The organism is Sphingomonas sp. CD22, assembly GCF_034556155.1.
Taxonomy (GTDB): Bacteria; Pseudomonadota; Alphaproteobacteria; order Sphingomonadales; family Sphingomonadaceae; genus Sphingomonas.
On record NZ_JAYDYX010000004.1, the window covers coordinates 55338 to 170680 of the forward strand.

The following is a 115343-nucleotide window of genomic DNA, read 5'->3' on the forward strand; positions in this document are numbered from 1 at the left end:
GGCGCGCACGTGCTGACGCTGGCGAGCGACGAGGGGCTGATCGACGGCGGGCTCAAATTGCGCACGATGCGCCTCCCCGATGTCTTCCAGGACCAGGACAAGCCCGAGAAGCAATATGCCGAAGCGGGCCTCGACGCCGACCATATCGTCCAGACCGTGCTTCGGACGCTGCGCCACAACAGCACCGAGGTGACCGAGGGCGCGCGCGCATGAAGGGGTGGACCGCGGTCGTCGTGATCACCGTCCTCGCGCTGGTGGTGCTGATCGGCCTCAACGTCCGCCTCTACCGCGCGATGAAGGCCGCCACCGCCAGGGGACGCGAGCAGGAGCGCGAAGGGGGCTGAACGCCCCCGTCTCGTACCTGTCACGACATTATGGTATGAGCGGGTCATGAAGCTGACCAAGACATCGGATGGCTATATCGTGAAGGTCCCCGACGAGGTCGTGGCCTCGTTGGGGCTGCACGACGGTGACGATGTGAGCCTGACCCCGCCGGGCGTGATAACCATCCCCGTATCCGACGAGGCACGGGATTCCGCTATCGACCGGATGAAGAAGCTCGCTCGCCCATTACCCCCCGATTACAAGTTCGACCGGGAAGAAGCCAACGCGCGCCGATGAGCGCCTTCTTCGATTCCAATATTCTGGTCTATGCGTTCACGGACGATCTGCGAAGCCTGGTCGCCTACCAGCTGCTGCAGCAAGGCGGCGTCGTGAGCGCACAATCGTTGAACGAACTGGCGAACGTCCTGCGCCGCAAGCAGGGCTGGGACTGGCTGAAGATCGGATTGGCCGTCGAAACCGTTGTCGATCGATGTCCGAGACTCGTCGTGCTGGATCTTGCTCTCCACCAACTCGGCCTGCGTCTGGCCGAACGCTATACCCTCTCGATCTACGACGGGATGATCGCGGCGGCGGCCGTCGTCGCCGGGTGCGACATTCTCTATTCGGAAGACATGCACCACGGCCTCGTCATCGACGGGCGCGTCCGGATCGTGAACCCGTTCGCGCCCGGCTAACGTGCCTCAGCGCCCCAGATAATGCGCCTGCGCCGCTTCGGTGGCGTTGATCGCGAGGATCGAGCGTGCATCGCTCGCCGGGCGGACGCGGCCGCTTCTGTCGGTACCCGCGGCGATCACCCGATTGAGCAATTCCTGGCCCTCTTCCCACCAGCCGATGCCGCTGGCGGCGTTGAGGTGCCCCTGCGGCCCGGCATCGATGAAATGGCTGCCCCATTGCGCCGAGAGGCTGTGCGCGCGGTCGATGCCGATCCACGGATCGTCGCTCGACGCGACGAGGATCGACGGAAAGGGCAGAGGCGTGCGCGGCGTCGGCGCGAAGCCGCGCAATTCGTCGGGCGCGCCCGGCCGGTCGACGTCGGCGGGCGCCACCAGCAGCGCGCCGGCGACCGGCCAGGCATAAGGCTGCGGGCTCAGCTCCGCCCACCACGCCACCGCGAGGCAGCCGAGGCTGTGCGCGGCGAGGATCACCGGCGCCTCGGCGCGGGAAATCGCCTGGTCGAGCTTGGTCACCCAGGCATTGCGGTGCGGCGTGTTCCACATGCCGAGCTCGACGCGCAGCGTGTCGGGACGCGAATCCTCCCACAGCGTCTGCCAGTGCGACGGCCCGGAGCCGCCGAGGCCCGGCACGGTCAGGATGGTCGGTTGCACGCTTTCGAAACTGGAAAATCCGGTCATGGCTGCATCTCCCTCCGTGTGAAAGGGCGTGTCGGGCCGGCGTTCGGACCCTCCGTCCTCCACACCAACACAACCGCGAAGATAATCCTACTGTTCCACTAGGCAATCGCCGATGCGCCCAATGGAAGGCGGCGAGCGCCGGAGCGAAGGACTGGAGCATGCGGGGTGACGCGGGCGCGCGTTCGGCGCTAGGGGGCGTCATGGCAAAGACCCGTGCGGACCAGATGCTCGTCGATCGCGGCCTCGCGGAATCGCGGACCCGCGCGCAGGCGCTGATCATGGCGGGGCTCGTGTTCGCCGGCACGCGCAAGGTCGACAAGCCGGGACAGACGTTCCCCGACGACGTCGCGCTCGACGTGCGCGGCCGCGATCATCCCTGGGTGTCGCGTGGCGGCATCAAGCTGGCGCATGGACTGGACCATTTCGGTTGGGCCGTCGCCGATGCGGTGGCGATCGACGTGGGCTCGTCGACCGGCGGCTTCACCGACGTGCTGCTCAGCCGCGGTGCGGCGCGCGTCTATGCGGTCGACAGCGGCACCAACCAGCTCGCCTGGAAGCTGCGCCAAGACCCGCGCGTCATCGTCCACGAACAGACCAGCGCGCGTATCCTCACCGCCACGCATATCCCCGAAGCCATCGAGCTGATCGTCTGCGACGCCAGTTTCATCGGCCTTGCCAAGGTATTGGAACGGCCGATGAGCTTCGCCCGGCCCGGCGCCCGGCTGCTGGCGCTGATCAAGCCACAGTTCGAGGCGGGACGGACCGAGGTCGGCAAGGGCGGCGTCGTCCGCGATCCCGAGGTGCGCACCCGCGTCTGCGACACGGTGGTCGCGTGGCTGTCCGCATCGGGCTGGCCGGTGGACGGTGTGGTCGAGAGTCCGATCACCGGGCCTGAGGGCAATGTGGAATATTTGGTCGCCGCGATACGCGATTGATCTACAATGGGAACGATCACCGATACGGGTGCTTTACGAAGGCTGCGCGTCGCGGCAAAGCAGACGTGAACGCTGTTGAGGAGCATCGGGTGGGCGGGATCGCTTCAAAGGGGCAGTTGCGGGTGTCGTTCCTGCGCTGGGCCGTCTTTACCGTACCGCTGATCCTGTTGCTCGGCTTCGCCTCCGGACGGGCGGTGCCGGCGGGCGCCGACAACGGCTGGTACGTCGCGTTGCAGAAGCCGGCGCTGACCCCGCCCGGCTGGGTCTTCCCGGTAGCCTGGACCTCGCTCTACATCCTGCTCGGCCTCGCGGTGGCGATGATCCTCCATGCGCGCGGCGCGCGCGGGCGGGGACTGGCGCTGGCGGCCTTTGCGGTCCAGTTCGTGCTCAATCTGGCGTGGACGCCCTTGTTCTTCGGCATGCACCAGGTCGGCGCCGCCCTGCTGGTCATCGTCGCGATCCTCGTCGTCGCGACGATTACTACCGTGTTGTTCGGTCGCATCCGCCCGCTCGCCGCCTGGCTGATGGTGCCCTATCTGGTGTGGATCAGCTTCGCCGGCGTGCTGACCTGGCGGATCGGCCAGCTCAACCCCGACGCCGAAACCCTTGTGCCGGCGGCGCATACCTCCCAGATGCTTTGACACGTTCGCATCGTTTTTTCGGGATCCTTTCGATATGCAATCCGACAACCGCCTGTTCGACGATCTGGTGAAGCTGGTGAATGGTGCCGCCGGCACGCTGGCCGGCGTCGGCCGCGAAGCCGAATCGGGTGCGCGGGCACGGGCGCGCGAATGGATCGGCGGCCTCGATTTCGTCAGCCGCGACGAATTCGAGGTCGTGAAGGCGATGGCCGTCGCCGCACGCGACGAGAATGACGCGCTGAAAGCGCGGCTCGACGCGCTCGAAGCGCGGCACGGCACCACCGCGACGCCGTCCGCCGACCCGGTCCCCACCGCCTGACCGACTTTTCCACAGCTTTATCGACAGTGTTGTCCACGACGGGGTTGCCTGGGCGTTTTTGCCTAGGCAGCCTTGTCGTGCGATAGAGGCGTAACGATGCTCGACCACGCTGAACACGAATCCGAACCCGACGCCCCGATCGACATGCTCGAGGCTTATTATGCCGCGCATGGCTGGGAGCATGAGCGTCACGACGACGAGATCGTCGCGACCGTCAAGGGCAGCTGGACCAGCTACGAATTGCGCGCGCTGTGGCGTGAGGACGACAGCGTCCTGCAATTCCTCGCCTTCCCCGACATCAAGGTCACCGATGATCGCCGCGCCGCGGTCTACGAGGCGATCGGTCTGGTCAACGAGCAATTGTGGATCGGCCATTTCGAACTCTGGTCGTCCTCGGGCGTGCTGCTCTACCGCCATGCCGCGATGATCGACGGCGAGGAGGAGGGCACGATGTCGCTAGGCGCCACCGAATTGCTCGTTGAATCGGCGATCGAGGAGTGCGAGCGCTTCTATCCCGTGTTCCAGTTCGTCCTGTGGGGCGGCAAGACCCCCAAGGAGGCGCTTGCCGCCGCGCTGATCGAGACGCAGGGCGAGGCCTGATGCGCCTGCTGATGGTCGGCGCCGGCAACATGGGCGGCGCGATGCTGCGCCGCTGGCTCGCCGCCGGCCTGTCGCCCGCCGACGTCACAGTGGTTAGCCCCAGCGGTCGCGCGATGCCCGACGGCGTCCACGTCGTGCCGGCGGTCCCGGATGCGGGGGAGGGTGGCTTCGACGTCATCCTGCTCGGCCTCAAGCCGCAACAGCTCGCGCTGCTGCGCGACGGTCCGCTCGCCGGCCACGCGCCGCGCGTGCTGGTGTCGATCCTCGCCGGTGTCGAGGAGGCGACGCTCGCCCCGCTCTGCAAGGCCGATGCGGTGGTTCGCGCGATGCCCAATCTACCGGTCGCGATCGGGCAGGGTGTTGTCGCGCTCTTCTCCACCGCCGCGGATGATGCGGCGCGTGCCGAACTGACCGAATGGATGCGGCCGCTCGGCCTCGTCGAGTGGATCGCCGACGAAGCGCAATTCGACGACGTCACTGCGCTCGCCGGTTGCGGTCCCGGCTTCGTCTTCCGCTTCGCCGACGCGCTTGCGCAGGCCGGCACGGCATTAGGTCTGCCGCAGGATCAGGCCGCCCGGCTCGCGCTGGCGACGCTCGCCGGTTCGGCGTCGCTGTCCGCCGAGGCCGACGTTACCCCCGCCACGCTCGCCGATCGCGTCGCCAGCCCCGGCGGCTCGACCCGCGAGGGGCTCAACGTCCTCGATCGCGACGATCGCCTCGTCACGCTGCTGACCGAAACGCTCGCCGCCTCCGCAGCGCGCAACCGCGCGATGGCGGCAGCGGCACGCGGCTAGACCGGAGCGGTCAGGAGGCGGCTCTGGTGGATTCCGGCTGGTGCGCAGGAGTACCAGTCGGCGGTTTCGAATCGTGAGGCTATGACGGCGAGGTCGGCTGCGCTGGCGCCGTTCCTCTCACCGGCCTCGCTGCAGCAAACAGCCAGCGGGTGCGTTGATCGGATTGCAGCGTGCGGCACCGCCACCGGGCAGGCGCACGACATAGGGCGTGCCGTAACCGTTGCCCGGCTGATAGAAATCCGTCGATACGATCTGCGCGCCGCTGCGAAACGCCAGATCGGCGCGGGTGCGATCGTTGACCCGTGCTTCGTACGTCTCGATATCGGCGCGGGCGCGGACGAGATACCCCTGCCTGACGAGCGACGGGATCTCCTTCGCCCGCATCGTCGCATTGTCCATCAGCAGGAATGCCGCATAGCTGTCCCCCGGGCTCGCGCGCAGGAAGGCGGCCCGTCTTTCGAGATTGGGATGGCCCTGATGATAGGCCGCCAGCGCAGCAGGATCGAGTGCGGTCAGCAGCAGGAAGACGAACTTGCCACGCGCGGCACGGACCGTCGGCCAGTGGTGCGCGCGAACCCCGGCCTCGAGCGTGGGATAACTTCCGCGGACCTCGTCGGGGGTGATCAGATGATCCCGGCCGATCACGTCGAAGATCGTCTGGTCCATCTCTGCAAATGCCTTGCGGTCGAACGGCAGAGGCGCGATCGATCCCGGAAAGATCGGCAACGCGTCGCTCTTCGCCTCGACGAGGATGAAGATCGGCTCGTGATCGGGATGGGCATCCGACCAGCGACGCAATTGACTAAGGCACGTGCGGAAGAGATTGCAGCTCGATCGCACGTCGAAATCGGCGACGTGGAACACTTTCAGGCCCGGTTTCTCCATGTCGGTGGTGTCCAGCGGCAATGGATCGACCACGCTCTTGGCCTTCAGCGCGGCATAGCCAGCGGGGTGCAGATAGCGGCCGCCCTCCGGATCGTTGTTGATGTCGATTTCCAGGCTGCGCATACCGGCATCGAGTTGCGCGGACAGGGACGTATATCGGTAATTGAGCCCCTGGGTCAGGCTGCCGGGATTGGGGTGATATTCGAGTGCGGCGGCTTTCGCGGCGCCGGTGAGGCTGCTCATGCGCGCAAGCATCACCGGCCCCACGATCGCCTCGGCCATCGCCATCAGCCGCGGGTCGATGCCCTGCGAATAACTGTTGTGCGTACCGACCACCTGAATCTGATTGATCCGCGGTTCGGATTCGGGGCCTTGCGCGGATGCGAGCGCCGCGGTCGCACAGCTTGCGGCGAGGCCGATCACCAGCTTCTTCATCGTCGTTCCCTTTCGGAGAATGTCCACCGTCACCGCCGGACCGATCGTCAAAAGTTGATTTTCACGAAGCCGCCGAGCGTCCGATACGCGGCCGGGGTGCTGCAATGCAGCAGGCCGAGCGATCCGTAGATCTGGTAGCCGGTCGAGAAATAGGTATCGAACAGGTTCCGCGCATAGACGCCGACCTCGACCGTATCATCGATCTTGGCGACGCTCAGGCGCGCATTAACCAGACCGTAAGCGGGGATGAAGGAATAGCTGGCATTCGGCGTCGAGGTGCCGTCAGCATTCCTGACCGGTGGCGCCAGCCAGTCGCCGAGCAGCGCGCCGGTGACGGTCTGCGTGGCACTGCGATAGGCATAATCGATATGCGCCTTCACCTTCAGATCTGCGCCGACCTCCGTATTGTAATCGCCGTTGATCGTGAACGACCAGCGCGGGGCGTTGGTCAGGCGCGTGCCCGTATAATTGGCGGTCGGGCTGGCGACATAGACGGTGAATTTCGAATCGTTGTAGGTCACCGCTCCGCCGAGCGAGAGATCGCGCGTCGGCTTCAGCGCCAGCGATGCCTCCACGCCGCGCGAGCGCAGGCCCGGTGCGTTGCCGATCGCCGAGGCGAGGATGAAACCGCCGATGCCGGTGGTCACCGGGGTCAGGATCGTCGCCTGGAAATCGGTATAGGTCGAGGAATAGAGATCAAAATTGAGCCGCACGCGGCGATTGAGAAATTCCGATTTGATGCCGGCTTCCCAGCTCTTCACCGATTCCGCATTGTACGGATTGAACTTGTTGCCGACGAACGCGATGCCGCCGGGCTTGTAGCCGGTCGAATAGGTCGCATAGAGCATCACGTCGGGGCTGATCGCGAATTGCGGTGCGATGCGGTAGGTGAACTTGCCGCCGTTGCGCGACCCGTTCCGAAAGTCGGCGGTCGGCGCCGCGCTGGGCGCGGTGAAGCTCGGCGAATAGCCGGTGATCGGTAGCGGATCGGTATCGTAATAGCCGATCGACTGGCCGTTCCAGTCGTAATTGTAGCGGCCGCCGAGCGTCAGGCTGAGCTGTGGCGTGAAGGTGAACTTGGTCTGGCCGAACACCGCTGCGGTTTCGTTATAGGATTTGAACCGCACCGTATTGCCGAGCAGCGCGCCGGTGACGGGATCGTTCGCGCCGGTGTTCGCCGATAACGTCGGGCGGCCGACGCCGTTCGCGTCGAAGACCGGCGCACCGAGCGGACCCCATTGCAATTGAGTCTGCGTGGCGTTGAGCCGGTTGTAGAAGGCGCCGACGAGATATTCGAGGAAATGCCCGGTCGACGAGGCGATATGGACCTCCTCGCTGACTTTGTTCGAGCGCAGCCGGCCCATGTTGAAGGGCAGATAGGCGTTGACGTTCGCCGGCAGCAGATCGGCGGGCGTATCGTTGTCGTAGACCGTTTCGCGATAGGCGGTGATCGAGGTCAGCGTCACGTCGCCGAGATCGTAAGTGGCGTGCAGCGACCCGCCTTTGTTGGTCATGCCGATCGAGCCGAGATAGCTGTCGAGCGAGTCGGTGTTCTTCTCGTTCGCCACCACGCCGAGCGCGGCCATCTGCGCGGTGATCGCCGCGGAGGGCGCGAAAACCGAACCGGCCGGACCGCCGACCGGGGTCCGCACCGAGGTGTCGTAATGCCGCGTATATTCGCCGGCGAGCACGAATTCGAGCGCGTCGAGCGGGCGGTAGAGCAGTTTGGCGCGCACACCATATTCGTCGACGCGGTTGAGGTTGCGGTCGAGCGTGACGTAGCGGCCGGCACCGTCCTGGCCCTGCTGGAACGCCGAGACGCGCAGGGCGGCGCTGGTACCGACCGGCAGATTGACCGTGCCGTTGACGATATGGTCGTTACGCTCACCGTAGCTGCCATAGGCATTGCCGGAGAGCTGGCCGATCACCGGGGCATTGGTGGTGAGCGAGATCACGCCCGACGTCGAATTCTTGCCGAACAGCGTCCCCTGCGGGCCCATCAGCACATCGACGCGCGCGATGTCGACGAGGCCGATCAGTCCGTTGTCGCGCTGGTTGTCCATGACGACGTCGTCGACGACGACGTTGACCGACTTGGCATTGGAGAGATCGAACGACGAGCTGCCGACGCCGCGGATCTGGAAGGCCGCGCCCTGCGTCGGGTTATATTGCACGCCGGGGACGACATATTGCAGGTCGGTCAGCCCGATATAGCCGGTCTTCTGTAATTGCTCGCCGCTGACCGAGGTGATCGAGATCGGCACAGACTGCGCCTTTTCGGGGCGGCGCTGCGCGGTGACGACGATGTCGGTGAGGCCGTTGCTATCGTCGGTTGACTGGGCGGGCGCCGACGCGCTTTCGCTGCTCTGCGGCGCAGCCTGCGCAAACGCTTGTTCAGCAACTGCGCTGGTGAGGAGCAGGGCGGTCCCGGTCATCAAGCCCGCTAATTTCGAAGTGGTCACTCTGAAATCCCCCGATTGCCGTCGAGTCGCCGGCAGGCATGGCGATCGTCTACGGGTGATCCGTGACAGGAGAATTACACTTGTTCAGTCGACGTTGATTCCGGTTCGGCCGGCGCTTGCGGTGCGGGGGCCGCCGCCTGCTCCTGCCGGTATCGCCGGACGAGCCGGAGCGATGCGGTCATCAAGATCAACGCATACAGCGCCGGCATAAGCTGCGCGGCGACATACGGGTGTTCGGCACCGTGCGCCGCGGCCGGATCGAAACCGAGCAACCGATAGCCCGCGAACAGCACACCCGTCGCCAACGCGGCGCATAGATTAAAGGGCAGGTGGAAGGCGGCATAATACGCCGCGGCGCGCGCACTCGCATCGTCGGCACGCGCCGCCAGATCGAGCCGATCGCCCAGCAAGACCCGCAACGCCATGAAGTCGATCGCCGATACCAAGCCGAACAGCGCCGACCAGAGCATCAGCGCCGCGGGGCGGCCGGGAGGAAGTGCGATCAGTGCCATCGCCAGCAGCAGATTGATCCAGCATATGACCCGCAACGTCTGGATAGGCGGCACGCGGGACCCATAGGTAATGACGGCGGCGATGCCCACCGCGGCACAAATCGACTGAAGGAGAATGCCCGTCGGTCCCCATTCGGGGATCGCCAGCGCCGCACCGACAAGATAGAGGTAGCCGACAGTCGTCGTCGCGGTGTGCGCGCCATTGAGCGCGAACAGGCCGGCGAGCCGGCGGTTACCGCGGGTGGCGAATAGCAGGCGTATCGGGGCGAACAGCGCAGCGCGGCGCAAGCCGCCGGCGGGTTCGGCCCGGTCGGGGACCAGCGCAATCAGCCCGAGATGGGCAAGCGGCGTGGCGACGAGCAGCGCGATCAGGATCGCGGCAAAAGGAGACGGCATTTGCCCGGCCTGCATCACGCCGATCAGCGAAAAGGCCACGCCGCCGCCGATACCCGCAAGCGCGCGCAAACCGAACACCTGCGCGCGGCCCCGATTGTCCTGCGTAGCCTCCAGCGCCCAGGCGCCATGCGTGACGTTACAGATGGCCCAGCCGGCGACCAGCGGCAGCATCGCGAGCGCAAGGGAGAGGAGGCCGCTCGACCTGTCGAGTGCCAGCAGGGCCACGCCGCCGCCGACACTCGAAACGGTGCCTCCGGCCATCCACAGCGTCCGTGCGCCGACCCGCCGCCATCCCCGGTCGCACAGCCCGCCGGCGATCATCTCCGCGGGGATAGATGCAAGCCCGACGAGCATGACCAGCCAGCCGACGTCGCCGATCGGCATGCCGAGATCGTAGGAGAGATAGGCCGCCAGAAAACTGCGACGCGCCAGATCGTATCCGGCGAACACGAACGTCGGTAACGAAAGCGCGAGCAGCCGCACGCGCGACGGCGCGCGCAAATCTGTGGGCCGGCGTGGCATGGCGCCGCCTAGGCGTTGGATATGCCATTCCGATGACAGCCGCGTCCGCGGCGGGATTACCGGGTTTCGGAGTTCCACGCGTCGAGGGCGGCAAAGGCACTGCGATGATATGCGTCTTCCGGCAGCGCGCGGCCCATAGCGACCATCCGCATGCCGAACAACGCGATCGACACGACCTGCGCGGCGGCGCGATCATGCCCGGCGGCGGCGCCCCGGCCGAAGCCCAGCGCTTCCAGGTCAATCGGCCGGATATTCTCGCCACGGCGTCGCCGCATGTCGAGGGCATAGGGGATCAGGCTCGGCTCGCGCATGCTGGCGAGCGCGATCATCGACGTCGCCTTGACCAAGTCGCTGGCCTCGGCGTCGTCGGTGGGCGCAGTTCCTCCGGCGCGGGCGCGATCGCGCGCGCCGTGGAAGCGGGCGATGACCGCATGCAGCCCGGCCACCACTAGCGCCGCCCGACCGCCGAAATGGTAGACAACGGTCGATGCCGGCACCCCGGCGGCGGCCGCCACCGAGCGATGTGTCGCCGCGTTCATGCCCTGCGAGACGATGATCCTAGCAGCGCTGTCGGCGATATGCTGGCGTTTCGGATCGTCCGGGGCGGGGATCGGTAGATCGTCCGGCGCCATCATCGCGATCAGCCGCGCGATCTCCGGCCCGCCGCGATGGTCGTGCGCAATCGATCCGTCGGCGAACCGCTGCAAGCACAGCACGCGCAACGCCGCATAGGCAGGGTCGCCGCCCGCGCCCAGGGCGAAACCCGCCTCGTCGAGCATATAGCCGAGTGCGAGGTCGGCGAGCGCGGGCACGCCGAACACCAGCGTCGACCAGAAGATCCCGGCGCGCGTCAGCCATTGGTCGAGTCTATCCGACGCGACGTTTCCCAAGGCGCGACGATGGACGAGCTCGATCAGGATGATCGCCTGTTGCCGGCTCGCTATCGTCCAATCCCGGAAGGCGAGGTCCGCCACAGCGGCACGCGTGCGGCGGTCTCCGGCTGCGATGCGCCCCGCAAGGGCGGCCCAGCGATCGAAGAAATGCTGGTCGCGCTCTGCGGCCAGATCGATCACGCGCTCGATCAGCTGATCCTTGGCGCCGATCTTCGCCGAGATCACGCCGACGCTCACCCCGAGGCTCGATGCGAGCGGTCGAAGCGTCAATCTGGTCAAGCCGCGACGAACGATGATATCGATCGCTGCATCGACGATCGCGTCACGTTCGATGCCGTCCCCGCCGCGGGTGTCCCCTTCGTCCATATGGCAGGCGCTAGCGTACGTCGTGCGCAGCGTCACCACCGATCGGGGCGCCTGTAGTCGTAATCGGCAACGTCGCTCGGGGAGCGCTTCACTTCCGCCTCGATCAGCGCATCGGTCGCAGCCGCCGGTGCGAAGGCCAGATCGGCTGGATTGGGCTCTTCCTGCGGACAAGCGACCACCGTAACGACGGCGGTATTGCCATAGGTCGTTATGTCGAGCGGGCGATGCCTTCCGCCACGAACGACAGGTTCTCCGCGAGGCGCAGTTCACCGCCCGCAGAGCCGGTGAACTGCGACCCCCGAGGACGCCGGTTTAATCTACAGGTTTGTCCGGCATCCGAGCCAGGGAGGCCAGGAGGAGCGGCCTGTCATTGGCACTGGCGATCCGCTCCGAAGGACTTTCGCGATACGCCTTGTTGGCGGCCACCACTTCGCGCATTTGACCCTCGGTCTGCGCGAACAGAAGATGAGCCTCGATAAAGCGGCCGGCCGTAATGCCGATCGGCATCACGCTGATCCGATCGAGCTTCGCCACGGCGCTAAGTGCCGCATTGTCCAGCAGTCTGCTACCCGACCTTCGCGTAATCTGCATACCGCTGAGGCTGCCGTCGGCGTTCATGGCAAAACGAATCCGCACGAAGCCGTGCACGGGGTCCGTGCCGAGGATGGCAGCCGGGTACCGCATCGTGTCGTCGAGCTTACGCGAGAGCTTCGCCGCCCAGACAGGCACGGTCGGCGGCGCCGTAACCGTAATCTCCTCGATCCGCTTCTTTGCGTCGGCGTTCGAAAAAAGAATTTGAGAAGCAGACATTGCGATCAACAGAATCTTTTTCATTTTCGACCTCCTTTTAGTAAGGTGATCGGCCATCAGACACGTGCGTAAACCTGCGGGCATTCCACATGGGCGCTTTGGTCGATAAGAAAAGCGTGGTCTGCGGTCGCGCTGTTCTCGGTGCAATGCCTTCTGCCTGTCGATCCGAAGAGTCAACAAACGTGGGTTACGGATTCTCGATTTATTATAAATCTATGCTTGGGAAGGTCGAATGTCGTCTTAATTATCGACGTAGAAAAGATAATGACACCTATTCTTACCATTGTTCTATTATGCCTATGCAATTGCGAAGACCGCGGGGAAGGCTCCATCGCAAACCGGTTGAGCGCTGTTGCATAAGCGAGAGGACGACAAGCTCCGGCTCTGTCGGCGGACACCAAGCAGCGCCGGCGCGGCGCTCCTGCCGAGCCAACCTTCACGGTTTTTCTTACGAAGAAGTCGCTGCCGCGCTGCGTCGTCGCTGACCTGTCCGGCGTCATGAAGACGCTCAGGGGGCGCCCGTCCGTATCGCTGATGCCGTGCAGCTTGGTGTTCATGCCGCGCTTGGTGCGGCCGATCGGCTGACGCGCCCCCTGAAACTCTGCCAGTTCGTCCGACGGACGTTGATGTGCCTTGTCGTAGCACCGCATGTTGGTGAAGATGCGCACGAGCACCGGGGAGCAACCATCATGCGTCGTCGAACTTTACTTGCCGCCGTGCCGGGTGCGGCGCTGTTGCCCGGTTCTTTCGTCGCGGAGGCACAACAGGCGGGCGAGGGTGTAGCCGGTGGGCAGGGAGCGCCGGGCCCAGGGCAGGGGGGCGCGCCTCAATTAGCGGCGCCGGCACTCCCGAAAAACGCTGGGAAGCCGGTACCGATCGCTTCCTGCGCCCGGATGTCACTGCGGGTGATCGGCCGGTCGGGGCCAGTTTCGCGTCACGCACGGCGGCCTATGGCCTCAACGGCGCCGCGCAGCGCAGATCAAACCCGATCGGATGCGCGATCCTGAACACCGGCGCCGTGACGGCAAGCGCCGCGCTCATGATCAATTGCCGCGATAGGTCGAATAGCCATAGGGGCTAACGACGACCGGTACATGGTAGTGGCCGGCCTTGTCGCCGACCCGGAACGTCAACGTGATTTCGGGAAAGAACGGTGACGATGCGGCATCGGGATAGCCCGACATATCGAACTGGAGCCTGTAGATGCCGACGTCGAAAGCCTTGGCATCGCCGAAGCTGCGAACGCGTCCGTCGGCGTCGGTCGTAGCGGCACCGACCTTTTGCCATCTGCCATCCGCATCACGCTTGGAAAGCACGACGGGCACCGCCTTGCCGCCGACGCCGCGGGCGAGATCGAGCACATGGGTCGAGATGTCGGCCGCCGCGGCAGGCGTCGCGACGGCGCCGATGAGCAGGGCGAGGGCAATGGTCTTCATGGGTGGAATCCTTGCTGACGGTCGATAGTGGAAAGGGTTGTCACCGGTAGCCTGCGGCCTGAAGTTCGAACAACTCGGCGTAGCGACCTCCGGCAGCGAGCAGATCGGCATGGGTCCCGGATGCCTCGACCTTGCCGTCGCTGAGCACCAGGATGCGGTCCGCCATGCGTACGCTGGAGAAACGGTGCGAGATCAGCACCGCCGAGCGTCCCGCGCTCAATTCGCGGAAGCGCTGGAACACCTCGTACTCGGCGCGCGCGTCCAGCGCGGCGGTGGGTTCGTCGAGGATCAGGACCTGAGCATTGCGCATATAGGCGCGGGCGATGGCCATTTTCTGCCATTCGCCACCGGATAGGTCGACGCCGTTCCGGAATCGTTTGCCGATCATCTGGTCGTAGCCGTCCGGCAGCTTCGCGACGACGCCGTCGGCGAGCGAGGCCGCGGCCGCGGCCCGGATGCGCTCGCGATCATCACGCGCCTCGATACGGCCGACCGCGATATTGTCGGCGGCGGGCAGATTGTAGCGTACGAAGTCCTGGAAGATCACGCCGATCGCGGCGCGCAGACCATCGAGATCGTATTCGCGCAGATCGCGTCCATCGAGCAGGATGCGGCCCTCCACGGGATCGTAGAGCCGAGCCAGCAGCTTGACGAGCGTGGTCTTGCCGGCACCGTTCTCGCCGACCAGCGCCACCACCTCACCCGGCGCCAGCGTGAACGACAGGTGCCGCACCGCCCAGCGTTCGGCGCCCGGATAGCGGAAGCCCACATCGTCGAAGACGAAGCCGTGCCGGACCGGGTCCGGGAACGGCAGCGCCTGCTCGGGCGAGCGGATGCCCGGTTCGGTTCGGAGGAAGGAGAAGAGGTCGTCGATGTACAATGCCTGCCCGGCGGTCGAGGAAAAGCCGGTGAGCAGGCCCTCCAATAGCCCGCGGAGCCGCAGGAACGACGCCGCCAGGAAGGTGAGGTCGCCAATGGTGATCGACCCGGTGACCGCGCGCCAGGCGATATAGGCATAAGCGGCATAATAAGCGATCGTGCCGAGCGCCGCGAAGCCGGAACCCCAGACCGCGCGGCGCAACGCCAACCGTCTGCTCGCGTCGTAGGTGTCGCGCGAGATGGTTCGGTAGCGATCGATCAGGAAAGAGCTGAGGCCGAAGATCTTGACCTCTTTCGCCGTGTCCGCGCTGGCGGCGACCTGCCGGACGTAGTCGAGCTCGCGGCGTTGCGGCGTACGCAAAAAGCTGAGCGCGTAGCTCAGCGCGTTGAAGTGAGCCTCGCCGAGGAAGGAGGGTATCAGGGCGATGGCGAGCAGGACGATAAGCCAGGGTGCATAGACGACGAGGCCGGCGGCGAAGGTCACGACCGTGACGATGTCCTGAGCCTGGCCGAAGAGCTGCCCCATCAGCGACATGCGGCCGCTCGCCTGCATACGCGCGCGATCCATGCGATCCTGGAAGGCGGCATCTTCGAAGTCGGCGAGATCGAGCGTGGCGGCGTGCTCCATCAGTCTTACGCTCGCGTCATTGCTGACCCGGTCGGATAGAAGACCGTCGACGAGCGACACCAATCGGCCGAGAAGGTCGGCGGCGACCGCCAGAGCGAATTCGGCCAGCAGCAGCGCCTCAAGCCGGCCGAGCAGGCCGGAGCGCAGCCAGCTCGCGAGCCCGACCGGTTGCGCCGTCAGGTGGGTCAGCTGCACGACCTCGTCGATGATGAGCTTGCCGACGAACAGCGTCGCTACCGGCAGCAACGCCCGCACCAGCCGCACGGCCACCGTCGTGGCGGTGAGCAGCCGGCTGCTGTTCCAAACCATCGCGAGGAACGGCGGGAGATTGCGCAGCGCGCCCAGCCGCTCGCGCCAGGTCGTCGGCCGGGGTGGAACACCGCCGCGACCCTGTCTGACACTATCGGCCATTCAGCCGCTCCGACACTTCAAGCCGAGCCCATTTCATGCCGGGGTGCGGGAGGTGCAAAGGTCATCGGCATGACGATCCGATACACAATCGGCGGTCTCAGGGGTACTCGCTGTTTCCCTTCGAACGCCGCCGGGAGGCCTTGCGGGAATTCGGGCGGCCGGAGCCGGCGAGCGCCCCCGGAGACACCGACCGGGGGCACTTCACCGTCATAGGAGAGGGCGCAGATGGCGCACCGGGCTGACGCCTTCCAGCAGCGAAGCCACGTGCAGGATCGTGGATTCCGCAAGCCAGCTACCGACGACTTGCACGTTGATGGGCAAGCCCTCCGTGCTCGTGCCAAAGCGCATCGAAATCCCCGGCAGTCCGGTGAGGTTGAGTGGGACGGTGGCACCCTGAAGATAGGTCGCGTCGACGGTCTGCCCGTCGATGACGAAGGTGTCGACGCCATGTTTGTGTGCCGGGATCGGCAGCACATGGGTGATGAGGGCGTCGAAATCGCGGAAATATTCCGCATAGCCGTCACGGATGCGTTCGACGGCCTGCTCGGCCTCGATAAAGTCGGCCATCGACGTGTCGGGCAGCGACAGCATCGTCTTCGCCATCGTGTACATCTGGTCTTCGTGACCGGTGGTCGCCGCGCGGAAGGCGGGCTTCATTTCCATGACGTGGATCCGGTTGAACGCGTCCAGGGCGAAGTCGCGCTCCAGCGCCGGAATGCCGACCTGCTCGACGTGGATGCCGAGATTCTTCAGCGCCTCCGCTGCGGCCCTGACCGTCGCCGTCACTTCGGCGTCGACCGGGCCGAAACCCGGGCCGACCATCCAGCCCACGCGCAGCGGGCGATCGGGCTGGCGCCCGATGCCGGCGTCGAATTGCACGGTGCTGGTCGCGAAGGCATCATGGCCGTCGGGACCCGCAAGCTGCGAGAAGGCGAGGGCGAGGTCGCGTACCGACCGCGCCATCGGGCCGACGTGCCAGAAGCGGCGGGGTGCACGCGGCCAGATGCCGGTCATCGGCACCCGGCCGTGCGTCGCTTTCATCGAGGTGATGCCGGTCTGTGCCGCTGGACCGCGAACCGAGATAGCGAGATCCGTGCCGAGTCCGATCGGTGACATGCCAGCGGCAATGGCGGCGGACTCGCCACCGCTGGAGCCGCCCGGCGTGCGGGTCACATCCCATGGATTGTTCGATCGGCCGGAGAGAAGGTTGTCGCTCTCGATCCAATAGGAGAACTCGGGCAGGTTGGTCTTGCCGAGCAGAATGGCACCGGCCGTCTTCATGCGGGCGACGCTGGTCGCGTCGGCATCCGGCCGCCGGCCTTTGAAGATCGGGGAGCCGCGCTGCGTCAATACGCCCGCGGTGTCGATCGAGTCTTTGACGGTGAACGGCACGCCGTGCAGCGGACCGAGGTCTTCGCCCGCCAACACGGCCGCTTCCGCGACCCTCGCCGCCGTCATCGCGCCATCGGCGAGGGTTACGAAGGCGTTGATCGCCGGGTTCACGGTCTCGATTCGATCGAGGTGCTTCTGCATCACCTCCACGGGGGACACCGCCTTTGTGCGGATCAGCTCGGCAAGACCGGTTGCGTCGGAAAAGATGATGTCGTCGCTCATAAATGCCTCCTACCTAACGTTCGTTAGGGAGTGATTGCTAGGTCTTCACAATGGAGCCGTCAACGGCTAACTAACGATCGTTAGGTAGGCGCGTGGAGCGGAAATGGTAGCGACGACGAACGTGAAGGAAATCATCCTCACCGAGGCCCGGCGGATCGCGCAGGCGCATGGCTATAACGGCATGAATTTTCGCGAACTGGCCGACCGCGTCGGCATCAAGCCGGCGAGCATCTACCATCACTTCGCAAGCAAGGCCGCCCTGGGGGCTGCTGTCGCCAAGCGCTACTGGGAGGATGCCGCGGCCGATCTCGATGCGATCCATGCCGAGGAGGAAGAGCCCAAGGCATCGTTGCGGCGATACCCGGAGGTATTTCGCCGGTCGCTCGAGAGCGAGAACCGGCTGTGCCTCGGCAGCTTCATGTCGGCGGAGCATGACGATCTGCCGGAGGCCGTCATGAAGGAGGTCCACGCCTTCACCGACGTCAACGTTGCCTGGCTCAGCCATATGCTTGTGTCCGCCGGGATCGCCGACTCGACCGGAGCGGCAGAGGCGCAGGCACGGGCGATCTTCGCATCGATCGCGGGTGCGCAGCTCATGGCGAGAAGCCGGTCCGACATTGGCTTGTTCGATAACCTTGTCGACGCCTATCGACAGACGGGTCTGCTGCCGGCGTGAAATCCCGGCCCGGTAGCCCGATCGAACGCCGGGGCGCGGAACGGCGCGATTGTGGAGGCGGGAAGTGCCGTCTCATCGGCTCCGACATCCGCCGATCCAGCATCGTAGAACATCGAGGGCGGGGGAAGGGCAGGCTGAACGTCCGCTTGTGGGTCGGTCGCGCCGGTATTTGATGTCAACCATCGCCCGATCGGCGGGCGTGCCATAGGCTTTCGAATCGTTGCTCGAACGTAGCCACGTCGTCCGGATCCGCCATTGCCGATCTGACCCGGTTCGCATGGCGCGTTGCCCAGCGTTCGATGTCTTCCCGAGCCGCTGGCATGTTGGCATGCATCGCCGCCAGCGTGTTGGTCAGGCGCAGCGACACCTCTACCTCCTCGCCTCCCTCGCGCAGGATGGGGCCGAAGGCATCGGCCAGCATGTCCGACATCGTCGGTCGCGCGATATGGACCGGATAGGTCTTCTCGTCGTGCGGGGCGGCCGCGGCGTCGTGACGGAGCGTCAGGAAGACGCGCAGCAGTGCATTCAATACCTCGATGCCGGTGCCGGGGTCGTTCGTCGCCGGTGCCAGCGCACGGCTGGCGATTTCCGACAAAGCGATCAGGCCCAGTCGCGGGTCCTGATCGAAGCTGCGATGCCGCTCGATCGTGAAGGCATCGATCAACGCGGCGTGGACGTCGCCGGCTGCGTCGCCCTCGACATGAAGAAGCGTGCGGGCGGGATGCATCATCGCTCCGGGCAGAACCGAAACGTGGATCGTCAGATCATGGCGCCGGCCAAGCGCACCGAGCGCGGCCACGTCGATATGGGTGATGTAGCCGGTCTGCGGGGCGGTCAGCGCCACGGCGTCGTCGGGTATGCGGATCGCAGGATGCCCTCCCAAATGCGGGTGCTCGACGAACGCCGTCATCGCTTTCGTCGCCGCGTCCTCGACCCGGTCGATCACATCGGCCATGCGACCGAACGCGGTGATGTGGCCGATCCAGCGCAGCAGCGTGCCGACGACCAACAGGATGATGACCACGGTCGCGGCGAACAGGATGATGCGCCCGTCATGCCCGTAGGCGCTGGTATTCAGCCCGACGATTCCCACCATCGAGAAGACGAACGCGCCGAGGAACGTCGACAGTGCATTCTGCGACGTCGGATCGCTGACCATCAATTGCGTGGCGCGGGGGGTGGCGAGCTGCGTCGCGGACGAATAGGCGCTGACCATCGCGGTGAGCGAAAAGGTCGTGACCGCCAACATGCTGGAGGCCATGATCTGGAGGATCGTGCCGACCGAGCGCTGCCCGATGTCCGCGGTGAAGGTATAGGGCAGGTACGGCGTGATGACGCCGGCGACGATCGCCAGGGCCACGCTCAACAGGCTGATGATCGCCGCGCGGAACCAGATCTGCCTGATGATCCGGCGGAGGATCCATGAATATTGTCTCATGCAATGCGCTCCTTTATCCGGTCGCCGGTATGGCGCATCGCCTCGGCGTTCAGGCGGGCGCCAAGCAACAGGCTCCATGCCGACACCATCAGCCAGAGCATCAGCACCACCACCGCGGACAGCGAGCCGTAGGTGTCGTCGAACCGCGCGAACCGCGCGACATAGGCGCGGAACGCCATCGTTGCGGCCAGCCACAGGATCACCCCGGCGATCGTGCCGGGCAGCGCGCAACGCCAGGGTATCGCCTCGGAAGCGGGTGCATAGCGATAGATGACGATCAGCCCGCCGCCCGCGCCCAGCGTCAGCGAACCGAACAGGATGACCGCGGAGGCGAGGCGGGCGCCGGGCAGGCCGTCCGGGACGTAGCTTTGCAGGAAGGCGAGTATCGACAGTGAGATGAGGGCGGTCAGCACCAGCGCGGCGCAGCCTAATACGAGGCATGTCGAGACGAGCTGCCGTCGCAGGCCGCGTCGTTCGCGTTCGATCCGATAGGCGAGGTTTATCCCGTGCAACAGCGAGCGGCCGGCCCGCCGCGCGCTGAACAGCGTGATGCCGACCGACAGGATCAAGGTCGGGATCCCGCCGCGATCGCTCAGCAATGTGGTGTCGAGATTGGCAGCGACGAGGCGCTGCGCGTCGCGCGGCAGGATCGCGACGAGCTTGCCGAGATTGTCCGCGACCACTGCGGGCGGCACGAACATGCCATAGGCTCCCGCGACGAGCCCGATCAACGGGATGAGCGCGAGGAAGGCGGCGAAGGCGATCGAGCTGGCGGCGATGCCGAAATCGTCGCGGACCGCGCTGCGCACGGTTGCGGACAGGATCGGGATCGCCGTCAGGATGCGACGGCGACCGTCGCGGCTAGGGCCCAACGTCGATCGCCCGGGCTTCCGCACGCCGCGCCGATCCCTTGGCAAAGCCCAGTTGCTCGGCGATCGGGTCATTCCAGCCATAGGGATCGGTGCGAAACGCGACCGCTCCATCGTCGCCGACATAGACGTTGTGATAGAGCAATCGCACCGGGATGCGCTTGGGCAGCGGCACGAACGTCGTTTCGCCGCTCGCCTGCGCGGTTTGCCACGCCTCGGACACGCCTTCGTCGTCTGCGAGCATCTGTGCGAAGCCCAGCGCGTCCGCGACGCGGACACACCCATGGCTGAGGTGGCGCTGGCTGCGCTCGAACAGCGCCGGTGCCGAGGTATCGTGCAGATAGATCGCCTGGTCGTTCGCCATGTCGAACTTGACGAGGCCGAGCGCATTGTCGGGTCCGGGCTGCTGCACGATCCAGCCGTCGCGCAGGATCATGTTGTGCGCTTGCAGATAGTCGCTGCCGACGTTCGCCATCTCGCCGTTCTGGATCGATTTCGGCACGGTCCAGGTCGGGTTGGCGACGAGCCGGAAGATCGGCGAGGCAAGCGCGGGCGTCTCATGGCCCGGCTCGCCGACCACGACCTTGCGCGTATCCGTGAGCGTGCCGTCGCGATAATAAGAGAGTTGCGCGGCGGCGGTGTTGACGTCGATCCGCGTCGCCGGCGGCGTGCGCGCCAGCCAGCGGCGACGTTCGAGCGCCACGGCAAGGCTTCGCGCCCGATCGCCGGGGCCGAGGTTGAGCACCTTGCGCGTCGCCGGGCCGACGACGCCATCGGCGGCGATGCCATAATCGGTCTGCAGGCCCTTCAGCGCGTCCGCCATCGCCTGCGTATAAAGCGCGGGACTGGCGGGCGCGGCGGGCAGTGCCGGCGCGGCCGTATCGAAGGATGCCGCAGGTTCCGTCGCGACGAGATAACCGCTTTCGGCGAGCTGGCCGGCGATGGCGGGAACGCGCGCGTCGCGATCGCCGACCCGGATGAGCCCGCCCGACAGGGGCTCGACCGGCCTGCCGGTCTCCGCCGCGCGGTCGAAGCGTACATACGCGTCCGACAGCGCACGATAGTCCGCGTCTTGCGGAGCCAGCGACTCCAGCCATTCACCCAGATTACCCGCCGCGAGCGCACTCCTAAGACCCGCAACGAGATCGATTTTCGGGCGGGGCAGCGTATAGACTTCGTGCAGCGATGCGGGATCGACGCGGCCGACGGCGAGCGCCTGCGCATAGTCGAGCGCTGCCCGCGACAGCGCCACGTCCGCGTCGGCGGAGACCGGATCGCCCGCGTCGGCGACCGTGAACGCCAGATGATCGAGGCCGTGCCGACCGCGATCGGCCAGCGCCTTGGTCAATGCCTGCGCGGCGTGCGACGACCACAACGCCCGCCATTTCGATTGCGTGTAGAGCGACCGTAGCTGCGGATCGGCAACTATGGTCTTGTCGATCGCAGCGGCGGTGGCTGGTTCGGCGGCAATGCCGGCTCCTCCGGTCTCCGCATACGCCGCTCCGGGGGGCAGGATGATGAGCAGGGGAACCAGGCAGAGCTTCGGGAACATGAACGGCATCATGGTCCAACGAGCGAACCGGCCATCAGGATCATAACCGAGGGGTGTGGATCATAAAATCGCATATGGTCACGCGCATAGCCCGAACCATTGTCGCCCAAGCGGGAAACCGGGGAGGCGAATGACCATTTGTCGGCCGAGATTTACGTCAATCCCATCAGCCGGACGAGCGTGAGGAGCAAAGCGTAGAGGCCCGCCGACAAAACCATCGCCGCCGGCAGGGTCATGATCCACGCCAGCGCGATGTTGCGTATCGTGCTGCGTTGCAGTCCGGCGCCATCGGCGACCATCGTGCCGGCGACGCCGCTCGACAGGATGTGCGTGGTGGATACGGGCATGCCCTTGAACTGCGCGAGGAGGATCGTGCTTGCCGCGATCAGTTCGGCCGCAGCGCCCATGCCGTAGGTCAAATGCGCTTTGCCGATCTTTTCACCGACGGTGACCACGATGCGCTTCCAGCCGATCATCGTGCCGAGCCCGAGCGACAATGCGACGGCGATCTTGACCCAGGTCGGAATGTAGCGCGTCCCCTTCTCCAGCAAATGCTGATAGGCGGTCAGCGCCTTGGCGCCGCCGTCGGGGAACCGTGCCGCCGCCGCGTCCTCTTTCTCGGTCATCAGCCGTACGGTGTCGTAGACGAGGTACATCTCGTTGCGCACGTTCTTCGTCTGTGCCGCGGGCACCTTGCGGAGCGAGCCATAGCTTTTCAGATCGTTGACGATCTCGCCCGATACGGTGTCGAGCGCGGCGTATACCTGGGGCGCGTCGGTCCGGCGGGTGCGCAGCGCCTGTTGCAGGACCGCATGCGCCCGACGCGGAGCGATCGTCTCGCCTGCCGCTTTGGCGCGGAAGACGCCTTGCGCCACCGACGCCGTCTGGACGAACGCCGGCGTCGAGCTGTCCGGCATGGTGCGGTTGAGCGCGTAGGCAGTGGGGGCGACGCCGATGAGGATCAGCATGATCAGCCCCATTCCCTTTTGCCCGTCGTTGCTGCCGTGCGCGAAGCTGACGGCGGTGCAGGTGAAGACGAGCAGGGCACGGATGTGGATCGGCGGCGGCTGGTCGCTTTTGGGTTCCTCATAGAGCCGGCGATCGGGCAGGACGCGCTTCATCGCCCAGAGCAGAAGCATCGCGCCGACGAAGCCGATCACCGGGCTGACCAATAGCGCGAGCAGCACGCTTTCCGCCTGGCCCCATTCGACGCCCGCGGTCGGGCCCGCACCGCTCGCCAGCCATTGGTTGGCGACGCCGACGCCCAGCACCGAACCGATCAGCGCGTGGCTCGACGAATTGGGCAAGCCGAGCAGCCACGTGCCGAGGTTCCAGACCACCGCGGCGATCAGCAGCGCGAAGATCATCGCATATCCGCCGGCGCTGCCGACGTTGAGGATCAGGTCCACGGGCAGCAGCGTGATGATGCTGTAGGCGACGGCGCCGGTCGACACGAGGACGCCGATGAAATTCCAGGTCCCCGACCAGACGACCGCGAACACCGGTTTGAGCGAATGCGTATAGATCACCGTGGCGACCGCATTGGCGGTATCGTGGAAGCCGTTGACGAATTCGAAGCCCAGCGCGATCACCAGCGCCAGCCCGAGGAACAGGAACGCGCCGATCGCCAGGGGTTCGCCGACGCGCTGCGTGTCGAGCACGATGCTGGTTCCGGCATAGGCCAGTCCCGCCAGCAGCACGGCGAGGAAGCCGATCGTCGCGGCCGGATGCACGTTGTGATCGAGGCGGATCCTCGGTTCGTCCGGCGCGGTGGCATCCGCTTTCGTCGTGTCGATCGCCGATGCTGCTGTCATCTTAGGATGCTCCTGCTTCCCGTGCTGCCGCTACGCATGGCAGCGCAAATGGCTCCGATGGTCAGAACGTCACCTGGACGTTCGTCTCGATCAAGCGGGTGAGATCGTGGTCGCGCGCCAGCGCCTGCGGCGCCTCCCTGAGGAAGCGACCCTTGAAGAGGAGCGCCGCATTGCTCTCCAGCCGCAGGTGATCGGGGATCAGCCACAGGCGGAGGCGGCCCGAGAGCTGCTGCCCGGCAAAGCTGCCCGATCTGCCGGTGCGATCGACGACATTGTAGAAACGGTCGTACCGCGACGCGAGCCAGAGGCCGCGATAATCGGCGAGCAGTTCGACGCGCTTGCCCGGCTTCGCCTCGAACCGCACCCCGGGCGCGCTGAGATTTTCGCGCGCCACGCCCGCATAGGTCCCTGACGGGCCGAGGTCGTCGCGCCGGCTGCCGAACAGCGTATCGAACCGCGTCAGCCTGCCGCCCGGCCGGTCGCCGCTGGCATAATCGTAGAACAGGCTGACCCGCGGTTTGAAGCGATGCGGAAAGGTATAGCCGATCGCCGCGTGCGCGAAGCCTGCGGCGACGCGCGCGTTGGTCGCGGTCGCCATCGTCGAATCGCTGGCGCGGCCGGCCTGGAAGACGCCCTCGAGATCGTAATCGACGACCCGCGCTACGGATTCGCGGGCAAGGCGCGCATCGAAGGTGTTGAGGTGGCGATCGGCGGTCGTGCGCCCCGGCGAATCGCGTTCGACGAGCCGGTAAAAGCCGAGTTCGAGCTGCGCCGCGCCGAGCACCGCCTTTCGCCGGAGGAGACCGCCGAACAGCACGTCATCGAACGTCTCGCGGTCGATCCTCACCGCATTCCGCCGGATCGCCTCCGCCGCGTCGGGAAGGCGCTCCTGCGGCAGGACGTAGAACAGCGTGACCGCATGGTTGCGATCGGGATCGAGCTCCACCTGGATGCCGGTGAAGCCGTTCACCGTGTTGCGATATTCGTCGGTAGCGACGAGCCGGCCCGAGCCAAGGTTGAGCAGGAACCGCCCCGCCTGCACCGCCAGCCGGCCGCCGAGGCCGGGCGTATCGTCGAGCCGCAGCTTGACATAGGCTTGTGGCACTTCGAGCGCATTGACCTCGTCGCGGCCGATCTGGCTCGTCTTGCCGATGTCGTACCCGCGGCTGTCGATGAGTTCGGCGCCGATCGCGAACGGCCCCGGCCCATATTCGGCGGCGATGCCCGTTCGCAGCAGGACGACGTCCTCGCTGGTGGCGTAGCCCGGCCGGGGCCTGCCATCGACGGTTTCGTAGCGCAGCCGGCTCGACGCGGTGACGAGCAGGCCGGTCTCATCCTTCTTGGGGGCGGTTTCCTCCTTCCCGGGCTTCTCGACCGAGGAAGCGGGGGACGCAGGCAGCGACTGCGCTCCGACCGCCGCGGACGTGGTGGCGGCGATCAGCACCGCGAGCGCGAAAGGCGGTCGAACGATAAACATCAGACATGTTTGGAAACATTTAGCTGCCTTTTTATGACAAGGCGGATGGTGATGTTCGTTTGCCTTAACATTCCGTCGGGCCAGCTGCCTCAGCCGTTCGACCGGATGCGCCTAGCTGAACGCCGATCATCCGGCGAGAAAGGCGATATTTCTACGGTTTCGTCGAGAGTCCAGCCGTGGCGCAGGCTGCGCCGGGTTTGCACGGTAGAGGCTTCCACCCCGCCATGTCGGCCTGCAATGCCGCTACAGCCCGTGCGGCATATGCGCCGCGCTCTTCAGCGCTGAGAGCGCCATCATGATCTATGTCGGCTTCTGTGAACGCGCGATCCGCGCCTGCAATGGCTTCTTCGAGAGAGATGCGCCGGTCGTGATCGGTATCTGCCAGGTCGAATTGGGAGCGGGCAAACCGATCGTCCGCAGGCGGTGCAGGGGGCGACCCCTTTGGTAGCACCATGGCACCCGCAGCCGCACGGATCTCGGCGAACGTGACATAAGAATCGTGATCGGCGTCCATCCTTTGGTGAAGGGCGATCGCGGCCGCTTTATTCTCAGCGCGGGTTTGTCCGACTGCCGGAGAGAGGCCGATCAAGAAGGGGAGCAAGATCATGAGCCGACACTGTGAACCGCCGTACGTGACATGATGATGTCTCGCTTATGAAAGCCGGCCCGAGCGGCGAAACGTAAGCTGGTCCGATCGAAAAGCGCTATTGCCGGACCTTCGCGGTCCAAGTTTGGAAAGCCGCGATCATTCGATGCTCCATCCCTATGCAGCGACGAAGCGCATCGTTCGTCGGTCGACATCGACCTCGCTCAATTCCACATCGATGGTCTCACCCGGCTTGCGGCCTGCACCCGCCAGCCTGGCCACAACGGGCACGGTGTTGAGCTGGATACGCGCGCCGCGATCATCCGTGTCGATGATCGTCGCTGCGAAGACCTCGCCGACACGCTCCGACAGCAGGACCGCCTCTGCGACGTCGATGACGGCGCGTTCGATCTGCCCCGCACGAGCGTCGGCCTTGCCCATCACCTTGGGCAGCGCCTCGAATGCGGCGCTTACCGGTTCCGGTACAGGCTCGCCGTTCGCGACCGCGAGTGCGGCGCCTATGACGTAGCGGTCGGCAAGCCTGCGCAGCGGCGCGGTCGCCTGGGCGTAGGTCGCGGCGACCGCTGCATGCCAAGGTATCTCGCCCGCTCTGAACGGCGCATAGGAGGCTCCGTTTCCCGCACGGCGGATGGCGAGCATGAAGGCTGCGTCGGTCGGATCGTTCGGGTCGCGCGTGCGCGAGAATGTATCGAGCGATACGTCGATCGGCCAGGCCAGCTCCAGCGCCTGTGCGATGTGACGCAGCCGGTTCACTGCGGCATCGTCGGGTCCCGCCATCACCCGGAAGAGCCCCGTATGGTGGGCCTGCAACGCCTCGGCGACGGCGAGGTTCGTCGCCAGGGACAGCGCCGCGTTCTGCTCTTCCGACCGGAGGCGGGGGCGAAAGCCGAGCTGTAGCCGACCGCCGGCTTGACGGCTTACTTCCTGTTCGGGCGGATCGATCCGGGCGGCGCCGCGTGCCAGCTCGGCGGCCTGAAGACGGCGGGCAATTTCAGCGAATTCGATCGGGAGATCCGCGGGCTGCACCGTATCATAGGCGAGTTTGGCGGATGATCGAACGATCGCGCGCTCGACGCCGTCGAGCCGCGCTGCGCCGTCCGGGGCGACGCGCACGGCGAAGACGACGGCCGGGCGGTCCGCGTTCGGCAGGAGACTGACAGCCCCCTCGCTCAGGATCGGCGGATAGAGGCTCGCCTTGCCGTCGGGGAGATACAGCGTCTCTCCCCGTTTCCACGCTTCGATATCGAGCGCATCGCCATCCTCCACGAACCAGGCAGCATCAGCGATCGCATAATGCAGCAGCAGGTCCGATCCCGCCTGCTCGATCGCAAACGCCTGATCGAGGTCCTTGGAGGTGGCCGGGTCGAGCGTCACGAAACGCATCCGTGTTCGATCGACATGCTGCGTCGGAGGACGGCGAACCGCAGCGTCCGCCGCGGCGTTCACGAGTGGCGGAAAATCGGCGACAATCTGAAATTCGGTGCGGATCCGATCGAGAGCGTCGGCAAGAGCGCGATCCGGGTCGAGAAGCGTTTTCATAACGCGGGACCATGGACCCGACCCGCGCGCTTGCAAAGCACCGCGGCCGGGAGCGCCGTTTGCTGCCTAACGCTGGTCAGAAGCCAAAGGACATACTGACCTTGGCTCCGTTATCGACCGTCTGGTTGCCGATCACGCCTTCATAACCGCCCGCGACCCGGATGCGATCGGACGGAGCCCAGACCATTTCGAGGCTGGCCGTCGCCGCATCGCGCGACAAGGGCGCGCCGGTGACGTTGAACGGCAACGCCGCGTTCGCGAAGGACAAGGTCGCGATTCCATAACGATGATCGTCAAAACCGTGCCGCCAGGCGCCGCTACCCCTCACCATCAAACCGTCGACGATCGGCGTCGCCACGCGTGCGCCGACATAGCTGGTGACGAAGCTCTGATGCGTCGCCTCGCCGTGCAGTGCTGCCGCCCCGCCGCGCTCGTCGAAGGCTTCGCTGGATATGCGATAGGCGGCGCCGCTAACGAACGGCTCGAAGGTGCCGCCACCCAGCGGGATCGCATATCCGAGCTCGGCCACCGCATGCACGATGTGCGAATGATAGTCGGCGCGCAGCGTATCGCCGAACCCGTCGAAGCTCACCGCGCGGCGGGTCTTGCTGTCGAGCCACGTATAGCCCAATGCGGCGCTGACCAGCGCACCCCGGAATGCGCCGCCGGCATAAGCGAGCACGTGCTTGCCCTCCAGCCGCGCGCTGCTCGCCCGCGCGTCGAGGTCGACGTCGTCGTGGGTATAGCCGCCGGCGATGCCGATATGACCGATCGTCTCCGCGCCGCCCACGGCCGCGTCGATGCCTCCTGCACCGCCGAGCGTGTCGCGTTGCTGCTTGGCGATGCCGAGCGCGCGGGCGCCATCGTCCTGGCCCGAATTGGCGACGAATTGTCCCCAGATGCCGATGCCGGTGGTATGCTCGCGGGCGCGGCTCAGCACCGCTTGCTGGACCAGTTCGACATCGCGGACGGCGGCGGTCCGCAGCGATGCGTGGATCTCGCCCGACAGCAGATCGAGCGCCGGCGCCACGGCGGCATCGGCGGCGGTGGCGGTAAGGGCCGCATAGGCCGCATTGGCTGCCCCGAGGCGGCTGAAGGCGCCGACGACCGCCGTCTGGTTGCCGGTGACGGCGAAGGAGGACAGGCCGGAGGCGCTGCGTACCAGATCGACGTAATACGCGCCGGCGTTCTGCCCGGCGCGCAGTTCCGTCGCGCCCGCGGTGGGCTGGACCAGCGTGTAGCTGCCGGTGATGCCACCCGCGGCGGTGATCAGCGTGTAGCGCGTGCCGATCGGGGCCGTGCCGGTGCTGCCGGTGACGACGAGCTGGGCGCCGGTTCCGATCGTCGCGGAACCGCCGACGCGCAGCAGATCGCTGGTCGCACCGTTGATCGTGGCAGCGTAGCTGGAGCCCGCCGCCTGGACGAGATTGCCTGCGATCGTCAGCGTGCCGACGCCGTTGACGCCCGGCGAGATCGTGGCACCCGAGAGGAGCGATACGCTGCCCACCGATCCGGTGCCGGCCAGCGTGCCGCCGCTCACCGTCACGGGCGAGCCGACGCTGCCCAATATGACGAGCTGGCCGGCCAGGAGATTGGTCGCGCCGGAGAATCCGGGCAGCGCGCCGATCGTCACGCTGCCCGTGCCGGCCTTGATCAGCGCACCGGTGCTGGTGAGATTGGCGGTGAAGGTGCCATCGAAACTCTGTTCGATCCGCACCGTGCCGCGATCGACGAGGGCACCGGTCAGATTGGCGGTGGTGCCGACCAGCGTCGCCGTCGGGGCGACCGTGGTGAGGGCAGGGACCGTGGCGTTGCCGCCCAGCGTCCACGTGCCACCGGCGACATCGAGCCGCTCGAGATTGAACCCGCCGGCGAAATTGCCCGCGCCGGTGCCGCCTAGCGTCACGACGTCGGTCCCGGCGCCGCCGTCGAGCGTGCCCGCGATGACCGATCCGGGCAGCAGGGTGAGCGTATCGTCGCCGGCGCCGAGGCTGACGTTGCCGGTGATCGTGCCCGCGTTGGTGAGCGTGTCGTTCCCGTCGCCCATGTTCACCGCGCCGGTGATCGATCCGGTATTGACCAGCGTGTCGTTGCCGCCGCCCATGTCGATCGCGCCGAGCGTTCCGCCGGTGATCGTGCCGCTGTTGGTGATGCCGTCGTCGAACCCGCCGACCAGCTGAACGGCATAACCCGTACCGCCGCGGATGAGGCCGCTGTTCGTGATCGTCGTCGCGGCAACCGCCGCGCCACCCGGATTGGTATCGAGGTTGACGAGAATGGCGTTGCCGGCGCCGAACACGGTGCCGCTGTTGGTGACGGAGCCGCCGCCGATCGCGATCCCCTCCGCCGAGTTCGGCCGCCCGCCCGAATCGACGCCCCGGGCGCTGAGGCCCTGGATCGTGCCCGAGTTGACGATGGTCGCGACCAGATCGATGTCGACGCCATCGCCGTCGCCGTTGGTGGCGACGCCATCCCATGCGCCGGTGATCGTGCCGGTGTTGGTCACCGTGCCGGTGCCATCCGAGCCGACGCCGGAGCCGTTGCGGCCCTGGATCGTGCCGCCGTTCGTCACCGTCACCCCGGCATCGCTGGTGATGCCGTGGCGCAGGCCCGAGATCAGCCCGCCCGCCTGGTTGTTGACGGTGCCGCCGTTCGCCTGAAAGTCGATCCCGTCGTAATTGTTGTTGGCCGCCCCGTCGGCATAGATGGTGCCGGCATTGGTGACGACGGCGCCTTGCCCGGGACGAATGCCGTCCTGTCCGAACGATCGCAGCGACGCGCCGGCATAATTGTTGATGACGATCGACGCGGCACCCGATCCGGCCGAGTCGAAGTCGAGCGCCTGCCCACCGGCGGTGGTCTGGATCGTGCCGAAATTGTCGACGCGGATACTGCCGCCGGTCGGGTTGATGTTGACGCGGAACGCATCGTCCTGGCTGGTGATCGTCGCCCCGGCATTGTTCACCAAGGTGATCGTGCGCGCATTGTTCGCCCCGGACACGTTGATCGCACGGCCGCCGGCGGCGGTGGAGCTGATCGTGCCCGAATTGGTGATGGCGATCACCGTCCCCGTCTCGGTCACCGCCGGGTTGCTCGCACTGGCGATCGCCGCGCCGGGATCGACGGTGATGGTCCCCGCATTCTGCTGCGCGGTGTCCGGATTGGGCGTGGTTGCGTCGCATACCGCGGTGTTGGCGGCCGTGGTGACGCATCGCGCCCACGCCGGCGCGGCGGGGAGCAGGCTTGCCGATGCCAGACCCATCGCCGAAGCGGTGAGCAAGCGGGTCCGAGTGCGCGCGGTGTTCATCATGATCTGCCCCTCATCCGCGCGGCTTGGGTCGATCCGCTGCAGTTTTCAGATGGTTGGCTAGGCCGGATCGGTGACAATCCGGTGACGGTCACGACGGCAATCGCGACCCGCGTTCACCAATCCCTTCGATCGGTGTGCACCAGATCGTCCGACGCAACATATCCTTAACGGCTTAGTCACAGATGCGTCACGCACCGCGCCTAGTTGCTGTTACGAAATGTTGCTGGCGAGCCGCCGACGACAGGGTGGAGCCCCGGCCGATGAAGATACGTCATACGATGTTTGCCCTGTGCGCGTCCGCGGCTCTGCTCGCGGGCTGCAACGACGACAATGGCGCCGCACCCACGCCCGCACCCAGCCCGACGGCGACGCCGACCCCGACGGCGCAGGCAGCGACCCGGACGATCATCTTCGTATGGGATGGCCTGCGTCCGGACGACGTCACGCAGGCGGACACGCCGAACCTGTACGCGCTTCAGCAGGCGGGCGTCAGTTTCCCCGACAATCATTCGACCTATCCGACGTTCACGATGATGAACGGCTCGTCGTTCGCCACCGGCTCCTTCCCCAAGACGTCCGGCTTCTACGGCAACACCTTCTGGACGCCGCCGCAGGGCAGCGGGAACACCATCCCCGCCGGCAATGGCGCCGGCGGCACGGCGCAAGACTATGTCGATCCCGTGTTCACCGAAGACTATCAGGTGCTGAACACGCTCAACACTTATTACGGGGGCCAGTTGCTGCTGGTGAAGAGCCTGTTCGCGACCGCGCAGGCTGCCGGCATGACCACGGCGACCATCGGCAAGAGCGGTGCGGCCTATATCCAGGATCTCGGGAAGGGCGGCCTGTTCCTCGACGAGAATACGGTTCAGCCGCGCACCCTGGCGACGGAGCTGCAAACCGCCGGCATCCCGCTGCCTGCCAACACGGTGAACGGCTATGCCGGCACGGACGCGGTGACGCTCTCGGCCAACAACGGCAGCCCGACGGCGCGCGCCGGTTACGTCACCTTCAACACGACCGCTTATGATCCCGCCGGTGCGCTGACCGTGGCGGCACGCGATTCCTCCGACACCACGCAGGGAGCGCCCGAGGACGCCGCCAACAAATATATGATGGCGACCTTCACCAACTACATCCTGCCCAAGAAGAACCCGATGCTCTCGCTCATCTGGTTCCGCACCCCCGACAACGTCGAGCACGGCTACGGGCCGGGCACATCCAACGTCCGCGCCGGCCTGCGGTCGCAGGATGCCCGCCTCGGCGAACTGATGGCCGCGCTCCGCGCGCAGGGCATCGATGGTTCGACCAACATCGTCGTCGTCTCCGATCATGCCCATTCGACCGTGTCGGGTCCGCTCTCGCTCTACCCGCTGCGCGCGATCACGCCGTCCGCGACCGCACCCAATGGCGCGCCCGTCAACGGTTCGACCAGTGGAACCAGTGCCGCCACGCTCGGCGCGGTGAGCGCCAACGGCTTCAGCTTCTCAGGCGACGTCCGCTCCGCCGACCTGCTCACCTATCGCGGCTTCAAGGCCTATGACGGCGCCGGCTGCTCGACCAGCGCGATGTACGGGCTGAAGGCCAACGGCACGCCGACCATACCGCTGCGCCGCGACACCACCGGCACGCTGTGCGGCGCCGCCAACACCAACTATCAGGCGATCTCGTCGACGCTGGCCAGCCCGGTCGCCAGCTTCCGCGTGCCGGCCCCGGGCAGTCTGCCGGCCAATGGCATCGTCGTCGCCGCCAATGGCGGCTCGGATTACTTCTACGTGCCGAGCCATGACGCGACCACGATCGCCAATCTGGTCCGCTTTTTCCAGCAGCGCGAGGAATATGGCGCGATCTTCGTCGATAGCCGCTACGGCCAGATCCCCGGCACGCTGCAGATGAGCCAGGTCAACCTCGAAAACACCGCGCGAAAGGGCAACGGCCAGCCCGACGTGGTGGTGAGCTTCTCCTCCGACGAAACGGCCACCGTACAGGGCAAGTCCGGCATCGAATTCGAGAGCGTCGGCGGGCAGCGCGGCATGCACGGCAGCTTCGGCAGCACCGACGTGCACAACACGCTGATCGCTGCGGGGCCGTCGTTCCGCAAGGCGGCGGTGCTGACCACGCCGACCGGGAACGTGGACGTCGCGCCGACCGTCGCCTATCTGCTCGGCCTGTCGATGCCGCAGGCCGATGGGCGCGTGATCAACGAGGCACTGGCCACGCCGGCCAGCAAGGGAACGCCCACGGTGGCGGCGGCGTCGGTGGCGCCCACCAGCAGCGCGACCGGGCTTCGCTTCGAAGTGCCGACCGATCCGACCGGCGGCACGCCGGACCCGGTGTTCCCGCGCGGGACCTATACAGTGCTGCTGCAGGTCAAGGACCTGACCGTCGACGGCAAAACGTACCGCTACTTCGACTTCGCCCGTGCGCAGCGCCAGTAAGCGGATCATCGGTGTGGGGGTGGCGCTGGCCACCTCCACCGTGGCGGCGCCGGCGCTGTGCGCGGCGCCGCCCTCGCTCGACTTCGCCACCGTCTTCGCGACCACCAAGGAACCGCGCCGGCTTCACTATAAGGTGATGTACCGCACCGGCGACGGCATCCATCGCGTGGAGATCTGGCGCGACGGCGCGGTCCGCCTCAAGCGGGTGACCGACGGGGTCGTGACGACGCTGATCCACCACGATCCACGCGCCGCCGATTTCACCATGCAGGTGATCGATCCGCGCAAGCACACCAGCACGCGCGTCGATCGCGCCAGTCTGTATCGGATCGGCAATTTCACCGACTGGTTCGATCTGGCGCACGGCCTTCGCCACCCCAAGGGCAGCTATCGGTTGGTCGCACGCGCCCCGCTGTCGCCGATGCCGAAAACACCCGCGGCCTGCCGCTGGTACGATCTCAAGGACGCGAACCGCACCACGTCGATCTGCTGGGATAGCGCGAACGCCGTGCCGCTGCTGATCGCAAGCGGGCCGGGTCATCCGATCTGGCGGGTCGAGACGATAGATCGAGCCAAGTTCGACGGCGGGCTCTTCCAAGCAAACGACCGCGGCTTCATCCACGATGACGCGACGCGAGACATTCAGAACGACTAAGGCGCTTACCCTCGCGCCGGTGATCGCGGCGATAGAGATGCCGGAGCGAGGCCAAGGACGACGATCTCCCGCACGCCCCATTGGCACAGTCGACGGTACAAACTGAGGTGCCGGACCGGGGTCAGCCAGTTCGATCAATCGCTTGGATATAAACTGGCTGGGGCGGCAGGATTCGAACCTGCGGATGGCGGCACCAAAAGCCGCTGCCTTACCACTTGGCGACGCCCCAACGAGGAGGCGGCCTTATAGCCGGGTCGGCGGGGTTGGAAAGCCCCGCCGACACCAGTTTTCACGGCCGCCCCGCGAAAAGTCAGTCGAGCCGTTGCAGCCAGCCGTGCGGGTCGGCGGCGCGGCCGCGCTGGATCGCCGACAGCGCATCGAGCATGCGCTGGGTCAGCTGCCCGGTGCCGCCGCTGCCGATCGTGAAGCGGCCGTCGACGCCTGCGACCTCGCCGATCGGCGTCACCACCGCCGCGGTGCCGCATGCGAACGCCTCGGTCAGGCGGCCGCTTGCCGCGTCGGCACGCCATTGGTCGATGCCGTACAATTCCTCGCGGACCGCGATGCCCTGGTCGCGCGCGATGCGGATGATCGAATCGCGGGTGATGCCAGGCAGGATCGTGCCGGTTAGCGGCGGCGTCACCATCGAACCGTCGTCGAACACGAAGAAGACGTTCATCCCGCCCAATTCCTCGACCCAGCGCCGCTCGACCGCATCGAGGAAGACGACCTGGTCGCAGCCCTGGCGGATCGCCTCCGATTGGGCGAGCAGGCTGGCGGCGTAATTGCCGCCGCATTTCGCCTCGCCGGTGCCGCCGGGGGCGGCGCGGGTATAGTTCTGGCTGACCCAGATCGACACGGCGCGCGCGCCGCCCTTCCAATAGGCGCCGACCGAGGAAGCGATCACCATGTAGAGATAGTCGGACGACGGCTTGACGCCGAGGAACGCCTCGCTCGCGAACATGAACGGACGCAGGTAGAGCGCGCCGCCGTCGATCTGCGGGAACCAGTCGCGCTCGGTGGCGACGAGCTGGCGGCACGAGGCGAGGAACAGCTCTTCGGGCAGCTCGGGCATCGCCAGCCGGCGCGCGCTGTTGTTGAAGCGGCGCGCGTTGGCGTCGGGGCGGAACAATGCGGTGCCGCCGTCGTCGAGCCGATAGGCCTTGAGCCCCTCGAAAATCTCCTGCGCATAATGCAGCACCGCGGTCGACGGATCGATCGTGATCGGCGCGCGCGCGGTGATCGCGGCGTCGTGCCAGCCCTCGGCCTCGTTGTAGCGGATCACCGCCATATGATCGGTGAAGACGCGGCCGAAACCCGGGTCGACCAGCCGCGCGGCGCGCTCGTTGGCCTCGACCGGGGTGGCGCTGCGATCGAAACGGAAGGTCGGCGTGGCGGCCGGCGAAACACGGGTCATCGATTTCTCTCAGGCATCAGGGGTTGCGGTGGCGTACGAGCGGGGGCTAAACTGGTCAACATGGCTGCCACAGCTCCCTCCGCTTCCGCCCAGTTTCTCCGCGAGCCCGAATTGCGTCGCGGCATGGAATTGCTGTATTTTGGCCATAGCCATCTCACCCGCTCCGTCGATCAGGGGCTCGCAGCACAGGGATTGGGCCGCGCGCATCATCGTGCACTGTATTTCATCGCGCGCAAACCCGACCTGACGGTCAGCGAGTTGCTGGGATTGCTCGCGATCACCAAACAGTCCTTGGGTCGCGTACTCAACGAACTAACCGACCGCAAGTTGGTCGAGACCCGACCGGGCGAACGCGACCGCCGCCAGCGCCTGCTGCGCCTGACCGAAGAGGGCGCGCGGATGGAGAACGAGCTGTTCGAGGCGGTGCGGATCAAGATGTCGCAGGCCTATCAGACCGCCGGGCAGGATGCGGTGTCGGGCTATTGGGCGGTGCTGGAGGGGATGATCCCCGATATCGACCTGACGCTGGTCGAGGGCCTGCGCTCCTGACGGGTGGGGGCAGGCGCCGTCGCCGCTCCCGCCGGTGAACGCCATGGTCTAGCCTGCAACCAGATTTTACCAGATCCGCGGGGTCTGACAGGGTGGTGGCCCGCCAGCCGCCGTCCCTCGCCGAAGGTCGCTGCCTTCGTCGCGTTCATGGCCGCCAATCTGCTCCGCGAGCCGCCGGTCGAGGCTCGGTGATACGACCGCTATCCATCTGCGCCGATTGCATTCTCCACCGCGATGTCCGACATCCCCGGCGATGGAGTGGACGATCGCCATCACCCGCCACGGCGCCGAGGCGCAGCCGGTCGTGGTCATCGACGGCTTTGCCGATGCCGCGCGCTTCCGCGACGATGCCGCCTTCCTGTCGTTCGCGCCGATCGGGGCGCATTATCCCGGTATCCGCGCGCCCGTCGCGCCGCGGATGCTGCACGATCTGCTCGTCCGGCTCGATCCCGTCGCGCGGGCGGTGTTCGGGGTCGGTGGGCTGGCGATCGCCGATGCCTTTTATTCGATCGTCACCACGCCGCCGGCGGCGCTGACCCCGATCCAGCGCCTGCCGCATTTCGACGAACTGTCGCCGCGGCGTCTGGCGCTGCTGCACTATCTCTCGCCCGACGAGCGTAGCGGCACCGCTTTCTACCGCCACCGCACCACCGGGTTCGAATCGATCGATGCGACGCGGCTCGCGCCGTATCGCGCCGCGCTCGACGCCGACCTCCTCCGCCACGGCCTGCCCGGGGCGGGTTATATCGCCGGCGACACGCCGCTGTTCGAGCGGCTCGCGGTGCACGAAGGGCGGTTCAATCGCGCGATCCTCTACCGCTCGAACACGTTGCACTGCGCCGACCTGCCCACGGACCTCGCGCTCGACCCCGATCCGGCGTCCGGGCGGCTGACCGTCAACACCTTCCTCGACGCGACCGACTAAGCGACGAACGTTGCACGAAAAGCACGACGGCGGCGTCGCCCGCCGGCGACTGCCGTGAATACGTATGTGGCCGACTTGGCTCCTAATCCCCCCGCGTTCACAAGCCGGGCAGCCAGTCAGCTGATCATCCGCGATGGAGCGGGTGGGGGCATGACGCCACCAGGGGGAGGATTTCTTCGTGTCCCAGACCGATTCCGTATTCACGCGTCGCGCCCGTATCGCGCTGCGTTCGAGCACCGTGACGATCGCCAGCGTGCTGCTGGTCACCGGCGGTGCCGCCTTCGCGCAGGAAGCGCCCGATCCGCAGGCACCGAACGCCAATCCCTCCGCCGCGGCGACCGCGCAGGCGCCGGCCCCGGCCGCCGAGCCGACCCCCAATCAGGATGCGGCGCAGGCGCAGACCGCCGAGAACGCCACCGACAGCGGCGAGATCGTCGTCACCGGCATCCGCGCCAGCCTCGCCAATTCCGCCAAGATCAAGCGCGATTCGACGCTGATCGTCGACAGCGTCTCGGCCGAGGATGTCGGCAAGCTGCCCGACGTGTCGATCGCCGATTCGCTCGCGCGTCTGCCCGGCGTCACCGCGCAGCGGCTCGAGGGCCGCGACCAGCGCCTGTCGATCCGCGGCCTCGGCCCCGATTTCTCGACCACGCTGCTCAACGGCCGCGAGCAGGTGACCGTCGGCGACAACCGCGGCGTCGAATACGATCAATATCCGTCGGAATTCTTCCGCAACGTCAACGTCTACAAGTCCGCCGACGCGTCGCTGATCGCGGCGGGCATCTCGGGCACCGTCGATCTGCGCATGCTCCGCCCGCTCGACCAGCGCGACCGCGTTTTCGCGATCAACGCGCGCGGCCAGATGAACGGCATCGACAATCTCAATCCGGATTCGTCGCGCTACGGCTATCGCGCCTCGGCGACCTATATCGACAAATTCGCCAACGACACGCTCGGCATCGCGATCGGCGTGTCGGGCACGCAGACGCCGTCGCAGGACGAGCGCTACAACGCCTGGGGCTATCCCGGTACCGGCACCGCCGCCGATCCCTTCATCCTCGGCGGTGCCAAACCCTATGTCCAGTCGAACGAGCTGAAACGCTACGGCGCGGTCGGCACGGTGGAATGGCAGCCGTCGGAGGTGTTCCACTCGACCTTCGACGCGCTCTATTCCGATTTCACCGAAACGCAGCGGCTGCGCGGTATCGAATTCCCGCTCGGCTTCTCCGATCCGACGCGCAGCGGCATCACCGTCGACAACGGCTTCGCGACGACGACGACGTTCACCAACGTCTTCGCGGTGCAGCGCAACGACTATAACCAGCGCAAGGCCAAGAACCTGTCGCTCGGCTGGAACAACGACATCAAGCTTGGCGAGCGCCTCCACTTCAACGTCGATGCGAGCTGGAGCCGCGCGACGCGTACCGACTTCCTGCTCGAAACCAACACCGGCACCGGCTTCGCCAAGAGCGGCGTCGCCGACACGGTGAGCGTGACGCAGAACGCCAACGGCACCTACCGGATCGTACCGACGCTCGATTACACCAACACGAACGTCCTGCGCCTCACCGATCCGCAGGGCTGGGGCAACAACGGCACGCAGGCGGTGGTCCAGTCGGGCTTCCTCAACCAGCCCAAGTTCAAGGACGATCTCAAGTCGCTGCGCGCCAGCCTCAACGGCGAATTCGACGGCAGCCTGGTGCGCGGCTGGGAGGTCGGCGGCAATTACAGCCGGCGCGAGAAGACCAGCGCCTACACCTCCTATTTCCTGTGTCCGAAGGGGGCGGGGACCGGCTGCACCGTCGCCAGCGGCACGCCGACCAGCGCCGCGGTGCCGAGCGAGGCGTTGCTCGGGACCAACATCCCGCTCGACTATCTCGGCGTCCCCGCGATGCTGACCTACGACCCGCTCTACGTCTACAACAACGCGCTGAACGCGGCTTATGACAATCGGCCGTCTTCGCTCGTCCGCGACAATCGCGTGATCGAGGACGTCTTCACCGGCTATGCCAAGCTCACCATCGACGGCGAGCTCGGCGGCAAGACGGTGAAGGGCGCACTCGGCGTGCAGGTGGTCCACTCCGAACAGCGTTCGGTGGGCCAGATCGCCAGCGTCGTCACGGGCAACGTCACCGTCGCACCGGCCGACCAGAAGGTGAATTATACCAACGTGCTGCCGTCGGCGACGCTGTCGGTCGAGCTGATCGACAACGGCTATGTCAAGCTCGGCGCCTCGCAGACGATGGTGCGCCCGCGGCTCGACCAGGAGCGGGTGACGCAGGACGTGGCGATCAACCTGACCAACATCGGCCGGACCCCCGCGGGCCTGTTCCCGGTGTTCAGCTCGACCGGCGGCAACGTCGCGCTGCGGCCGTATCAGTCGACCAACATCGACATGTCGTTCGAGAAATATTTCGACGCCGGCGGCTATGTCGCGCTGTCGGGCTATTTCAAGCACCTCACCGACTTCGTCGATCCCAACAACAGCTATGCCTACGACTTCTCCGCATTGCTGCCGGCGCTGACCGCGGCACAGCAGGCGCAGGTCGTCGCCGCCGCGCAGACGATCGGCAACGTCAGCGCGCCGGCGAACACCGGTCGCGGCGAGGTGCTGGGCGTCGAGGCGACGATCTCGCTGCCGTTCAAGGCGATCACCAGCGCGCTCGACGGCTTCGGCATCTTCGCGAGCGGCAACTACACCCAGTCGACGATCAAGTTCGCCAGCAACCCGACGCAGGCGATCACCTTGCCCGGCCTGTCGAAATGGACCGGCAGCGGCACGATCTATTTCGAGAAATGGGGCTTCCAGGCGCGCGCCAACTATCGCTACCGCTCGGATTTCCTCGCCGAGGTCGCCGGCCTCTCGGCGTCGCCGACCTATCGCACCGCCAAGTCGGAAGGCATCCTCGATGCGCAGATCGGCTATGAATTCCAGGAGGGCTTCCTCCAGGGCTTCTCGATCCTCGCGCAGGCCAAGAACCTGACCGACCGTCCGTTCATCACCTATCAGAACGACGATCCGCGGCAGGTGATCGACTATCAGCGCTACGGCCGCGATTATTATATCGGCATCACCTACAAATTCTGACGCCGATCTCCTTTCCTCCCCCGAACCTGGGCTGTCGTCCTGTGACGGCAGCCCTTTTTGTCGATAGGCCAAGGGCATGACAGCATCCGTCACCACGATCGTGATCGCCGGCGGCGGCACCGCCGGCTGGATGGCGGCGGCAGCGCTGGGCGGCTTCCTCGAGAGCGGCTATCGCATCCGCCTGATCGAATCCGACGCGATCGGCACCGTCGGGGTCGGCGAGGCGACGATCCCGCAGATCCGCCTGTTCAACCAGGCGCTCGGCCTCGACGAGGATGCCTTCCTCCGCGCCACCGGCGGCACCTTCAAGCTCGGCATCGCCTTCGACGGCTGGCGCGAGCCCGGCCACAGCTACATGCACGCGTTCGGCGACGTCGGCCGCGACGTCGGGCTGATCGCCTTCCAGCATTATTGGCTGCGCGCGCGCCGGCTGGGGCTGGCCAGGCCGCTCGACGCCTATTGCCTGAACGACATCGCCGCGCGCGCCGGTCGCATGCACCGCGGCGGCCCGCTCACCGCGCCGACCATCCCGGCGCTGCCTTATGCCTTCCACTTCGATGCGGGCCTCTATGCCGCCTATCTCCGCCGCTTCGCGGTCAACCGCGGCGTCGAGCGCACCGAAGGCCGGATCGCCCATGTCGAGCGCGACGGCGAGAGCGGCGACGTCGCCGCGCTGCTGCTCGATTCCGGCGAGCGGATCGCGGGCGACCTGTTCCTCGACTGTACCGGCTTCGGCGGTCTGCTGATCGAGGGTGCGCTCGCCACCGGCTATGAGGAATGGAGCCGCTGGCTGCCCTGCGACCGCGCGATCGCCGTGCCAAGCGCCAATGTCGGCCCGCCGCCGCCCTATACCCGCGCGATCGCGCGCGCCGCGGGCTGGCAATGGCGCATCCCGCTCCAGCATCGCACCGGTAACGGCCACGTCTATTGCAGCGCCTTCACCAGCGACGATGCCGCCGCCGACACCTTGCTCGCCGATATCGAGGGCGAGGCGCAGGGCGATCCGCGCCAGCTCCGCTTCGTCACCGGCCGCCGCAAGCGCGCGTGGAGCCACAATGTCGTCGCGATGGGGCTGGCGAGCGGCTTCCTCGAACCGCTGGAATCGACCAGCATCCATCTCATCCAGTCCGCCATCGCGCGGCTGATCAAGCTGCTCCCCGCGCTGCCGATCGCCGCCGCGCTCCGCGACGCATATAACCGCGAGACCGGAACCGAGATCGAACGCATCCGCGACTTCCTGATCCTCCATTATTGGGCGAACGGCCGCGACGAACCCTTCTGGCGGGCCTGTCGCGACATGGCGCTGCCCGACACCCTCCGCGCCAAGATCGCGCTCTGGCAGGAGGCGGGCACGATCGTCCGCGAACAGGAGGATTTGTTCACCGAAGACGGCTGGCTGCAGGTGCTTGCGGGGCAGGGGGTGGAGGCGCGGGCGCACCACCCGCTCGCCGACCAGATCGAGCCCGGCGACCTTGGCGAATATATGGAAACGTTGGAGCTGCTCTACCGCCGCGAGGCGGCCGCGATGCCGACGCATGCGGCGTTCATCGACCGGCATTGCAAGGTGCGGTGAACGGGCGAGAAGGATCGGTGCGCGCAGAGGCGCGGAGAGCGCGGAGAAGACCCTCGAAGTGCGCACGCAATCCGGTCATCGCGATCGGTGGATAGGACGGGCCACCGAGGCGGCGAGCGCAACACCTCTGCGTCCTCCGCGCCTCTGCGCGAACGCACTCTCTTCTTTTCGGCTTGCCGTGAGCGGCGAATGGCGATCAATACCCGTGGAGGCAGGCCGGTTACGTCGACCCGCGCACGATCAGCCGCGGCTGCAACAGCGCGGTATCGGTCGGCTCGTCGGCGATGCGGCGCAGCAGCGTGTCGACCAGCACCTCGCCCGCCTTGCGATAGTCCTGCGCGATCGTGGTGAGCGGCGGCTGCGTCGTCGCCGCGACGGGGATGTCGTCGAAGCCGATGATCGCGACATCCTCCGGCACCCGCCGCCCCGCCTCGGCGAGCGCGCGCACCACGCCGAGCGCGATGATGTCGGACGCGGCGAACAGCGCATCGAACGGCACGTCGCGCGCCAGCAACCGCCGCGTCGCCTCATAGCCCGAATGCTCGACCGACAGCGCGTCAACGTGGAGGCCCGGATCGACCGGCAGGCCCGCCGCACGCAGCGCCGCCGACAGGCCGCGGTAGCGGTCGCGAAACTCCGGATAATGGTCGTCGGCATCGCCGATGAAGCCGATCCGCCGCCGGCCGCGCGCGATCAGATGCTCGCCTGCCATCCGCCCGCCGGCGATATTGTCGCAACCGATCGTCGCATCCGTCGTATGGCTGTCGACCGAGCCCCAGCGCACGAAATGCGTGCCCTGCGCGACCAGCGCCTCCAGCCGCGCCTTGTACAGTTCGTAATCGCCATAGCCGAGCAGGATGATCCCGTCCGCCTTGCGGCTGTCCTCGTAATCGGTGTGCCAGTCGGCGGAGAGTTGCTGGAAGGAACTGAGCAGATCGTAGCCGCGCGCGGCGCAGGTGCGCAGGATCGATCCTAGCATCGACAGGAAGAAGGGGTTGATGAAGCTGCCGTCGTCGAGCGGGTCCTCGAAGAACAGCAGCGCCAGCGTCATGCTCTGCCCGCGCCGCAACGACGAGGCGTTCTTGTCGACCTTGTAGTTGAGCTGGCGGGCGATCGCCTCGATCCGCATCCGCGTCGCCGCGCTCACCGTCCGGTCGCCGCGCAGCGCGCGGCTGACGGTCGGCTGCGACACGCCGGCGCGCGCGGCGATGTCGAAGGAGGTCGGCTTGTCGCTCGCTCCGCCCGGTCCCCGTCCTCTGCTCTTCACGGCCATCGCCGCAATCTACATCAGGCGAAGGGGTGGGGATAGCGCCTCTGAATACGTATGCTCTATGCTTGGCTTGGCGCGCCGGCATCCGCACAACGACGGCGGATGCGGCCGGCGAAGGATCGGGTGCACGGCCATGTCGGGGGATGCATGCTGAAGCTCGCCACACGAACCGCGACCGCGCTCGCGCTGCTGGTCGCTGCACCCGCCGTGGCTGCGCAGACCGCCGACTATCGCGCGCGGCTGCCGCAGGACGAGGTGATCTATTTCCTGCTTCCCGACAGGTTCGAGAACGGCGACACGGCCAATGATCGTGGCGGCCTGACGGGCGCGCCTTCGGTCACCGGCTTCGATCCCGCCGCCAAGGGTTTCTATCACGGCGGCGACCTCAAGGGGCTGACCCGACGGCTCGATTATATCCAGTCGCTCGGCGCGACCGCGCTGTGGGTCGGGCCGATCTTCAAGAACAAGCCGGTGCAGGGCGCCCCCGGGCAGCAATCGGCGGGCTATCACGGCTATTGGATCACCGACTTCACGCAGGTCGATCCGCATCTCGGCACCAATGCCGATTTCGCCGCGCTGGTCGCGGCGGCGCATGCGCGCGGGATGAAGGTCTATATGGACATCATCATCAACCACACCGCCGATGTGATCCAGTATCGCGAATGCGCGGCCAAGCGCGAATGCCCGTATCGCAGCCGCGCCGATTACCCCTATCAGCGCCGGCTCGGCGTCGGCGGCAAGCCGATCAACCCCGGGTTCGCCGGCGATGACGTCCACACGCGCGAAAATTTCGCGCGCCTCACCGACCCGGCCTATGCCTATACGCCCTTCGTCCCCGCCGCCGAAAAGGCGGTGAAGGTGCCGGCGTGGCTCAACGACGTCACGCTCTACCACAATCGCGGCGACACGACCTATCGCAACGAGAGTTCGACGATGGGCGATTTCGTCGGCCTCGACGATCTGATGACCGAGAATCCGAAGGTCGTCGCGGGGATGATCGACATCTTCGGCGGCTGGATCGACCGGTTCGGCATCGACGGCTTCCGCATCGATACCGCCCGCCATGTCGATCCGGAATTCTGGACCCGGTTCGTGCCCGCGATGCAGGCGCGCGCCAAAGCGAAGGGCATCCCCAATTTCCACATCTTCGGCGAGGTGTCGGATCACGAGGTCCGGCCCGCCGTGCTCGCGCAGCATACGATCGTCGACAAACTGCCCGCGGTGCTCGACTTTTCCTTCCGTCAGGCGGTGGTCGAGACCGTCGCCGGCACCCGCGGCACCGACGCGTTCGAGGCGCTGTTCGACGGCGATGCGCTGTACGCCAAGGGCTTCGACACCGCGGTGCAACTGCCGACCTTCACCGGCAATCACGACGACGGCCGCTTCTCGACCTTCGTCCGCAAGGCGTTCCCACAGGCAAGCGATGCCGAGGTGATGGCGCGCGTCATGCTGTCCAACGCGATGCTGCTGACGCTGCGCGGCGTACCGACGATCTATTCGGGCGACGAACAGGGGTTCGTCAGCGACGGCAACGATCAGGACGCGCGCGAGGACATGTTCGCGAGCAAGGTCGCGGTCTACAACGACAACCACCTGCTCGGCACCACCACGACCACGGCGACGGCGCATTTCGGGCAGGACAATCCGCTGTTCGGACAGATCGCCGCGCTGGCGAAGCTGCGCCGCGCGATGCCGGCGCTGACCCGTGGTCGCCAGCAGTTGCGCGCACGTGGGGAGACGCCGGGCCTGCTCGCCATCTCGCGCTTCGATCCGGTCAGCGGCGCGGAGGTGCTGCTCGCGTTCAACACCGCGACGACGCCGCTCACCCGTCAAGTCGAGATCGGCGTCGGCGCGACCGGCGCGACCACGCTTTCCGGCACCGGCTGCGGCGCGGTCGCCGTGCCGGGCAGCCTGACGATCACGCTTCCTCCCCTCGGCTATGCCGTCTGTGCCCTGAAGGCGACCCAATGACCCTGACTGACCGCCCGTGGTGGCACGGCGCGACCATCTACCAGATCTATCCGCGCAGTTTCGCGGATTCGAACGGCGACGGTATCGGCGATCTGCCGGGCATCACCGCGCATCTCGATCACGTCGCCAGCCTCGGCGTCGAGGCGATCTGGCTGTCGCCCTTCTTCCGCTCGCCGATGGCCGATTTCGGGTATGACGTGTCGGACTATTGCGACGTCGATCCGATCTTCGGCACGCTTGCCGATTTCGACGCGCTCGTCGTCCGCGCGCACGATCTCGGGCTCAAGGTGATCGTCGATCAGGTCTGGGCGCATACCAGCGAGCGGCATCCGTGGTTCGTCGAAAGCCGGTCGAGCCGCGACAATCCCAAGGCCGATTGGTACGTCTGGCGCGATCCGCAGCCCGAGGGGTCGCCGCCCAACAATTGGCAATCGGTGTTCGGCGGCCCGGCCTGGACCTGGGACGCGCGCCGCGGCCAATATTACATGCACAATTTCCTGAAGGAGCAGCCGCAGGTCAACGGCCACCATCCGGCGGTGCAACAGGCGTTCCTCGACGTCGCGCGCTTCTGGCTGGAGCGCGGCGTCGACGGTTTCCGCATCGACGCAATCAATTTCATGATGTTCGACCCCGATCTGCGCGACAATCCGCCTGCGCCGCTCGACGACGGCATCCCGCGCACCCGCCCGTTCGATTTCCAGCTCCACACCTACAACCAGAGCCACGACGCCATCCCCGGCTTCCTCGAGCGGGTGCGGGCGCTGTTCGACAGTTACGATGCGCGCTTTACCGTCGCCGAGGTCGGCGGCGCCGACAGCGATCGCGAGATGAAATTGTTCACCGCCGAGGGCCGTCGCCTGCACAGCGCCTATGGCTTCGACTTCCTGTATGCGCCGACGCTGACGCCGGGGATCGTCGCGGCGGCGATCGACAAATGGCCCGAGCAGGACGGCGTCGGCTGGCCGAGCTGGGCGTTCGAGAATCACGACGCGCCGCGTGCGATCTCGCGCTGGGCGGGGCAGGGCGACGCAGCCGCCTTCGCGCGGATGAAGATGCTGCTGCTGGCCAGCCTGCGCGGCAATATCTTCCTGTATTACGGCGAGGAACTCGGCCTGACGCAGGTCGCGGTACCGTTCGAGGATCTGCAGGACCCCGAGGCGATCGCCAATTGGCCGCAGACGCTGTCGCGCGACGGCGCGCGTACGCCGATGGCGTGGCGCAGCGATGCCGCCAATCTGGGCTTCTCGACCGCCCGGCCGTGGCTGCCGGTCGGTGCCGATCATGCCGCGCTGGCGGTCGACCGGCAGGAGCGCGATCCGCATGCCCTGCTGCACTGGACGCGCGCGACGCTGGCGCTGCGCAAGCGGCATCCCGCGCTGTTGACCGGCGATATCCGCGTCGTCGCGGCGGACGCGGCGATGCTCGCGATCGAGCGCCGCGCCGCGGACGAGACGATGCTCTGCGTGTTCAACCTGTCGCCCGAACCCCAGCGCTGGGCGCCCGGGCAGCCCGATACATGGCGGCCGGTGGTCGAGAGCGGAACGCAGGGCTGGCATTTCGACGGATATGGCGCTCTGATCGCCACCAAAACGGGAGAGGCATGATGAAACATTACACGATCGGCGGCGCGCTCGCGCTCGCGCTGCTGGCGAGCACGGCGCTCGCGCAGACCGACACCAATGGCGTCGCCCAGATCCCGACCGTCGCAGCCGCGCCGGCGGCGACCGCGACCTCGCCCGACAGATCGCTGGTGGTGACGATCGCGCTCGATAACGACGGCCGCCCGACCTATGCGGTGACGCGCAAGGGCAAGCCGGTGCTCAACCCCGGCAAGCTCGGCGTGATGTTCACCGACACGCCCAAAATCGAACGCAACCTCGAGCTGATCGGCAAGACGACCGCGTCGGCGGACAGCAGCTGGACGCAGCCGTTCGGCGAATGGAAGACGATCCGCGACCGTCATAACGAACTCGGCCTCCGCTTCCGCGAGAAGACCGGGCTGAAGCGCGAGATGGACGTGACGTTCCGCATCTTCGACGACGGCATCGGCTTCCGCTATAGCTTCCCCGACCAGCCCAACCTGCATCAGGCGAACATCGCCGACGAGCTGACCGAATTCGCCTTCGCACAGAACGGCACCGCGTGGTGGAAGCCCGCATTGCAGTGGAACCGCGAGGAATATCTCTACGAGAAGACCCCGCTCGACGCGGTCGGCACCGCGCAGACGGTGATGACGGTCAAGCTCGCCGACGGCACGCACGCCGCGGTGCACGAGGCGGCGCTGATCGATTACGCCGCGATGAATCTGGCACGCAGCGAGGGCAATACGTTCAAGGCGGCGCTCACCCCCGGCGCCGGCGCGCCCAAGGTGGTGCGGACCGCGCCCTTCGCCTCGCCGTGGCGGACGGTGATCCTGTCGGACGATGCGCCGGGCCTGTACATGAGCCACCTCGAACTGAACCTCAACGAGCCGAACGCGCTCGGCGACGTCAGCTGGATCAAGCCCGGCAAGTTCGTCGGCGTGTGGTGGAACATGATCAAAGGCGACTGGACCTGGGCAACGGGTCCGAAGCACGGCGCGACCACCGCCAACGTCAAGAGATACATCGATTTCGCTGCGGCGAACCGCATCCCCGGCGTGCTCGTCGAGGGCTGGAACGTCGGCTGGAACGGCGACTGGTTCGGCAATGGCAACGGCATGGAGTTCGACCGGCCGACCCCCGATTTCGACGCGGCCGCGCTATACCGCTACGCCAAGGCGAAGGGCGTCTATCTGATCGGCCATAACGAGACCGGCGGCTCGGCGAGCCATTACGACGCGCAGCTCGACCGCGCCTTCTCCTATGCGCGGGATCACGGCATTCCGGTGGTCAAGACCGGCTACGTTACCGATGCCGGCCAGATCGAGCGCGTCGACGCCGACGGCACCAGGAAGCGCGAGTGGCACGAGGGCCAGTGGATGGCGAACCATTATCTGCGCGTCGTCCAGACCGCCGCCAAATACAAGGTGGGCATCGACAGCCACGAGCCGATCAAGGACACCGGCCTGCGCCGTACCTATCCGAATTGGCTGAGCCGCGAGGGTGGCCGCGGCATGGAATATAACGCCTGGCCGGGCAAGAATCCGCCCAACCACGAAGCCAATATGTTCTTCACGCAATGGCTCGGCGGCCCGATGGACTTCACACCCGGCGTGCTCAGCCTCGAAGGATCGGGCGGCAGCCCGTTGCTGTCGACCGAGGCGAAGCAGCTCGCGCTCTACGTCGTGATCTATTCGCCGGTGGCGATGGCGGCGGATACGCCCGAGAATTACGCCAAGCATATGGACGCCTTCCAGTTCATCCGCGACGTACCGGTCGATTGGTCGGAAACGCGCGTGCTCAACGGGGAGGTCGGCGACTACGTGACGGTGGCGCGCAAGGACCGCGCCAGCGACGATTGGTATCTCGGCAGCATCACCAACGAGGCACCGCGGACGCTCACCGTCGCGCTCGACTTCCTCGATGCCGGGCGCAGCTATACCGCAGAAGTGTATCGCGACGGCACGGGGGCGGATTACCGAACGTCGGCGCGCCATGCGATCGCGATCGAGAAGCGCGCCGTCAAGAAGGGCGACACGCTGTCGCTCGCGCTGGCGCCGGGCGGCGGGCAGGCGATCCGCTTCGTCGCCGCCGGCAAGGCGCGGCGGCGGTGATCCGTCGCGCGCGATCAGCCAGATCCACGCTGTCCTGCCTGACGTGTTCCGGCATCCACCGCCGCGCGAGCGCCGCATGACAGCGACCACGCGGCCGCGGCAGAGCTGGGCGGGCCTTTGGAACATCTCGTTCGGTTTCTTCGGCATCCAGATCGGCTTCGCGCTCCAGAATGCGAACATGAGCCGCATCTTCCAGTCGCTCGGTACCAGCCTCGACGATCTGCCGGCCCTGTGGGTCGCGGCGCCGCTGACCGGGCTGCTGGTGCAGCCGGTGATCGGCCATCTCAGCGACCGCACCTGGCTGGGGCGCCTCGGCCGGCGGCGGCCCTATTTCCTCGCCGGTGCGATCCTTGCCGCGATCGCGCTGCTGCTGATGCCCGAAAGTCCGGGGCTGCTGATGGCGGCGTTGCTGCTGTGGCTGCTCGACGCGTCGCTCAACGTCTCGATGGAGCCGTTCCGCGCCTTCGTCGGCGACATGCTCGACAAGGACCAGCATGCCGCCGGCTATGCGGTGCAGACCGCCTTCATCGGTGCGGGAGCGGTATTCGGCTCGATCTTCCCGTGGCTGCTCGAACAGCTCGGCGTGGCGAACGTCGCGGCGGGCGGCGGCATTCCGGATACGGTGCGCTTCGCCTTCTGGTTCGGTGGCGGCGCGCTGTTCCTCGCGGTGCTGTGGACGGTGGTGACCACGCGCGAATATTCGCCCGCGGAGATGGCGGGCTTCCATGGCGAGGCCGACGCCGAGGATCAGGCGCAGGTGACGCGCACGCTCGCCGCGCGCCGGCTGACCGGCAGCGGCGTGTGGATCGCGGCGGGGGCGATCGTCGTCGCCGGCGTCGCGGCGTTCGGCCTCGAAAAGGAAGTATATCTGCTCGGCGGCCTGCTGATCGCCTACGGGCTGGCGAGCATCCTCGCCATCCTGCGCGCGCGTGGCGGCAAACCCGTCGACATGCTCGGCCATATCGTCGGCGATTTCGGCGGCATGCCGGTGCTGATGAAGCGGCTGGCGGTCGCGCAATTCTTCAGCTGGTCGGCATTGTTCATCATGTGGATCAACACCACGCCGATCGTTGCTGGCGCCTTCTACGGCGCGCCCGACGCGCGCAGCCCGCTGTACCAGGAGGGGGCCAATTGGGTCGACGTGCTGTTCGCGACCTATAACGGCATCGCCGCGGTGGCGGCGCTGACGCTGCTGCCGCTGCTGGCGAAGCGGATCGGGCAGGCGCGCACGCATATCGTCGGGCTGCTGTGCGGCGCGGCGGGCTTCGCGAGCTTCTTCTTCGTCACCGATCCCGAATGGCTGCTCGCGAGCGAGATCGGCATCGGCATCGCCTGGGCGTCGATCCTCGCCATGCCCTATGCGATCCTCGCCTCCAGCCTGCCGCAGCGCAAGCTCGGCATCTACATGGGCCTGTTCAACGTCTTCGTCGTCGTGCCGCAATTGCTGGTGGCGACGGTGATGGGATCGATCACCAAGCATCTCTTCCCCACCCAGCCGATCTGGACGCTCGCCTTCGCCGCGGGTGCGCTGCTGCTCGCGGCACTGGCGATGACGCGGGTCGAGGCGGTGCGCTAGCGGCCGGGATGCGCCGGGCACGAACGCCCGGCGCAAGCACGGTCAGAAGGTGATGCGCGCGACCCCGCTGATCTGGCGGTCGCTCATGATCGCATCGCGCGGCCGGGTGAGGATGCCGTAATAGGTCGACCGCACCGTGTTGGTGAGGTTGGTGCCGTTGAGCGTCAGCGACAGATGCGGCGTCACGTTGGCGGTGATCGACGCATCGAGCTGCCCCGACGCCTTCTGGAAGATGGGCAGGTTGCCCGTGCCGTTGGCGGCGGTCGTCACGAGGAACTTGTTGCGCCAATTGTACGCGGCCCGTGCCGAGATCAGGCCGTGCTCGTATATGCCGATCAGATTGTAATTATACTTCGACAGCCCCTCCAGCGAGAGTTGCGTGACCGGGCCCTGGCTCGCCGGGCTCGGCGCGGTGGAATCGACATAGGTGAAGTTCGCCTGCACCCCGAAGCCGCTCAGCGCGCCGGGCAGGAAGTCGAAGAATTGCTGATAGGCGACCTCCGCGCCCTTCACCTTGGCCTTGCTGGCATTGTCGTAGGTCGTCACGTCGTACGTCGCGGTGACGCCGTCGGTGAACTGCACGGTGAGCGGGTTGATCACCGTCTGGATGTAATTCGAGATGTTCTTGTAGAAGCCGGCGACGCTCAGCGATCCGGTGCGCGCGAAATACCATTCGAGCGAGGCGTCGAAATTGGTCGACTTCATCGGCTTGAGCGACGGATTGCCGGTCGAGGTCGTATGCTGCTGGTCGATCTGGGCGGTGCCCGGCTCGGTGATCGTCAGCGTCGGGTTGAGCTGGTTGAAGTTCGGGCGCGAGATGTTCTTCGACGCCGCGAAGCGCAATTGCAGCCGCTCGGTCAGATGCGCGCGCAGGTTGAGGCTCGGCAGCACCGAGGTATAGCTGTTGCTCTCGCCGTTCGGGGTGAAGGTCGGCGCAGCGGTCGACTGCGTGCCGTCGGGCGCGGTGATCAGGTCGACCTGCTGGTAGAAGCCGGCCACCGCGACTTCGGTCTTCACCGCGCGGACGCCGATGTTGCCGTCGATCGGCACCGGCAGCGTGTCCGCCTTGAAGAAGGCGGCGAGATAGCCGGTATAGGTCTTCTGCGTCTCCGTATTGGTGCCGCTGGGCAGATAGGGCGGCGTCGTCGCGATGCCGAGCGTCGCACGCGTCGCGTCGTAGTTCAGCACCGTCGGCAGCGAGAAGGCTTGGATGTTGCCGAACAGATTGGCGTCGCCGCGGAAGAAGTCGCCGAGGTCGACGTAGCGCAGATCGCTCGCCGGCCCGGTAAGCCCGGTATAGCGATAGCCGGTGTCGCTGGTGCGGTTCTTGCGGTTGGCGTAGCGGATGCCGGCCTTGATCGAGCTGAGGATGCCGCCGTCGAAGCGATATTCGCCGTCGAGTCGCCCGACCGTGTCGGTGCCCTTCGAATTGTTGAGATCGTCGAGATAGAAGCCGTTGCTGTAGGTCGCCGGATTGGCGAGCCCCGCCGCCGAGGCGATCTGGAACGACGGAATGTCGCCGCGGATGTCCTGCGCCAGCGTCGTCGCGGTGCCGCTCAGCCCGACGATCGAATTCAGGTTGTTGGTCTTCGAATCGACATATTGGCCGTCGGCGGTGATCGTCAGATTGGCGGTCGGCCGCCATTTGGCGTTGAGCGAATAATCGGTCGTCACCGAGTGGCGCGCGCCGATCGAGGTGTTGTTGCCGATCGGCACGTTGACGAACGTGCCGCTCTGGAAATCGCCGTTGGGCGCATAGGTGAACGGCGCGCCGGCGAGCGGCGTGATCGCGACACCGCTGGTGTAGGCGAAATAGCTGTAGCCGTAGGACCGCAGCTTATAATCGTTGCGGAAATATTCGCCGGTGAACTCCAGCGTATCCGTCGGGCGCCATTGCAGCGAGACGTCGACGCCGAAGCGGCGGCGGTCGCCGGGCACTTCGCCGATGCCGGTGCCGTGCGGCAGCGTCGTGGTCTGGCCGGTGCGGCCGAGCGTCGCCAGCGTCGCGGCGTCGCCGGCATTTGCCGGGTCGAGCGTGTAGAAGGGCTCGGTCGAGATCGTGTCCTGGCGGAACGCGGTCTTCTGGTAGGAGGCGCTGGCGAGGATACCGATCTCGCCGATGCCGGTCGACCAGCGATCGCTGAGCAGCAGCGAGGCGGCCGGCTTGCTCTTGCGCGCGAGGTCGTAATAGGTGTTGGTCACCGACGCAGAGGCCTTGGCGCCGTCGAAGTCGAACGGCTTGCGGGTCCGGAAGTTGATCGTGCCGCTGAGCTGGTCCTCGATCAGGTCCGCCGACGGATTTTTGTAGACGTCGATCCCGGCGAGCAGTTCGGACGGCACGTCCTCGAGGCTCAGCGCATTGCTCGATCCGCTCGCGGTGAAGATGTCGCGGCCGTTGAGCTCGGTACGCACCTGCGTGAGGCCGCGGATCGCGACCGTGCTGCCCTCGCCGAAGGCGCGCTGGATCTGCACGCCGGAGATGCGCTGCAACGCCTCGGCGATATTGCGGTCGGGCAATTTGCCGATGTCTTCGGCGACGATCGAATCGACGATCTGCGCCGAGTTGCGCTTGATGTTCTGCGCCGACTGAAGGCTGGCGCGGACACCCGTGACAACGATGTCATCACCGGCCGAAGGCGTGGTGGGGCTGGTGTCGACGGCCTGTCCCTGATCGCCGCTGGGTGCGGCGGTGCCGCTGTTCTGCTGCGCCTCGGCGGCTGGGGCGGGCGCCGGTGCGTCCTGCGGCGGCGCGGTCTGCGCCTGCGCGGCCGAGCCGGCCAGTGCGATCGCCAGCAGCGATACCGTCGCGTGGAAGCCCGTGTTGCGACCCAAGCGCGTGAGCACCATCGAACCTGTCATCATTCTCTCTCCAGCCGATCCGGCCGCGGCGGTACGCCCGTGCCTGACTTGCAGACGTCGTGCTCGGCCCGTCGCGAACGTCTCGGGGCGCCGCCTAAGCCAATGGAAAGTCTATTTATACGACAAATGCTAAATCACAGGCGAATATCTCAGCGCATTGGTAAAAGTGTCGCATAGCGGCCTGATCGGTCTGATTTATGTAAAGCGAGGGGGGCGGCCGCCGCGACCTGGCCGCGTTGGCGGAGGTGACAGGACGGGCGATGCCGGCACGCGCATCGTGCAGCCTGCGCTTTGTGCCAAACGCGACGAGCGCAGGATCTTCGGGCATCGGGCGATTATCGGTTGGGCGGCCGCCGGCCGATCGATCCGGAGCGGCAGCGGCTTACCGCTAAATCGGACAAAAGCCTGATACGCCGGGGTCAGCCCCGCAGGCTGAACTGGATCGGCAGTTCGACCGATACCGGATCGCCGGGAATGTCGGCGGTCGGCCGGGGCAGGGGGGAGCCGCGCTTCACTGTCGCCAGCGCCTCGCCATCGAGCGAAGGATAGCCACTGCCGCGCACGATCCGCGCCGAACGGACGATGCCCTGCCGATCGACGCCGATCGCGACGAGCGTCACGCCCTGCTGGCCGTCGCGTTCGGCGATACGGGGATAGCGCAGCAGCGGCCGGAGATGCGCGAGGATGTCGCCCTGCCAATTGGCCCGCGCCGCCCGCTCCGCCGAGGCCGTGCGTCCCGTGGTCGGCAGCGCGGCGGCGGGGGCGGCGCTGGCGGCGGTTTTGGTGTCCGCCGGCTGGTCGGCCAGCCCCTGTGGGTTCGGCGGAGCCGCTGCCGCAGGTTCGGCCGGAGCCACGTGCGGGGCCGGAAACTGGACGATCGGCACAAGCGGCGTGGGACGCGGCGCCTCCGTCCGGCGTGGCGACTCCTGCGCAGGCGCGGACGCTTGCGCGGTCGCGGGGGTGTCGGGCGAGGCGGGGGGGACGTCGAACATGGCCAGCGCGGGGGCCGGCCGACTGCTCGGCGCCGTGGAAGGGGCCGTCCAGTGCCAGAACGCGATCACCGCCAGCAAAGCATATAGCAGCGCCGTACCGCCGAGCCCGAGCAGATTCTCGCCGCGCCGGCGACGCGCGGCATAGGAGGCGGGGGGCCAGTCGGCCGTCATCCGGTTCCGCGAAAACGCTATGTCAGAAGACATGATCCACCCTCAGGCTGACGCTGGTGCGCCGGTAGGAATAGAGCCAGTCGACGTTGCTGCCGACGCGGCTGTGCTGGACGAGCAGGCTGGGGCTGAAGCCGGCGAGCTTCGCGGCGGGGAGCCGGGCGAGCATCGTGTAATTCTGGTCGACGTCGCGGCGTCTGGCATCGAGAAGCGGGCTGAACGCGCCATATTCGCGGCGGCGGAGCGAGGCGGTCAGCAGCAGGTCGACCGCCTCGCCGATCGTCCGGTCGAGCCCGAGCCGCGCGCCATATTGGCGATAGGCGTTGACGGGATCGGCGGCGCGCTTGTCGAGGAGATCCGGCCCGCCGAAGATCGTCCAGCCGTGCGGGAACGTGCGGAAGCCGGTGAGCCACGCATCCGCCTGGCGGCCGTCGTAATCGCGATAGCCGTCGCGCCGGTAGGTGAAGTCGCGCAGATTGGCCTCGAACCGGACGAGCGTGCCGGCGCCGACGCTGCGGCTGTATTCGCCGTGTAGTCCCCGGGCGTCGTAGAGCCGCTGGCCCCCCAGCGTGCCGAGATCGAAGGAGGGGGCGAGGACCACCCCGGTGGCGGCGGTGCGGCGGTCGTAGCCGGCGTAGAGCGACAGCGCGCTCTGGCTGTAGCGGCCGTTGCCGGGGAAGAGATCGCCGAAGGCCAGCGCTCGGCCGCCGACCCCGTCATGGCCGGCGAGCGGCAGGCGGAGCGTGGCATTGCCCTCGATGTTGATCCCGCGCGCGGCGATCGGATCGGGCACCTTGCGATCGAACAGGCAGTCGCCCGCCGCGCCGGGGATCAGGCAGGTGTAGCTCGCCGAGGACTGGTTGAGGTTGGACGTATATTCCGGCCCGAACGACACCATGCCCTGCACGCCCCGCCGCTTCCGCAGCGTGGCGAGGAAGGTGTCGACCGTGCGCACCACGCCCGCCGCCTTGTCGCCCTGCGCGAGCAGCGCGCCGCGGACGTCGGCGAAGGCCTGCGCCGCCTCGCGATCGCGGCGGTCGAGGAACAGCACGCGCGCCAGCTCGAGCCGGCCGGGCAGGAAATCGGGCTGCACCGCGACGAGCGCGCGATAGGCGCGGCGAGCCCCGGCCATGTCGCCCGCCTCGCGGGCGAGGCCGCCTTCGGCATAGAGGATCAGCCCGTCCTCGTGGCCGGGGAGGGTGCGATAGCGAGCGAGGAAGCGACGCACGTCGGCCCAGCGCCGCCGCGTGATCGAGACGTAGAGCGCCGCGCCCGTGTCGTTGGCGTTGCGGCCGACGGCATAGACGGTGCCGTCGATCTCGACGCTGGTCGGATCGAGGCGATCGGTTTCGTCGCGCACCCGCGTTTCGGCCTCGGCCTTGCGCTGCTCGACGGTCTGGTCGAGGCGCAGGCGCGTGTCGCCGCTGCCGGCCTGCTGGGCGAGCGCGGGCGACGGACAAGCGGCGGGCAACAGGGCGCCGGCGATGCCGACGCCCCGCGGGACAAGGACGGAGGCCATGACGGCCCCCGCCCCCCGACGCATCGGATCAGTTCTTCGTGCCACCGAAGGCCGTGTCGTACTGACGGGAGGAACCGAAGGTGGCGATGCCCGCCAGCGCCGCGGCGTTCGCGCCGTAAAAGCGGCCGTCGACCGTACCGCCCGAAGCGACCGTTGTCCCGGATTGGGTCGCACTCGCGCCGGAACCGGAGAAGGTCGCTTTCGTACCGTCGATCGTCGCGGTGCCGATGTTCACCCCATAGCCCGACGCGCTGTTGGCGATGCTGCCGGTCAGCGTGCCCGACGAGCCCGATGCGAAGTTGGCGGTGAAGGTGCCGGTCAGCAGACCCTTGTTGGCATAGTCGCTGATGCCCCGAACCGCATAGGTCGCCGAGCCGCTGGTCGGCACGGTCGTGCCGGTGGAAGTGCCGGCGTAATAGACCGTGTGATCGCCAGCCGTCGCGCTGCCGGTCTGCGACCACTCACCGAAATAGAGATCCGCGCTGCCGACCTTGGCGAAATCAAAGCGGCCATAGCGACTATGATCGGTTGTGGTGCCGGTAATCCGCGTGATGGTAGTGACACCATCGGCATTGGGCGGCGACGAGGCCTGAAGCCCCTCGAAATCTACGCGAGTGACGAGGCCCGTATTTGGTACGCCGATCCCCGGCCGGCCCGAACGGTGGGGCCCACCGTCCACGGTGCTTGGCCCGATATTGACGTTGTTCGTATCGCTGGAAGCGCCGGCGATCTGCGCCTGCGCGCCGCCGGCGATGGCCAACGTAGCGACGGTGGCAAGTGCCATCATCTTGAGATATGCCCGCTTCATGATAGTTCTCCTTCGTTGGTGCATCCGACCGTTCGGATGCGATCATCCAGGGATCGCCCCGCGTCCGACCCGCCAGGATGCGCGGCGCGGCGGCGGTTCCTGAATTGCGTCATCAGATCCGCCCCGTCAGGCTGATCCGGATCGTCCGTCCCGGAGCCGGCACGAGCGAGCGCGTCAGCGGGTCGGCGAAATAACGGTTGTTGAGATTGGTCCCGACGATCTCCGCGGAAAAGCGGTCGTTCAGGCGCAACGACGCATAGGCGTCGGCAGTGACGGTTTCGCCCCAACTGAACGGGATGTTCAGCGAATAACCGTTTATCCGTTTCTCTAGCGGGCCGCCGATCAGGTCATCGAGCTGCCTGTTTCTGTAAGCGCCGTACCAGATGAGCCGTCCGCCGAGTTCGAGACGCTTGTCGAGGAAGCGACCGCCTGCCGTCCAATTGGCCGAGTTCTCCGGCGTCGCCTGGGTCAGCAGATAACCTCCCGGGAAACCATATTTGACGCAGGTCGGAACCCGCCAGCGGATCGGGTCGCGCTGCAGCGCGGCGCTTTCGTCGCAGACCTTGTTGACCAGCATGTGCGCGGCGCTGACATCGCTGAAGAAGCGGCCATCGTCGTAGCGCGCCTGCAACTCCAGCCCCTCGATCACCTGCCGTTCGATGTTCGAGAACATCAGGCTGGTGTTGCGCTCGACGACGTCGTGCGTAGTGTTGCGATACCAGGTGAGTTTGAGGTCGGCGCGCTGGTCCTTGCCCTTCAGGGCGAGCAGGTCACGCAGGTCCTGTATATAGGCGGCCTCCCGGAAATAGCCGTGTTCGGGCTTGAGCCGGGCGAGGGGATTGAACGACGCCGAGAAGCCGAGCGTACTCTCGAACATGCTCGGGAACCGCAGCACCTCGGCATACCGCACATAGGCCCGACTGCTGTCACTCAGGAAGACGGTCGCCGATGCGGATGGCGTCCAGCCATCACCGCTATGGCGCGTATCCGTCAGCGTCGGCACGAACGGATCGGTGATCCCCGCTGCAGCGCAATGGCCGGTGGCGCCCGGCATGTTGGCATAGATGCCGTTCAGGCAGATATTGTCGGCACGGCCATAGCGGCCATCGGCGCCGGGCAGCCATTGTGCGGCCTTGTTGACGGTGATCTCTCGAGGTCTGGCCAGATAGGCTGGCAGGTTCTCTTGGATGCGCCGATTGACGACATCGCTAGGCAGGCCGGCATATCTGCTGCGATAATCGGCCTCGAAAAAGGACTGTCCGATACCGCGATAGAAGAATTCGTAGTGCGAGACCGCGTATCGGGTGAACCGCTTGGCGTTACCCGCATCGATCTGTCCGCGAAGGAGATCGTCGACCGCCCAATAGCCGGACCACGCGAGGCCGGTATTCAGTTTGAGAAAGCGGGTCGGTCGCCATTCCGCGTCGAGTGCGATGCGATGTTCTTCACGGCGCCCCTTGCGGGGAAACTGACAGAAATTGCACGATGCGCTGGTCGAGACGTCGTCGGAAGAGGTCAGTTTCTCGTGCTGCCAATTGCCTGAAACGATCATATCGAAGGCCGAACCCAGCCGTATCTTGTTGCTGCCGGTGAAGCCGACGCGGTTGTTCTGCGAACTATTGATCCCCGTATCCATCAGGATCGGGTCGGAGATGCTTGCCGAATTGGGGAAGCCGCCGCGCGTATAAGTGTGGCTCGCGGTGCGCGTAGCCCACAGATTGGCCTTCAGGTCGAGCCACGGCGTATCCGGCCGCCACTTATATTCGGCGTTATAGGCCTGCATGTGGACATGGCTGAGCGGCCATTGGACGATGCCCAGCGTCGGGTTGACGGTGATCCGCGACGGCATGATCTCGCCGTACGCGGTACTGCTGTCGCGGAAGCCGAACTGGAGATACTGGTCGGGCGCGATATGCCAACTGGCCTTGCCCAGCCACGATTCGAGCCGGCTCGACGTATTCGACACCTCGTCGCCCGGTTTGTATTCGAGCGCCATACGCCGCAGATAGGTGTCGGCGGTGTCGGGCAGGTCGGCATGCGAATAATAGCCGGCACCCGTCCGTCCGGCGAAGTAATTGCCGCGGTCGCGATAGGCATAGGCCCCGATCAGGTCGATGTCGCCAAGGCGTCCGGCCGCCGCCACGCGCAGGGCGCGATCACCGGTCGAGAGCAGGTTGTTATCGTCGCTGGTACGCGGATGGATGCGTAGCGACGGATCATCATAGGGCCATGCCGGATTGCTGTACTGCGGCGTTCCCTTCGCGCCGGGAAACCCCAGTACGGTGCGATAATCCTGGCCGGTCAGCAAGGTCGGCAGGCGGGGGGCGGTGGAATTGTCACCGCCCTCGACATGGATCTCAATGCCGAAATGTTGGCCCGGCTTCAGGATATCGCCGACATTGAGCGTCTTGATAACCACCGCGCCGCCGGTGGATCCATGCACGTCGCGGTCGGATACCGGACCTTTCAGCACCTGGATGCCGGCGATCAGGCTGGGGTCGATATAATTCCGGTTGCTCGCGCCGTTATAGCCGCGCCAGACCGTCAGCGCCTGTTCGGTGCCGTCGACGATCACGGGCACGCGGCCCGGTCCCTGAATGCCGCGGATGCTCGGGTCGAGCGCCCCGCTGTTGCGCGCGTCGCCACTATAGACGTTGACCATGCCGCGCAGCACGTCGGACGTGCTGACGCCCTTGTAGCGCTCCACCTCTACCTTGCCGGCATAGCTGGAAGACGCGTCGCGGTCGTAGATATCGTCATAGCCGCGCGCGTCGCGCGCGCTGCCGGTGTCGGCGCTTTGCTGGCCCTCGACCCGCAGCGCGTCGGTGGTGATCGTGTCGGCGGCCGCGGGCGCGGGGAGGCGCTCGATCGTCACCCGGCCGCCGCGCAGCCGCCCCGTGAAGCCGGTTCCCGCCAAGAGCCGGGCGAGCGCCGCCTCCGCCGTCAGCTGCCCGCTGACGCCGGGCGATGCCGCCGCAAGGATATCGTCGGTCGTTGCGCCCACCGTCAGGCCCGACTGCTGCGCGAACGCGGTCAGCGCGTCGCCCAACGGTCCGGCGGTAATCGCGAAATCGTGCGCCTGTGCCTCTTGCGCTGCCGCCATCGCCGGCGCCACCACGCCGGCGAGCGCGGTCGCGCCCAGCCACGTCGCTCGCCACACCACGATCGCCGCGCACCGCCCCCGCAGCCCGCCGGTGGTCCGTCCCCTTGTCATTTGCACTAGCTTACCCCCAATCATATCCAGGCCGTTTATGCGAACGCGTCGCATTAGCCTCATCATAGGAAACGCGGTGGTGCGCGGGATTTTCGGAAAAAATGTTATCAGGGGCCGGCCCTCGATCCGTGGTGCTTGCGCGCGGCGGCCAGCCACGCCAGCGTGCGGGCTCGTCGCGAAGCCGGGGCGTTCGGCGCATCCGGAAGCCGGATCGGCCCGTCGCCCGCCTACTTACCGGCGACGCTCATCCCGGATCGCGAAGCGCGGCACGGCACCGCGCGACGCCCTCGACGACGAGACCATGTACCGTCGTCACGGAGACGCCGAGCCGCTCCGCGATCTGGGTGAGCGTCGCGCCCTCGAGCCAGTGCATCTCCACCGCCCGCCGCATCCGTACCGGCATCGTCCCGAGCAGGGCGGCGAGCGCGCGCAGCTCGTCACGGGCGATAGCATGGGTTTCCGGCGACGGATCGAGACTCGCGACGTCGGCGAACGGCGCCTCGGCGCTTTCGGCGAAGAGCGACGACCGGACCGAACGGCGGCGGCGCCAGTCGCGGATCAGATTGTCGACGACGGTGCGCAGATAGGGCAGGGTCTCGCGCTGCGCCTGACCGGCCGCGGCGGCGTCGAAGCGCAGCCACGCGTCCTGCAACAGATCCTCCGCGATGCTCCCGTCACCGGTCAGCCGGGCGGCGCGCCCGAGCAACTTGCGCCGCGAGAACAGATAGAGCTGGAGCCGCTTGTCGTCGGCGTCGGTCATGCCCGGCCCGGTCGGCAGATGCGGGCCTTCGATGACGATCGAACGTCGGCAGCGCGGACGGCGTGGCGGCATGGGATGCCGTCCACCCGTCTCGTGTTTGCGTACCGGGCCATGCTGGCGCAGGGCCTAGCCCAGATGCTAACGACTCGCAATATCCTATTCAGGCTTCGAAGGCGGCCTCGACGTTGGCCAGACACGAAACACGAACTGGCGGATGCCGTCAGCGGCGCCGCAGGGCCAAGCGAAACGCGCTATTTTTCGGGCCAGGCCAGCTTCCGGTGTTTCGCTTCTAAAATGGAGGTCGGGAAAGCGGGGGCGGCGCGCGTCAGCGCGCACCTTCGCTGTTGCGTTAAAGGGGTGGCTTGGTGACTTTCGTGAATTCTGCAATTTCTACCCTGCGACATGGGGTATCGGCTGCGGCCCTCCTGACGGCGATTGCCGCGCCCGCATATGCGCAAAACGCGACGCCGATCCAAGCTGCCGACGCCGCCGCCGATCAGCCCGCGGCGCAGGATGCGCAGGATAAGCCCGCTGCGACCGGGAGCGCAGCGCAGTCCGATCCGGGTCAGGGTACGGCGATCGTCGTCACCGGCACGCTGTTCCGCGATTCGAATGCGACGTCGATCTCGCCGGTGACCGTCCTGACCTCGGAGACGCTCGAGCGCGCGAACATCACGACCGCGCAGGACGCGATCCGCTCGGTATCCGCGGACAGCGCCGGCTCGATCTCGACCGGCTTTCGCAACGGTTTTTCGGCAGGCGGTGCCGCCGTGTCGCTGCGCGGCCTCGGCGTCTCGTCGACCGTGGTGTTGATCGACGGGCTGCGTTCGGCGAACTTCCCGCTCAACGACGATGGCCACAACGCCTATGTCGATCTGAACTCGATCCCGTTCAGCATCGTCGACCGTATCGAGGTGTTGAAGGACGGCGCATCCTCCACCTACGGCGCGGACGCGATCGGCGGCGTGGTCAATTTGATCAGCAAGAAGCATTTCAGGGGCGTCGAGGGATCGGTGCAGGGCGGCGCGACCGAACGCGCCGACGGCTCACACTATCGGGCGACGCTGACCGCCGGTTATGGCGATTACGAGGAGCAGGGCTTCAACGTCTATCTGAACGGCGAATACACCTATGACGGCTACATCACCAATCACGCGCGCGGCTATCCGTTCAACACGCTCGACCTGCGGCCCAGCGGGCTGAAGGACCGTAACCGCAACGATGACTCGCTCACCACGGCGAACACGCAAGCGGTCGTCACACGTGTGACTCAGAGCGACACCAACAACCCGCTGGCGGGGCAGATCGGTGCGTCACCTTTCCCCAACCAGTACCAATTGCTCAACGCGAACGCCTGTCCTTATGGCAGCTTCACGGTGAACACGGACAAGGAACAGGGCACCGGCTGTGCCCATAACCTCGCCGACGAATATAATATAATCCAGCCCCGTCAGCAGCGTTACTCGACGACCGCCCACCTCACGGCGCGGCTGAACGACAATCTGGAGGGGTTCGCTACCGCCAGCTACTCCCATTCCGACGTCAGCATCACGGGTGGGCCTTCGTCGATCCTCCAGAACCAGCCGTTCGGCGGGTCCGCCGCGCTCTCGTCAAAAAATCCGGGCATCGTATTGCCGGTCTACGTCTGCTCCGCGGGGGTGAACTGCGCCACTGCGGCCGACAAACGGCTGAACCCGAACAATCCCTATGCCGCCGCTTTTGCTGGAAACCCAAGCGCAGGTGCCGCACGTATCTATTATCTGTTCAGCGACATCCCTGCCAACAGCGACCGCTACGTCGACGTGTTTCGAGCCACTGCGGGCATTTCAGGCAATCTCGGCGCCGGCTTCCGGTTCCGGCTCAACGGCGTCTATGCCCGCGACGATTTCAGCCTCACGCAGCGCGGATCCATCAACATCCAGGGTTTGTTGAACGCGATCAACACGGGCGCCTATAATTTCGTCAATCCTGAACGCAACGGCGCGGCGGTACGCAATCAGATCTCACCCGACCGCACGACGCCGTCCAGTTCGACGGTCGCGACGATCGGCGGCTCCATTATCAAGGCCGTGACGGCGCTGCCCGGCGGCGACCTCAACATGGGCGCCGGCTTCCAGATTCGTCGCGAGACGTTGATGAACCGCAATCAGAACGCAGACCTGAGCTATTATGGGTTGAACACGTCTTCGGCGCAGGGCCATCAAACCGTCACGGCTGGCTTCTTCGAGATCGATGCGCCGTTCGCGAACGAACTCGATCTAAACGTGTCGGGGCGCTACGATCATTACTCGCAGGGTTACAGTCATTTCTCGCCGAAGGTCGGCGTCAAGTTCACCCCGATCGAGCAGATCGCGCTTCGGGCCACATATTCTCAGGGCTTCCGCGCGCCGACCTTTGCGGAGAACAACCCCGCCAGCAGCTATGCCGGCTTCTCGTCGTTCACGCCGCCTCAGAGCTTCGTCGATGCGCATCCGGGTAATCTGGCGTATACCAGCACCTATCAGCTCGGTGGCGGCGCAGCGGGCAACCCCGACATATTGCCGGAAGTCTCGCGCAGCATCACGCTCGGCACGATCCTCAAGCCTGCACGCTGGTTTAGCCTGACCGTCGATTATTATAACATCAAGAAGTCGAACCTCATCGTCAGCGGGCCGCTGCGGGGCGAGGCTGTCGAGGCTTATTACGGCCAAGCCAACGCAACAGCGGGATGCGCCGCGCTCGCTGCGGTCGGTGAAGGCTACAAGTGTAACGTTATCGATGCACCCGATCCCGTCAACCCGAATGCGTTGCCCCATCTGCTGGTGTTCGACGTACCGTACGTCAACGCCAATTACGAAGTGAGTTCGGGCATCGACGTGCAGGCGAGTGCGACTGTTCCGATTTCCGAGGGCGTGCGACTGATCAGCCGCCTCGACGTCACCCGCGTGCTCCGCCTCGATCTGGTTACTCCGGCAGGTGTGGTGGAAAAGTATGCTGGCACGCTTGGGCCGTACGAGCTTTCGTCGGGCGGCGGGACGCCGCGCATCCGCGGCAACTGGCAGAACGCGCTGGAAGCGGGCAAGTTCTCGCTCACCGCGACGACCTATTATGTGGGCCGGATCAAGCAGGTCGCGGCCGACGAGATCGCACCTATCGATAATGTGATCGACCTCTCGTGCAAGAACACGCTGGCACCCGTGCCGTCGGGCGGCGACAGGAACAATCAATGCTACGTTCGTCCGTTCATTTACGTCGATCTGAACGCTGGCGTGCAGGTGAACGATCAGTTCCGGTTCTTCTTCAACGTGCAAAACCTGACCGATGCCCGGGCGCCGCTTGCATCGGGTGCTTATACCAGCAATCCGAACTATCTCAGCAGCTGGCATTACGCAGGTCTCGTCGGCCGGAATTTCAGTGCCGGTGCGAGCTTCAACTTCTAAGGACGGGATCCGCAACGGGAAACGAGGCGTCGCCGATCACGACGGCGACGCCTCGTTCTCAAACCGCGTCGTCTGGGCTGCTGGCCGGCCGGCCGAACAATTTCCAGCCGAGCAGGCCGGCGACCAGCAAGCCGACGATCACCCAGGTCAGATTGCCGAGCAGGCTCGCGATCGTCTGAACCTGGTCGCTGAAGGCGCGGCCCAGCGAGACGTAGATCACAAGCCACAGGACCTCACCCGCGACGTCGAGCACGATGAACCGGATCCAGGGGTATTCGGTCAGTCCGCTGGTGACGTTGATCCACGGTCCCAATGGCCCGATCAGCCACCGGCTGAAGAAGATGCCCCAACCCGCCCATTTGCGCGAATAGGCTTCGGCCTGCTCGACCTTGTCTGCCCCGCCGATCCGCTTCGTGACCGCCGCGAGCAACGGTCGGCCGCCATATCGCCCGAAGGCATAGCCGATCTGGTCGCCGACGACCGCGCCGGCGGCGCCCGCGACGATCACCGGCCAGAATGCCAACTCCCCCTGCGCGACGAACGACCCCATCGCGACCAACGTCAGCGAACTGGGGAACGGCATGCCGGCCGCGGCGAGGATCATCACCCCGAACAATGCCGGCAGACCGTAGGTCGTCAGCAGTTCAAGCAACTGCTCGGTCATCGCGCGGGCGACGGCGTCGATGAAGCGGACGGCATGGAGGGTCGCGGCGGCGGTCCGGGTGGCGGGTAGGGCGGCCGCGCGTGGACGATCGCATACGTCAGTTTCGCCTCGATCTGGTCCATCGAACGCCCGCTGTCGCGCGCGATCCGGCCGAGCGGACGATGGTCCGGCATCGGCGGCAGGTTTAACGCCTGGTGCAGGACGTGCGGTGGCACATGATAGGAATGCGCGACATAGCCTATCGTCATCCACCGCTCGATCGGCTCGTCGCGGTGCGCATTCCAGTAGATTGCGTCGCTGATCGTCCGAACCGCGTGATAGCCGGTGAAGGCGACGACCGCGACGAACAGGGCGATCAGGGCTTTTCGCCAAGGTCGATTGCGGGTCATTCGCGTGCGATACGCGCGGCGCGTGCGGCGATCAACGTCGGCGGCGTCACCTTCCAGACGCGCCGGCTCAACGTCGGGAACCGGGGCCGCTTGATGGGGTGACGCCGAGCATCCCGAATGCGCTTGCGCGTGATCGTTAAGTCTTCGCGCGGCATCACGGTTTCGTCATCAGCGGGTGGAGGATCGCTGTGTTCAACAGCTCGGCGATGTCGGCCGCGTCGTGCTCCGGATCCTCGTTCAGCCACCAGTCGAGCAGTTCGACGGTCGACGCCACCGCGATCCGTATCGCCAGCCGGCGCGGCAGCCAGGTCGCTCCCGTATCCGGCAAGGCGGCGAACCGATCGACGATCTGCCGCCGCAATTCGCGTCGGAGCACGTCGCCGATACCGATCAGCATGGCGATCTGCGCCCGCCGCGCATCGACGGCATCGATGAAGCTGCGGGCAGCGCCGGGGCCATCCTGCCGCAGCAGGGCGGGCAGGAGCGCCTGCGCGAAATCGTCGGTCAGCGCGCGGACGGCATCGACCAGCAACGCGCGGACATCCGGATAATGGCGGAAGAAGGTGGAATAGCCGATCCCCGCGCGATCGGCGACCATCGCCCCGGTGATCCGATCGAACGGCTCCTCCGCCAGCAGCGCGAACAGCGCCCGGTGCATTGCGACGCGTGACCGCATCTGGCGCGCATCGCGGCGCTTCGGGGCTATTGCCTCGTCCATCACTTACCTTATTTATGACCAGTCGATAGTCATATCTGGAGATCGAACCATGTCTGCCGGTTCGTTGCGTGTCGTTATCGAGCCTTGGTCCGATCGCTGCAAGCGGCGCGGTTCGCCGCATGCCGGCAAGGCGGCGCGGCGATGAGCATGATGCAGGATATGCTGAAGCCTCCCGCCGGGCTGGGCTTCGATTTCACCACGCCGCCGGGAGAGCCGGCGCTGGTGCGGGCCGACGGCGTGACATGGCGGGTGTTCGCCAATCCGGTGACGATGTTCATCGGCGGGGTGGCGGCGGTGCTGCTCGAGATGGCGGAACCCTCGGTACGGTCGGGGGTATGGGAGCACAGCAGCTTCCGCACTGATCCGGGCACGCGGCTGCGCCGCACCGGCTTCATCGCGATGATCACCGTTTATGGTGCGCGGTCCCGCGCGGCGGAAGTCATCGCCCATGTCGTCGGGATCCACGACCGGGTGCGCGGCACCACACCCGACGGAACCCCCTATCGCGCCAACGACCCGCGCCTGCTCGACTGGGTCCAGGCGACCGCGACCTTCGGCTTCACCCAGGCCTATCACCGCTTCGCCCGCCCCCTGACCCCGGTCGAGCAGGACGCCGCCTTCGCCGAGGGACAGGTCGCCGCGCGGCTCTATGGCGCGACCGGCGCGCCGCGGTCGCGGGCCGAATGGGACCGTTTGCTCGCGGAGACCGCGCCGCGGCTCGAACCCTCGGAGATCCTCGGAGAGTTCCTCGCGATCATGAACGGTGCGCCGATCCTGCCGCGCTGGGCGCGTGGCATGCAACGGCTGCTGGTTCGCGCCGCGGTGGATATGGTGCCCGAGCCGGTCCGCTCGCTGCCGCAGCTGCGCGGCGAGGGGCTGCGCTTCGGGGAATCCCTCGTGGTGACGGCGCTTGCGCGCGCGGCGATGCTGGCCGTGCGCCCGGACTCTCCCGTCGCGCAATCCCGGCGCCGCGTCGGCGGGGGATGACCTCTCACGGCGGCCCGACCGATGGTTCGGCGGCGATCGCCGGCTATGGTGCGGTCATCGCCAGCTTGTTGCTTGCCGCGCCGGCGCTGGCGGCGCTCACTCCAGCGTGACGACGATCTTGCCGAACGGCCCGCGATCGAGATGGTCGAGCGCCGCGGGGAGGGCGTCGAAGGCGTAACGCTGGGCGATCACCGGTGCGATGCGGTCGACGTCGACCGCGCGGACCAGATCTTCCAACGCGCGGCGATGCCCGACGCGGATGCCCTGCACCACCGCCTGTTTGAGCATCAGGTGGTGCGCCGCGGCGGACAGGTCGTAGCCGTCGATCACGCCGATCAGCGACACCCGCCCGTGCATCGCGACCGCCTCCAGCGACCGGCCGAGATGCGCGCCGCCGACGATTTCGAGAATATGATCGATACCGCGATCCGCGGTGAGGCGGTGGACCGTCTCGACCCAGCCATCGCGATCGATCGCGTGATCGGCGCCCAGCGCGATCGCCCGCTCGCGTTTCGCCGGGCCGGCCGAGGTGACGAAGACCTCGGCGCCATGCGCCTTGGCGATCTGCAGACCGAATAGCGCGACGCCGCCCGTTCCTTGTACCAGCACGCTGGTGCCCGCGCGCACTTTGCCCAGTTCGGCCAGCGCGGTCCAGGCGGTGAGGCCGGCGCAGGGCAGGGTGCTCGCCGCGGCGAGGTCCAGCGTGTGCGGTGCCGCGGTCAGCCAGTCCTCGGGAAATGCGACATATTCGGCGAGCACGCCCTGATGAAGGCCGCCCAGCGCGCTATAGGGAGGCGCCGATGCGTCGCCCGGATGAGGGCCATCGATCCAGCCGGGAAAGAAGGTCGAGATCACGCGATCGCCGACGGCGAACCGTCCTGCACCGTCACCTGCCGCGACCACGGTGCCGGCGAGATCGGAGCCAGGCACGAACGGGAACGGGAGCGACATCCCGCCCATGCCATCCTGGATCACCAGTTTGTCGCGATAGTTGAGCGAGACCGCGGCGACCTTCACGAGCAATTCGCCGGCGCGCGGCTCGGGCACCGGCGCATCGTCCAGCCGGAGCGTGTCGCGGCCGAAACCGGCGATCGTCCAGCGCTTCATCCTTGCCATCGTCGTTCCTTTCCAATGGTGATGTCCGACGAATACCGTTGATCGAGGCGCAGCGGTGGCGATAGATCGGACCCCGATGGGTGCGCGGGAGGCGACAATGAACCGCGGCGATATGTTTGCCGATCTGCCGGTCTTCGTCGCGGCGGTGGAGGCGGGCGGCTTTGCGGCGGCGGCGGCGAAGCTCAACCTGACGCGGTCGGCGGTGGGGCGTACGGTCGCGCGCCTCGAACGGCGGCTTGGCGTGCGGCTGTTCCACCGGACCACGCGCACGCTCGTGCTGACCGACGACGGCCAGGCCTTCTTCGAACATTGCCGCCGCGCGCTCGACGAGGTCCATGCCGCGACGGCGCAACTGGAGTCGGGGCGGCGCGAGGTCGTGGGGCATCTGCGCGTTTCGGTGCCGGTGCTGTTCGGGCGGATGCGCGTCGCGCCGATCCTGATCGGATTGCTCGATACGCACCCGAAGCTGGCGATCGACCTCAATTTCAACGATCGGCTGGTCGACGTGGTGGAGGACGGCTTCGATCTGGTCGTGCGTAACGGGCCGTTGCAGGACTGGCCGGGGCTCGCCGCGCGGCGGGTCGCGCGCCAGCGGATGGGGATATGCGCGTCGCCGGCCTATCTCGCCGCGGCGGGGATGCCGGCGACGCTCGCCGACCTGCCGCACCATCGCGCCGTGCTGTACGGGCGGCCCGGGCGGGTGCGATCGTGGCTGTTTCCGCGCGCCGGCGCTGCACCGGAAGAGATCGTGCCGCCGAGCCGGATGCGGTTCGACGATCTCGGCACGATCCGCGACGCGGCGGTGGCGGGGCACGGCCTCGCCTGGCTGCCCTGCTGGCTGATCCGCGACGACGTCGCTGCCGGGCGGCTGGCGATGGTGCTGCCGCACCTGCCGGCGCATGTCTTCGAGAGCCATGTGCTGTGGCCACAGACGCCGCATCTGCCGCTGCGGGTCCGGATCGCGATCGACGCGCTGGCCGCCGGCCTGCCGGAGACGGCGTCGATCGCGACGGAGGGCGCGGACTGACGCGCGGGTCTAGCCGCTTGTGGCCCCGATCGCGGCCCCGATCGCGACTGTGTCCGCAATCTGGCGGAACGCCACGATCGAGCCCTCTTCCACCGTCCAGATGTGTGCGAAGTCGGCCTCCGCCGCGACCCCCGTCAGGCCGCGGACCCGGTAGCGCCCCGTGGCGACGATCGTCCCGCCAGCGACATGGAAGCTCTCGGGCATCGTTTCATAGGCGGCGAAGCGGGCCAGTACCGCAGGGAAGAAGCGGTCGAGGACCGCGTCCCGGCCACGATAGTTGCCCCCCGCCGGAAAGCTGTCCAGCACCCGCCAGTCGATCTCCGGCGCGAGCAACGCGGGATCGCCGCTGCGATACCAGGCCCGCACGACGTCCAGCGCCGACGCGGCCATGTCAGCCGCCGAAGCCTTCGAGGACGATCTTGCCGCGCGTGGCATCGCTCTCGATCAGCGCATGCGCCCGCTTGAGCGTGGCGGCATCGATCGGGCCAAGCGTCTGCGTGCGCGTCGTGCGGATCGCGCCGGCATCGACCAGCCGTGCCACCTCTGCAAGCAACGCACCCTGCGCCGCGATATCGGCGGTCGCGAACAGCGAGCGGGTGAACATGAATTCCCAATGGACCGACACGCTCTTGCGCTTGAACGGAGTGATGTCGAGCATTGCCGGATCGTCGATCAGCGCGAGGCGACCCTGTGGCGCGATCAGTTCGGCGAGCGCGGGCAGGTGCGCGTCCGTGTGCGTCGTCGAAAACACGAACGCGGGCGGCGCATCAAGGGCCAGCGCGGCGATTTCCGCGTCGAGCGGCTTGCGGTGATCGACGACATGATGCGCGCCGAGCGACCGGCACCAGTCGGCGGTTTCGGGGCGCGAGGCGGTGGCGATGACGGTGAGGCCGGTCGCGGCGCGCGCGATCTGGATCGCGATCGAGCCGACCCCGCCCGCGCCGCCGACGATCAGCAACGCCGGCGCCGCGCCCGCGACGGGGGTCCGCACCGCCAGCCGCTCGAACAGCGCCTCCCATGCGGTGATCGCGGTCAGCGGCAAGGCTGCGGCATCGGCGAACTCGAGCGTGGTGGGCTTGCGCGCGACGATCCGTGCGTCGACCAGATGATATTCGGCGTTGGTCCCCGGCCGATCGAGGGCGCCGGCATAATAGACCGCGTCGCCGACCGTGAAGCCTTCGACCGCATCGCCGACCGCGGCGACCACGCCGGCAGCGTCCCAGCCGAGCTGTTTCCATTCGCCGTCGTCCGGCGCGACGCCCTGGCGGATCTTGGTGTCGACCGGGTTGACCGACACCGCCTTCACCGCGACGAGCAGGTCATGGCCGCGCGCGACCGGCATCGGCGGTTCGATGTCGACAAGCGCGTCGTCGCGTTCGATGCTGCCCGCTATGCGATATCCGACGGCCTTCATGATCGATCTCCTGTGCCTGCGATCGACCGCGAGATCGGCCATTGTGCACCGGCCCGCAAGAACGCACATAAACCGCCTATAGTGTCGGAAAGGATACCGTCATGAGCCGTGTCCGTCATACCAGCCTCGACTGCGGGCCGGGCTGTCCGGTCGAGGGGACGTTGCAGGTGATCGGCGGCAAGTGGAAGGGCGTGATCCTCTACCATCTGCTCGACGGACCGGTACGGTTCAACCAGCTGCGGCGGCTGTTGCAAACCTGCACGCAGCGGATGCTGACCAACCAGCTCCGCGAACTGGAGGCTGATGGCCTGGTCGACCGCCACATCTATGCGCAGGTGCCGCCCAAGGTCGAATACAGCCTGACGCCGCGGGGCCGGACGCTCGAACCCGTAATCTTGGCGCTGAAAGCGTGGGGCGACGCATATGCCGTCGCAGCCGCTTCAACGGCGGCTTGATCGGCGCAGGGCGCGAAAACGCGCTTGGTCTTGAGGCGCACGAAGGGGCAGCGTGGGCAATGGAAAGCGACGCGGCACAGCACGGGGTCACCCACGTCACCATCGGTCAGGCGACCGCGGTGGCGCTGCATGAGCTTTTCATCTCCCGTACGTTCGTCTGCTTGGTGAAGGCGGGAGAGAAGACTATCGCGCCGAAGTCCTGTTCAGCCGCCTACGGGTGACGCGTCACGCGGCGGGTCGATGACTAGCATCAGCCGGCGGCCGCCCGCCGCCATGATCGGCGGCGAGCGGTGGAGCAGCGTCGGCGGATCGAGCAGCAGCCGTCCCTTGAACAGCGCGACTGCGCCGGTCGGCACCTGTTCGATCGCGCCGGGCGTCGCGACGCGATGCCATTGCGTGCCGGGGCCGACATAGGTGCACAGCAGCCGAAGCGTGACGTAATCGGCGTGGAAGCGGCGGCAGGCATCGGTTTCGACCACTTCGAGCCTTAGCGCCGGCCGGTCGCGGCCGGTCAGCGCGGCATGGCGATCGAGCAACCCGGCGATGTCGGCCCCGAGCGGCGCGACGATTGCTTCGGGATGGCCGGCCGCGCGCAAGCTATCGTCGAGCGGCGCGTCGATCGCGTCCAATGCGATATCGTCGATGCTGTCGAGATCGAGCCGCGCCAGCGCCGCGCGCAAGTGGGACGGGAGCGAGCGCTGCCAGATCGCCAGCGCGGTGGCAGGATGCGCGATGGCCGCGAGACCGTCCGCCGTCGTGCCGACCGCCACGTCGCGATCGGTCGCGGCGAGGCTCATTCCGCGGCTTCGAGCTGCCGCTCGCCCCAGGTGGGGAAGGGATCGCGCAAGGTCCGCCACAGGTCGGGCGTGAAGGCGCGCGTCGCGACGAGGCTGGCGTCGAGCGCGCGGCGGATCTTCGCCTCGTCCATCCCGATGCCGATGAACACCAGTTCCTGCCGCCGGTCGCCCCAGACCGGGTCCCAATGTTTTGCGACGAACTCCTCGAACCGGCCGTGGTCGGGCCATTGATGCTTGGGGATCGACGCCCACCAGCGGCCCATGCGCGAGGTCATCGTCTGGCTGCCCGCCACCGCCAGCTCGCCGACCCAGTCGGGGCGCGTCGCCAACCAGAAATGGCCCTTGGCGCGCACGACATGGTCGAGCCCGCCGCCCGTCAGGAAGGCATGGAATTTCGCCGGATCGAACGGCGCGCGGGCGCGATAGACGAAGCTTTCGATGCCATATTCCTCGGTCTCGGGCCGGTGGTGCGCATAGCCGTACAGCTCCTTCGCCCAGAGCGGATGGCGTGCCGCTTTCTCCTCGTCGAACAGCCCGGTGGCGAGCACCAGATCGAGATCGACGTGGCCATGGTCGCACGGCACGATCACCGCATCGGCGTTGAGGCTGGCGACCAGCTTCCTGACCGTCGCGAGCTGCTCGGGCGACACCGACGACGCCTTGTTGACGACGACGACATCGGCGAACTCGATCTGCTCGACCAGCAGACCGACGAGGCTGCGCGTATCGTCCTCGCCCAGGCTCTCGCCGCGATCGGCGAGGAAATCGCGGCTCGAATAATCGGCGAGCAGGTTGAGCGCATCGACCACCGTCACCATCGTGTCGAGCCGCGCGACGTCGCCGAGCGAGACGCCGTGCTCGTCGCGGAACGAGAAGGTGGTGGCGACGGGCAGGGGTTCGGAAATGCCGGTGCTCTCGATCACCAGATAGTCGAACCGACCGGCCTCGGCGAGCGCGCGCACCTCGGCAAGCAGATCGTCGCGCAAGGTGCAGCAGATGCAGCCGTTGGTCATCTCGACCAAGGCTTCTTCCGAGCGCGACAGCGCCGCCTCGCCGCCGCGGACGAGATCGGCGTCGATATTCACCTCGGACATGTCGTTGACGATCACCGCGACGCGGCGGCCCTCGCGATTGGCGAGGATATGGTTGAGCAGGGTCGTCTTGCCCGCACCGAGAAAGCCGGAGAGCACCGTCACCGGCAGGCGGCGATCGGGAACGAAGCGGGGGGAACCGGAGGATATTGCCATGATCGTCATCCCATGCGACATGATACAACATAACATATGCGGAGCCCTCGTCCTATGTCCAGTCCCCATCGATCACTGCGCAGACAGGCGGGGCAGACAGGCGGGGGGATCGGCATGAACGCGGCGCGCACGCTGGCCGACCGCATCCCGGTATCGGTGCTGACCGGCTTTCTCGGCAGCGGCAAGACGACGCTGCTCAATCGGCTGGTGCGGTCACCGGGGATGGCGCGGGCGCTGGTCGTCATCAACGAATTCGGGGCGGTCGGGCTGGATCACGAGCTGATCGCGCGATCCAGCGAGGATCTGGTGGTCGAGTTGATGGGCGGTTGCCTGTGCTGCACGATCCGCGGCGATCTGGCGCGGACGTTGCGCGATGCGCCCTGGCGGTTCGCGCGCGACGGACGATGCTGGTTCGACCGCGTGGTGATCGAGACGACCGGGCTCGCCGACCCCGCGCCGATCCTGCACACGCTGGTCGCCGATGCGGGGCTCGAACCGCTGTACCGGCTCGACGCGGTGATCGCCACGGTCGATGCCGCGGCGGGGATGGCGACGCTGGACACGCATGGCGAGGCGGTCAAACAGGTGGCGGTCGCCGACCGGTTGCTGCTCACCAAGACCGATCTCGTCGACGATGCCGGACAGGCGGCGCTGCGCGCGCGGCTCGCCACGCTCAACCCCGCTGCGCCGGTGATCGGGGTGCGCGACGGGATGGTCGATCCCGCGTCGCTCTTCGACGTCGGATTATGGGACCCGGCGAGCAAGAGCGCCGACGTACGCCGCTGGCTCGCCGACGAAGCCTATGCGGACGATCATCATCACGGCCACGATCATCACGACGTGAACCGGCACGGCGACGGTATCCGCGCCACCTGCCTGACGTTCGACCAGCCGCTGGACCCGCTCGCCTTCGATCGCTGGCTCGGCTTGCTCACCATGTTCCGCGGTGCCGACCTGTTGCGCGTCAAGGGCATCGTCCATCTCGCCGGCCATGACGCGCCGGTCGTCGTCCATGGCGTGCAGCATATCTTCCACCCGCCGGTCGAGCTCGACCACTGGCCCTCCGCCGACCGGCGGACGCGAATGGTGTTCATCACCCGCAACATCGATCCCGAGGAACTGCGCGGGACGCTCGCGCTGATGTCGCTCGGTCTCGACGAGGCGGGGCTTCGCGATCTGGTCGATCGCGTCGATGCCAGCGGCGGGGCGGCCTGACGAAGCGATCGCAACCGGGCGAGCGCGCAGCCGCTGAGCGGCGATGAACCGGCGGCCCCGCGCGCACCGCCATCGCGCGCGGGGGGCCGTAAGACCGTCTAACTGGCGATCTTGAGCGTCACCATCAACCTGCGCCCCGGCATCACGACGCTGTCCTTGTTGAGCGCGGTGGCGAGCCGCTGGACGTCGTTGGTGAGGTTCTGGCCGACCAGCGCGAGTTCGACGTGAGGATAGGCGGTGAACGGCCGGACGGCGAGCTGCCCGTCGAGCGACACATAGCTCGGCGTCGGCGTGTCGAACGCCCCGGCCTTGTCCTGGCGCCCGGCGTAGATCAGGTTGAACCCGGCATCGAGCCGATCGCCCCGCCAGTTGAGCCCCCCGCCGACCCGATAGGGCGGGATACGCGGCACGTTGCTGCCGTCGTCGAGCGTCGCGCGGGTATAATCAGCGAGCAGGTTGAACCGGTAGACGCCGCTGGCAGTGTGCACCAGATCGTAGCTCGCCTCGCCCTCGACGCCGCGGAAATGCGCGTCCTGCTGGCGATAGTTCAGCTCACGCAGATCGCCGTCGCCATCGACCGCGCAGGTGCCGTCGTCGTCGCAGACGCGGCCGGTGAGGTCGCCGTAGATATAGTTGCGGAACCAGCTGCTGTAGACGCTGCCGTCGAAGCGGAACCCGCCCGACCGGACGCGCAACGTCCCTTCGAGCGAATTGGCGCGTTCGATGCGCAACCGGGGGTCGCCCGTCTCGAACGTATTGGGGCCGTCGTGCCCGCCGCGGGCGAACAGCTCGGTCAGCGCCGGCGCACGGCCGGTGCTGGAGAAGGTCGCACCCAGCTTGATCGCCGGCGTCACCGTATAGAGCGCGCCGAGCGCGGCGCTGATCGGCGTGAAATCGGGCGTGGCATAGACGTCGGACCGCGGCGTTCCGGCGAGCCGGACGTGCTCGACCCGGCCGCTTGCCTCGAGGTGCAGGCGATCGGCGATGCGCGTGTCGGTGAACAGATAGCCCGCGATGCTCTCCATCGTCGCGGGGAACAGATAGCTGCTGTCCTCGCCCACCGCGGAGAAGGCGCGATGCTGATATTCGACGCCGAGCGCCGAATTGTCGATGAAGCCGATCCGGTCGAGCAGCAGCTCGGCGCGGCCGTTATATTCCTTGTTGTGGAAGGTCGTGTCGATCGTGCCGTCGGGCTCCTTCTCGTCATGCGTGTAATCGGCGTAGCTGCCGTCGAGATCGAGCCGCTGCAACAGCCCCGACCCCAGCGCGAAGGACGAGCGCGTCATCACCTTGGTCTGGCGCATGTCGATATGGGTGGTGTCGCTGGGGATGCCGTATTGCGCGGCATAATGCGAGACGGCCGCGCCGATCCGGCTGCCCGCATCGCCGCCGAAGAAATACGAGCCGCCGAGTGCGCCGCCATTGCCCTTGAAGAAGGAATTCTGCTGGGTGCCGAGCGGCGTGTCGTAATTGCCGGTGTGACGGCCGAAGCCGTCGGCGTGGAGCGCGAGATTGCCGAGCGTCGCATCGACCAGCGCCGCGCCTTGGTAGAGATCGGAGACGGTGCCGTACGTGCCCTCCACTTCGCCCGACAGCGGCGTCTTCGACAATGCGGTGGGGATGCGGTTGTTGAGCACGTTGACGACGCCGCCGATCGCCTGGCTGCCGTAGCGCAGCGTGCCGGCGCCGCGGACCACCTCGATGCTGCGCGCGGCGAGCGGATCGATCGGGATGCCGTGGTCGGGACCGATGTCGGAGACGTCGGAGGCGCTGGTGCCGTCTTCGAGGATGCGGACGCGGGTGGCGTCCATGCCGCGGACGATCGGCCGGCTCGCGCCGCTGGCGAAGCCGGTCGCGGCGATGCCGGGGATGCGGGCGAGCGCATCAGCGATGCTCGCCCCGCCCTGATGCAGGATGTCGGCGGCGTCGACCTTGGCGGAGATCGCCGGCGTGTCGTCGCGGTCGTGTTGGATGGGGGAGGCGGTGACGATGATGTCGCGCCCGGTATCGGTCTGTGCGGCTGGGGCGGGCGTCGTGGGCGTGTCCGTAGCGGCGCACGCGCAGGCGGGAACGAGCGCGGCGACGGCCGCACCGGCAAGCAGGATGAAACGCATGTTGGACTCCGGAAATGTCGCGTAAGACGCGGACCGCCGCGATGCCGGGCACCACGGGCGGTTTTCGCGCCGTCAGGGGGCGGTGACGGTTCCCGGGGGCGCGCGACTGCGCCAGATATGGCCGCGCGACGTGTGCGCAGGATAGGTGCCGGCGATCGCGACCGCCGCGGCGACGTCGCCCGGCGGGCGGATGGGATCGACCGGTTCCGTCGGCAGCAACGGTTCGATCGACGCCGCGGCGGCGCAAAGCGGGCAGTCCTCGTCGAGATCGGCGATGACGGATGGCCCGGCCGGTGCGCCGGGCACAGCAGCCCGCGCCAGCGGATGCTGGTGCGCCTGGAGCACCGTCCCGTCGAAGACGAACGACCACAAGATCAGCAGCGCGAGCAGCATGCCGGGTCGGGACCGATGGGGATATGCGCGGCTGGACACGGCCCTATTCGGCACGTGCAAACCTTTCTACAAGCTGAACGTGATACAATATGTCATAACCGGTTGACATGATGCTCTTTCATATTCTCCCGTCCTGCCCGGTCGGGCTGGAGTGACGTCGCCGCGACGGCGACGGCGGGCCGCGGCTCCCGTCCTGAGCTGGCGACGGGGTGAACTTGCAACGACAGTCAACCTAGGTTAGGGGGGTAGGGTATGAGCCACACTGCCAAAGCCGCCCCGGACCTGATCGTTCGGGTCCGCAAGATCGCCGGGCAAGTCGCCGCGATCGAGCGCGAACTCGTCGGCGATGCCGATTGCGACACCGTCCTGCACCGCGTCGCGGCGGTGCGCGGCGCGGTCAACGGGCTGATGGACGAGATCATCGCCGATCATCTCGCCACGCACGTCGCGCGGCCCGGCCTGTCCGATGCCGACCGTGCCCGCGGCGCGGACGAACTGCTCGCCGTCATCCGCCGCTACGGCAAATAGGGGTATCGCCATGGCCTTCGCATCTGCGCTTCCGTCGCACGACCATCTGTTCCTCGGGACGGCGCATGACGCGCATGCGCGGCGAACGCGCTGGGTGGTCGCGCTGACCGCGGTGATGATGGTGGGGGAGGTCGGCGCGGGCTATGCGACCGGATCGATGGCGCTGCTCGCCGACGGCTTCCATATGGCGACGCATGCCGGTGCGCTCGCGGTGGCCGCCGCCGCTTATGGCTATGCGCGGCGGCATGCGCATGATCCCGCCTATAGTTTCGGCACGGGCAAGGTCGGCGATCTCGCCGGCTTCGCCTCGGCGATGGTGCTCGGACTGATCGCGGCCGCCATCGGCATCGGATCCGCGCTCCGATTGTTCGAGCCGGTCACCGTCGCCTTCGGCGAAGCGGCGGCGATCGCGACGCTCGGGCTGGTGGTGAACATCGTCAGCGTCCTGCTGCTCCGCGGCGGGCATCACCACGACCATGGGGGGCACGGGCATCATCATGACGATCACGCGCAACCGCATCCCCACGCGCATGGCGGGGACAACAACCTGCGCTCCGCCTATGTCCATGTCCTCGCCGATGCGCTGACCTCGGTGCTGGCGATCGCGGCATTGCTGGCGGGGCGCTATCTCGGCTGGGGCTGGATGGACCCGGCGATGGGGATCGTCGGCGCGCTGGTGATCGCGCGCTGGTCGTGGACGCTGCTGCGCGACACCGCGGCGGTGTTGCTCGACCGCAGCGCGGCACCGGTCGCGGGCACGGTGCGCGCGCTGGTCGAGGCGCCCGGCGACGCGCGGATCGCCGACCTCCACGTCTGGCGGGTCGGCCCCGATGCGCATGCGGCGATCGTCAGCGTCGTCGCGGTGCCGGGCGTGACCTGCGAGACGATCCGCCATCGCCTCGCGCCGGTCGGGGCGGTGGCGCATCTGACGGTCGAATGCCGCTGACCGGGCGATAGCGGCGCCGCGCGTGGCGGCGAGGAAGGCCTTGCGCGGCACCACGTTCGGTCTTCCACCCGCGCCGGCACCGCGGCATGATGCATCGCAACGAGACTCAGGACCTGGCCGATGTCGCGATCCCTGTTGCTGTACCTCGTCGCGTCGTTCGCCGTCGCGATCGTGTCGAGCCTGTCGTTTTATGGCGGGTCGGGCTGGTATGTCGGCCTGCTGCCTTGGCTGGCGACGTCGCTGCTGGCGTGGCTGCTCTATGGCGAGCAGCGCGGGCACCCGATGGTGTTGCTGGTGCCGGCGTCGGGACTGATCGTCATGCTCTGGCTGCAGACGCTGGCGCGGCAATAGCGGCGGGCGTTCCGATCATCGCAGCCGCGGCTGCATCCGGTAATCAGGGCGGCAACGATCCGGATGCGGGGGGAGGAGGGTTCGCGCGGAGGCGCGCGTTCGATCTCCCTCGACCATCATCGCTTCCACCGGACGTGCACGCCGATCCGCTTTAGCGGAACGGTTCGGCGAGCAGCGCTTCGGGAACGGGATAGCCCCAGTCGGCATATTTGCGCGCGGTGAGGCGCAGGAAGGCGACGATCTCGGGCGAAAAGTCGCCGACGCGGTGGCTCATGATGATCGGCGAGGTCGCCGGCTCGGCGAGGTCGAGGTAGCGGACGTCGTCGGTGTGCGCGCGCCGGACCGACTCGGGGATCACCGCGACGCCCTCCTCGGCGGCGACGAGGCCGATCGCGATCTGCAATTCGCGCACTTCCAGCACCGCGTCCGGCGTGAGGCCGGCGTCGTGGAACAGCGACAGCACCTGATCGGCATAGCTCGGCCGCGGCGCGCTGGGGTAGAGGATCAGCTTCTCGCGTGCGAGCGCGGCGAGCGAGACCGGCGCGCCATCACGGCCGAGCGCGCTCGCCAGCGGCACCGCGGCGACCAGCGGTTCGCGGCGCAGCACGGTGCGGCGTACCGCCGGATCGTCGAAGCGGATGCGGCCGAAGCCGATGTCGATCCGCCCCTCCTTGAGCGCGGCGATCTGGTCGAGCGTCGTGCTTTCCACCAGCGTCAGCTCGACATCGGGCATCTCGGCGCGAAATTCGCGGATCAGGCCGGGCAGCCGGGCATAGATGGTCGAGGCGACGAAGCCGATCGTGAAGCGCCGCGTCTCGGTGGCGATCGCGGCAGTCATCATCGCGCGCATGTCGTCGACGCGGCGCAGGATCTGCAGCGCCTGATCGTGGAAGATCTGCCCCATCGGGGTCAGCGCCAGCGGCCGCGCGCTGCGGTCGATCAAGGCGGCGCCGATATCCGCCTCAAGCTGCTGGATCGAGCGGCTGAGCGGCGGTTGCGCCATGTGCAGCCGCTCCGCCGCACGGTTGAAATTGCGCTCGGCGGCGACCGCGACGAAATAGCGGAGCTGACGCAGGTCCATCATTCATACCTCCGGAGTATCGCGCTTAGACCATAACGGTCTTTGCTAGACCAGCCTCCAAATCCTAGGTTCCTTGCAGAGAACACGGGATTGAGGATGCCGCAGGCCATGGTTGCGATCAGCGAGATCGATACCTTCATCGTCGATATCCCGACGATCCGCCCGCACGTGCTGGCGATGGCGACGATGCATCATCAGTCGATCGTCCTCGTGCGGCTGCGCGACGCCGACGGCGTCGAGGGGGTGGGCGAGGGCACGACGATCGGCGGCCTCAGCTATGGCGCGGAAAGCCCCGAGGGGATCAGGCTGGCGATCGACACCTATATCGCGCCGGTCCTCAAGACCTGCGACGCGCGCCGCGTCGGTGCCGCGATGGCGAGGATCGCGAAACACGTGTCCGGCAACCATATCGCCAAATGCGCGGTCGAGACGGCGCTGCTCGACATGGCGGGCAAGCGGCTCGGCGTGCCGGTGTCGGAGCTGATCGGCGGCGGCCGCGTCCGCGAGCGTTTGCCGGTCGCCTGGACGCTGGCGAGCGGCGATACCGCGCGCGATATCGAGGAGGCCGAACGCGTCCTCGCCGAGCGCCGCCACAACATCTTCAAGCTCAAGATCGGCAAGCGCGACGTGCGCGCCGACGTTGCGCACGTCGCCGCGATCAAGCGCGCGCTCGGCGACCGCGGCAGCGTGCGCGTCGACGTCAACCAGAATTGGGACGAGGCGCAGGCCGATCTCGGCATGCGGCTGCTCGAGGATGCGGGCTGCGATCTGGTCGAGCAGCCGGTGGCGCGCCACGATCATGCCGCGATGGCGCGGCTGTCGGCCAAGCACGTCATCCCGCTGATGGCCGACGAGGCGCTGCACGGCCCCGCCGATGCCTTCGCGATCGCGGCGCGCGGTGCGGCGCGGGTGTTCGCAGTGAAGATCGCGCAATCGGGCGGGCTGCTGCCGGCGCATGCCGTCGCGACGATCGCGCAGGCGGCGGGCGTCGGCCTGTATGGCGGGACGATGCTGGAGGGCGGGGTCGGCACGGTCGCCTCGGCGCATCTGTGCGCGACCTTGCCGTCGCTGGCCTGGGGGACCGAATTGTTCGGGCCGCTGCTGCTGACGCAGGACATCCTCGCCGAGCCCTTGCGCTACGTCGACTTCCACCTCGCGGTGCCGACCGGCCCCGGACTCGGCATCGCGCTCGACGAGGATCGCATCGCCTTCCACCGGCGCGACCGCACCGCGCCGCTCCTCCACGTCGTCGCGGAAAGGGCCTGAGCCATGCTGTTCCAGGTCGAGATGGACGTGAACATCCCATCCGGCTTCGATGCCGACGAGGCGGCGCGGCTGAAGGCTGCGGAGAAGGCGCGCTTCCAGGAGCTGCAACGCGCCGGCATCTGGCGGCATATCTGGCGGGTCGTCGGGCAATACGCCAATGTCAGCATCTTCGATGTCGGCACGAATGCGGAGCTGCACGACATCCTGACGAGCCTGCCGCTCTACCCCTTCATGACGATGCGCGTGACGGCTTTGTGCCGGCACCCCTCGTCGCTGCACGACGACGACCGCTGACCAGACGACCGCCGCAGGCGGCGCCCAATCCAGGAGAGACGTGATGGACACAGGCTTCGTACAGACCCCCGCCGTTCAGGACCTGCTCGACCGCGCCGCCGGCGTGGGCAGCGCGGGCGGCAATCCGCGGCTGAAGGTCATCCTGCGCGATCTGATCGAGCAGATCATGACGCTCATCGTCCGTCACGACATCAGCGAGAACGAGGTGTGGGACGCGGTCAATTTCCTGCAATCGGGTGCGGGCGAGTTCGGCCTGCTGATGCCGGGCAGCGGGATCGAGCATTTCCTCGACCTCTATATGGACGCCAAGGACGTCGAGGCGGGCAAGACCGGCGGCACGCCGCGCACGATCGAAGGGCCGCTCTATGTCGCTGGCGCGCCGCTGGTCGACAATGACGCGAACCTCACCACCGATCCCGACGAGACCAGCACGCTCTATATGAGCGGACGCATCACCGGGCCGGACGGCGAGCCGGTGCCGGGCGCGATCCTGCATGTCTGGCACGCCAATTCGAAGGGCTTCTATTCGCATTTCGACCCGACGCACGAACAGACGCCGTTCAACAACCGCCGCCGCATCCGGGTCGGCGACGACGGCCGCTATGCGTTCCATTCCAAGATGCCCAACGGCTATAGCGTGCCGCCCGGCGGCGCTTCGGATACGCTGATGAAGGCGCTGGGTCGCCACGGCAACCGCCCCGCGCACGTCCATTTCTTCATCGAGGCGCCGGGCTATCGCGTCCTGACGACGCAAATCAATTTCGGCGACGATCCCTTCGCCGCGGACGATTTCGCCTTCGGCACGCGCGAGGGCCTGCTGCCGGTGCCGAACCGGCAGGGCGACAGCGCGACGATCGTCTTCGATTTCCACCTCCAGCGCGCCGAGGATGCCGAGGAAGAGCATTTCTCGCACCGCGCCCGCCTCGCCGTCGCCGCCTGATCCGCGCGCAAGGAGACGCATGATGACCGACCTTCGCACCCGTCTGCAAACCGCCGTCGTCGACGATCCCGCCACCGGCACCTTCCGCTGCCGGCGAGACGTGTTCACCGACCCGGAGCTGTTCGACCTGGAGATGAAGCACATCTTCGAGGCGAACTGGGTCTATCTGGCGCACGAAAGCCAGATCCCGGACGCCAACGATTATTTCACCACCGTCATCGGCCGCCAGCCGATCATCATCACCCGCGACAAGACCGGGCAACTCAACCCGGTCATCAACGCCTGCGCGCATCGCGGCGCGATGCTGTGCCGCAGGAAGCATGGCAACAAGGGCAGCTTCACCTGCCAGTTCCATGGCTGGACGTTCGCGAACACCGGCAAATTGCTCAAGGTGAAGGACGGCAGGAATGCCGATTATCCCGAGGCGTTCAACACCGGCGGCTCGCACGATCTCACGAAGGTCGCGCGGTTCGAAAGCTATCGCGGCTTTCTGTTCGGCAGCCTCAACCCCGACGTGCCGACGCTGGAAGACTGGCTCGGTTCGACCCGCGTCATCATCGACCAGATGGTCGACCAGGCGCCGGAGGGACTGGAGGTGCTGCGCGGCAATTCCTCCTATGTCTATGACGGCAACTGGAAGCTGCAGATGGAGAATGGCGCCGACGGCTATCATGTCAGCGCGGTCCACTGGAATTATGCGGCGACCACCGGCCGGCGGCAGGCGGATGCGACCAAGGCGGTCGATCCCGACGGCTGGTCGAAGAGCGTCGGTGGCGTCTACGGCTTCGATCACGGCCATATCCTGCTGTGGACGCGGTTGCTCAATCCCGAGGTGCGGCCGGTCTACGCGCATCGCGCCGAGCTGGAGCAGCGGCTGGGCGCCGAGCGCGCCGCGCCGATCCTGATGCAGACGCGCAATCTGTGCCTCTATCCCAACGTCTATCTGATGGACCAGTTCTCGACCCAGATCCGCGTGGTCCGGCCGATCGCGGTCGACCGGACCGAGGTCACCATCTATTGCTTCGCGCCGAAGGGCGAGAGCGACGCCGAACGCGCGCTGCGCATCCGCCAATATGAGGATTTCTTCAACGTCAGCGGCATGGGCACGCCCGACGATCTGGAGGAATTCCGTTCGTGCCAGGCGGCCTATGCGGGCGCCGGCGAATTGTGGAACGACCTCAGCCGCGGCGCGACGCACTGGATCGCCGGGCCGGACGACAATGCCAAGGCGATGGGGCTCGAACCGATCCTGAGCGGCGGCCGCAGCGAGGACGAGGGGCTGTTCGTCCGCCAGCACGAATATTGGGCACGCACGCTGATCGCCGCGCTCGACTGCGATGGCGGCGGCGACGACGGCAATGCGGTCCGCCCGGACGATCGCCTGCGGGTGGCGGCATGACGATCGGCTATGACGCGGTGGTCGCCTTCCTCTACCGCGAGGCGCGGCTGCTCGACGATCGTCTATGGGACGAATGGCTGACCTGCTACGCGCCCGAGGTCGTCTTCTGGATGCCGGCGTGGGACGATGACGACCAGCTCGTCGACGACCCGCAGCGCGAGATCTCGCTGATCTATTATCCCAATCGCGAGGGGCTGGAGGATCGCGTCTTCCGCATCAAGACCGAGCGGTCGGGTGCGAGCATGCCCGAACCGCGCACCAATCACGCGGTCACCAATGTCGAGATCGTCGGCGAGCATGACGGCAGGCTGGAGGTGCGGTTCAACTGGCACACGCTCAGCCACCGCTACAAGGAGACGCTGAGCTTCTTCGGCACGTCCTTCTACACGATCGACGTCGGCGGCGAGCAGCCGCGCATCACCAGCAAGAAAGTCGTCCTGAAGAACGACTATATCCGGCAGGTCATCGACGTCTATCACGTCTGATCGCCGGGCCCCGAGAGGATGATCATGGCCTATCGCATAGCTCTCAACTTCGAGGATGGCGCGACGCGCTTCATCGACTGCAACGCCGGCGAGACGGTGCTCGACGCCGCCTTCCGCCAGAAGGTCAATTTGCCGATGGACTGTTCGGACGGGGTGTGCGGGACGTGCAAATGCCGCTGCGAGGCGGGCGCCTATGATCTGGGCGACGACTATATCGACGAGGCGCTGACCGCGGACGAGGCGGGGGAGGGACTGGTGCTGACCTGCCAGATGCAGGTGTCGTCCGACTGCGTGATCGCGGTGCCGGTGCCGGCCTCGGCCTGCAAGGTGCGGCCCGCCGAGTATGGCGGCACGGTGACGCACGTCGATTTGGTGTCCGACGGGACGATCATCCTCAATCTGCGCCCGGACGATCCCGCCGCGCTCGCCTTCCTGCCGGGGCAATATGTCAATCTGACCGTGCCGGGCACCGGCGAGACGCGCTCCTATTCGTTCAGTTCGAAGCCCGGTGCCGACGAAGCCAGCTTCCTGATCCGCAACGTTCCCGGCGGGCGGATGAGCGAATGGCTGACGACGCGGGCCGAACCGGGCGCGCGGATGACGTTCGTCGGGCCGCAGGGCAGCTTCTTCCTGCGCGACGTCGATCGCCCGACGGTGCTGCTGGCGGGCGGTACGGGCCTCGCGCCGATCCTGTCGATGCTGGAGGTGCTGGCGGACGAGGCGGACGAGGTCGACCAGCCGATCCACCTGATCTACGGCGTCTCCCGGGACGGCGATATCGTCGAGACCGACCGGATCGCGGCGCTGGCGGCGCGACTGCCGACGATGAGCTGGGAGGTGTGCGTCTCCGACCCGCAGAGCGCGCAGCCGCTCAAGGGCCATGTCACCGACTTTCTGACCGACGAGCATCTCAACGCCGGCGAGTGCGACATCTATCTGTGCGGCCCGCCGCCGATGGTCGAGGCGGTGCGCGTCTTCCTGCGCGAACGCGGCGTCGATCCCCGGCATTTCCATTACGAGAAATTCGCCCCGACCGAGACGGCGATCACCGCGGTGGCGGCATGATCTTCGCCGGTCGTTTCGCGGGCAAGGTCATGGTGGTGACCGGTGCCGCACAGGGCATCGGCCGCGGCGTCGCGCTGCGCGCCGCGGCGGAGGGCGCGGCGGTGCTGCTGGTCGACCGTGCGGCGTTCGTCGACGATGTCGCACGCGAGGCGGGCGGGGCGGCGCGCGCCTTCACCTGCGATCTCGAAACACACGCGGGGGCGGTCGCGGCGATCGGCGAGGCCGAGGCGCTGTTCGGGCGCGTCGACATCCTCGTCAACAATGTCGGCGGCGCGATCCGCATGCGCCCCTTCGCCGAATTCGAGCCCGACCAGATCGAGGCGGAAATTCGCCGCTCGCTGATGCCGACCTTATGGGGCTGTCATGCGGTGCTGCCGGTGATGCTGCGGCACGGCGGGGGCACGATCGTCAACGTCTCGTCCAACGCGACGCGCGGCATCCGGCGCGTCCCCTATTCGGCGGCCAAGGGCGGGATCAACGCGCTGACGCAGAGCCTCGCGATGGAATATGGCGAGGCGGGCATCCGCGTCGTGGCGACCGCGCCGGGCGGCACGCAGGCGCCGCCGCGGATCGTGCCGCGCAATCCGGCGGGCGACGATGCGCGCGAACGGGCCTGGATGGCGGACGCGGTCGAGCAGGCGACGACCTCCACCTTCTTCAAACGATATGCGACGCTCGACGAACAGATCGCGCCGATCCTGTTCCTCGCGTCCGACGAGGCATCCTATATTACCGGCTCGGTCCTCCCCGTCGCCGGCGGTGATCTGGGCTGAGGAGCCGACGATGAGAAACAAGATCTACGATAGCCCAGCCGCGGCGCTGGAAGGCGTGCTGTTCGACGGCATGACGATCATGTCGGGTGGCTTCGGCCTGTCGGGCAATCCCGAAAGCCTGATCCCCGAGATCCGCGCGAGCGGGGTTACGGGGCTGACCGTGATTTCGAACAATGCCGGCGCCGACGGGTTCGGGCTGTGGATGCTGCTGGAGAGCCGGCAGATCATGAAGATGATCGCCAGCTACGTCGGCGAGAACAAATTGTTCGAACAGCAATATCTGTCCGGCGCGCTGGCGCTGGAGCTGACCCCGCAGGGCACGCTCGCCGAGCGCATCCGCGCCGGCGGGGCGGGCATCCCGGCCTTCTATACGAAGACCGGCGTCGGCACCGTCGTCGCCGAGAGCAAGCCGGTCGAGACGTTCGAGGGCGAGGAGTATGTCCGCGAGACGTGGCTGCGCGCCGATCTGTCGATCGTCAGGGCGTGGCGCGCCGACCCGGCCGGCAATCTCATGTTCCGCAAGACCGCGCGCAACTTCAACCCGAACATGGCGACCGCGGGCAAGGTGACGGTCGCCGAGGTCGAGGAGATCGTGCCGGCGGGCAGCTTCGACCCCGATTGCATCCACACGCCCGGCATCTATGTCGATCGCATCGTGCGGAGCACGATCAACGAAAAGCGGATCGAGAAGCTGACCGTCCGCGAAGAGGAGAGCGTCTGATGGGCTGGACCCGCGAGCAGATGGCGGCGCGCGCCGCCCAGGAATTGCAGGACGGCTATTACGTCAACCTCGGCATCGGCATCCCGACGCTGGTCGCCAATTACGTTCCCGCGGGGCTCGACGTGACGCTCCAGTCGGAGAACGGCATGCTCGGCATCGGGCCGTTTCCGACGCGCGACGCGGTCGATCCCGACCTCATCAACGCCGGCAAGCAGACGATCACCGCGCTGCCGACCTCGTCCTTCTTCTCCTCCGCGGACAGTTTCGCGATGATCCGCGGCGGCCATATCGACATGGCGGTGCTCGGCGCGATGGAGGTGAGCGAGGCGGGCGACATCGCCAATTGGACGATTCCGGGGAAGATGGTGAAGGGCATGGGCGGCGCGATGGATCTCGTCGCCGGCGTCCGCCGCGTCGTCGTGGTGATGGATCATGTCAACAAGGCGGGCGAACCGAAGATCCTGCCGGCGTGCACGCTGCCGCTGACCGGCAAGGCGTGCGTCGATCTCATCGTCACCGATCTGGCGGTGCTGGCGTGCGACAGGCCGGGGCTGCGGCTGGTCGAACTCGCGCCGGGCGTCACGCTCGACGAAATGCGGGCGAAGACGGCGGCGGCGTTCGCGGTCGACGGCCCCTCGGCAAGGGCCGCCTGATGCCGTTCGTCCCCTCCGTCGGCACCCGCCTCTACTGGAAGCTCGAAGGCGAGCGGGGTCGGCCGCCGCTGGTGCTGCTCAACTCGATCGGCACCGACATGGACCTGTGGGCGCCGATGCTCCCCGCGTTGCGCCGGCGCTTCCTCGTGCTGCGGGTCGATACGCGCAGCCATGGCGCCTCCGATGCGACGCCGGGCGATTACGACATGGCCCTGCTCGCCGGCGATATCGGCGCAGCGATGGACGCCGCGGGGATCGATCGCGCGGGGATCGCCGGCGTGTCGCTCGGCGGCATGATCGCGATGCAGATGGCGCTCGACGCGCCCGAGCGGGTCGCCGGGCTGGCGCTGGTCTGCACCTCGGCGACGATGGACCGGGCGGCGTGGCGCGCGCGCGTCGAGACGGTGCGTGCGGAGGGGCTCGGCAGCATCGTCGATCCCGTCATGGGCCGCTTCCTCTCGCCCGCCTTCTGCGACGCGCATCCCGAGGTCGAGGCGACGATCCGGCGCGGGCTGCTGGCGATGGATCCGGCGGGCTATGCCGGCTGCGGCGCCGCGATCCGCGACATGCGGCTGGCCGACCGGCTGGGGGCGATCGCCGCGCCGCCGCTGGTGGTCAGCGGCGACCGCGATGTCTCGACGCCGTTTGCGGGCCATGGCGACCATCTTCTTGCTCAGATCGCCGGCGCCCGCCACGTTGCGCTCGACGCCGCGCACCTCGCACCGCTCGAGGCGCCCGATGCGCTCGCGGCGGCCCTTATCGACACCTTTGCCTGAGGTTTCCATGCCCGACGCCTTCCTCTGCGACGCGATCCGCACGCCGATCGGCAAACTGAACGGCGCGCTCGCCACGGTCCGCGCCGACGATCTCGCCGCGATCCCGATCCGCGCGCTCAAGGACCGCAATCCGCACGTCGACTGGGCGGCGGTGGACGACACGATCCTCGGCTGCGCCAACCAGGCCGGCGAGGACAATCGCAACGTGGCGCGCATGGCGGTGCTGCTGGCGGGCCTGCCGGACGCGATACCGGGGACGACGGTCAATCGCCTGTGCGGCTCGGGACTCAACGCGGTGGGCATCGCCGCGCAGGCGATCCGGTCGGGCGATGCCGAGCTCGTCATCGCCGGCGGCGTCGAGAGCATGACGCGCGCACCCTACGTGCTCGGCAAGGCGGCGACCGCATTCGACCGCGGGCAGAAGATCGAGGATACGACGCTCGGCTGGCGGTTCGTCAATCCGGCGATGCGCGCGGCGTACGGCGTCGATACGATGCCCAAGACCGGCGAGAACGTCGCCGATGCGTGGCACGTCGACCGCGAGGCGCAGGACCGGTTCGCGCTCGCAAGCCAGCAGAAGGCCGCCGCCGCCATCGCCAGCGGCCGGCTCGCCGCGGAAATCGTGCCGGTCGTCATCCCGCAGCGGAAGGGCGACCCGATCGTCTTCGCGCAGGACGAGCATCCCCGCGCGACCAGTCTGGAGGCGCTCGCCGGACTGAAGCCGGTGGTGCGCGCCGACGGCACCGTGACCGCGGGCAACGCCTCCGGCCTCAACGACGGCGCGGCGGCGATGCTGGTCGCCTCCGAAGCGGCGGCGGCGCGGCACGGCCTGACGCCGCGCGCGCGCGTGCTCGGCATGGCGGCGGCGGGGGTCGCGCCGCGGATCATGGGGGTTGGGCCGATCGAGGCGGCGCGCAAGCTGGTGCGGATCACCGGCATCGCGCTGGACCGGCTCGACGTGATCGAACTCAACGAAGCCTTCGCCAGCCAGGCGATCGCGACGCTGCGCGACCTCGGCATCGCGCCCGACGACCCGCGGGTGAACCGCAACGGCGGCGCGATCGCGCTGGGGCATCCGCTGGGCATGTCGGGGGCGCGGATCACGATGAGCGCGGTCGAGGAATTGCACCGCACCGGTGGCCGCTATGCGCTGGCGTTCATGTGCATCGGTGTCGGGCAAGGGATCGCGCTGATGCTGGAGCGCGTCTGAGGGGCTGACCGCAGCGGTTGCAGAAGGGCCGAACCGTTGCCGATCGCGACCGGCGCGGGACGGCCACGCGTGCCCGTCGGCGCGGATGGCGACCATACCGTTTGAGTATCGCGGGGCGACCCAAACGGTCTTTTTATCGCGGCGACGTGGGGAGTAGCTCTCCGCTCCGACGGAGAGGAATCGGAAAAGACTCCGGCTGTTTGGAGATCGTCATGACGAACGCGACTGCCCCCGCTGCGAAGACAAGGCTGATCGATGCCGACCATGTGTCGGGCGTGATCTTCGACGGTGGCTGGTCACCGGGATCGCAGACCGCACCCGCGATCGAGCCGGCAACCGGCGCGACGCTCGGCACCGTGGCGCTGGCCGGCGCGGACGCCGTCGCCGCCTCCGCCGCGCAGGCCCGTGCGGCGCAGCGCCAATGGGCGGCGCTCTCCCCCGACGATCGTGCCGCCGTCTTCCTGAAGGCGTTGCGGATCGGGGCGGATCATCGCGACGAGATCGTCGACTGGCTGGTACGCGAGAGCGGATCGGTGAAAGCCAAGGCGGCTTTCGAGCTCGACGTCACGCTGAAGGCGATCCAGCTCGCCGCGGCGATGCCGCATCAACCGCAGGGGCTGGTGCTGCCGAGCCAGCCGGGGCGCATCAGCCTCGCAAGGCGGCGGCCAATCGGCGTCGTCGGGATCATCGCACCGTTCAACTTCCCGCTCTATCTGGCGATGCGCGCGGTGGCGCCAGCGATCGCGGTCAACAATGCGGCGGTGCTGAAACCCGATCCGCGCACCGCGATCAGCGGCGGTCTGGTCATCGCGCGCCTGTTCGAACTGGCGGGATTGCCCCGCGGCGTGCTCCACGTCCTGCCGGGCGGCAGCGAGGCGGGGGAGGCGCTGTGCGCCGACGCCAATATCGGCATGATCCAGTTCACCGGCTCGACCGGCGCGGGTCGCATCGTCGGCCAGAATGCGAGCCGCCATCTCAAGAAGGTATCGCTCGAACTGGGCGGCAAGAATGCGATCATCATCCTCGACGATGCCGATCTGGACCTCGCGCTGCGCAACGCCGCATGGGGCGTCTATCTGCACCAGGGGCAGATCTGCATGTCGGCGGGGCGCGTGCTCGTCCATGAGGCGATCGCGAAGGACTTCGTCGCCGGGCTTGCGGCGAAGGCGGCGGCGTTGCCGGTCGGCGATCCCGCGCAGGACGGTATTGCGATCGGGCCGCTCATCAACCAGCGCCAGCTCGATCATGTCGCCCGGGTGGTCGCCGACAGCGTCGCGGCGGGCGCTAGACTCGAAACGGGCGGCACCGCCGACCGGCTGTTCTACGCACCGACCGTGCTGAGCGGCGTCACGCCCGCCATGCCCGCGTTCGCCGAGGAGATTTTCGGTCCGGTCGCGGTCGTCACCACCTTCAAGGACGACGAGGAGGCGATCCGGCTCGCCAACGACACCGATTACGGCCTGTCGGCGGCGGTCGTCTCGCGCAACGTGTCGCGCGCGCTGGCGCTCGGCGAGCGGCTCAACACCGGGCTGCTCCACATCAACGACCAGACGGTGAACGACGATGTCGTCAATCCTTTCGGCGGCGTCGGCGCCTCCGGCAACGGCACTGCGATCGGCGGCCCTGCCAATTGGGAGGAATTCACCGAGTGGCAGTAGGTGACGATCAAGGGCGAAGCCCCCGCCTATCCCTTCTGACGAACACGCAAGGAGAGGTATCATGACCACGACTTTGGACGAACGCCGCCCGATCACCACCGCGGTCGTCCGCGAACAGGGCGGCGATTTCCTGATCGAACCGGCGAGCATCGGTGCGCCCGGCCCGCGCGAGGTGCTGGTGCGCGTCGTCGCGACCGGCGTCTGCCACACCGACATGATCATCCGCGACCAATATTATCCCTCGCCGCTCCCTGCGGTGCTGGGCCACGAGGGCTCGGGCGTCGTCGAGGCGGTGGGAGCGGGGGTGCGGTCGGTGGCGCCGGGCGATCATGTCGTCATGACCTTCATGTCGTGCGGCTATTGCGGCCAGTGCGATCAGGGCCATCCGGCGCATTGCGAGAATTTCTTCGGCCTCAACTTCGGCGGCGGCCGTGGCGACGGCTCGACCGCGACCTGCGATGCGCACGGCGACGTGCTGCACGACCATTTCTTCGGCCAATCCTCCTTCGGCAGCTTCGCGGTCGCGCACGAACGCAACGTCGTGAAGGTGTCGCACGAGGCGCCGCTCGAACTGCTCGGCCCGCTCGGCTGCGGCATCATGACCGGCGCGGGCGCGGTGCTCAACGCGCTCAAGGTCGAGGCGGGCAGCAGCTTCGCCGCCTTCGGCTCGGGTGCGGTCGGCCTGAGCGCGGTGATGGCGGCGCGCGTCGCGGGTGCGACGACGATCATCGCCGTCGACGTGACGCCGAGCCGCCTCGCACTCGCAAAGGAGCTGGGCGCCACCCATGTCGTCAACAGCCGCGAGGTCGACGTGGTCGCGACGATCAAGCAGATCACCGGCGGCGGGGTGCACTATACGCTGGAAAGCAGCGGCCGGCCCGAGGTGCTGCGTCAGGCGATCGACGCGCTGGCGATCCGCGGCAGTTGCGGGATCGTCGGCGCGCCGCGGCTCGGCACCGAAGCCTCGTTCGACGTCAACGACGTGATGGTGCCGGGCAAGCGGATCATCGGCATCGTCGAGGGCGACAGCGTGCCGCAGGTCTTCATCCCGCGCCTCGTCGATTTATATCTGCAGGGCCGTTTCCCGTTCGACAAGCTCGTCGGCTTCTACGATTTCGCGCAGATCAACGAGGCGATCGCCGACAGCGAAAGCGGCAAGACGATCAAGCCGATCCTGCGCTTCTAGAGTCCCTCCCGCGCGCCCCTCGGGAGGTCAGGCGCGGCCCGGCATCGCTCTCTGCCGGGCCGCGATACCGCACCGTCAGCCCGCGTTGCGGCGGCCAAGCAGGTCGAGCAGCCGCTGTGCGGCGTCGGCCGACGAGCCGGGGTTCTGCCCGGTGATGAGCAGGCCATCGGCGACGACATATGACGCCCAGTCGTCGCCGCGTTCGAAACGGCCGCCATTCGCCTTGAGCACGTCCTCGACGAGGAACGGCACCACCTCGGTCAGGCCCACCGCGGCCTCCTCGCTGTTGGTGAAGCCGGTGACGGTCTTGCCGTCGACCAGCGGCTTGCCGTCGGCGCCCTTGACGTGACGCAGCACGCCCGGCGCGTGGCAGACCAGCGCCACCGGCTTGTCCGCCGCGATGGTCGTCTCGATGAGGCTGATCGAGCGCGCGTCCTCGGCGAGATCCCACAACGGCCCGTGGCCGCCGGGATAGAAGACCGCGTCGAAATCGTCCGCGGACACATCGGCGAGCACGCCCGTGTGGGCCAGCGCGGCCTGCGCTTCGGCGTCGGCGGCGAAGCGGCGGGTGGCATCGGTCTGCGACGACGGTTCGTCGCTCTTCGGATCGAGCGGCGGCTGGCCACCCTTGGGCGAGGCGAGCGTGAGGTCGACGCCGGCGTCCTTGAAGACGTAATAAGGCGCGGCCAGTTCCTCGAGCCAGAACCCGGTCTTCTTGCCGGTGTCACCGAGCTGGTCGTGCGAGGTGAGGACGATCAGGATCTTCATGTCGGTCTTCCTTGGCTGTGATAGCACCCGTATACCGTTGAATAGACCGGTCGTCTAGAGGTCAGACGAGCGTTAGATGAAGTGCCGGTATGCGCCCTGTTACGCTGGCAAGCCCAGCAATTGCCGGGTCGAGCGGAGTGCCGTATCGAACGGGTCGTGCGCCTTGACGATCTTCGCCATCACGCTGGCGCCGAGCCACAGATGGTAGAGCGACGCGGCCAGATCGGCAGCCGCCCCGGTCGCGGCAAGCGAGCGATCGGCGACGCCGTCCTCGATCATGCGCGTCATCCGTGCGATGATCCCGGCGGTGCCCGTCTTCAACGTCAGCCGCATCGGTTCGGAGAGATCGGCGACCTCGGCGCCCAGCTTGACCGCAAGGCACCGCCCCTGACAGTCGAACGCGCCCTGATTGTCGCGCCACGCCGCGAAATAGCCGATCAGCCGTTCGGCGCCGGTCAGGTCGGATCGCGCGATCATCGTGTCCATCTCGGCGAGATAGTCGTCGAAATAGGCGGCGAGCATCGCCTCGCCGAACGCGTCCTTCGAGGCGAAATAATGGTAGAAGGAGCCCTTGGGCACCCCGGCGTCCTTCAGGATCTCGGTCAGGCCGACGGCGGAAAAGCCCTTGCGGCTCATGATCTTCTGCCCCGTCGCCAATATCGTCGTGCGGGTGCCGGTATCGGAGGGGGTATCGGAGGGCGAAGCGGTCATGGACCGGCCGTACCACCGGCTAGACCGATCGTCTAGGATCGCCCCCCGGCATCCCCGCGGCGAAGGTCGGCTTGGGCGGTGCCGGCGCGCTCCCAGCGTCCCCCGAGCGCGCGGAAGAGGTCGATCTGCGCGGTCGCGATCGCGGCGTCCTGCGCGGCGAGGGCGGCTTGCGCGTCGGCCAGCGTGCGTTCGGCGTCGAGCTGCGACAGGCTGTCGATCTGGCCCTCGCGGCGTTGCGCGCGGGTGATGCGCGATGCGCGATCGGCCTGGTCGAGCGCGCGTTGCAGCGCGGTGCGGCGGTCCAGCGCGCGGGCGTAATTGGACAATGCCGTCTCCGTCTCGCCCAGCGCGGTCAGGATCGTGCCGTCGAACGTCGCCAGCGCGGCCTGCGTATCGGCCTCCGCCCCGGCGATGCGCGCCCGCGCGCGGTCGCGGTTGACGCTCCAGTTGAGCAGCGGGCCGAGCAGGAAGTTGAGCGGCCCGGCGCCGAACAGATTGCCCAGCCCGGTGCTGGTCTGGCCGATCGACCCGCCCAGGGTGATGCGTGGATAGAGGTCGGCGGTCGCCACCCCGATCCGCGCGGTCGCCGCCGCCAGCCGGCGCTCGGCGGCGCGCACGTCGGGTCGTCGTGCGAGCAACGTCGCGCCGTCGCCCACCGGGATCGGCTGGGTCAGCCGCAGCGTCGCGGTGCGCTGCGCGGCGATCGCGGGCAGCTCCTGCGGGGTGCGGCCGGTCAGCGTCGCGAGGCGGAACAAGGCCGCCTGCCGGTCGGCCTGCAACAGCGGGATGTCGGCGCTGCGCTGGTCGCGGAGTGCGGCGATCCGTGCGGTGTCGAGCGGGGTGGTCATGCCGACATCGACGCGGCGTTCGGTGGTGCGCACCTGCCGGTCGAGCAGCGCGACGATCCGCTCGGCCACTGCGATCCGCTCCGCCGCGGCGGCGGCGTCGGCATAGGCGCGAGTGGTGTCCGCGACGACGGCGACGCGGACCGCATCGGCGTCGGCATCGGCCGCCGCGACGTCGCCACGCGCGGCGGCGACGTTGCGCGAGATGCGCCCGAACAGATCGACCTCGTAGGACAGGTCGAGCCCGCCATCGATCACCCACGTCTCGCCGGCAACGCCGGCCGGGCGCTGCACCTGCGAGAAGCGGTTGTAGCTGGCACCCGCGCCGAGCGTCGCCTGCGGCGTGCGTTCGGTGCGCACCTCGCGCAGCGACGCGCGTGCGCGGGCGAGGCGGGCGACCGCGACGCGCAGGTCGGTGTTGGCGGCGAGCGCTTGCGTGACGAGGCCGTCGAGCACGGCGTCGTCGTACAGCCGCCACCAATGATCGTCGGGTGCGGCGACGCTGGTCGCGGCACTGGTCGAGACGAACGGTGCGGCGGCGGTCGCCGGCGTGGCGGGCGGGCGATAGTCCGGCCCGACGGCGCAGGCGGCGAGCGCCAGCAGCGAGACGGCGGCGGTCAGGGTTTTGAGCATGTTGGCCCTCCTCATTCGGCAGGCTGAAGCGCGGGATCGGCGGCGCCGCGGCGGGCGCGCCGCGCCGCCAGTCGCAGGCCGAGCGCGCGGCATACGACGTAGAAGGTCGGCGTGAAGATCAGTCCGAAGCCGGTGACGCCGATCATGCCGAAGAACACCGCCGTCCCCAGCGCCTGCCGCAGCTCGGCGCCCGCACCGCTGGCGACCAGCAGCGGCACCGTGCCGAGGATGAACGCGAAGCTGGTCATCAGGATCGGACGCAGCCGGACCTGCGCGGCCTGCACCGCCGCCTCGACCGGCGACAGGCCGTCCTGTTCCTCCGCCTGTTTGGCGAACTCGACCACGAGGATCGCATTCTTGGCGGCGAGCGCGATCAGCACGACCAGCCCGATCTGCGTCAGCACGTTATTGTCCATGCCGCGCAGATTGACGCCGATCATCGCCGCCAGCAGGCACATCGGTACGATCAGCACGATCGACAGCGGCAGCAACAGGCTTTCATATTGCGCCGCCAGCACCAGGAAGACGAACACCACCGCCAGCGCGAAGACGATTCCCGCGGTGCTGCCCGCCGCCTTCTGCTGATAGGCGATGCCGGTCCATTCGCTGCCGTAGCCGCGCGGCAGCGCGTCGGCGGCGAGCTTCTCCATCGCGATCAGCGAACGGCCGGAGGAATAGCCGGGCGCGGTGTCGCCATCCACCTCGACCGCCGGATACAGATTGTAGCGCGTGACGCGATACGGCCCGGTCCGGTCCTGGAAGGTCGCGACCGATCCCAGCGGCACCATCCCGCCCGCCGCCGAGCGCGTCTTGAGATCGGCGATGTCGGCGGGGGTCGAGCGGAACGGCGCGTCGGCCTGCGCGGTGACGCGATAGGTGCGGCCGATCAGGTTGAAGTCGTTGACGAAGGCGCTGCCCAGATAGACCTGCAACGCCTCGAACACCTGCGCCGGCGGCACACCGAGCATATCGGCCTTGGCGCGATCGACGTCGGCGAAGATGCGCGGCGTCGCCGTGTTGAAGAAGGTGTAGACCTGCGCCAGACCCTCGGTCTGATTGGCCTTGGCGATCAAGGCGCCGGCGGTGGCGTCGAGTTGCTTGTAGCCCGCGCCTTGCCGGTCCTGCACCATCAGCCGATAGCCGCCCGCCGAGCCGATGCCCTGGATCAGCGGCGGCGGCACGACGAGGATGCGCGCCTCGTCGATGTCGGCGGTCGCCTTGCGCGTGGCATCCATCAGCCCGGCGAAGGTAACGCCCAGCTTCTCGCGTTCCGCGAACGACTTAAGCGGCACATAAGCGGCGGCGGTGTTGGGGGCGAGCGTCTGCGACGGGCCGTCGAAGCCCGCCAGCATCACCACGCCTTTGACGCCGGCGAGCGGCAGGATGCGCTTGGCGACCTTCTGCACCACCGCATCGGTGCGCTCGACCGAGGCACCGGCGGGTAGCTGGACGATGGTCAGGAAATAGCCCTGATCCTGCGCCGGGATGAAGCCGGTCGGCGTCGCCCAGAACAAAGCGACGGTGGCGACGATCAGCCCGGCATAGACCGCCATCATCCGCTTCGGCCGTCGCACCAGTCGCGCGGTGAGCGCGGCATAGCGCACGCTCAGCCGTTCGAACGCGGTGTTGAAGCGGTCGCCCGCAACGCGGACGAAACGGACGGCGCGGTTGCCGCCTTCGTGCGTGTCGTGCGCCCGCAGCAGGATCGCCGCGAGCGCGGGCGACAGCGTCAGCGACACGATCAGCGAGATCACCGTCGCGGTCGCGATCGTCACCGCGAATTGCTGGTAGAAGGCGCCCGACAGCCCGGTCAGGAACAAGGTCGGCACGAACACCGCGCACAGCACCAGCACGATCGCGACCAGCGCGCCCGACACCTCGTCCATCGAGATCATCGCCGCCTCCAGCGGCGGCAGGCCACGCGCCAGGTTTCGCTCGACATTCTCGACCACGACGATCGCATCGTCGACGACGATGCCGATCGCCAGCACCAGCCCGAATAGCGACAGCGTGTTGAGCGAATAGCCGACCGCCGCCAGCACCGCGAACGTGCCGACCAGCGACACCGGGATCGCGACGATCGGGATGATCGCCGCCCGCCATTTCTGGAGGAACACCAGAATGACGAGCACGACCAGCACCATCGCCTCGAACAAGGTATGGATCACCGCATCCACCGATTGCGCGATGAATTCGGTGGGGTTGTAGATGACGCGATATTCCAGCCCCTTGGGGAAGGATTTCGACATCGCCTGCATCTCGGCCTCGACCTTCTCCGCGGCGGCGAGCGCGTTGGAGCCGGGGCGCTGGAACACCGCCGCGATCACGGTCGGCTGGCCGGAGAGATAGGTGTTCGAATTATAGTCCTGCGCGCCCAGTTCGACGCGGGCGACGTCGCGCACGCGCACCTGCCGGCCGTCGGCGTCGCTGCGGATCACGACATCGGCGAATTGCCCGGGCTCGAGCAGCCGCCCCTGCGTCTCGACGTTGAGCTGGAAGGCGTTGCCCTGCGAATAGGGCGGCTGGCCGAGCGAGCCGGCGGCGACCTGCACGTTCTGCGCGCGCAGCGCCGCGACGATATCGCCGGCGGTCAGGTTCAGCGCGGCGGCGCGGCCGGGATCGATCCAGACGCGCATCGCATAGTCGCGGCTGCCGAACAGCCGCACGTCGCCGACGCCGTCGATCCGCGCCAGCCGGTCGCGGACCTGCGTCAGCGCGTAATTGGAGATATAGCCGCGATCGAGCGAATGGTCGGGCGAGATCAAATTGACGACCATCAGGAAATCGGGGCTGGTCTTGCGCGTGACGACGCCCAGTCGCTGCACCTCCTCGGGCAGACGCGGCACCGCGACCGCGACGCGGTTCTGCACCAGCACCTGTGCCGCATCCAGATCGGTGCCGATTTTGAACGTGACGGTGATCGTGACGTTGCCGTCGCCGGTCGACTGGCTCGACTGGTACAGCATGTCGTCGACGCCATTGATCTCCTGCTCGATCGGCGCGGCGACCGTCTCCGCGACCGTCTCGGCGGAGGCGCCGGGATAGCTCGCGGATACGGTGACGGTCGGCGGCACGATGTCGGGATATTGCGCGACCGGCAGGCCCCAATAGGCGATCGCGCCGATGAGGGTGATGACGACCGCGATGACACCCGCGAAGATCGGGCGGGTGATGAAGAAGCGCGACAGGCGCATGATATGCTCCCCCTTTACGAGGATGAGGACGGCCGGGACGTGGCTCGGCGAAGCGTCAGGAGGTGAAGGTCGCCTCGCCGGTGGTCGGCGACAGGCCGCCGGGGGCGGGGGCGGCGACGATCGGCGCGATGCGGCCGGGCCGTACCTGCACCTTGGTCCCCGGCATCGCCATCTGCGTGCCGCCGATCACGATGCGATCGCCGCGCGACAGCCCGCCGCTGACGATCCGCAAGCCGTCGACCACCGGGCCGAGCGTCACCGGCTTGACCACCACCGTGCCGTCGGCGGCGACGGTCAGCAAAGTCTTGCGCGCCTGATCGGTCTGCACCGCCGCGTCCGGCACCAGCAACGCGCGCGTGGTGCCGCCGCTCGCCAGCCGCATGTTGCCGAACAGGCCGGGGGTCAGGAACATGTCCGGGTTGGCGAGCACCGCGCGGCTGCGGATCGTGCCGGAGCGTGGATCGAAGCCGTTGTCGGTGAAGTCGAGCCTGCCGTGCCAGCGATAGTCGCTCTCGTCCTGCAACCGCACGTCGACCGCCGGGGCGGCACCGGCATGCGCGCGCTTGTTCTTGAGGAACAGCGCCTCCGACCCGTCGAAGGTGAAATAGATCGGGTCGAGCGCGTTGATCGTGGTCAGCAACGTCCCGCTGGTATCGCCGCCCGCGACGAGATTGCCGGGATCGACGCGGCGGTTGGAGATGCGACCGCCGATCGGCGCGCGCACCTGCGTGAACTCGACGTCGAGCGCGCGGGCGCGGACGCGGGCATCCGCGGCGGCGATCGCCGCGGTGGCGGCGCGGACGCGGGCGGCCAGTTGATCCAGTTCGCCCTTCGACACCGCATCCTCCGCCTCCAGCCGGTTGGCGCGGGCGAGATTGGCCTGCGCCAGCGCGAGGTCGCTGCGTGCGATCGCCAGCCCGGCGCGCGCTTCGGCGAGCGCGGCGGCGAACGGGCGCGGATCGATCGTGAACAGCAATTGCCCCGGCCGTACGATCGCGCCGTCGGTGAAGTGCAGCGCGGTCACCGCACCGGAGACGCGTGGCCGGACCTCCACCGAGCGGCTCGGTTCGAAACGGCCGACGAAATCGTCCCATTGCGCCACGTCGCGCTCGAGCGGGGCGGCGACGGTGACGGTCGGCGCGGGCGGGGCGGAGGCGATCGCGGGCTGGCCGCGATCGACCGCGACGCCGGCAGCGACCGCCAGCAATGCCGGGACGCCGATCCACAGCCCGCGGCGGAGCAGACGATGCCGCGCTGCCGGCGGGTCGAGCGGCGTCGCATCGGCGGTGTCGACGGGTGCGTGTACGGTCATCGACGCGCTCCCGTCGACTTGCGGCGTGCGACGCCGATACTGTCGGTCATCAGTTCGTATTGCGCGGGCGAGAATCCGGCATCGAGGAAGCGGGTCAGTTCGGTGCTGGGGATGGTGTAGCCGTAATGCCAGGCGAACACCGCGATCCGGCGCAGTGCCTCCAATCGCTCGTCCGCGAGCATCGGATTGTGCGGCTGCCTGAACAACGCGCCGAGCGCGCTGGCCATGCGGCCGGGTCGGCGCAGCGAGGACAAGGCGTCCTTGCGAGCCAGTGCGACGACCGACCATTCCAGCCCGGTGAGCCGTGCGGCGGGTTCGCCGTCGTCCACGGATAGGGCGGCGGGCGCGGGGGCGGTGGCGGTGGCGGGGCGGTCGAGGATGCGGTCGGCGTCGAGCATCAGATAGGCCATGCGAAATCCCTGAAAATGGGCGTGCGTCACCACCGCCCGGCATCGCAGAGGATGACGGGGCGCACCGTTCGGGAACGGCGGCGGGCGCACGGAACCGGCGGGCGCTGACGGCCCGTTGCGGCAGGTGCAGATGAAAAATGGGTGCGCGACCGTCAGGTCGCGTCGGGTCGTCCGGTCAGTCCAGGATCCATGTCGGCTCCTTCGATCGTGAACCGCCGGCGTGGCGCTTCATTCCGTACCGCATGGTATATTAACCGGTGCAGAGAAGATCAACGTCTTTCTGTACCGGCCGGTAATTTATTTCGCGTTCATCGGCTGGGCCACATCATCAGCCCGATGTCGACGACGCGGTCGAGGTCGGCGCGGGTCGCGCCCGAGCCGGCCTGCACCGCCATGCCCTGCAGGATCGCGTAGAGATATTGCGCGAGTCCCTCGGGGTCGGCGCCGGGGGCGAGGTCGCCGTCGCGCTGCGCCGTGTGGAAGCGCTCGACCAGCGCCGCATGCGCCGCGCCGCGCCGTTCGATGATATGGCTCTTGATCGACTCGGCCTCGGCGCCGCAGTTGGTGGCGCTGATGACGCCCAGGCAGCCCTTGGGATCGGAGCTGCTGGTCTGCGCGGTGACCGCCCCGCGCAGGAGATGCTCGGCGACCGCCCGCGCGCTCGGCTGCTTCAGCGCGTCGCGGGTATAGGCCATCTTCTCCGCGCCGTAGAGGTCGAGCGCGCGGTGGAACAGTTGCTCCTTGTTGCCGAACGCGGCGTACAGGCTGGGTTTGGTGATGCCCATCGCCGCGGTCAGATCCGCCATCGACGCGCCGTCATAGCCCTTCGCCCAGAACACGCCGAGCGCGGCGGCCAGCGCCGTCTCGGGGCAGAAGGCGCGGGGACGACCTCGCGTCGCAGCGGCAGGGGCGGATTGCATAACGGTCGGTATGTAATGGTCCACGCCCCCCACGTCGAGGGCCGTCATCCGCCAAGTCGTTCGATCACATCGACTTCTATGGAATGTTCACCCGAGTGTCGGCCGCCAGGGCATAGCTGAACCGCGTCAGTCCGCCGCGTTCACGGCTGATGCACGCAGCGTCGGCCAAGACGCGGCATGGCCCGCCGACCGATCAGCAACCGCGCCAGACGCCCCAACGACCAGGGCCGTCCGCCGAAGCCCGAACGCTCGACGTGGCGGCAACGGATCAGGCGCTGGTGGCGGATCATCAGCGGGGGCTTCTGAATGGCCCCGCCAGATCGCTTCGGGCAGGACCGAAACGAACCCACATCTTCGTTCAATCTTAATGGGATAGTGCGATCACACAGCACCGGAGCGCAGACTCCCTGTTGCGTACTGGAGAGTGTGCCGGCGCTCCGTCCGTTTCCCCACCTGACACCACGGACGGAGCGCCATTCGCCGAAGCCGGCACCTCCCGCCATCGCCGCGCGCCGCAACCAACGACAGTCACGTTCGCAAGAGGTCGGAATGCAAGATCCCATGTCGCCTGCCGAACGCAAGATGCTGCACGTTCTCGATCGAAGCTGGCTCATCCCCGGCAGCGTGAAGAATGCGATCAAATACGAATGGGCACGCGGCAAGCCGGGCGTCGCGCTCGCGATGCTCGCACTGTGGCAGCTCGCGTTCTACGGCGCGACGACGGTGCTGCTCCTCACTTTCATGGGACATTGAGCCCTGTTCCGCGGGCACGTCGTCCAAGGGTGCGGATCGGCAGGCACGGTCCCGGTGTTCATCCATGGGCTGGCGCGGGCCGCCCAAGGCGGATAGGCGCGGACGATGGGTGAGATCGAAAGGCTGGTCCCGTCAGGGGTCATCGAACAATGGGTGTTTCACCTGAGGCGGCAGCGTTCGCGCGCGCAGGATGCATTGTGGTTGCTCGATCAGGGCTTCACGATCCACGACGGCCGCGATGGTGCCCCGACCGCCGATGCGAGCGATCGCTGGCGGCGTGAGCAGGCAACGGTGATCGACGAGGTGAACCACCTGCTCGAGCTATACGATCGCATCAACCTGCGATCGTCGGAGTTCGTCGCGGCCGAGCGCAAGACGGGCCGCCGGTCGACCGATCCGCAGGATTGAGGCGCGGGCAGGGGCCCTGAAGACCATATCCCTGCCGGACAGACCGCTTCATACGCAAAGAGCCCCGGACGCGAGGTCCGAGGCTCCCTGAGGCAACATCCTGTAAACGTATCAGAAGTGGCCAATGATCCCGAGCGAGGGACGAACCGTCTCGAAATTGCCGGTCGTGGCGACTTCCGCCCGGAAGCGCACGCCCTCCTTCTTCACCAGACCGTCCAGCCCGATCGCCTTCGGCCCGAACTCGCCGCCGACGCCGTAGGAAATGCGGCCGAAGTCGGGGCTGTTGTTGCCGTAGCGGTCGAAGTTCACCCAGCGGTAGCCGACCTTGCCGTAGACCAGGCCGGTTTCACCGGCACGCACGCCGGCGCGGCCGTGGACGCCATATTCCCAGTCGATATCGCCGCTGAAGCCCTTGGCGGCATTGCCTTCGACGCCGACGAAGAAGGAACCGAGCGGCACGTTGACGCCGGCGACGCCCTCGACCAGCCCGCCCTTCAGGCGATCCCCCGGCGCCGAGAACGGAATGCCATGGCCCGGGTTGCTCTCGAACCCTTCGTAAACGCCGGTCACGCCGACATAGGGATCGATCCCGAAAGCGCGCGAACCGTCGGACGTGGTGTCCTGCGCGGAGGCTGCGGCGGGGATCAGGAACGCGGCACTGGCCGCTGCGAGAAGCAGCTTCTTCATATCAATCACCTTGTAAGCGGCAGGCGAAACACAGCCTGTCAGGTGATAGAACCGCCGTGATCTGATGCGTATCCCCCCGCTGCAGACGCTGCGGCAGGCATGTTGCATTGCGGCAACAGCCTCTTGAAAGGCCCTCCTCGGATACTATCCGGGAGGCCCGCACCAGCCCTGAACGGGTTAGGCACGGGCCTGGCCCATCGACTGTTCAGACGCGGGGGTGACGGCGACGCTCGCCGACGCGGTTGAGCGCCCGCAGGTCGCTCATACCGCGTTGGTTCAGCACGACCCCCGCAATCAAGGTCAGGTTCGCGGCAATGAAAGAGCCGATCACGACGTAGCAGGTCATCGATGTTCTCCCTGACGCTGCATAGTAGCGGACAAGGGTAACCAGATCGTAAGCGGCTCGATCGGATCGCTTTTTTATAGCAACGCGGAATAGCCCCTTTCGCTCAGGCGATAAGGATCACCTTGCCGCGCGGATGATCGTTGCGGGCGAAACGGTGCGCGGCGGCGACCTCGTCGAGGCGGAAGCGTCGGGCTATCTCCACGCGCACATCACCCGTGGCGATCAGGTCCAGCACCTTGCCCAGCGCGACGGCGTCGGGCTGCGCATGCCAGCGCGGTACCGTGCGCACGCCCAATTCGGCGGCGCGCGCCTCGTCCGGTTCCAGCGTCGATACCAGCATGCCGCCCGTCTTCAACGTCTCGAACGAACGCGCCTGGGTCTCGCCCCCTTGCGTATCGAACACCAGATCGAGGTCCGTCGCGATGTCCTCGAACCGTTCGGTCTCGTAATCGATCGCCGTGTCGACGCCGAGCGAGCGGATGAAGTCGAGGTCATCCGCCGCCGCGGTAGCGAAGACGATACACTTCTTCCAACGCGCGAACTGCACCGCAAGATGCCCGACGCCGCCCGCCGCACCATGGATCAGGACGCGCTGGCCCGCCTGCAATCTCCCATGGTCGAACAGCCCTTGCCACGCCGTCATCGCGGCGAGTGGCACGGCGCCGGCGACGTCGGTCGAGACGCTATCGGGCACGCGCACCAGTTCCTCGGCTTTGACCAGCACCTGCTCGGCCTGTGCGCCGCGGTCCTGCCCGATGAACGCGCACACGCGGGCACCGATCGACCAACCCGCCATGCCATCGCCCGGCTCGACGATCTCGCCGGCCAGATCCCGGCCGAGAACGATCGGCAATCTGTCGGCACCGACTGGCGGATACTGGCCCTCCGCCGTTTTCCAATCGACCGGATTGACGCTCGCGGCCGCGACGCGAACGAGCGCGGTCATGTCGCGGGGGGAGGGCGCGGCGATACGCTCGACGGCGAGCGTTTCGGGATCGGTGAAACGGTGAACCCGGACGGCTTGGATGGTCACGGTTACTTCCTTCGTCCTCGGAACGACCGGGGGGTGGGTCGTTGCCACGTTCCTGCTGAACCCGATCCCGCCGCTCGCGTTCCCGTGGAAAAGCGCAGGTGACGGATTGCCGCTGTGGCGCCGCGGACAGGCAGGGATTTGTTCGAAACCGTACCGAAACGTTGCGCCGCGTCCCGGTGTTTAGTCCGTCGAACAGCGCGAGCGACCGTTGGCATCACCGACATCGCCGCTCGGCGCCGCACACATTCTTGCAACTCGAAAGGACGGTCATGAAGCTTGAGGGCGGTTCGTGACCGGCGTGAACCTGCCGGTCGACGGCAGGCTGACCGCGTCCAACGGCCTACCGCCCTTCAGTGGAACCGTACCCCCCGAATATCCACCGATCGAGGGCGAGCCCCGCGCTATCGCCCGAAGACCGATCCCACGCGTTCAACGACCGGCCGCGGCTCGCGGCTTTCAGGAGCACCAGCATGACCAAGGCATTGGGATACGAGAAACCGAGGAACGAGGCCGCCCGCTTCGGCCACTTCGTGCCGCTGGTCGGCCTCCAGCATGAGATCGTGGCCTGATGCGCGCCGCTCCTGTCCCGCCGGCCGAGCTGCCCGCGGATCTCCGCCCGCTCCACGACGAGATGGACGGCTATATCGCCGAACATCTGAAGGGCTTCGTGTCGCATCGTGCCGATGGCGCGCTGGTCGGCCCGTTCGCCCCGATGCTCCGCTTCCCCGCCTTCGGACGGGCGGCCTGGACCTACACCAAGGCGCTCATCGACAATACGAAATTGCCGAAGCCCGCGCATGAGGTGGCGATCCTGGCGACCGGCGCCGTCTTCAACTCGCGTTACGAATTGTACGCGCACGAGCGGGTCGCGGACGGTGTCGGCCTGTCGCCGGAGAAGATCGCGACGATCGCCGCGGGTCAACGTCCCGCCGACCTGACCGAGGAGGAACAGGCCGCCTATGACGTCGCGGTGACGCTGGCCGGCGGGCGGCAGCTTCCGCAATCCACCTACGACCGTGCGATCAAGGCATTCGGTCAGGAGCAAACGGCGGAGCTGATCTATCTGGTCGGCGGCTATTGCCTCGTGTCGCTGCTGCTCAACGCCTACGACATATCCGTGCCCGGCCGTGAGGAGGGGCTGCCCGACGACGAGAAGCACGCCGCCGGGTAAAGGCTGCTCGGATGGGCGAGCGGTAAGGAGAGCGGCGAGCCTCGTGCGCGTCCGGCAGCCATGTCGCCGGTGACGCGCAAACCTTCAGGCGCGCGAATTTGTCATTAACCTCCATATCTTATGCCCGTCTGGCAAAAGCCGGGGGCAGCAATGATGCGGATGCGCGGGGAAGGGGCGGCCGGCCGGCGGAACCAGGCGATCGACAGCCTGCGGGGCTTGCTCGTGCTGGCCGTCATCGCCGGCCATTATTACGAGTTGAGCGACCGGCATGGTTTCCTGGCATGGCTCGGCGCCGGCGTGCGGATGCCGCTGTTCATCGGTCTTGCCGGTTATCTCTTCAATCTCGAGAGTGCCCGCACCCGGCCGCTGGCGATCACGCTGCGCAAATACGGGCAGCGGCTGATCATCCCCTGGGCGGTCGCATGCGGCGTGTATCTGACGAGCGCGACGCAGCTCACGCCGCTGTCGCTGCTGACCGTGCCGTTGCGGCCGCCGTTCCACTTCTGGTTCGTGCCGGTGATGATGACCTTCATCCTCATCGCCGCGCTGAGCCGCCGCTCACCGCTCGCCATGCTCGGCTTCGCCATCCCGGTCAGTATCGCCGCCATGTACGTGCTCGGCGTCCAGCACGTCATCCAGCAGGGCTATGCAGCCTGGCTGCCCGATCGCCGCTTCTTCATCTATCCCATTTATTTCTTCTACGGCCTGTGGGTCGCCCAGCGTCGGCTCGATCGTACGAAGCTGTACGCGGCGCTGGCGTTGGCGCCGATCGGCCTGTTGTGGTGGTGCACGCTGTACGTCCACCCCTCCATCCCCGGCGAAGTGGCGGCCAGCCTCATCACCTCTTTGTCGCTGATCTGCCTGTTGCCCGGCATCCGCAGTGCGTCGCTTGTCCTTCCCCTGATCGGCGGCATCGGGCGGCAGAGCCTGTTCTTCTATCTATGGCACCCGATGGTCTTCGCGCTCTGGTCGAGTTCGGGCGTGATCGGCATGCCGATGCTGCTGCTCTCGATCGCGACCTTGTTCGCCGGCTGCGCCTTGCTCGCGCGCAGCGACGCCGCCACCGGCGTCTTCGGCATCACCCGCCGCCCGTCCCAACCCCCGTTCGAAGCCGTCGCGGTCGACCCGATGCCCTTGCGGAAACGCAGCGCATGACATCGGCGAAGGCCCTCGCGCGCACCGGCGTGCTCACCCTCGCCTGGCTCGCGATCCTGCCGATCCTCACGATGCTGCTCGGCGCGATGGTGCCGGTCGTGCCGTGGCTACGCATCTTTGCCAGCGATATCGTACCCAACTGGATTTCCTGGTTCCTGCTGGGCGCGCTGATCGTCGGCGTGCTCGGCGGGCTGGCGCATCGTGCGCGCGCGACGCGGGTGACGCTTGCTTTGATGGCCACTGCGGCCGGCACGGCGTTGGCGGCGGGGATCGTCATGACCCATCTGCTGCAGGTCGCCTGGGCCAATGGCGCGCGGATCGACCTGCCCAGCACGCTCTCGGTACGCGAATTCAGCGAGGCGGCCAGCCCGGATCGCAGCCTTGTCTACGCACGACGCCAAGGTGAGGCGCTGTGGCTCGACGTCTATCGGCCGGCCGACGCGCATACCGGTCCGCGCCGCCCGGTCCTGGTCGTCGTTCATGGCGGTGGTTTCATCGAGGGCAGCCGCCGGGTCGGCGCCGCCAACATGCGCCGTTACGCCGATAGCGGCTGGATCGTGGTGAGCATCGACTATCGGTTGGCGCGACCCGATCGGCCGACCTGGAACCTCGCCACGCGCGACGTCCGCTGCGCGCTGCGTTGGGTCGCGGCGCATGCGCGCGGGCTTCATGCCGATGCGGATCGCGTTACGCTGTTCGGCGTGTCGGCCGGCGGCAATCTGGCGATGGCCGCCGCCTATACGAACGACGATGGCGCAGGCGACGCGCGCTGCGGGTCGCGCACGCCATCGATCGCCGCGGTCATCGTCAAGGCGCCGCTGATCTCGCCGCTGGCCTCGTGGCAGCGCAAGGGCGAACTGCAGGGGCAGCAGCGCCTGTATATGAGCCGCTACATCGGTGGCTCTCCCGAGCGCTATCCCGAACGATACGCCGCGCTGGACCTGCGGCGGCTGAGCACGCCCGGCAATCCGCCGACGTTGATCCTGGCGGGCAAGAACGATCCGCTGCTGCCGGCAGCCAGCGTCGAGGATTTCGCGCGCCGGTCGACGGCGGCGGGCAACGCCGTCGATCTGGTCATGCTCCCCTATTCGGGGCACAATTTCAACACGACCTTCAACAGCATCACCAACCAGCTGTCGATCGCGACGATCACGCGATTCATGAACCGCTATTCCCGGGTCCCGAAATCTGTTGCGGGAAGGTCGATCTGCCCACCGAATGGCGTCGAAGGGCGTCAGTGTTCGGTCAGCGCGACGACCTCGAACTCATAGTGCTGCCAGCCATGTCGCCGCGCGGCCTGTTCGGTCAGCGCCGCCTTGGCCGCGGCGTCCTTCGCGGACGAGGCGTGGCCCCAGAACACCTCGGTCTTGCCGTCGTGCAGATGCGCGACGATGCGCCAATAGTGCGTCAAGCGCGCGGCGGTGGGGCCGATCGTCTTCACATAGCCGTCGGCCATCGTCGCGGTCAGGTAGCGCTTCTTCCTCGCCATCGCCGCGCGATACCTCAATCGCCCCAGCGTGTCGCGGACTGGCCCGTCGCGGCGCCAGTTGTCGCTGCATGCGGGTATCAGCCACAGGTATACCTTGGTCGAACGACCGGGCACGCGATCGCCTAGCCGCCGAGCGCGCGGTAAAGCTCGATGCGTGCGAGCGCAACGGCGACGCGCTGGCGAACCACCGCGCGTTCCGCCGACAGCAGCGCCTGCCTTGCCTCGAGCACCGGCTCAGCGCCGATATCGCCGCGGGCATGGCGTGCCTCGACCATCGCGAGCGTTCGCCGCCGCGACGCGAGGTCGCGGTCGGACAGATCGGCGCGTTCGGCCGCAGCACGGGTTGCCGACAGGGCGTCATCGACTTCGCGCCACGCGGCGACGACGGTCTGTCGATAGGCGAGCGCGGCGCTACGCGCTTCGGAGCGGCGGAGGTCGAGCTGGCTCTGCAACCGGCCACCGGAGAAGATCGGCAGCGACAGACCCGGCCCGATGCTCGTGCTGCGCGCATCCCAGCCGAAATCGGCGAGGTTGAGCACATCGATGTCGAACAGCCCGGTCAGGCTGATCTTCGGATAGAAATCCGCCTGCGCGACGCCGATCCGCGCGGTGGCGGTGTGGAGCCGCGCTTCGGCCTCGACGATGTCGGGACGCATCCGCGCGACATCCGACGGCACGCGCATCGTCGCCGGGGGCAGCGGCCGCGGCGGTCGCAGCATCGCGCGGTCGACCGGCGCGGTGTCCGGCGTCGCGCCGACCAGGATCGCCAGCGCGCGCGCGGTCGTTGCCGCCTGACGATCGCGTTCGACGATCTCGCCGCGCAGGCTGCGCAAGGCGTCCTCGGTCGCGGCGAGGTCGATCTGCGCGGCGAGACCGCGCGCCAGCAGCGCGCGGGCGATCGCGACCTTACGCTCGGCGATGGCGGCATTGTCCTGTGCGAGGCGCTGCTCGTCCCACAGGCCGCGCAACTGGACATAGGTGCGCGCCACCTCCGCCGCGACCGACAGCCGCACGCCGCGCGCGGCGGCTTCGCTCGCAGCAACCGCGGCCTGCGCCGCCTCCGCCTGACGGCGATGGCCGCCCCACAGGTCGAGCTCCCAGCTGGCGCCGACGCCGACGCTGTAGAGATCGAAATCGACCCCCTTCGGCGGGGCGGACGTGGGAGTGATCCCCAGCAGCGTCCGCGTGACCGCGGCGACCCCCGCGGTGCCGAGCCGTTCGCGGCTATAGCCTGCTTGCCCCTCGACCTGCGGCGCACCGGTTGCACGTGCCTGGCCCCGTTCGATCCGTGCCGCGGTGATCCGTTCGATCGCCGATGCGATGTCGAGATTGCCGGCGCCGGCGCGCGCCTCCAGCGTGTCGAGCACCGGATCGTCGAAGCTGCGCCACCAGCGCGCATCGCCGGCGGTCGGCGACGCGGCGGGACCCGCCGCCTGCCAGACCGGCGGCAGGATCGGTGCCGGCGGCGCGAAATCCGGCCCGACGGTGCAGCCCGCCAGCGCGACGGCGAGGATCAGCGGCCACTTGCGGTCAACCATGTCTATCGTCCTGCGCGATAAGGGGTGAGGGAGAAGCGAACGCCAGCGCGTAGAGCGCCGGCAGCGCGACGAGGGTCAGGATCGTCGCGCCGATCAGCCCGCCGATCATGACGATCGCCATCGGTCCCCAGAAGATGTTGAAGCACAGCGGAATGAACGCGAGCACCGCCGCCAGCGCGGTCAGCACCACCGGGCGCGAGCGGCCGATCGTCGCGGCGAGGATCGCCGCGTGCAGATCCATGCCCCCGGCCTGGTTGTGCGTCACCTGATCGACCAGGATGATCGAATTGCGCATGATCATGCCCGCGAGCGCGATCAGCCCGAGCAGCGCGACGAAGCCGAACGGCGCCCCGGTCAGCAGCAGCGCCGCCACCGCGCCGATCACCCCGAGCGGCGCGGTGGCGAGCACCAGCACCGTCCGCCCGATGCTCTGCAACTGGATCATCAACAGCAGCAGCATCAAGGCGAAGGTGATCGGCAGCAGCCGGTAGATCGCGTCGTTCGCCTTGGCGGACAATTCGCCGTCGCCGCCCTCCTCGATGCCGTAGCCGGCGGGCAGCGATCGCGCGATGGCGGCGATGCGGCCGGCGGCGGCGGCGGCGATTTCGGACGCCTGGACGTCGCCGGTCATGTCCGCCTGCACCGTCATGCAGAGCATGCCGTCGCGTTTCCAGATGATCGGCTGTTCGCTGGTAACGCCGATCCGCGCGACCTGGCCGAGCGGGACCGGGCCGCCGGGCGTGCTCACCGCCAGATCGGCGAGCCGCCCCGGATCGTTGCGTTCCGCCGCGCTGCCGCGCACGACGATGCCGATCCGCTTGGTCCCGCGCAGCACCTCGCCCGCCGGCTGGCCCGCCATCATCGTCGCGACCTCGCCCGCCAGCCGCGCCCGGTCGAGCCCCAGCCGCGCCACCCGCTCGCCGTCGAGATCGAGCCGCATCGCGACCGACGGCGTCCCCCAGTCCGCCTGGACCGCGGTCGTGCCCGGCGTCGCGCGCAGCACCGCCTCGATCCGCGTCGCGATGCTCCGCAGCATCTCGGGATCGGCGCCGGTCACGCGATATTGCACGGGGAAACCCGCGCTCGGCCCCAGCGAGAGGCGACGGATGTGCAGCTTGGCTTCGGGCGCGGCATGGTTCGCCGCCAGCCGCGCGATGACGCGTTCGCGCGCCCGCAGATCGGTCGCGACGAGGACCATCGTCGCGGTCGCCGGATCGGGCAGGGCGGGGCCGTAGGGCAGATAGAAGCGCGGCGCGCCCTCGCCGACATAGCTGTCGACCTGCGCGACGTCGCGATCGCCAACCACGCCCGCCTCGATCCGCTTCACCGCCGCCGCGGTGGCGGCGAGCGACGCGCCGGGCCGCAGGCTGACGTCGACGATGATCTCGGGACGGTCGGAGACCGGAAAGAACTGCTGCCGGATCAGCGTCGCACCCGCGAGGCTCACCGCCAGCAGCGCCGCCGTCGCCGCGACCACCGTCTTGCGGCGGCCCATGCACGCCTCGACCACGAGGCGCAGCCGGCGATAGAGCGGCGTATCGTAGAGCGTCGCGGCATCGTGATGCGCGCGCGCCTCGGGGAGCAGCCGCACGCCCAGATAGGGCGTGAACACGACCGCGACGACCCAGCTCACCAGCAATGCCGACCCGGTCACCCAGAAGATGCCGCCGGCATATTCGCTGGTCGTCGATTGCGCGAAGCCCACCGGCAGGAAACCGACGATCGTCAGCAGCGTGCCCGTCAGCATCGGAAACGCGGTATGCGTCCACGCATAAGCGGCGGCGTCGGCGCGCGTCGCGCCCTGGTCGAGCTGGACGACCATCGCCTCGACGCTGATGATCGCATCGTCGACGAGCAGGCCGAGCGACAGGATCAGCGCGCCGAGCGATATCCGCTCGAGCCCGATCCCGCTCACCCCCATGAACAGCGCGACGATCGCCAGCGTCAACGGCACCGACAGCGCGACCACCACGCCGGTCCGCCAGCCCAGGGTCACGAACGCGACCAGCAGCACCACCGACAGCGCGCAGAAGAACTTGATGAGGAACGCATCGACCGCCTCGCGGATGTTGCGGCTCTGGTCCTGGACCTGCGTCATCCGGACCCCGGCGGGCAGCGTCCGCCCGACATCCGCGGCGGCCTGCGCCAGCCGCTTGCCGAAGCCGAGCCCGTCCGCGCCCGGCGCCATGGCGATCGCCAATACCACCGCAGGTTTCGCGGCATGGCGGACCAGCCCGTCGGGCGGATCGGCATAGCCGTTGCTGACCATGCCGAGGTCGCCGACCGTCACGGTCCCGTTCGCCGCGGCGACCGCGGTGGTTCCGACCGTATCGACGCCATCGACCGCACCGCCGATCCGCACCGGCACGCGCATCGACCGTTCCGCGACGCCGGACGGCGCGACGCTGCTGCGCCTGGCCAGCGCCTGCACGACCGCATCTGGCGACAGCCCCATCGCGGCAAGCCGGCGGCCGTCGAGATCGACGAACAGCTTGCGCGGGATCTCGCCGACGATCCGGGCCTTGCCCGCGCCCGGCACGCGCAGCATCGCGTCGCGCGCCTGTTCGGCAAGCGTCACGAGCCGTGCATTGTCCGCCCCGGTCAGCGTGAAGACATAGCCGTAGACATCGGCGTAATCGTCGTCGGCGGCGACGGACGCCCCCGCGGGCAGATCGGGCTCGATATCCTTCAGCCGCTTGCGCACCTGTTGCCAGATCGCCGGCACGCTTTTGCCGGGGGCGCCGTCCTTCAGCGAGACGCGGATGACGCAGCGGGCATCGACGCAATAGGTCTGCAGGAAATCGAGCTGCTCGGTCGCGCGCAGCCGCCGCTCGATGGGATCGGCGACCTGCGCCTGCATCTGAGCGGGCGTCGCGCCGGGCCATGCGGCGGCGACGATCATCTCCTTGAGCGTGAAACCCGGGTCCTCGTCGCGGCCGAGCGCGAAGAATTGGGCGGTGCCGGCGGCGAACAGCATCGCGATCAGGAAGCCGACGAGGGCGGGGTGACGGATCGCCCGGCGCGACAGGTTGAAACGGTCCATCGCTCAATTGCCGCCCGGAACGACGCCGGTCAGGACGACGCGCTGCCCCTCCGACAGCGTATCGCCGCCGCTCGCGACGATCCGCTCGCCGTCGCGCAGCCCGGAGACGATCGCGTCGTCGCCGCGCAGGTCGACGAGGCGTACCGGTGTCCGGTGAACGCGGTCTCCGGCCGTCGACAGCGACCAGACGTGCGGCCGGCCGCCAAGCGCGCCCAGCGCCGTCATCGGCACGCGCACCGTCGCGTCCGTATCGGGCGTCCGCAGCGTCACGGTCGCCGAGCTGTTGAAGGGGATGGCCGCAACGTCGCGGAGCAACGTGAACCGCGCGGTCCGTAACCGCAGCGTGCCGTCCGCCGCCGGGCCGACCAGCCGCAGCCGCGCTTCCGCGATCGTTTCGGGCGCGGACCAGAAGCTCGCCTCCGCCATCGTGCCTACGGTGAGATGCGCGCGCTCGGGCAGGCGAACCTCGATCTCGGGACCCCCCGCTGCGACCCGGACGACGATGCTGCCGGCATCGACGACGCTGCCGGGCTCGACCGCGCGTTCGGTCACCACCCCGTCCTCGGGCGCGACGAGTATCGCGTCGGCGAGAGTCGCCCGGCTGCGTGCCAGCGCCGCCCGCGCGGCGTCGCGCTTCGCAGCCGCGGCGCTGGCGACCAGCGCGCGATCGCGAACCTCGGCCGCCGACAAGGCGCCGATCCCGTCCAGCCCAGAGGCGCGCTGTGCCGCGTCGCCCGCGCGCATCGCCTCCGCGGTGGCCGCCGACAGGTCGGCGCGCGCCTGTCCGCTGTCCGCGATCGCAGCGGTGTGCGACAGGCGGGCGAGCACCTGCCCGGCGCGGACATGATCGCCGACCTGCACCGTCAGCGCGAGCAGCCGGCCTCCCGTCTTGAACCCGAGCGCGAGGTCGCGACGCGGGCGCAGGATGCCGTCGAACGCCGAACTCCGCCCGCCGGCGTGATGGATCGTGACGACATCGACCAAAGTGGCGTCGGACAAGGGCGTGGCGACCGGTGCGGGGGAACAGCCCGCGCAGGCCAGGGTAAGACCGGCGGCCAGCAGCCCCGCGGGTAGAGTGAATATCTTCGGCATCGACGCGTCCCGTTGGTGAACGCCGCCGCCCTGCCGATCCGGGCTCTTCCCGGCCTGCCGATCCTCGAAACCGACCAGTCATTTTCGAAAGCGACTGGCGGAGGCGCGGTGCCGCCGCCGGCCGCCGGCGAGTCTCGATCCCGCGCCTAAGCGGAATCGACATTCATCGTCGTGACGTAAGTCCTCCCCCGCCAGGGGGAGGTGGCGCGGCGAAGCCGTGACGGAGGGGGAGGTAAGCGATGTCTTGTGTTGCGTGTCCTCCCCTCCGTCATGCCTGCGGCATGCCACAGTGCCGGGTCGGTCATGCCCCCGGCACGACCTTGAACGGACCGGGGGCCGTTCAACCCGACACTCCCTGGCGGGGGAGAAATCCTGGCCAAAAACCCCGAATGTCGATCGCTTTTACGACTCCAGATGCCGCCGCCGAAACGCGCTCGGCGTTTCGCCCAGCCGGTCCTTGAACACGCGGTTGAACATCACGAGGCTGCCGAACCCCGCATCCATCGCGATCGTCAGGATCGGGACGTCCGCCTGCGCCGGGTCGGCCAGCGCGCTGCGGACTTCGGCGATCCGGTGCGCGTTGAGGTAATCGCTGACGTTGCGATAGCCGAGGCCGCCGTTGATGTGCCGCCGCACGCGATATTCCGGTGTCGCCACGCGCACGGCGATCATCCCGATCGTCAGGTCGGGATCGCGATAGGCGCGCTCCTCCGTCATCATCCGCGCAAGGCTCTGTTCGAGCGACGGGTCGAGGGGGTCCGGAACGGGTGCGCGGGCCGGCGCCGCGTCGCCCGTCGGGATGCCGCTTGCCGGTTGCGGGAAGATCTCGGGATGCCGCAATCCGAACAGCAGCGCGGTGATCGCCAGCGCGCCCATGAACAGCCCCGCGGCAGCCGCGATGCGCGAAAGCGCGAACGCGCCGGTCGCGCGGCCGACGATCTCGCTGCCCAGCAGCCACAGGATGATGAGCCCGATCGAGACGACGAAGATCGTCCGCGCCTGCCTCCGCGCCTCGACCAGATCGCCCTGCTGATTCCGCCATGCCAGCCATTGCGCATGGATCGCGAACGCCATTCCGCCCAGATAGACCGCAACGTCCAACCCCGCGATCGGCGCCACCCATCCGCGGCCCTGCAGGCTGGCGTAGAGCGTGCAGCACAGGAACGCCGCCGACAGGCCGAGATCGACCCGCGTCGGCCGGAACGCATCGTCGAACCACGCGCGCGCGAACAGCCAGAACAACGGGATCGCAGCACTCGCGCTCAGGTCGAGCAGCGGATCGAACGCGGTCGGCGCATGCGGCAGGCCGGCGAGCGTCCCGACTACCGTGCACGACGTCAGCGCCAACCCGAACCGGCTCGGCAGCGATGCCGGCGCCCGCGCGAACACCACCGCCGCCAGCACCAGCAACCCGATCGCACCGCCGCGAAACAGAAGGTCGAGATCTGCGATCACACGCGTTGCGGGGCCATGCTGGACATAGGTCGCCGAAACCATGGCGCGGCGGGTCTGTCCAGCATCACCCGTCGCATCATTCGGACGGTGCCGGGCAAGACGACGACTTTTGATTACGGTGTCGCTGATCAATGGCTTGGGGTAAGCCACCCCTCGTCGCTGAGCCAGTCGGCCAGGCGATCGGGCCAATGCTGTATCGAGACACGGTCGTTGTGCACGGCGACGTTGAAACCATGATCCGTGCTGGCGAACATGTGGAGTTCGGCAGGCACGCCGGCCTCGCGAAGCTGCGTGTAGAGCGTAAGCGCTGGAGTCGCGCAGCAGCGATCGAGCGAGCCGGCCGCGATGAAGGCGGAAGGCGCGCCCGCGACCGACCGCGCCGGTATGCCGAGTGGTCCGGGATAGACGAGTATCTGGAAATCGGGCCGGGCACTTTGCCGATCGATGGCATCCGCCGCTGCCGGAGCGTCGGGCTGGGGATTGTCCGCAAGCAGCGAAACGAGTTCCCCGCCGGCGGAAAAGCCCATGATGCCGACCCGGTGCGGGTCGACGCCATATTCCTTGGCGTGCGCGCGGACCCAGCGGATCGCGCGCCTGGCATCTGCGACCGCATCGCCCTCGATCGTGTAGGAAGAGCCGGCCTCGCGGGCGAGCCGGTATTTGAGGACGAAGGTCGTGATGCCGTAGCGGTTCAGCGCGCGGGCCGGCGCCATGCCCTCGTTCTGGAAGACCAGCATGCGATGGCCGCCGCCGGGCACGATGATGATCGCGGCACCGTTGGCGCGCCGGGCGTCGGGGCGGGAGACGGTCACCGACGGCCGATGGACGTTGTGGACGTAGACTCCGGCTTCCAGTTGCTCGGCTTCTCCTGCGCGCCGTTCCGACCCCGGCGGCGCCTTGGACCATATCGGGATGGCGGCGGTATCGGCGGCGGCCGCCGGGCACGCCAGCGTGAGCAGGAGCGCAAGAGAATGGCGCGCGCGTAGCACTGGCATGATCCCTTCGTGACCGTCTTGCGAGCCCGGACGACGGACTGCCGATTGGTGCGGCATCCGACCCGGCACCCGGCCGACACTGAGGGCAGGGCACGAAAGTAGCTA

The 115343-nt window shown here is 67.5% G+C and carries 99 protein-coding genes and 1 tRNA gene (1 of these 100 only partly in view); 47 read left to right on the forward strand and 53 right to left on the reverse strand.

Translation table 11 applies throughout. The annotated features are described in order from the left end of the window. The 4 genes in view from dxs to SFC76_RS09005 are tightly spaced (at most 46 nt apart) and all read left to right on the forward strand, a layout consistent with a single transcriptional unit that may run on beyond the window. Positions 1-213 carry the end of a 1-deoxy-D-xylulose-5-phosphate synthase gene (dxs, locus tag SFC76_RS08990; protein WP_322849143.1) on the forward strand. 1713 nt of this gene lie to the left of the window's left edge, so only the last 213 of its 1926 coding nucleotides appear in the window; its start codon lies off the left edge, out of view; it ends in the stop codon at positions 211-213. Further along, positions 210-344 (forward strand): hypothetical protein, encoded by a 135-nt coding sequence (locus SFC76_RS08995; protein WP_322849144.1) that lies wholly within the window; start codon positions 210-212, stop codon positions 342-344. The genes dxs and SFC76_RS08995 overlap by 4 nt, the downstream gene beginning before the upstream one ends. Positions 345-390: 46 nt before the next feature. Next, on the forward strand, positions 391-621 hold the full coding sequence (locus tag SFC76_RS09000; RefSeq protein WP_322849145.1) for a hypothetical protein: 231 nt from the start codon (positions 391-393) through the stop codon (positions 619-621). Then, the gene (locus SFC76_RS09005) at positions 618-1019 is read left to right on the forward strand and encodes a PIN domain-containing protein (protein WP_322849146.1); all 402 of its coding nucleotides are present in this window, start codon (positions 618-620) and stop codon (positions 1017-1019) included. The genes SFC76_RS09000 and SFC76_RS09005 overlap by 4 nt, the downstream gene beginning before the upstream one ends. 6 nt (positions 1020-1025) lie before the next feature. On the opposite strand, the gene SFC76_RS09010 is transcribed toward SFC76_RS09005, so the two are convergent. Next, the gene (locus tag SFC76_RS09010; RefSeq protein WP_322849147.1) at positions 1026-1697 is read right to left on the reverse strand and encodes an RBBP9/YdeN family alpha/beta hydrolase; all 672 of its coding nucleotides are present in this window, start codon (positions 1695-1697) and stop codon (positions 1026-1028) included. Between the two features lie 200 nt (positions 1698-1897). Here SFC76_RS09010 and SFC76_RS09015 point away from each other — a divergent pair, with 200 nt between their 5' ends. From SFC76_RS09015 to SFC76_RS09035, 5 genes are all read left to right on the forward strand, one after another. Then, complete coding sequence (locus tag SFC76_RS09015; protein ID WP_322849148.1) at positions 1898-2632, forward strand: TlyA family RNA methyltransferase; 735 nt, start codon at positions 1898-1900, stop codon at positions 2630-2632. An 89-nt stretch (positions 2633-2721) separates the two neighbouring features. Further along, the gene (locus tag SFC76_RS09020) at positions 2722-3273 is read left to right on the forward strand and encodes a TspO/MBR family protein (protein WP_322849149.1); all 552 of its coding nucleotides are present in this window, start codon (positions 2722-2724) and stop codon (positions 3271-3273) included. Positions 3274-3307: 34 nt separating this feature from the next. After that, positions 3308-3592: an accessory factor UbiK family protein gene (locus SFC76_RS09025; protein ID WP_322849150.1), complete on the forward strand. Its 285-nt coding sequence runs from the start codon at positions 3308-3310 to the stop codon at positions 3590-3592. Between the two features lie 96 nt (positions 3593-3688). Beyond that, entirely contained in the window at positions 3689-4192 is a 504-nt protein-coding gene (locus SFC76_RS09030; RefSeq protein ID WP_038658848.1) for a YbjN domain-containing protein, read from the forward strand. Beyond that, the gene (locus SFC76_RS09035; protein WP_322849151.1) at positions 4192-4986 is read left to right on the forward strand and encodes a pyrroline-5-carboxylate reductase family protein; all 795 of its coding nucleotides are present in this window, start codon (positions 4192-4194) and stop codon (positions 4984-4986) included. Before SFC76_RS09030 ends, SFC76_RS09035 begins: the two co-directional genes overlap by 1 nt. Before the next feature lie 117 nt (positions 4987-5103). Here SFC76_RS09035 and SFC76_RS09040 read toward each other — a convergent pair whose 3' ends face one another. From SFC76_RS09040 to SFC76_RS09080, 8 genes are all read right to left on the reverse strand, one after another. Beyond that, a complete protein-coding gene (locus tag SFC76_RS09040) occupies positions 5104-6306 on the reverse strand; it encodes a Ca2+-dependent phosphoinositide-specific phospholipase C (protein WP_322849152.1) in 1203 nt (400 codons plus the stop codon). Positions 6307-6353: 47 nt separating this feature from the next. Beyond that, positions 6354-8741, reverse strand: a complete 2388-nt coding sequence (locus tag SFC76_RS09045) for a TonB-dependent receptor (protein WP_322849153.1) — start codon at positions 8739-8741, stop codon at positions 6354-6356. Positions 8742-8842: 101 nt separating this feature from the next. Then, positions 8843-10198, reverse strand: coding sequence for an MFS transporter (locus tag SFC76_RS09050; protein ID WP_322849154.1), 1356 nt, complete (start codon positions 10196-10198; stop codon positions 8843-8845). A 56-nt stretch (positions 10199-10254) separates the two neighbouring features. Continuing rightward, entirely contained in the window at positions 10255-11727 is a 1473-nt protein-coding gene (locus SFC76_RS09055) for a TetR family transcriptional regulator (RefSeq protein WP_322849155.1), read from the reverse strand. Between the two features lie 42 nt (positions 11728-11769). Next, positions 11770-12291: a TonB family protein gene (locus SFC76_RS09060; protein WP_322849156.1), complete on the reverse strand. Its 522-nt coding sequence runs from the start codon at positions 12289-12291 to the stop codon at positions 11770-11772. A gap of 1019 nt (positions 12292-13310) precedes the next feature. Next, the gene (gene uraH / locus SFC76_RS09070; RefSeq protein ID WP_322849157.1) at positions 13311-13703 is read right to left on the reverse strand and encodes a hydroxyisourate hydrolase; all 393 of its coding nucleotides are present in this window, start codon (positions 13701-13703) and stop codon (positions 13311-13313) included. Positions 13704-13743: 40 nt separating this feature from the next. Then, complete coding sequence (locus SFC76_RS09075) at positions 13744-15621, reverse strand: ABC transporter ATP-binding protein (protein ID WP_322849158.1); 1878 nt, start codon at positions 15619-15621, stop codon at positions 13744-13746. Positions 15622-15828: 207 nt separating this feature from the next. Continuing rightward, complete coding sequence (locus SFC76_RS09080; RefSeq protein WP_322849159.1) at positions 15829-17235, reverse strand: amidase; 1407 nt, start codon at positions 17233-17235, stop codon at positions 15829-15831. Positions 17236-17338: 103 nt separating this feature from the next. Between SFC76_RS09080 and SFC76_RS09085 the strand changes: the two genes are divergently transcribed. Continuing rightward, positions 17339-17911, forward strand: coding sequence for a helix-turn-helix domain-containing protein (locus tag SFC76_RS09085; RefSeq protein WP_322849160.1), 573 nt, complete (start codon positions 17339-17341; stop codon positions 17909-17911). Positions 17912-18086: 175 nt separating this feature from the next. On the opposite strand, the gene SFC76_RS09090 is transcribed toward SFC76_RS09085, so the two are convergent. The 8 genes from SFC76_RS09090 to SFC76_RS09125 all read right to left on the reverse strand — a co-directional run bounded on the left by SFC76_RS09090 (position 18087) and on the right by SFC76_RS09125 (position 30517). Further along, positions 18087-19349: a DUF2254 domain-containing protein gene (locus SFC76_RS09090; protein ID WP_322849457.1), complete on the reverse strand. Its 1263-nt coding sequence runs from the start codon at positions 19347-19349 to the stop codon at positions 18087-18089. Continuing rightward, positions 19346-20158 carry a YihY/virulence factor BrkB family protein gene (locus SFC76_RS09095; protein WP_322849161.1) on the reverse strand — a complete coding sequence of 271 codons (813 nt, stop codon included), beginning with the start codon at positions 20156-20158 and terminating at the stop codon, positions 19346-19348. Before SFC76_RS09095 ends, SFC76_RS09090 begins: the two co-directional genes overlap by 4 nt. 52 nt (positions 20159-20210) lie before the next feature. Further along, a complete protein-coding gene (locus SFC76_RS09100; RefSeq protein ID WP_322849162.1) occupies positions 20211-21770 on the reverse strand; it encodes a L,D-transpeptidase family protein in 1560 nt (519 codons plus the stop codon). A 152-nt stretch (positions 21771-21922) separates the two neighbouring features. Continuing rightward, the gene (locus tag SFC76_RS09105; protein WP_322849163.1) at positions 21923-23584 is read right to left on the reverse strand and encodes an inorganic phosphate transporter; all 1662 of its coding nucleotides are present in this window, start codon (positions 23582-23584) and stop codon (positions 21923-21925) included. 61 nt (positions 23585-23645) lie between these two features. Further along, complete coding sequence (locus tag SFC76_RS09110; protein WP_322849164.1) at positions 23646-25061, reverse strand: alginate export family protein; 1416 nt, start codon at positions 25059-25061, stop codon at positions 23646-23648. A gap of 151 nt (positions 25062-25212) precedes the next feature. After that, positions 25213-25668 (reverse strand): EF-hand domain-containing protein, encoded by a 456-nt coding sequence (locus SFC76_RS09115; protein ID WP_322849165.1) that lies wholly within the window; start codon positions 25666-25668, stop codon positions 25213-25215. A gap of 156 nt (positions 25669-25824) precedes the next feature. Further along, a complete protein-coding gene (locus SFC76_RS09120) occupies positions 25825-27207 on the reverse strand; it encodes an RNB domain-containing ribonuclease (RefSeq protein WP_322849166.1) in 1383 nt (460 codons plus the stop codon). Positions 27208-27283: 76 nt separating this feature from the next. Next, on the reverse strand, positions 27284-30517 hold the full coding sequence (locus SFC76_RS09125; protein ID WP_322849167.1) for an autotransporter outer membrane beta-barrel domain-containing protein: 3234 nt from the start codon (positions 30515-30517) through the stop codon (positions 27284-27286). A gap of 260 nt (positions 30518-30777) precedes the next feature. On the opposite strand from SFC76_RS09125, the gene SFC76_RS09130 reads away from it, so the two are divergent. Together SFC76_RS09130 and SFC76_RS09135 are read left to right on the forward strand one after the other, a co-directional pair. After that, positions 30778-32955, forward strand: a complete 2178-nt coding sequence (locus SFC76_RS09130) for an alkaline phosphatase family protein (RefSeq protein ID WP_322849168.1) — start codon at positions 30778-30780, stop codon at positions 32953-32955. Then, positions 32939-33610: a hypothetical protein gene (locus SFC76_RS09135; protein ID WP_322849169.1), complete on the forward strand. Its 672-nt coding sequence runs from the start codon at positions 32939-32941 to the stop codon at positions 33608-33610. The genes SFC76_RS09130 and SFC76_RS09135 overlap by 17 nt, the downstream gene beginning before the upstream one ends. 154 nt (positions 33611-33764) lie before the next feature. Here the strand turns inward: SFC76_RS09135 and SFC76_RS09140 are convergent. Together SFC76_RS09140 and SFC76_RS09145 are read right to left on the reverse strand one after the other, a co-directional pair. Beyond that, positions 33765-33839, reverse strand: a tRNA-Gln gene (locus SFC76_RS09140). 81 nt (positions 33840-33920) lie between these two features. Continuing rightward, positions 33921-35027: a branched-chain amino acid aminotransferase gene (locus SFC76_RS09145; RefSeq protein WP_322849170.1), complete on the reverse strand. Its 1107-nt coding sequence runs from the start codon at positions 35025-35027 to the stop codon at positions 33921-33923. A 60-nt stretch (positions 35028-35087) separates the two neighbouring features. Between SFC76_RS09145 and SFC76_RS09150 the strand changes: the two genes are divergently transcribed. From SFC76_RS09150 to SFC76_RS09165, 4 genes are all read left to right on the forward strand, one after another. Then, positions 35088-35576, forward strand: coding sequence for a helix-turn-helix domain-containing protein (locus tag SFC76_RS09150; protein ID WP_322849171.1), 489 nt, complete (start codon positions 35088-35090; stop codon positions 35574-35576). A gap of 253 nt (positions 35577-35829) precedes the next feature. Continuing rightward, positions 35830-36501, forward strand: coding sequence for a DUF6445 family protein (locus SFC76_RS09155; RefSeq protein WP_322849172.1), 672 nt, complete (start codon positions 35830-35832; stop codon positions 36499-36501). A 178-nt stretch (positions 36502-36679) separates the two neighbouring features. After that, positions 36680-39589 carry a TonB-dependent receptor gene (locus SFC76_RS09160; RefSeq protein ID WP_322849173.1) on the forward strand — a complete coding sequence of 970 codons (2910 nt, stop codon included), beginning with the start codon at positions 36680-36682 and terminating at the stop codon, positions 39587-39589. A gap of 76 nt (positions 39590-39665) precedes the next feature. Next, entirely contained in the window at positions 39666-41162 is a 1497-nt protein-coding gene (locus SFC76_RS09165; RefSeq protein ID WP_322849174.1) for a tryptophan halogenase family protein, read from the forward strand. A 220-nt stretch (positions 41163-41382) separates the two neighbouring features. On the opposite strand, the gene SFC76_RS09170 is transcribed toward SFC76_RS09165, so the two are convergent. Beyond that, positions 41383-42435 (reverse strand): LacI family DNA-binding transcriptional regulator, encoded by a 1053-nt coding sequence (locus SFC76_RS09170; protein ID WP_322849175.1) that lies wholly within the window; start codon positions 42433-42435, stop codon positions 41383-41385. 144 nt (positions 42436-42579) lie between these two features. On the opposite strand from SFC76_RS09170, the gene SFC76_RS09175 reads away from it, so the two are divergent. The 4 genes from SFC76_RS09175 to SFC76_RS09190 all read left to right on the forward strand — a co-directional run bounded on the left by SFC76_RS09175 (position 42580) and on the right by SFC76_RS09190 (position 49673). Next, a complete protein-coding gene (locus SFC76_RS09175; RefSeq protein ID WP_322849176.1) occupies positions 42580-44403 on the forward strand; it encodes an alpha-amylase family glycosyl hydrolase in 1824 nt (607 codons plus the stop codon). Then, entirely contained in the window at positions 44400-46007 is a 1608-nt protein-coding gene (locus SFC76_RS09180; RefSeq protein ID WP_322849177.1) for an alpha-glucosidase, read from the forward strand. The genes SFC76_RS09175 and SFC76_RS09180 overlap by 4 nt, the downstream gene beginning before the upstream one ends. Continuing rightward, entirely contained in the window at positions 46004-48097 is a 2094-nt protein-coding gene (locus tag SFC76_RS09185) for a glycoside hydrolase family 97 protein (RefSeq protein WP_416222406.1), read from the forward strand. Before SFC76_RS09180 ends, SFC76_RS09185 begins: the two co-directional genes overlap by 4 nt. A 76-nt stretch (positions 48098-48173) precedes the next feature. After that, the gene (locus SFC76_RS09190; protein ID WP_322849178.1) at positions 48174-49673 is read left to right on the forward strand and encodes an MFS transporter; all 1500 of its coding nucleotides are present in this window, start codon (positions 48174-48176) and stop codon (positions 49671-49673) included. Between the two features lie 42 nt (positions 49674-49715). Here SFC76_RS09190 and SFC76_RS09195 read toward each other — a convergent pair whose 3' ends face one another. The 6 genes from SFC76_RS09195 to SFC76_RS09220 form a co-directional block, all read right to left on the reverse strand. Further along, complete coding sequence (locus tag SFC76_RS09195) at positions 49716-52535, reverse strand: TonB-dependent receptor (RefSeq protein WP_322849179.1); 2820 nt, start codon at positions 52533-52535, stop codon at positions 49716-49718. 416 nt (positions 52536-52951) lie between these two features. Continuing rightward, positions 52952-53695: a TonB family protein gene (locus SFC76_RS09200; protein WP_322849180.1), complete on the reverse strand. Its 744-nt coding sequence runs from the start codon at positions 53693-53695 to the stop codon at positions 52952-52954. Between the two features lie 22 nt (positions 53696-53717). Beyond that, positions 53718-55211: a surface lipoprotein assembly modifier gene (locus SFC76_RS09205; RefSeq protein ID WP_322849181.1), complete on the reverse strand. Its 1494-nt coding sequence runs from the start codon at positions 55209-55211 to the stop codon at positions 53718-53720. Positions 55212-55239: 28 nt separating this feature from the next. Next, entirely contained in the window at positions 55240-55995 is a 756-nt protein-coding gene (locus tag SFC76_RS09210) for a Slam-dependent surface lipoprotein (protein WP_322849182.1), read from the reverse strand. A 136-nt stretch (positions 55996-56131) separates the two neighbouring features. Next, positions 56132-59233, reverse strand: a complete 3102-nt coding sequence (locus SFC76_RS09215; protein ID WP_322849183.1) for a TonB-dependent receptor domain-containing protein — start codon at positions 59231-59233, stop codon at positions 56132-56134. A gap of 244 nt (positions 59234-59477) precedes the next feature. Continuing rightward, on the reverse strand, positions 59478-59993 hold the full coding sequence (locus SFC76_RS09220) for a sigma-70 family RNA polymerase sigma factor (protein ID WP_322849184.1): 516 nt from the start codon (positions 59991-59993) through the stop codon (positions 59478-59480). A 362-nt stretch (positions 59994-60355) separates the two neighbouring features. Here SFC76_RS09220 and SFC76_RS09225 point away from each other — a divergent pair, with 362 nt between their 5' ends. Then, on the forward strand, positions 60356-63412 hold the full coding sequence (locus SFC76_RS09225; RefSeq protein ID WP_416222407.1) for a TonB-dependent receptor domain-containing protein: 3057 nt from the start codon (positions 60356-60358) through the stop codon (positions 63410-63412). A 58-nt stretch (positions 63413-63470) separates the two neighbouring features. Here the strand turns inward: SFC76_RS09225 and SFC76_RS09230 are convergent, their stop codons facing one another. From SFC76_RS09230 to SFC76_RS09240, 3 genes are all read right to left on the reverse strand, one after another. Then, positions 63471-64076: a DedA family protein gene (locus SFC76_RS09230; protein ID WP_322849185.1), complete on the reverse strand. Its 606-nt coding sequence runs from the start codon at positions 64074-64076 to the stop codon at positions 63471-63473. After that, positions 64073-64465 carry a hypothetical protein gene (locus SFC76_RS09235; protein WP_322849186.1) on the reverse strand — a complete coding sequence of 131 codons (393 nt, stop codon included), beginning with the start codon at positions 64463-64465 and terminating at the stop codon, positions 64073-64075. The genes SFC76_RS09230 and SFC76_RS09235 overlap by 4 nt, the downstream gene beginning before the upstream one ends. A 154-nt stretch (positions 64466-64619) precedes the next feature. After that, positions 64620-65183, reverse strand: a complete 564-nt coding sequence (locus SFC76_RS09240; RefSeq protein ID WP_322849187.1) for a TetR/AcrR family transcriptional regulator — start codon at positions 65181-65183, stop codon at positions 64620-64622. A gap of 141 nt (positions 65184-65324) precedes the next feature. Between SFC76_RS09240 and SFC76_RS09245 the strand changes: the two genes are divergently transcribed. Continuing rightward, on the forward strand, positions 65325-66170 hold the full coding sequence (locus tag SFC76_RS09245; RefSeq protein WP_322849188.1) for an oxygenase MpaB family protein: 846 nt from the start codon (positions 65325-65327) through the stop codon (positions 66168-66170). A 96-nt stretch (positions 66171-66266) separates the two neighbouring features. On the opposite strand, the gene SFC76_RS09250 is transcribed toward SFC76_RS09245, so the two are convergent. Further along, on the reverse strand, positions 66267-67286 hold the full coding sequence (locus tag SFC76_RS09250; RefSeq protein ID WP_322849189.1) for an NAD(P)-dependent alcohol dehydrogenase: 1020 nt from the start codon (positions 67284-67286) through the stop codon (positions 66267-66269). Between the two features lie 97 nt (positions 67287-67383). Here SFC76_RS09250 and SFC76_RS09255 point away from each other — a divergent pair, with 97 nt between their 5' ends. Continuing rightward, positions 67384-68313, forward strand: a complete 930-nt coding sequence (locus SFC76_RS09255; protein WP_322849190.1) for a LysR family transcriptional regulator — start codon at positions 67384-67386, stop codon at positions 68311-68313. A gap of 9 nt (positions 68314-68322) precedes the next feature. Here SFC76_RS09255 and SFC76_RS09260 read toward each other — a convergent pair whose 3' ends face one another. Together SFC76_RS09260 and SFC76_RS09265 are read right to left on the reverse strand one after the other, a co-directional pair. After that, positions 68323-68703, reverse strand: a complete 381-nt coding sequence (locus SFC76_RS09260) for a nuclear transport factor 2 family protein (protein ID WP_322849191.1) — start codon at positions 68701-68703, stop codon at positions 68323-68325. Position 68704: 1 nt separating this feature from the next. Then, on the reverse strand, positions 68705-69727 hold the full coding sequence (locus tag SFC76_RS09265; RefSeq protein ID WP_322849192.1) for a zinc-binding alcohol dehydrogenase family protein: 1023 nt from the start codon (positions 69725-69727) through the stop codon (positions 68705-68707). 101 nt (positions 69728-69828) lie between these two features. On the opposite strand from SFC76_RS09265, the gene SFC76_RS09270 reads away from it, so the two are divergent. Continuing rightward, positions 69829-70182, forward strand: coding sequence for a winged helix-turn-helix transcriptional regulator (locus SFC76_RS09270; protein WP_322849193.1), 354 nt, complete (start codon positions 69829-69831; stop codon positions 70180-70182). After that, the gene (locus SFC76_RS09275) at positions 70179-70403 is read left to right on the forward strand and encodes a hypothetical protein (RefSeq protein ID WP_322849194.1); all 225 of its coding nucleotides are present in this window, start codon (positions 70179-70181) and stop codon (positions 70401-70403) included. Before SFC76_RS09270 ends, SFC76_RS09275 begins: the two co-directional genes overlap by 4 nt. On the opposite strand, the gene SFC76_RS09280 is transcribed toward SFC76_RS09275, so the two are convergent. Further along, a complete protein-coding gene (locus SFC76_RS09280; protein ID WP_322849195.1) occupies positions 70386-70979 on the reverse strand; it encodes a DUF1826 domain-containing protein in 594 nt (197 codons plus the stop codon). The genes SFC76_RS09275 and SFC76_RS09280 overlap by 18 nt on opposite strands. Beyond that, a complete protein-coding gene (locus SFC76_RS09285) occupies positions 70976-72226 on the reverse strand; it encodes a GTP-binding protein (protein WP_322849196.1) in 1251 nt (416 codons plus the stop codon). Before SFC76_RS09285 ends, SFC76_RS09280 begins: the two co-directional genes overlap by 4 nt. A gap of 114 nt (positions 72227-72340) precedes the next feature. Between SFC76_RS09285 and SFC76_RS09290 the strand changes: the two genes are divergently transcribed. Next, a complete protein-coding gene (locus SFC76_RS09290; RefSeq protein ID WP_322849197.1) occupies positions 72341-73441 on the forward strand; it encodes a GTP-binding protein in 1101 nt (366 codons plus the stop codon). 98 nt (positions 73442-73539) lie between these two features. On the opposite strand, the gene SFC76_RS09295 is transcribed toward SFC76_RS09290, so the two are convergent. Both SFC76_RS09295 and SFC76_RS09300 read right to left on the reverse strand, forming a co-directional pair. After that, on the reverse strand, positions 73540-75555 hold the full coding sequence (locus tag SFC76_RS09295) for a TonB-dependent receptor (RefSeq protein WP_322849198.1): 2016 nt from the start codon (positions 75553-75555) through the stop codon (positions 73540-73542). A 72-nt stretch (positions 75556-75627) separates the two neighbouring features. Beyond that, complete coding sequence (locus tag SFC76_RS09300; protein WP_322849199.1) at positions 75628-75948, reverse strand: hypothetical protein; 321 nt, start codon at positions 75946-75948, stop codon at positions 75628-75630. Between the two features lie 252 nt (positions 75949-76200). Here SFC76_RS09300 and SFC76_RS09305 point away from each other — a divergent pair, with 252 nt between their 5' ends. The 3 genes from SFC76_RS09305 (at position 76201) to SFC76_RS09315 (ending at position 77773) form a co-directional block, all read left to right on the forward strand. After that, positions 76201-76476 (forward strand): metal/formaldehyde-sensitive transcriptional repressor, encoded by a 276-nt coding sequence (locus SFC76_RS09305; protein ID WP_322849200.1) that lies wholly within the window; start codon positions 76201-76203, stop codon positions 76474-76476. A 10-nt stretch (positions 76477-76486) separates the two neighbouring features. Beyond that, positions 76487-77422: a CDF family Co(II)/Ni(II) efflux transporter DmeF gene (gene dmeF / locus SFC76_RS09310; RefSeq protein ID WP_322849201.1), complete on the forward strand. Its 936-nt coding sequence runs from the start codon at positions 76487-76489 to the stop codon at positions 77420-77422. A 120-nt stretch (positions 77423-77542) separates the two neighbouring features. Next, positions 77543-77773 carry a hypothetical protein gene (locus SFC76_RS09315; RefSeq protein WP_322849202.1) on the forward strand — a complete coding sequence of 77 codons (231 nt, stop codon included), beginning with the start codon at positions 77543-77545 and terminating at the stop codon, positions 77771-77773. Positions 77774-77924: 151 nt separating this feature from the next. Here SFC76_RS09315 and SFC76_RS09320 read toward each other — a convergent pair whose 3' ends face one another. Beyond that, positions 77925-78854 carry a LysR family transcriptional regulator gene (locus tag SFC76_RS09320; protein WP_322849460.1) on the reverse strand — a complete coding sequence of 310 codons (930 nt, stop codon included), beginning with the start codon at positions 78852-78854 and terminating at the stop codon, positions 77925-77927. A gap of 108 nt (positions 78855-78962) precedes the next feature. On the opposite strand from SFC76_RS09320, the gene SFC76_RS09325 reads away from it, so the two are divergent. From SFC76_RS09325 to SFC76_RS09385, 13 genes are all read left to right on the forward strand, one after another. Further along, a complete protein-coding gene (locus tag SFC76_RS09325) occupies positions 78963-80120 on the forward strand; it encodes a muconate/chloromuconate family cycloisomerase (protein ID WP_322849203.1) in 1158 nt (385 codons plus the stop codon). 3 nt (positions 80121-80123) lie between these two features. Then, positions 80124-80414 (forward strand): muconolactone Delta-isomerase, encoded by a 291-nt coding sequence (catC, locus tag SFC76_RS09330; protein ID WP_322849204.1) that lies wholly within the window; start codon positions 80124-80126, stop codon positions 80412-80414. 43 nt (positions 80415-80457) lie between these two features. After that, positions 80458-81354: a dioxygenase gene (locus tag SFC76_RS09335; RefSeq protein ID WP_322849205.1), complete on the forward strand. Its 897-nt coding sequence runs from the start codon at positions 80458-80460 to the stop codon at positions 81352-81354. Positions 81355-81373: 19 nt separating this feature from the next. Then, positions 81374-82753, forward strand: coding sequence for a Rieske 2Fe-2S domain-containing protein (locus SFC76_RS09340; protein ID WP_322849206.1), 1380 nt, complete (start codon positions 81374-81376; stop codon positions 82751-82753). Next, on the forward strand, positions 82750-83238 hold the full coding sequence (gene benB / locus SFC76_RS09345) for a benzoate 1,2-dioxygenase small subunit (RefSeq protein WP_322849207.1): 489 nt from the start codon (positions 82750-82752) through the stop codon (positions 83236-83238). Before SFC76_RS09340 ends, benB begins: the two co-directional genes overlap by 4 nt. Positions 83239-83262: 24 nt before the next feature. Further along, entirely contained in the window at positions 83263-84303 is a 1041-nt protein-coding gene (gene benC / locus SFC76_RS09350; RefSeq protein ID WP_322849208.1) for a benzoate 1,2-dioxygenase electron transfer component BenC, read from the forward strand. Further along, positions 84300-85076, forward strand: coding sequence for a benzoate diol dehydrogenase BenD (benD, locus tag SFC76_RS09355; protein ID WP_322849209.1), 777 nt, complete (start codon positions 84300-84302; stop codon positions 85074-85076). Before benC ends, benD begins: the two co-directional genes overlap by 4 nt. A 10-nt stretch (positions 85077-85086) precedes the next feature. Continuing rightward, positions 85087-85797 (forward strand): CoA transferase subunit A, encoded by a 711-nt coding sequence (locus SFC76_RS09360; RefSeq protein WP_322849210.1) that lies wholly within the window; start codon positions 85087-85089, stop codon positions 85795-85797. Then, complete coding sequence (locus tag SFC76_RS09365) at positions 85797-86450, forward strand: 3-oxoacid CoA-transferase subunit B (protein ID WP_322849211.1); 654 nt, start codon at positions 85797-85799, stop codon at positions 86448-86450. Before SFC76_RS09360 ends, SFC76_RS09365 begins: the two co-directional genes overlap by 1 nt. After that, on the forward strand, positions 86450-87226 hold the full coding sequence (pcaD, locus tag SFC76_RS09370; protein ID WP_322849212.1) for a 3-oxoadipate enol-lactonase: 777 nt from the start codon (positions 86450-86452) through the stop codon (positions 87224-87226). Before SFC76_RS09365 ends, pcaD begins: the two co-directional genes overlap by 1 nt. A 7-nt stretch (positions 87227-87233) precedes the next feature. After that, a complete protein-coding gene (gene pcaF / locus SFC76_RS09375) occupies positions 87234-88436 on the forward strand; it encodes a 3-oxoadipyl-CoA thiolase (protein ID WP_322849213.1) in 1203 nt (400 codons plus the stop codon). A 212-nt stretch (positions 88437-88648) separates the two neighbouring features. Further along, positions 88649-90094 carry a benzaldehyde dehydrogenase gene (locus tag SFC76_RS09380; protein ID WP_322849214.1) on the forward strand — a complete coding sequence of 482 codons (1446 nt, stop codon included), beginning with the start codon at positions 88649-88651 and terminating at the stop codon, positions 90092-90094. A gap of 61 nt (positions 90095-90155) precedes the next feature. Beyond that, positions 90156-91280: an NAD(P)-dependent alcohol dehydrogenase gene (locus SFC76_RS09385; RefSeq protein ID WP_322849215.1), complete on the forward strand. Its 1125-nt coding sequence runs from the start codon at positions 90156-90158 to the stop codon at positions 91278-91280. A gap of 75 nt (positions 91281-91355) precedes the next feature. On the opposite strand, the gene SFC76_RS09390 is transcribed toward SFC76_RS09385, so the two are convergent. The 7 genes from SFC76_RS09390 to SFC76_RS09420 all read right to left on the reverse strand — a co-directional run bounded on the left by SFC76_RS09390 (position 91356) and on the right by SFC76_RS09420 (position 100073). Then, positions 91356-92048 carry a type 1 glutamine amidotransferase domain-containing protein gene (locus tag SFC76_RS09390; RefSeq protein WP_322849216.1) on the reverse strand — a complete coding sequence of 231 codons (693 nt, stop codon included), beginning with the start codon at positions 92046-92048 and terminating at the stop codon, positions 91356-91358. 99 nt (positions 92049-92147) lie between these two features. Further along, positions 92148-92759, reverse strand: a complete 612-nt coding sequence (locus tag SFC76_RS09395; protein WP_322849217.1) for a TetR/AcrR family transcriptional regulator — start codon at positions 92757-92759, stop codon at positions 92148-92150. A 32-nt stretch (positions 92760-92791) separates the two neighbouring features. Beyond that, complete coding sequence (locus SFC76_RS09400) at positions 92792-94237, reverse strand: TolC family protein (protein ID WP_322849218.1); 1446 nt, start codon at positions 94235-94237, stop codon at positions 92792-92794. 11 nt (positions 94238-94248) lie between these two features. Next, positions 94249-97431: a multidrug efflux RND transporter permease subunit gene (locus tag SFC76_RS09405; RefSeq protein ID WP_322849219.1), complete on the reverse strand. Its 3183-nt coding sequence runs from the start codon at positions 97429-97431 to the stop codon at positions 94249-94251. A gap of 55 nt (positions 97432-97486) precedes the next feature. Then, the gene (locus SFC76_RS09410) at positions 97487-98743 is read right to left on the reverse strand and encodes an efflux RND transporter periplasmic adaptor subunit (protein ID WP_322849220.1); all 1257 of its coding nucleotides are present in this window, start codon (positions 98741-98743) and stop codon (positions 97487-97489) included. Further along, positions 98740-99153: a hypothetical protein gene (locus tag SFC76_RS09415; protein ID WP_322849221.1), complete on the reverse strand. Its 414-nt coding sequence runs from the start codon at positions 99151-99153 to the stop codon at positions 98740-98742. Before SFC76_RS09415 ends, SFC76_RS09410 begins: the two co-directional genes overlap by 4 nt. A gap of 308 nt (positions 99154-99461) precedes the next feature. Then, the gene (locus tag SFC76_RS09420; protein WP_322849222.1) at positions 99462-100073 is read right to left on the reverse strand and encodes a TetR/AcrR family transcriptional regulator; all 612 of its coding nucleotides are present in this window, start codon (positions 100071-100073) and stop codon (positions 99462-99464) included. A 549-nt stretch (positions 100074-100622) separates the two neighbouring features. Here SFC76_RS09420 and SFC76_RS09425 point away from each other — a divergent pair. Next, the gene (locus SFC76_RS09425) at positions 100623-100826 is read left to right on the forward strand and encodes a hypothetical protein (protein ID WP_322849223.1); all 204 of its coding nucleotides are present in this window, start codon (positions 100623-100625) and stop codon (positions 100824-100826) included. Between the two features lie 153 nt (positions 100827-100979). After that, complete coding sequence (locus SFC76_RS09430; protein WP_322849224.1) at positions 100980-101234, forward strand: hypothetical protein; 255 nt, start codon at positions 100980-100982, stop codon at positions 101232-101234. Between the two features lie 111 nt (positions 101235-101345). Here the strand turns inward: SFC76_RS09430 and SFC76_RS09435 are convergent, their stop codons facing one another. The 3 genes from SFC76_RS09435 to SFC76_RS09445 all read right to left on the reverse strand — a co-directional run bounded on the left by SFC76_RS09435 (position 101346) and on the right by SFC76_RS09445 (position 103300). Further along, positions 101346-101921 (reverse strand): opacity protein, encoded by a 576-nt coding sequence (locus SFC76_RS09435; RefSeq protein WP_322849225.1) that lies wholly within the window; start codon positions 101919-101921, stop codon positions 101346-101348. Between the two features lie 205 nt (positions 101922-102126). Next, the gene (locus tag SFC76_RS09440) at positions 102127-102267 is read right to left on the reverse strand and encodes a hypothetical protein (protein ID WP_322849226.1); all 141 of its coding nucleotides are present in this window, start codon (positions 102265-102267) and stop codon (positions 102127-102129) included. Between the two features lie 103 nt (positions 102268-102370). Next, positions 102371-103300: an NADP-dependent oxidoreductase gene (locus SFC76_RS09445; protein ID WP_322849227.1), complete on the reverse strand. Its 930-nt coding sequence runs from the start codon at positions 103298-103300 to the stop codon at positions 102371-102373. A 568-nt stretch (positions 103301-103868) separates the two neighbouring features. Between SFC76_RS09445 and SFC76_RS09450 the strand changes: the two genes are divergently transcribed. From SFC76_RS09450 to SFC76_RS09460, 3 genes are all read left to right on the forward strand, one after another. Then, positions 103869-104471, forward strand: coding sequence for a carboxymuconolactone decarboxylase family protein (locus SFC76_RS09450; RefSeq protein WP_322849228.1), 603 nt, complete (start codon positions 103869-103871; stop codon positions 104469-104471). A gap of 159 nt (positions 104472-104630) precedes the next feature. Then, a complete protein-coding gene (locus tag SFC76_RS09455) occupies positions 104631-105626 on the forward strand; it encodes an acyltransferase (RefSeq protein ID WP_322849229.1) in 996 nt (331 codons plus the stop codon). Next, positions 105623-106897 carry an alpha/beta hydrolase gene (locus SFC76_RS09460; protein ID WP_322849230.1) on the forward strand — a complete coding sequence of 425 codons (1275 nt, stop codon included), beginning with the start codon at positions 105623-105625 and terminating at the stop codon, positions 106895-106897. The genes SFC76_RS09455 and SFC76_RS09460 overlap by 4 nt, the downstream gene beginning before the upstream one ends. Here SFC76_RS09460 and SFC76_RS09465 read toward each other — a convergent pair. From SFC76_RS09465 to SFC76_RS09490, 6 genes are all read right to left on the reverse strand, one after another. After that, positions 106861-107115, reverse strand: a complete 255-nt coding sequence (locus SFC76_RS09465) for a hypothetical protein (RefSeq protein WP_322849461.1) — start codon at positions 107113-107115, stop codon at positions 106861-106863. The genes SFC76_RS09460 and SFC76_RS09465 overlap by 37 nt on opposite strands. Positions 107116-107237: 122 nt before the next feature. Further along, on the reverse strand, positions 107238-108653 hold the full coding sequence (locus SFC76_RS09470; protein ID WP_322849231.1) for an efflux transporter outer membrane subunit: 1416 nt from the start codon (positions 108651-108653) through the stop codon (positions 107238-107240). Beyond that, a complete protein-coding gene (locus tag SFC76_RS09475) occupies positions 108646-111696 on the reverse strand; it encodes an efflux RND transporter permease subunit (RefSeq protein ID WP_322849232.1) in 3051 nt (1016 codons plus the stop codon). Before SFC76_RS09475 ends, SFC76_RS09470 begins: the two co-directional genes overlap by 8 nt. Before the next feature lie 3 nt (positions 111697-111699). Further along, on the reverse strand, positions 111700-112788 hold the full coding sequence (locus tag SFC76_RS09480; RefSeq protein WP_322849233.1) for an efflux RND transporter periplasmic adaptor subunit: 1089 nt from the start codon (positions 112786-112788) through the stop codon (positions 111700-111702). Between the two features lie 402 nt (positions 112789-113190). Then, entirely contained in the window at positions 113191-114243 is a 1053-nt protein-coding gene (locus SFC76_RS09485; RefSeq protein ID WP_322849234.1) for a helix-turn-helix domain-containing protein, read from the reverse strand. 128 nt (positions 114244-114371) lie between these two features. Next, positions 114372-115238 (reverse strand): alpha/beta hydrolase, encoded by an 867-nt coding sequence (locus SFC76_RS09490; RefSeq protein WP_416222411.1) that lies wholly within the window; start codon positions 115236-115238, stop codon positions 114372-114374. Positions 115239-115343: the final 105 nt, after the last annotated feature.

Coding starts and splice junctions, on each gene's coding strand:
- SFC76_RS08995 (WP_322849144.1), top strand. CDS start 210: ATGAAGGGGTGGACCGCGGTCGTCGTGATCACCGTCCTCGCGCTGGTG.
- SFC76_RS09000 (WP_322849145.1), top strand. CDS start 391: ATGAAGCTGACCAAGACATCGGATGGCTATATCGTGAAGGTCCCCGAC.
- SFC76_RS09005 (WP_322849146.1), top strand. CDS start 618: ATGAGCGCCTTCTTCGATTCCAATATTCTGGTCTATGCGTTCACGGAC.
- SFC76_RS09010 (WP_322849147.1), bottom strand. CDS start 1,697: ATGACCGGATTTTCCAGTTTCGAAAGCGTGCAACCGACCATCCTGACC.
- SFC76_RS09015 (WP_322849148.1), top strand. CDS start 1,898: ATGGCAAAGACCCGTGCGGACCAGATGCTCGTCGATCGCGGCCTCGCG.
- SFC76_RS09025 (WP_322849150.1), top strand. CDS start 3,308: ATGCAATCCGACAACCGCCTGTTCGACGATCTGGTGAAGCTGGTGAAT.
- SFC76_RS09030 (WP_038658848.1), top strand. CDS start 3,689: ATGCTCGACCACGCTGAACACGAATCCGAACCCGACGCCCCGATCGAC.
- SFC76_RS09035 (WP_322849151.1), top strand. CDS start 4,192: ATGCGCCTGCTGATGGTCGGCGCCGGCAACATGGGCGGCGCGATGCTG.
- SFC76_RS09040 (WP_322849152.1), bottom strand. CDS start 6,306: ATGAAGAAGCTGGTGATCGGCCTCGCCGCAAGCTGTGCGACCGCGGCG.
- SFC76_RS09045 (WP_322849153.1), bottom strand. CDS start 8,741: ATGACCGGGACCGCCCTGCTCCTCACCAGCGCAGTTGCTGAACAAGCG.
- SFC76_RS09050 (WP_322849154.1), bottom strand. CDS start 10,198: ATGCCACGCCGGCCCACAGATTTGCGCGCGCCGTCGCGCGTGCGGCTG.
- SFC76_RS09060 (WP_322849156.1), bottom strand. CDS start 12,291: ATGAAAAAGATTCTGTTGATCGCAATGTCTGCTTCTCAAATTCTTTTT.
- uraH (WP_322849157.1), bottom strand. CDS start 13,703: ATGAAGACCATTGCCCTCGCCCTGCTCATCGGCGCCGTCGCGACGCCT.
- SFC76_RS09075 (WP_322849158.1), bottom strand. CDS start 15,621: ATGGCCGATAGTGTCAGACAGGGTCGCGGCGGTGTTCCACCCCGGCCG.
- SFC76_RS09080 (WP_322849159.1), bottom strand. CDS start 17,235: ATGAGCGACGACATCATCTTTTCCGACGCAACCGGTCTTGCCGAGCTG.
- SFC76_RS09085 (WP_322849160.1), top strand. CDS start 17,339: ATGGTAGCGACGACGAACGTGAAGGAAATCATCCTCACCGAGGCCCGG.
- SFC76_RS09090 (WP_322849457.1), bottom strand. CDS start 19,349: ATGAGACAATATTCATGGATCCTCCGCCGGATCATCAGGCAGATCTGG.
- SFC76_RS09100 (WP_322849162.1), bottom strand. CDS start 21,770: ATGTTCCCGAAGCTCTGCCTGGTTCCCCTGCTCATCATCCTGCCCCCC.
- SFC76_RS09105 (WP_322849163.1), bottom strand. CDS start 23,584: ATGACAGCAGCATCGGCGATCGACACGACGAAAGCGGATGCCACCGCG.
- SFC76_RS09110 (WP_322849164.1), bottom strand. CDS start 25,061: ATGTTTATCGTTCGACCGCCTTTCGCGCTCGCGGTGCTGATCGCCGCC.
- SFC76_RS09115 (WP_322849165.1), bottom strand. CDS start 25,668: ATGATCTTGCTCCCCTTCTTGATCGGCCTCTCTCCGGCAGTCGGACAA.
- SFC76_RS09120 (WP_322849166.1), bottom strand. CDS start 27,207: ATGAAAACGCTTCTCGACCCGGATCGCGCTCTTGCCGACGCTCTCGAT.
- SFC76_RS09125 (WP_322849167.1), bottom strand. CDS start 30,517: ATGATGAACACCGCGCGCACTCGGACCCGCTTGCTCACCGCTTCGGCG.
- SFC76_RS09130 (WP_322849168.1), top strand. CDS start 30,778: ATGAAGATACGTCATACGATGTTTGCCCTGTGCGCGTCCGCGGCTCTG.
- SFC76_RS09145 (WP_322849170.1), bottom strand. CDS start 35,027: ATGACCCGTGTTTCGCCGGCCGCCACGCCGACCTTCCGTTTCGATCGC.
- SFC76_RS09150 (WP_322849171.1), top strand. CDS start 35,088: ATGGCTGCCACAGCTCCCTCCGCTTCCGCCCAGTTTCTCCGCGAGCCC.
- SFC76_RS09155 (WP_322849172.1), top strand. CDS start 35,830: ATGGAGTGGACGATCGCCATCACCCGCCACGGCGCCGAGGCGCAGCCG.
- SFC76_RS09165 (WP_322849174.1), top strand. CDS start 39,666: ATGACAGCATCCGTCACCACGATCGTGATCGCCGGCGGCGGCACCGCC.
- SFC76_RS09170 (WP_322849175.1), bottom strand. CDS start 42,435: ATGGCCGTGAAGAGCAGAGGACGGGGACCGGGCGGAGCGAGCGACAAG.
- SFC76_RS09175 (WP_322849176.1), top strand. CDS start 42,580: ATGCTGAAGCTCGCCACACGAACCGCGACCGCGCTCGCGCTGCTGGTC.
- SFC76_RS09180 (WP_322849177.1), top strand. CDS start 44,400: ATGACCCTGACTGACCGCCCGTGGTGGCACGGCGCGACCATCTACCAG.
- SFC76_RS09185 (WP_416222406.1), top strand. CDS start 46,004: ATGATGAAACATTACACGATCGGCGGCGCGCTCGCGCTCGCGCTGCTG.
- SFC76_RS09190 (WP_322849178.1), top strand. CDS start 48,174: ATGACAGCGACCACGCGGCCGCGGCAGAGCTGGGCGGGCCTTTGGAAC.
- SFC76_RS09195 (WP_322849179.1), bottom strand. CDS start 52,535: ATGATGACAGGTTCGATGGTGCTCACGCGCTTGGGTCGCAACACGGGC.
- SFC76_RS09200 (WP_322849180.1), bottom strand. CDS start 53,695: ATGACGGCCGACTGGCCCCCCGCCTCCTATGCCGCGCGTCGCCGGCGC.
- SFC76_RS09205 (WP_322849181.1), bottom strand. CDS start 55,211: ATGGCCTCCGTCCTTGTCCCGCGGGGCGTCGGCATCGCCGGCGCCCTG.
- SFC76_RS09210 (WP_322849182.1), bottom strand. CDS start 55,995: ATGGCACTTGCCACCGTCGCTACGTTGGCCATCGCCGGCGGCGCGCAG.
- SFC76_RS09215 (WP_322849183.1), bottom strand. CDS start 59,233: ATGACAAGGGGACGGACCACCGGCGGGCTGCGGGGGCGGTGCGCGGCG.
- SFC76_RS09220 (WP_322849184.1), bottom strand. CDS start 59,993: ATGACCGACGCCGACGACAAGCGGCTCCAGCTCTATCTGTTCTCGCGG.
- SFC76_RS09230 (WP_322849185.1), bottom strand. CDS start 64,076: ATGACCGAGCAGTTGCTTGAACTGCTGACGACCTACGGTCTGCCGGCA.
- SFC76_RS09235 (WP_322849186.1), bottom strand. CDS start 64,465: ATGACCCGCAATCGACCTTGGCGAAAAGCCCTGATCGCCCTGTTCGTC.
- SFC76_RS09240 (WP_322849187.1), bottom strand. CDS start 65,183: ATGGACGAGGCAATAGCCCCGAAGCGCCGCGATGCGCGCCAGATGCGG.
- SFC76_RS09245 (WP_322849188.1), top strand. CDS start 65,325: ATGAGCATGATGCAGGATATGCTGAAGCCTCCCGCCGGGCTGGGCTTC.
- SFC76_RS09250 (WP_322849189.1), bottom strand. CDS start 67,286: ATGGCAAGGATGAAGCGCTGGACGATCGCCGGTTTCGGCCGCGACACG.
- SFC76_RS09255 (WP_322849190.1), top strand. CDS start 67,384: ATGAACCGCGGCGATATGTTTGCCGATCTGCCGGTCTTCGTCGCGGCG.
- SFC76_RS09260 (WP_322849191.1), bottom strand. CDS start 68,703: ATGGCCGCGTCGGCGCTGGACGTCGTGCGGGCCTGGTATCGCAGCGGC.
- SFC76_RS09265 (WP_322849192.1), bottom strand. CDS start 69,727: ATGAAGGCCGTCGGATATCGCATAGCGGGCAGCATCGAACGCGACGAC.
- SFC76_RS09270 (WP_322849193.1), top strand. CDS start 69,829: ATGAGCCGTGTCCGTCATACCAGCCTCGACTGCGGGCCGGGCTGTCCG.
- SFC76_RS09280 (WP_322849195.1), bottom strand. CDS start 70,979: ATGAGCCTCGCCGCGACCGATCGCGACGTGGCGGTCGGCACGACGGCG.
- SFC76_RS09285 (WP_322849196.1), bottom strand. CDS start 72,226: ATGGCAATATCCTCCGGTTCCCCCCGCTTCGTTCCCGATCGCCGCCTG.
- SFC76_RS09290 (WP_322849197.1), top strand. CDS start 72,341: ATGAACGCGGCGCGCACGCTGGCCGACCGCATCCCGGTATCGGTGCTG.
- SFC76_RS09295 (WP_322849198.1), bottom strand. CDS start 75,555: ATGCGTTTCATCCTGCTTGCCGGTGCGGCCGTCGCCGCGCTCGTTCCC.
- SFC76_RS09300 (WP_322849199.1), bottom strand. CDS start 75,948: ATGCTGCTCGCGCTGCTGATCTTGTGGTCGTTCGTCTTCGACGGGACG.
- SFC76_RS09305 (WP_322849200.1), top strand. CDS start 76,201: ATGAGCCACACTGCCAAAGCCGCCCCGGACCTGATCGTTCGGGTCCGC.
- dmeF (WP_322849201.1), top strand. CDS start 76,487: ATGGCCTTCGCATCTGCGCTTCCGTCGCACGACCATCTGTTCCTCGGG.
- SFC76_RS09315 (WP_322849202.1), top strand. CDS start 77,543: ATGTCGCGATCCCTGTTGCTGTACCTCGTCGCGTCGTTCGCCGTCGCG.
- SFC76_RS09320 (WP_322849460.1), bottom strand. CDS start 78,854: ATGGACCTGCGTCAGCTCCGCTATTTCGTCGCGGTCGCCGCCGAGCGC.
- SFC76_RS09325 (WP_322849203.1), top strand. CDS start 78,963: ATGGTTGCGATCAGCGAGATCGATACCTTCATCGTCGATATCCCGACG.
- catC (WP_322849204.1), top strand. CDS start 80,124: ATGCTGTTCCAGGTCGAGATGGACGTGAACATCCCATCCGGCTTCGAT.
- SFC76_RS09335 (WP_322849205.1), top strand. CDS start 80,458: ATGGACACAGGCTTCGTACAGACCCCCGCCGTTCAGGACCTGCTCGAC.
- SFC76_RS09340 (WP_322849206.1), top strand. CDS start 81,374: ATGATGACCGACCTTCGCACCCGTCTGCAAACCGCCGTCGTCGACGAT.
- benB (WP_322849207.1), top strand. CDS start 82,750: ATGACGATCGGCTATGACGCGGTGGTCGCCTTCCTCTACCGCGAGGCG.
- benC (WP_322849208.1), top strand. CDS start 83,263: ATGGCCTATCGCATAGCTCTCAACTTCGAGGATGGCGCGACGCGCTTC.
- benD (WP_322849209.1), top strand. CDS start 84,300: ATGATCTTCGCCGGTCGTTTCGCGGGCAAGGTCATGGTGGTGACCGGT.
- SFC76_RS09360 (WP_322849210.1), top strand. CDS start 85,087: ATGAGAAACAAGATCTACGATAGCCCAGCCGCGGCGCTGGAAGGCGTG.
- SFC76_RS09365 (WP_322849211.1), top strand. CDS start 85,797: ATGGGCTGGACCCGCGAGCAGATGGCGGCGCGCGCCGCCCAGGAATTG.
- pcaD (WP_322849212.1), top strand. CDS start 86,450: ATGCCGTTCGTCCCCTCCGTCGGCACCCGCCTCTACTGGAAGCTCGAA.
- pcaF (WP_322849213.1), top strand. CDS start 87,234: ATGCCCGACGCCTTCCTCTGCGACGCGATCCGCACGCCGATCGGCAAA.
- SFC76_RS09380 (WP_322849214.1), top strand. CDS start 88,649: ATGACGAACGCGACTGCCCCCGCTGCGAAGACAAGGCTGATCGATGCC.
- SFC76_RS09385 (WP_322849215.1), top strand. CDS start 90,156: ATGACCACGACTTTGGACGAACGCCGCCCGATCACCACCGCGGTCGTC.
- SFC76_RS09390 (WP_322849216.1), bottom strand. CDS start 92,048: ATGAAGATCCTGATCGTCCTCACCTCGCACGACCAGCTCGGTGACACC.
- SFC76_RS09395 (WP_322849217.1), bottom strand. CDS start 92,759: ATGACCGCTTCGCCCTCCGATACCCCCTCCGATACCGGCACCCGCACG.
- SFC76_RS09400 (WP_322849218.1), bottom strand. CDS start 94,237: ATGCTCAAAACCCTGACCGCCGCCGTCTCGCTGCTGGCGCTCGCCGCC.
- SFC76_RS09405 (WP_322849219.1), bottom strand. CDS start 97,431: ATGCGCCTGTCGCGCTTCTTCATCACCCGCCCGATCTTCGCGGGTGTC.
- SFC76_RS09410 (WP_322849220.1), bottom strand. CDS start 98,743: ATGACCGTACACGCACCCGTCGACACCGCCGATGCGACGCCGCTCGAC.
- SFC76_RS09415 (WP_322849221.1), bottom strand. CDS start 99,153: ATGGCCTATCTGATGCTCGACGCCGACCGCATCCTCGACCGCCCCGCC.
- SFC76_RS09420 (WP_322849222.1), bottom strand. CDS start 100,073: ATGCAATCCGCCCCTGCCGCTGCGACGCGAGGTCGTCCCCGCGCCTTC.
- SFC76_RS09425 (WP_322849223.1), top strand. CDS start 100,623: ATGCAAGATCCCATGTCGCCTGCCGAACGCAAGATGCTGCACGTTCTC.
- SFC76_RS09435 (WP_322849225.1), bottom strand. CDS start 101,921: ATGAAGAAGCTGCTTCTCGCAGCGGCCAGTGCCGCGTTCCTGATCCCC.
- SFC76_RS09440 (WP_322849226.1), bottom strand. CDS start 102,267: ATGACCTGCTACGTCGTGATCGGCTCTTTCATTGCCGCGAACCTGACC.
- SFC76_RS09450 (WP_322849228.1), top strand. CDS start 103,869: ATGCGCGCCGCTCCTGTCCCGCCGGCCGAGCTGCCCGCGGATCTCCGC.
- SFC76_RS09455 (WP_322849229.1), top strand. CDS start 104,631: ATGCGCGGGGAAGGGGCGGCCGGCCGGCGGAACCAGGCGATCGACAGC.
- SFC76_RS09460 (WP_322849230.1), top strand. CDS start 105,623: ATGACATCGGCGAAGGCCCTCGCGCGCACCGGCGTGCTCACCCTCGCC.
- SFC76_RS09465 (WP_322849461.1), bottom strand. CDS start 107,115: ATGGCGAGGAAGAAGCGCTACCTGACCGCGACGATGGCCGACGGCTAT.
- SFC76_RS09470 (WP_322849231.1), bottom strand. CDS start 108,653: ATGGTTGACCGCAAGTGGCCGCTGATCCTCGCCGTCGCGCTGGCGGGC.
- SFC76_RS09475 (WP_322849232.1), bottom strand. CDS start 111,696: ATGGACCGTTTCAACCTGTCGCGCCGGGCGATCCGTCACCCCGCCCTC.
- SFC76_RS09480 (WP_322849233.1), bottom strand. CDS start 112,788: ATGCCGAAGATATTCACTCTACCCGCGGGGCTGCTGGCCGCCGGTCTT.
- SFC76_RS09490 (WP_416222411.1), bottom strand. CDS start 115,238: ATGCCAGTGCTACGCGCGCGCCATTCTCTTGCGCTCCTGCTCACGCTG.